Below are 114,069 nucleotides of genomic sequence, written 5' to 3'. Positions count from 1 at the left end.
ACGGCCATTTCGCCCGTGCGGCAGAAGCGGTCAATCTCAGCCAGCCAGCACTCAGCCGTAGCATCCAGGCACTGGAGGCGAACCTGGGATGCAGCCTGCTGGACCGAGGGCCAAGGCAGATCAGCCTGACCGCCCATGGCCGATTGGTGCTGGAGCATGCCCGAAGACTGCTGGACGGCAGCCGTGCGCTGCACAGCGCCGTGGCCCAACTGGAAAACCTCGACAGCGGCGAGTTGCATCTGGGTGCAGGCCCCTACCCCGCCGCACGCCTCGTGCCACGCGCCCTGGGACGGTTCGCCAGCCAGCATCCGGGGGTGCGAGTGCAGCTCAGCCTGGAAAACTGGCACCGCTTGCGCCGCCAACTGCTGGATGACGCCATCGAGATGTTCGTCGCCGACATCCGCGAGTTCGACGGCGATCCCCTGCTGGACATCATTCCCCTGCGCCGCCATCCCGGCACCCTGTTCTGCCGCCCTGACCATCCACTGCTCGAGCAGGATCAGGTGCGGCTGACCGACCTGGCCCGCTATGCACTGGCCGGTACGCAACTGCCGATGGAAGTGGCGCGGGCAATCGGCGAGCTCGCGGGCAACGAAAAACCGCTGGGCATCGAGTGCGACAACTTCATGGTGCTGAAGGCGGTAGTCGCCGACAGCGACGTGGTCAGCATGGCGCCTTGGGATGTGGTCGCCGAAGACGTGATGGCTGGTCGACTGGCCGTGCTGGAGCCCCTTGCCAGCACCAGGACCCTATCGGCCTACGGCGTGGTCAGTCATGCCGCGCGCAGCCTGTCTCCGGCTGCGCGGGCAATGCGTGATCTCTTGCTGGAAGAGGACAGCCGCTTTCCTTCCGGCTAGCGCCGGTTCTCCATCGACCAGTTACCGCGGTTGTTGTAGCGGGGATTGTTGTGCGGGCGTGCTTCGTAGCCCGGCTGCACCCGGTACTGCTGGCGGTAATTGTTCCGCCGATAGTCGTTCTGATGATTGGTCGGCGGACGATAGCCCGGCTGGCGGTCATTGCGGCCCCAGGTCTGCAGCCGCGGGGTGTAGTCGTGACGACGTTCCTGGAAATTGTCCCGGGGCTGCTGGTAGTAGCGCCGGTCGTTACGGTACTTGCGGTCGTCGTAATAGCGCTTGTCGTAACGGTGCTTGTCGGACTTGTAGTAGTCCTTGCGGCCGTCGTACTTGCGGCCATCGTAGTTGCGGCGGTCGTAATAGCGGCGCTCGTAGTAACCATCGTCGTAACGCTGATCGACGATGCGGTATGTCGTCCTTGGTGAGTCGTGGTAGTAACGGTGCACACGGTAGTCGTCGTCGCCGTAGTAGCGGCGACCGTAGTAGTCGTTGTCGTAGTCATAGACGGCACAGCCGCCCAGGGTCAGGGTCAGTACGGCAAGGAAGAATGATCGGTAGGACATGGCGGCCTCCTTCGACCGCGAGGGGCGACGCAGACAGATGTCGGCGCCTGGGATTGCTCCCACTGCGTTGGACAACCGGTCCTACAGAACAGCCTGCGCTGCCTGTCGGAAAAATCCTTTACCAGTTGTTGCCGCGCACCAAGTTGACGCCGCACGCCCCATCAGCGGGCACCCCGCCTGGCCTGGAACGACACGCGAATTCCCATAAGCCCCGTGCCAGACGCGTTGCGCAATCTTGGCACGCCCTTCGCTTTGGCAATGTCGTGCAGGAGCTACTCGGGCGACCGGGTTCGCGGCACCACAATATGCAATGGCTGGCTAGGGTTCCGGTCCGCGAAAGCGGATGACTGGTCCGAGAGCTGGCGACCTCCAGCGAGGTTACACGGCGGGACAAAAGCCCGGGAGAACGCGCCCCTTTACAGGGAAGTGCCGCGCAGCTCCGCCCGCCCTAAACCGAACTGGAGGTCCTCCATGCGCAAGTCTCGTCTGTTCGCCCTCGCCGTTGCCGGTCTCGCCGCCGCCCTCAGCTTCAACACCTCCGCCGCCCAGAAAGACAGCTTCAACGTCTGCTGGACCATCTACGCCGGCTGGATGCCCTGGGAGTACGGCGCCACCAAAGGCATCGTCGACAAGTGGGCGAAGAAGTACGGCATCGAAATCAAGGTCACCCAGCTCAACGACTACGTCGAATCCATCAACCAGTACACAGCTGGCCAGTTCGACGGCTGCACCATGACCAACATGGATGCCCTGACCATTCCCGCCGCTGGTGGCGTGGATAGCACCGCGCTGATCGTCGGCGACTTCTCCAACGGCAACGATGGCGTCGTGGTGAAGGGCGAAGGCAAGACCCTGGCCGACCTCAAGGACATGCCCATCAACCTGGTGGAATTGTCCGTGTCCCACTACCTGCTGGCCCGCGCCCTGGAGCGCGCCGACCTTTCCGAGAAAGACGTGCAAGTGGTGAACACCTCCGACGCCGACATCGCCGCCGCCTTCGACACCGCCGAGGTCCAGGCCGTGACCACCTGGAACCCAATGCTCGCCGACATCAAGGCCAAGCCCGACACCAGCCTGGTGTTCGACTCCAGCAAGGTGCCCGGCGAGATCATGGACATGATGGTGGTGAACACCGAGACCCTGAAGGACAACCCGGCCCTGGGCAAGGCACTCACCGGCGCCTGGTTCGAGATCGTCGCCCTGATGAAGGCCGGTAATGCAGAAAGTGCCGCTGCCCTGGAGCACATGGCCAAGGCCTCCGGTACCGACCTTGCCGGTTACCAGGCGCAACTGGACGCCACCCGCCTGTTCCACACCCCGGCCGATGCGCTGGCCTTCGTCACCAGCCCGAAACTGCCGGCCACCATGGACAAGGTGGCCAGTTTCAGTTTCCACCACGGCCTGCTGGGCGAAGGCGCCAAGGATGCCAGCGCCGTCGGCATGAGCTTCGCCAAGGGCGTGGTCACCGGTGACAAGGGCAACGTGAAACTGCGCTTCGACCCGACCTACGTGCAGATGGCTGCCGACGGCAAGCTCTGACCTCCGGTCCTCGTCCGTAGGTTGGTGCTGAGCGAAGCCCAACACCGCAATGTTGGGCCTCGTACCTCGGACCAACCTACGCCGCCTCTCCGAACCGAGTAACCGCCATGCGCCTGATCAACCGCCAACCGGACCGCGCCGGACGCCTGATCCTGGTCCTGCTGCCGTTCGCCCTGCTGCTGTTCGCCTACTTCACAGGCTCGGCGGCCCGGCTGACGGAGAATCCCAACGACAAGCTGCTCCCCAGCGCGGCACAGATGGCCGACGCCGTGGAACGCCTGGCGTTCACCGAAGACAAGCGCAGCGGCGACTACCTGTTCTGGAAGGACTCCGCCTCAAGCCTGAAACGCCTGGCGCTGGGGCTGTCCATCGCCGCGCTGCTGGGCCTGGCACTGGGCATCGCCGCCGGTACCCTGCCGCTGTTCGGTGCCCCCTTGTCGCCCCTGTTGACGGTGCTGTCGATGATTCCGCCACTGGCGATCCTGCCGATCCTGTTCATCGTCTTCGGCCTGGGCGAGCTGTCCAAGGTGATGCTGATCGTCATCGGCGTGGCCCCCTGCATCGCCCGCGACCTGGAGCAGCGCGCGCGGGAAATCCCCCGTGAACTGCTGATCAAGGCACAGACGCTCGGTGCCAACACCTGGACGCTGATCCTGCGGGTGGTGCTGCCGCAACTGATGCCGCGCCTGCTCATCTCCCTGCGCCTGGTGCTGGGCTCGGCCTGGCTGTTCCTGATTGCCGCCGAAGCCATCGCCTCCACCGATGGCCTGGGCTACCGCATTTTCCTGGTCCGCCGCTACCTGGCCATGGACGTGATCCTCCCCTACGTGGTGTGGATCACCTTCCTCGCCTGGCTGATGGACCTGGGCCTGCGCCAGCTGACCCGGCTGGCCTTCCCCTGGTACGAAGGAGCCAAGGCATGAGTTTCATCAGCGTCCGCAATGTCTGGCAGGAGTACGACGACCAGGTCGTGCTGGAGAACCTCGACCTGTCGGTGAATGAAGGCGAGTTCTGCACCCTGGTCGGCGCTTCCGGCTGCGGCAAATCCACCTTCCTGCGCATGCTGCTGGGCCAGGAAACGCCCAGCCGCGGCAGCATCCTGCTCGACGGTAAACCCCTGGCCGCCGAGCCCGATGCCAGCCGCGGCGTTGTGTTCCAGCGCTATTCGGTGTTCCCCCACCTGAGTGTGCTGGACAACGTCGCCCTCGGCCTGGAACTGCCTCGCTCGCCCCTGCTCGGCCGGCTGTTCGGCGGCGCCAAGCGCGCCGCCCGCGAGGAGGCCGCCGCGATCCTCGCCAAGGTCGGTCTGAGTCATGCCTTGGACAAGTACCCCAGCCAACTTTCCGGCGGCATGCAACAACGCCTGGCCATAGCACAGGCGCTGATCATGAAACCCCGCGTGCTGCTGCTGGACGAGCCCTTCGGCGCCCTCGACCCAGGCATCCGCAAGGACATGCACGAGCTGTTGCTCGGCCTCTGGAACGAAACCCGGCTGACCGTATTCATGGTCACCCACGACCTCTCTGAAGGCTTCAGCCTGGGCACCCGGTTGCTGGTTTTCGACAAGGTGCGCCAGGACCCACACGCCCCCTACGCCTTCGGCGCGCGCGTGACCTACGACATTCCCCTGAACAGCGACCGCCGTGCCGCCCGTGCGGCGGTCGAGGCCCTGCCGGAGCGAGTCACCTCCGCCCTGCAGCCCGCCATCGCCCACTGACAAGGAGCCTGCCCATGACCGCATCCCTGGCCCTGAGCCCGACCCTCTATGAAGAAACCGTCCCCGGTGGCGGCCACACCTCCTTCGTACTCAAGCGTGGCCAGCAACTACGCATCACCGATATCGAAGGCGGCGCCAACGTCAGCCTGTTGCTGCTCAACGCCTCCGAGAAGAGCGAGCGCCTCAACCTGCCAGACAGCCTCAAGTGCCAACACACCGCCAAGCTCACCGCCGGCCACTGCCTCTACTCCGACATGGGTCGGGTACTGGCCGCCATCACCGCTGACACCTGCGGCTGGCACGACAGCTTCGGCGGCGTGCTCAACGCGGATGAAGTGAAGGAAAAGTACGGTGCCGGGCGTTACCAGGAGTTGCGCAACGGCTTCTTCCGTAACGGTGTGGATAACCTGCTGGTGGAGATGGGCAAGTGGGACCTGAACCTGCAGGACCTGCTGATGTGCCTGAATCTGTTCAGCAAGGTCACCGTGGACAGCGACGGCTGCTTCCACTTCCAGCCGGGCAACTCCAAGGCCGGTGACTACATCGAGCTCTACGCGCCCATGGACACGCTGGTGGTGCTCACCGCCCTGCAGCACCCCATGGACCCTGCTCCGGAATACGCACCCAAGCCGGTGCAACTCACCTGGCAGCAAGTACAAAGCGACGGCATCACCCTGCTCTGCCGCACCTCGCGCCCGGAGAACGGTCGCGGCTTCCACAACACCGAACGCCTGTACATCTGAGGGCCACCGACATGCACCTGACCCACAGCGAAAAACATTCCGAAGCTGCCGTGTACCGCGCCGTCATTGCCGCCGGCGAACCCTTCATGACCGAAGTGAAGGCCGGTCAGACCGTTCGCCTGCTGGACCTGGAAGGCAACCAGGCGGTGGACACCCTCTTCTACAGCGCACGCAACCCACGCGAGCGTTACGACGTGCAGCGCACCCTTCGTAGGCAGAACCGCGTCTACCTCAGCGCCGGCAGCGTGCTCTATTCCAACCTCGGCAACCCGATGCTGACTCTCACCGCCGACACCTGCGGCCGCCACGACACCCTCGGCGGCGCCTGCGCCCAGGAAAGCAACACCGTGCGCTACGCCCTGGACAAGCGCTACATGCACAGCTGCCGCGATAACTTCCTGCGCGCCAGCCTGCACGACGGCCGCCTCACCAAGCGCGACATCAGCGCCAACATCAACTTCTTCATGAACGTACCGGTCACCCCGGAAGGCGGCCTGACCTTCGAGGACGGCATCTCCGCCGCTGGCAAGTACGTCGAGCTCAAGGCGCACATGGACATCATCGTGCTGATCTCCAACTGCCCTCAGCTGAACAACCCCTGCAACGCCTACAACCCCACTCCCGCCGAGGTGCTGGTATGGGACTGAAACGCCTGCGCGCCTGGCTGTTCCTGATCTGCCAGAGCCGGTCGGGGCAGTGCCTGAATTCCCCCACTTCGAAGCCGGACCAGTAGGAGCCAGCTCTGCTGGCGAAGCCTTTCGCGAGTAGAGCTCGCTCCTACGGACGACACCGAAATTCCAGCCACGGACGACCGTGGTGCAGACGAATAAGACGGGACGGCCCGTCACCCCTTTCGAGGGTTCTGCAATGTTCGACAAACTCCTGATCGCCAACCGCGGTGCCATCGCCTGCCGCATCCTGCGTACCCTGCGCCAGCTCGACGTCCGTGGCGTGGCCGTGTATTCCGAAGCCGACGCCGCCAGCCTGCATATCCAGCAGGCAGACCAGGCGATCAGCCTGGGCGACGGTCCGGCCGCCAACACCTATCTGGTGGTCGACAAGATCCTCGCGGCCGCACGCAGCAGTGGTGCCCAGGCCATCCACCCCGGCTACGGCTTCCTCTCCGAAAACGCCGCCTTCGCCGAAGCCTGCGAGGCCGCCGGCATCGCCTTCGTCGGCCCGACGCCTGAGCAGCTGCGCGTGTTCGGCCTCAAGCACACGGCCCGCGCCCTGGCCAAACAGCACGACGTGCCGATGCTCGAAGGCACCGAACTGCTGGAAGACCTCACCGCGGCCCTCGCCGCCGGCGAACAGGTGGGTTACCCGGTGATGCTGAAAAGCACGGCCGGCGGCGGAGGCATCGGCATGCGCGTATGCCGCTCGGCCACAGAGTTGAGCGAGGCCTTCGAGGCCGTGAAGCGACTCGGGCAGAACAACTTCAGCGACTCCGGCGTGTTCATCGAGAAGTACATCCAGCGCGCACGCCATCTGGAAGTACAGGTATTCGGCGACGGCCGCGGCGAGGTTATCGCCCTGGGCGTGCGCGACTGCTCGGTGCAACGTCGCAACCAGAAGGTGCTGGAAGAAACCCCCGCACCCAACCTGCCCGCCGGCATGGCTGACGAGCTATGCGCCGCCGCTATCAAGCTGGCCAAGGAGGTTAGCTACCGCAGTGCCGGTACCGTGGAGTTCGTCTACGACAGCGAGGCCGAGCGCTTCTACTTCCTCGAAGTGAACACCCGCCTGCAGGTGGAACACGGTGTCACCGAACAGGTCTGGGGCGTCGACCTGGTTCGCTGGATGATCGAGCTGGCCGCCGGCACCCTGCCGCCCCTGGCCGACCTAGTGGCGAGCCTCGCCCCGAGCGGGCATGCCATCCAGGCTCGGCTCTATGCCGAAGACCCTGGCCGCGATTTCCAGCCCTGCCCCGGTCTGCTCACCGCAGTCGCCTTCCCCAAGGCCGATGGCAAGCGCCTGCGCATCGACACCTGGGTGGAGGCGGGTTGCGAAATCCCCCCCTACTTCGACCCGATGATCGCCAAGCTCATCAGCTGGGCGCCGAGCCGAGAGCAAGCCAGCAACGAGCTGGACCAGGCGCTGGCCGACACTACGCTCTACGGCGTGGAATCCAACCGCAGTTTCCTGCGGCAGATCCTGGCTGATGCGCCCTTTGCCAGCGGCTCGCCCTGGACCCGTTGCCTGGACGGGCTCAGCTATCGCGCGAACACCTTCGAAGTGCTCGGCGCCGGCACCCAGACCACGGTGCAGGACTACCCCGGCCGACTCGGTTACTGGGCGGTAGGTGTGCCGCCGTCCGGCCCCATGGACAGTCGCGCCTTGCGCCAGGGCAATCGTCTTCTGGGTAACGCCGAGGGCGAGGCCGGGCTGGAAGTCACCATGAGCGGCCCAACCCTGCGCTTCAATACCGACGCCGTGGTGGCAGTCACCGGCGCGCCGATTCCGCTGACCCTCGACGGCCAGCCGCAGCCGATGGACACCGCCTTGTTCGTGCCAGCCGGCGCCACCCTTGCGCTTGGCACGATCGCCGGAGCCGGGGCGCGCAGCTACCTCTGCGTACGCGGTGGCCTGCAAGTGCCGGATTATCTCGGCAGCAAAAGCACCTTCACCCTCGGCCAGTTCGGCGGCCACGGCGGCCGCGCCCTGCGTGCCGGCGATGTCCTGCACCTCCCGCAGCTAGCTGACCACAGCGCTGGCCAGACGCTGGAACTGCACACTGAACTGCCCGAGGTGCGCACGCTGCGGGTGATCTACGGCCCCCACGGAGCCCCGGAGTACTTCACCCCGGCCTACATCGACACCTTCTTCGCCACCGACTGGGAAGTGCACTTCAACTCCAGCCGCACCGGCGTGCGCCTGATCGGGCCGAAGCCCGAATGGGTGCGCGAGAGCGGCGGCGAAGCCGGCCTGCATCCTTCCAACATTCACGACAATCCCTATGCCATCGGCGCGGTGGATTTCACCGGCGACATGCCAGTGATCCTTGGCCCGGACGGCCCCAGCCTGGGCGGCTTCGTCTGCCCGGTGACGATTATCGAAGCGGACCTCTGGCAGCTCGGGCAGTTGAAGGCCGGGGACAAGGTAAGGTTCGTGGCGGTGAGCATCGCGCAGGCACGTGAACTGGCTCGGACACTGCTGCGTAGGAGCGAGCTTGCTCGCGAACATCCCAGCGTCGAATTCGCGAGCAAGCTCGCTCCTACAAGCTCACCGATCGTGCTCGACCTCGGCCAGTCCGACAAACGTCTGGTCGCCCGTCTCTCCGGTGACACCCACCTGCTGCTGGAGATCGGCGCGCCGGAGCTGGACCTGGTGCTGCGCTTCCGCGCCCATGCGCTGATGCAGGCACTGGAGGCCCGTACCCTGGATGGCGTGATCGACCTGACACCGGGAATCCGTTCCCTGCAGGTCCACTACCAGCCGGAAACGCTGCCCCTGGATACGCTGCTGCAGACCATCGCCGGACTCTGGGATGGCGTCTGTGCCGCCGGCGACCTGAAAGTGCCGTCGCGCATCGTCCATTTGCCGCTTTCCTGGGACGACCCGGCCTGCCAACTGGCCATCGAGAAGTACATGACCACCGTGCGCAAGGATGCGCCCTGGTGCCCGAGCAACCTGGAGTTCATCCGCCGCATCAACGACCTGCCGAACCTGGATGAAGTGCAGCGCACCGTGTTCGATGCCAGTTACCTGGTGATGGGCCTGGGCGACGTCTACCTCGGTGCCCCGGTGGCCACGCCGCTGGACCCGCGCCACCGCCTGGTGACCACCAAGTACAACCCGGCGCGCACCTGGACCGCCGAGAACTCGGTGGGTATCGGCGGCGCCTACATGTGCGTCTATGGCATGGAAGGCCCCGGCGGCTACCAGTTCGTCGGCCGCACCCTGCAGATGTGGAACCGCTACCGCGACGTCGAAGCCTTCGATGGCAAGCCCTGGCTGCTGCGATTCTTCGACCAGATCCGCTTCTACCCCGTCTCAGCCGAAGAACTGCTGAAGATTCGCCGCGACTTCCCCCTCGGCCGCTATCCACTGCGCATCGAGGAGAGCGAGCTTTGCCTGGCCGACTATCAGGCGTTCCTCGCACGCGAGGCCGAGGGCATCGCCGCCTTCCGCAGCCAGCAGCAGGCTGCCTTCAATGCCGAGCGGGAGCGCTGGATCGCTTCCGGGCAGGCCCATTTCGACAGCGAGGAGATCGCCGCCGACCTGGGTGAAGACACCCCATTGAGCGCCGGCCAGCACGCGGTGGAAAGTCATATCGCCGGCAACCTCTGGCAGGTGCAGGTGGAAGAAGGCGCCAGCGTGAAGGCCGGGGACATCCTGGTGATCCTCGAATCCATGAAGATGGAAATCCCCCTCATCGCTCCCCGCGACGGCGTGGTGCGTGAAGTGCGGGTGCAGCCGGGTTCGCCGGTACGCGCCGGGCAACGGGTGGTGGTGATGGAGGAGGCCTGAGGTCACCGGGATGTTTTATCTGTAGGGGCGAATTCATTCGCCCCTACAGATATATGCAGTGCTCATTGCCGGCCCCCATCCGCACACCTAGAGTTCAAGCGGCACCGCACGCAAAAGGACCCGCAATGCCGCCGCTCAGCCGCGACCAGGCACAACACCGCGCCGACGATATCCAGGCCTTCTGCCGGGAAGTCGAACGCCTGCACGATGAGCAGGTGCTGCTGCTCTCCCCCGAACAGATCGACCGCCTCGGCGAACACCATCGCCAGTTGCTGGCGAACTACCGCGACACGTTCGACATAGATCCGGACGCCCAGGCCCGGCGCCTGTCCCTCGGCATGCGCATCGCGTCCCTGCTGGGCGCTCTGGCGCTGGCGGCCAGCCTGCTGTTCTTCTTCTACCAGTTCTGGGGGCTGTTCCCGGAAACCGCCCAGGTAGGCATCCTCGTCGGCTTTTCCCTGGGCAGCCTTCTACTGACCCTGCTGCTGCGCCAGCGTGACCAGACCTCTTACTTCACCAAATTGACGGCGGTCCTGGCGTTCGCCTGCTTCGTATTGAACGTGGTCATGCTGGGTCAGATCTTCAACATCACGCCCAGCGACAAGGCCTTGCTGCCCTGGGCCGCCTACGCCCTGCTGCTGGCCTACGCTTGCGAGGTTCGTCTACTGCTCGGTGCGGGCCTCGGCTGCATCATGGCCCTGATCGCCACCCGGCTGACAAGCTGGAGCGGCCTCTACTGGCTGGACTGCACTGAACGTCCGGAACACCTGCTGCCCGCTGGACTGCTGATTTTCCTGCTACCGCAGCTCTTCTCCCAGGCGCGCTACAGTGGCTTCGCGGCGATCTACCGGGTCATGGGCATGCTCGGCCTGTTCGTGCCGGTGCTGATATTGGCCAACTGGGCGTACGGCAGTTACCTGCCCTGGTCCCGCGATGCTGTGGAAAGCCTTTACCAGCTCGTCGGCTTCGTTGGCGCCGCGCTGGCTATCTGGCTCGGCAACCGCCGCGACTGGCCGGAAGTGATGCACACCGGCGTGCTGTTCTTCGTGCTCTTCCTCTTCATCAAACTGTTCGACTGGTGGTGGGAGGTGATGCCGAAGTACCTGTTCTTCCTCGTCGTGGGGCTCGTCGCCGTGCTGCTTCTACTGGTGCTCGGCCGCCTGCGCCGAGCCCACAAGGGAGACCAGCGAGCATGAAAATGCGTACCGCATTGCTGGGCGGCCTGGCGCTGATCGGACTCACCAATGCCATTACCCTGGGTGGCGTGTGGATCAATCGCGGCGGCGAGCCGGACAGCCGCCTGCTGCTTTCCGAACGCGAACTGCGCCGCTCCCTCGACTGGACCATGCGCGAGAACAGCGGCCTGGCCCTACGCCTGGACTGGCGACGCCCCAGCGACCCGAAGGGTGACGACCGCTACGAGCGCCTGCTGCTCGATGAGTCCGCGCTGCTGAAACTTGGCTTCACGGTTGGCGACCGCGAACAGATGCGCTTCGACAACCGCAATCGCGGGGTGCTGGTGGTGCTCGAGCTCGATGGCCCTGCACGCAAGGCCGAGCTTGAGCGCGCCCTGCAGCGACAGCAGACCGCCGAGAGCGAGCTGCGCGCAGCGCCCGCAGACAAGCGTCGAGAGGACGCCGAACGCGCGGCCCGCGACTATGTTGAACAGGAAGAGAGACGCGAAAGCCGCCTGTTCGCGGTGGATGCGGGACTGGACCGCGAGGCCCTGCGGGGCCGCTACCCCGATCGCAGCCGCTACGCCATCGTGCCCGGCAACGTCAGTGCATGGGTTCGCGACGGACGCCTCACCGGCCAGATCAGCAGCCTGCGTATCTCCGAGATCAACGTGCCCCATGCCTGGCGCAAGCCGCTGGACGAGGAGTTAGTGCGCGACCCTAACGGCGCCGTACCTCCGCGCTTCCGGCTCTGGCTCAGCATCGGTCAGCGCCTGGAACCCTGGATTGATTCGGCCCCGGAGTTTCCGCGTGGCGGTCGTCAAGCAACACCTGAAGACGCCGATAGCCTGGCGTCAAGTACCCGTCCGTGACGATCTCGTCGACGAACGCTAGCATTGCGCCACTAGCCTGAGGTCAAGTAGTCCGATGCCGTTTCCCGAAGTCACGAAGCAACGCCACCGCCTGTTGGTTCTCGCCCTGGTACTGCTGCTCGGCGGCGGATTCCTGGCCACCTCGCTGGTCAGCTACCAGGCATCGCTCAAGTCCATTCGCAGCAGCATCGTCAACACCGAGTTGCCGCTCACCTCGGACAACGTCTATTCGGAAATCCAGAAGGACCTGGTCCGGCCTATCCTGATTTCCTCGATGATGAGCCGCGATACCTTCGTGCGTGACTGGGTGATGCAAGGCGAGAAGAATGTCGAGCCCATGACCCGCTACCTGCGTGAAGTGCAGGAGCACTATGGTGCCTTCACCTCCTTCTTCATTTCCGACCGAACCCTCACCTACTACCAGACCAAGGGCGTGCTCAAGCAGGTGAACCCTAAGGAGCCGCGTGACATCTGGTACTTCCGTGTGCGGGACATGAAGGAGCCGTACGAGATCAATGTCGACGTGGACATGGCCAACCAGGACCGGCTGACCATCTTCATCAACTACAAGGTGTTCGATTACGACGGCAAGTTCCTTGGCGCCACCGGCGTCGGCCTGACGGTGGACGCGGTGATCAAGCTGATAGACGAATACCAGCGCCGCTACGACCGCAGTGTCTATTTCGTCGATACCACCGGACGCATCGTCCTGACCGGTGCCGATGGTGGTCCTCTGGGCGCGCGGGTCGGTCAGTCGCTGGCCGACGTACCGGGGCTTGAGGAACTGCAGGCCCGGCTGGGGCGCCCGCAGACCGGCAAGTTCGCGTATCACGAACGTGGTCGCGACCATTACCTGAACGTGCGTTACATTCCCGAACTGGATTGGTACCTGTTCGTCGACAAGCACGAAGACGGCCTGCTCACCGGCCTGCGCAACACCCTCTACCTCAACCTGCTGATCTGCCTGATCGTGACCAGCATCATCCTGGTGCTGGTAATCCGCCTGATGCGCCGCTACCAGCGCAGCATCGCCGCCCTGGCCACCACCGACAGCCTGACCGGGCTTCCCAACCGGCGCGGCTTCGAGCTACTCGCCGGCCAGGCGCTGCAGGAGGCCCGGCGCGAGCGCAAACCCCTGGCAGCCCTGCTGCTGGACCTCGACCACTTCAAGATGCTCAACGATACCTACGGCCACCAGGCCGGCGACCAGGTGCTGCAGGGCTTCGCCCAGAACCTGCGCGACAGCCTTCGCCAAGCGGACATCATCTGTCGCTGGGGCGGCGAGGAATTCATCATTTTGCTCAAGGACACCGGTAGCGCCACGGCCCACCAGTTGGCGGAGAAGGTTCGCCTCGAAGTAGCCGCCCAGCGCTACCCGTTCAAGGGCGTGAACCTCCACGTGACCACCAGCATCGGCCTGGCCGACATGCACCCGGAAGACGCCCTCGACAGCCTGATCGGCCGCGCTGACCGGGGCCTGTATCGCGCCAAGCAGTCGGGGCGCAATTGCGTGTGTGTAGAGCCATCAGGCAACCAAAGTGTGCTCTAGGTCAGTGCTCGCGAGCGTGCTGGGAGGTGCCGCCTCAGGCGGCGCCCTCGATGTAGCGGCTGATGGGCCTCTCGATCAACGACCACTGCGCGGATGACTCCGCTAACGGCAGGACCCGTGAACGGTTGTCGTCACGCGCAAACACTTGCCTGGCCATATCGCCCACCAGCCAGTTAGCAGTGTTGCAGGCCACTACTCGGCCTTCGGCGTTTACGATCAGCGCTTCCTTGTCCGTGCGCATCAGCCCGGCGAGCAGTACTCGCTCGAACTCGTGCAGGGCGATGTCCGCAGCCGCCACCCCCACGAATCGACCGTCGACGTGGATAGGTACGGAGAAGGCCATGATGTACTGGTCGGCGCCATAGAGATCGACGAACGGCCCCTCGACCCAGGGCTGGCCTGTCTCCCGAGGCCGGGAAAACCAAGGCATGCCCTGATAGTTGTAGAAGCTCTCGCTGCGTCGATTGAGGTTGAGCAGCATGGGCGTGACCTTGCCCGCCGGAGCTCTGCACCACCACTCCAGGTGCATCTCCTGATCAGCCAGCTCGCCCGGTTCCAGCACCACTCCGGTGCCGTGAATGCAGTTGCGCTCCTGCTGCAAGCGGGCCTGGATCGCCGGACGCAAGGCACAGAGATCCCGGGTAGTGGGCTTGCGACCCTCAGCCTGCAATTGCTTCCAGATCGCGACTACGTCCTCGGCCAGCAGATTCAACTGTGCAAACAGGTTACCGATCGAAGCATTGATGTGAACTGCACACTCGCTGAGCTGATCCACCTGCACATCTCGGTACATAGCCTGGGCCTCGTCTGGCTCTTGTTATTCAGTTTCGGATGAGTTCATGTCGCGCTTGCCGCCACGTCGCAACGCATTACCGGCGAAATCCCGAGCAAGTGCCGTGCCATTCAGATCTCTGCGCTGAGCAGCTGCAAACGCAGATTGATCAGGCGTTTGATTCCCCGCGTCACATGCGCTTCCGCTAGCGCGCCGGCCAGGTTCGCATCAGTAGCGACGATGGCGTCGGCGATCGCTCGATGTTCCAGCACCAGGCCTTCGACAGCGAGAGGGCCATCGGGAGATAGCCACAACAACTCTCCCAGTTCGGCCTGCAGGTTCATTTCTGCATGGGTCAGGCGCACCGATTGCGCGGCAACGGCCACTTCAAGGTGGAAGCGCGCGTCGGCGCGACGCTGCTCCTGACGCGACGATGCCTGGCGCAGCGCGTCGATATAGACCTCCAGGCGGGCATGGTGCTGGGCCGACGAGCGCTGCGCGGCCAGCCTTGCGGCTGCGCCGGAAATCGCCACATGCTCATCGCACAGGTCGCGCAACTCCAGCGCACTCATGGCCTTGAGCTGAGCGAACAACGCCTCGTCCTTGGTAGCAGGCGGTGCACAGACGAAGCTGCCACCATTGCGTCCCCGGCGAGTCTCGATCACGCCACGTTCGCGCAAGCTCGCCAGGGCGTCGCGCAGCGTGACGGTCGCGACCCCGAACTGGGTGGCCAAGTCACTCTCGCTGGGCAGTTGCTCGCCCTCACTGAACAACCCGAGTTCGACCAGCTCGATCAAACGACGCGCCACTTCCTCCGTACGCCCTTCCTGGCGCAGGCGCATGAAATTGGCAGGTCGGACGTTCTTCAACTCGTTCATAGGCGGCTAAGCCGAATACCTCCCTGGCTTGGTACACGTGCGTGAGTCACACCCATGGCGGGTGATGCTGCGGGCCATTATGGCCAGCGCCGGACAGGCCGCAATTAAAAATTTATTTTCATATCTTTCAATCAAAACCTGAAGAAAGACTGACTCTAAAGCGGTCAAGACTCGGGTAAATACGGCAAACAATCGACAGAAACCCCACCAGGATGTCGCTGTATTGGCAGGACCGAAAACATAAGATATGGTTTTAAATGTTTTAGCAACCTACCCGCCAAAACCGCCCCACGCACGCCCTGGCAGCCCTGACTGTCGCTAGCCGTGCCGGGATTCTCCAGAGGAGCACACCCGCGATGACCGAACTGACCCGAGCCGACTGGGAAGAACGCGCCAGCCGGCTGAGAATCGAAGGCCGCGCCTTCATCCAAGGTGAGTATGTGGAAGCTGCCAGCGGCGATACCTTCGACTGCATCAGCCCGGTCGATGGACGCCTGCTCTGCAAGGTCGCCAGTAGCGGCGAGGCGGATGCGATGCGGGCAGTTGCCTCAGCCCGTGCAACCTTCGACTCCGGCCTCTGGTCTCGCCTGGCACCGGTCGAGCGCAAGCAGGCGATGATCCGCTTCGCCGAGCTGATCGATGCCCACGCCGAGGAACTGGCCCTGCTGGAAACCCTGGACATGGGTAAACCGATCAGCGACTCGCTGAACGTTGACCTTCCTTGCGCGGTAGACGCCATTCGCTGGAGCGCCGAAGCCATCGACAAGGTCTACGACGAAGTGGCCGCAACGCCTCATGACCAACTGGGCCTGGTGACCCGTGAGCCGGTGGGGGTTGTTGCCGCCATCGTGCCGTGGAACTTCCCCCTGCTGATGACCTGCTGGAAGCTAGGCCCTGCGCTAGCTACCGGTAACTCGGTGGTCCTGAAGCCGTCCGAACGCTCCCCGCTGACCGCCATTCGCCTGGCCCAGTTGGCCTGTGATGCCGGCATCCCGGCTGGCGTGCTGAACGTGCTGCCAGGCTTCGGCCACAGTGTGGGCAAGGCTCTGGCCCTGCACATGGATGTCGACACCCTGGTCTTTACCGGCTCCACCCGCACCGCCAAGCAGCTGCTGATCAATTCTGGCGAATCCAACATGAAGCGCGTCTGGCTGGAAGCCGGCGGCAAGAGCCCGAACATCGTCTTCGCTGACGCCCCTGACCTGCAGGCCGCCGCCGAAGCCGCTGCCGGCGCCATCGCCTTCAACCAGGGCGAAGTCTGCACCGCGGGTTCGCGCCTGCTGGTAGAGCGCTCCATCAAGGACAAGTTCGTGCCCATGGTGGTCGAGGCGATCAAGGCCTGGAAGCCGGGCAACCCATTGGACCCGGCGACCAACGTCGGTGCCCTGGTGGACAGCCAGCAACTGGACATCGTGCTTGGCTACATCGAATCCGGCCACGCCGACGGTGCCAAGCTGGTGGCTGGCGGCAAACGTGTGCTGGAAGAAACCGGCGGCACCTACGTCGAGCCGACCATCTTCGACGGCGTGGACAACGCCATGCGCATCGCCAAGGAAGAAATCTTTGGCCCGGTGCTCTCGGTCATCGCCTTCGACAGCGAAGAAGAAGCGGTCGCCATCGCCAACGACACCATCTACGGCCTGGCCGCGGCGGTGTGGACCAGCAACCTGTCCCGCGCCCACCTGGTCGGCAAGGCCCTGCGCGCTGGCAGCGTCTGGATCAACCAGTACGACGGCGGCGACATGACCGCGCCCTTCGGCGGCTTCAAACAGTCCGGCAACGGCCGCGACAAGTCGCTGCACGCCTTCGACAAGTACACCGAGCTGAAAGCGACCTGGATCAAGCTCTGACCTATGGCAGGTGGCAACCGGACGGGGAGAGGTCCGGTTGCCACCCTCAACGAAGAGACCACCGGCGGCGCGCGGCCGCCTTACCACCGCTTCTTGTTCGATACCGATACAAAACCAATAAAGGAACCGACCGATGAGCAATGCACCCAGCAAGGCTGCAGTGGCTGACCGGGACGCGGAGCAATTACGCGCCCTGGGCTACACGTCCAACTTCGAACGCAGCATGAGCCTTTGGGAGAACTTTGCCCTGGGCTTCACCTACCTGTCCCCGGTGGTGGGGGTCTATACCCTGTTCGGCCTGTGTCTGGCGGCCGGAGGCCCACCGATGTTCTGGTCCTACCTGCTGGTGGGCATCGGTCAGTTGCTGGTGTGCCTCGTGTTCTGTGAAGTGGTTTCGCAATTCCCCATCTCCGGTGGCGTCTATCCCTGGGCACGGCGCCTGGTGGGCAAGCGCTGGGCCTGGATGGTGGGCTGGCTTTACTCCGTCTCGCTCTGCGTGACCATCGCTGCAGTCGCCCTCGGTGCCGGCCCCTACATCGCCAACCTGCTTGGCTTCGAGCCCACGGCCGTCACCAATACGCTGATCGCCCTTGGCCTGACCCTGATAGCGACCCTGTTGAACCTGAGCGGCACGAAACTACTGGCCCGTGTGGCGATGTTCGGCTTCATCTGCGAATTGCTGGGCGCCCTGGTAATCGGTGGCTACCTGCTGATCTTCGAGCGCCACCAACCTATCAGCGTGCTGTTCAACACGTTCGACATCAGCATCGACGGCAGCTACTGGCCCGCGTTCCTCACGGCGTCGTTGGCCGGCATGTTCCTCTACTACGGCTTCGAGGCTTGCGGCGACGTTGCCGAGGAAACACCGAACCCCAGCAAGCGCATTCCCAAGGCCATGCGCATGACCGTCTATATCGGCGGCGGCGCTGCCATGTTTGCGGCGATAGCGCTGATCCTCGCGGTGCCGGACATGGCCAAGGTGATTTCGGGCGAAGACAGCGACCCGATGTCCACCATCCTCAACAACGCTTTCGGCCCTCTCGGGTCGCGACTGGTCATGGCGGTGATCATCGTTTCCTTCGTCTCTTGCGTACTGAGCCTGCAGGCCGCAGCAAGCCGGCTGCTGTACTCCTATGCGCGTGACGAGATGGTCATGGGCAGTTCGCTGCTCAAGCGTCTGTCGCCCAACACCCATGTACCGGCCGCTGCACTGGTAGTCTGCGGCCTGCTGCCGGCCGCCATCGTCTGCGCGGGTTTCTTCTTGCAGAATGCCATCGCCGCGGTGGTTGCCTTCGCCGCGATCGGCATCTACCTGTCATTCCAGATGATCGTTGGCGGCGCGCTGTTCGCTCGCGTCCGCGGCTGGCAACCGAGCGGGCAATTCACCCTGGGCAACTGGGGTTGGGTCGTCAACATTGCGGCCCTGATCTACGGCGTGCTGGCCATCGTCAACATGTCCTGGCCGCGCACTCCGGACGCGCCGTGGTACGTCAATTACGGAATCGTCGTCACAGCGGCCGTAATCATTGCAATCGGCCTGCTCTACATGCTCGTACTCAAGCCTTACGACCGCGGCCAGGCCCCTGCTGGGGACGCGTGGAAACTGTCGACGCCAGCGCTGGAGAGCGAGCCGGCACGTTGAGTCAAACAGGGTGGGGCTGCCAGGCCCCGCCCTCCCCGCCTTCAAGCCAGCAGTGCCACCGACTTGATCTGCGCCCAGAGGGTCTGGCCAGGGTAGAGGCCAAGCTGGTCACGGGAGAAGCGGGTGATGCGCGCCAGCATGGGCGTGCCATCCACATCGAGACGCACCAGCACGTGGGCTGGATTGGCGGCCGGAGACTCTTCCACCATCCGTGCCGGCAATAGGTTGAGGATGCTGCTGTCGCGCTGTTTCTCCAGGCTCAGGCTGACGTCCCGCGCCAGCACCCGGAAGCGCAGGGAGCGGCTTTCGGCAACCGGCGAATGGGCCACCCTCACGCTGAGAGAGCTACCGGGCAACGCCAGGGTCAGCAACTGGTACTGGGCATCGAAACCCTGCACCCGCCCTTCGATCACCACACCGGCCTCGTCTTCCTGCGCGGTGGGAAGATCCAGGCGGGCGAGGGTCTGCTCCAGCGGCCCGCTGGCCAGCACCTGGCCGTTATCCAGTAGCACCAGGTGGTCGGCCAGGCGCGCCACTTCATCCGGCGAATGGCTGACGTAGAGGACCGGGATGTCCAACTCGTCATGCAGGCGCTCCAGGTAGGGCAGGATCTCGCCCTTGCGCTTGAGGTCCAGCGCCGCCAGGGGCTCATCCATCAACAGCAGGCGCGGACTGGTCAGCAGGGCACGGGCAATGCCGACACGCTGGCGCTCGCCGCCGGACAAACCGTCCGGCATGCGCTCGAGCAGATGGCTGATACCCAGCAGTTTCACCGCCTGCTCCAACGCGACACGGCGCTCCCGCGCGGGTATGCGCCGCTGGCCGAACTCCAGATTACGCAGGACCGAGAGATGTTCGAACAGGCTGGCTTCCTGGAACACATACCCCAGGGGGCGCTTGTGGGTGGGCAGGAAATGGCCACGGGCACTGTCCTGCCAGACCTCCCCATTGATCTCCAGGTAGCCCTCGGCGGCGCGCTCCAGGCCCGCGATGCAGCGCAGCAGGCTGGTCTTGCCCGATCCGGAGTGGCCGAACAGGGCGCTGACGCCACGGCCAGGCAGTTCGAGATCGGTCTCCAGGACAAAGTCCGGATGGCGCAGGCGGAATCGCGCGCGAATCTGTTGCATAAGTCAGGTCCAGCCGGGTTTCAGGCGTCGGCTGGTATTCAGCGCCAGCAGGATGAGGAAGGAGAACAACAGCATGCCGCCGGCCAACCAGTGGGCCTGGGCGTACTCCATGGCTTCGACGTGATCGAAGATCTGCACCGAGACCACGCGGGTCTTCTCCGGAATGTTGCCGCCAATCATCAGCACTACGCCGAACTCACCCACGGTATGGGCGAAGCCGAGGATGGACGCGGTGACGAAACCTGGCCTGGCCAGCGGCAGGACCACCGAGAAAAAGGTGTCCCAAGGACTGGCTCGCAGTGTGGCGGCTACTTCCAGCGGACGTTGGCCGATGGTGGTGAAGGCGTTCTGCAGGGGCTGCACGACAAAGGGCATGGAATAGATCACCGAACCCACCACCAGGCCGGCAAAGGTGAAGGGCAAGGTGCCGAGGCCTAGGCTCTGGGTGAACTGGCCGATGAACCCGTGGGGTCCCATGCTGACGAGCAAATAGAAACCGATGACCGTAGGCGGAAGCACCAGCGGCAGGGCGACCACGGCTGCGACTGTCCCCTTCAGGCGTGAACGGGTGCGCGCCAGCCACCAGGCGATAGGAGTGCCCACCACGAGCAGGAGCAGCGTGGTGAGGGTGGCAAGTTCCAGGGTCAGCCAGATGGCGGCCAGATCGGTACGGTCGAGGGGAAAGCTCATGGGTTGGCCGAATGATCACTTTTCGCTGTGTTGCGAACTATATAGCGAAGCTGCGTAGCCAGCCAGAATCAGGCTTAACCCCACCCCGGTCCGCTGCGGTGCAGGGCGTTGTCCGCGTCGAACAAGAGTTGCTCAAGGTCCTGCGCTCGCGAGGATTCGGCATGGCCGATTCGCAGGGTCAGGCTCTGCTCAGTCGCGCGATTGAAAGCACCAAGGCCAGCACGCAGGCGCTGCAGGACGGCATTCGGATCGCCATAACCGGAAGTCAGCACAAGGAACTCCCCGCCCCCGAGGCGCGCCAACAGGTCACCGCGCCGGAACTGCGCCCGAAGCATGCGAGCGGCAGTCAGCGGCAGGCTCTCACCTGGCCCGCTGTCGTTGCTGCCAACCAGCAGGTGGAGCAACAGGCAAGGTGTGTCGCGCTGGCGTGAGGCGTCCAGTTCTCCGGCGGCGTGGTGCAGGAAACCGAGACGGTTGTGCAGGCCGGTGAGCTCATCGGTCATGGAGAAGCGCTGGATGTCCTGTTCGACCCGCTCGCGCTCGCAGGCTTCGTCATAGAGCAGCCGGTTGGCGGCGACCAGGTCCTGGGTACGGGCGATGACGCGCTGCTCCAGTTCGTTGTAGAGCTGGACATTCTCCATGGCCACCGAGGTGGAGTCCGCCAGGGCCTGCAACAGACCGACCTCCCGCACACTCGCCATGCGCGGGGTGGCCCAGTAGGTGCCGATCGCCCCCACCGGGGCCATGCTGCGAATGGGCACCATCACCAGGCTTTTGACGAAGGTGGGGCGGTAGGCGTCGTGGGGGATGCGTGGGTCCTGGTAGATATCTTCGATCACTGCGGGCTCGCGGTTGATCATCGCCCAGCCGCTGATGCAAGTTTCCATGGGAAAGCGCAGGCCCTTCCACAGCGGTGAGATGGCGTCCTCATCCTTGTAGAAGCAGCGATCACCGTCACGCAGGACGAAGGTGGCACCATCCGCCCCTACCAGTTCCCGCGCAGCGCTGCGCACGATCTCTGCGATACGGTCGAGATCGCGGGCCAGGGACAATTCCTGAATGGCCCGTACCAGGCATTCGAGATTGCGTTCATAGCTGACAGCGGAACCTTCCATAGACCCACGCCTCCAGTCCGGAGCGAAGACGCCCCGGATTCATATCAGCACAGAGCTTCAGTCCTTGCGAGAGGGCGACAGCAATTCGATCTTGTAGCCGTCGGGATCTTCCACGAAGGCCAGGATACTGGTGCCGTGCTTCATCGGCCCCGGCTCACGGGTGATCTTGCCACCACGGGCACGGATGTCCTCGCAGGCCTTGTAGACATCGTCCACTTCCAGCGCGATGTGGCCATAGGCAGTGCCCAGCTCGTATTTATCCACACCCCAGTTGTAGGTGAGTTCGATCACGCTGTTGTGGGCTTCGTCGCCGTAGCCGACGAACGCGAGGGTGAACTGGCCGTCCGGATAGTCCTTGCGACGCAGCAGGGTCATGCCTAGCACTTCGGTGTAGAAGGCGATGGATTTGTCCAGGTCGCCGACGCGCAGCATGGTATGCAGCAGTCTCATCGTTGCTTCCTCATCGGTTGCCCGTTTTGCCGGGCTATAAATGCGAACCCCGGCTCGTGGCCGGGGTTCGTAGGCTCATGCTGACAAGCTTATCAGAACAGCTTGCGGCCCTTGCCTGCAGCGATGCGCATGCGCAGGGCGTTGAGCTTGATGAAGCCAGCGGCGTCGGCCTGATTGTAGGCGCCGGCATCGTCCTCGAAGGTGGCGATGTTGGCGTCGAACAGGGAGTCGTCGGACTTGCGACCGACCACGATGACGTTACCCTTGTAAAGCTTCAGGCGTACCACACCGTTCACGTTGGTCTGGGAGGCGTCGATCATCTGCTGCAGCATCAGACGCTCCGGGCTCCACCAGTAACCGGTGTAGATCAGGCTGGCGTACTTCGGCATCAGCTCGTCTTTCAGGTGCGCGACTTCGCGGTCCAGGGTAATGGACTCGATAGCGCGGTGGGCACGAAGCATGATGGTGCCGCCGGGGGTCTCGTAGCAGCCACGGGACTTCATGCCGACATAACGGTTCTCGACGATGTCGAGGCGGCCGATGCCGTTGATGCCGCCGACGCGGTTCAGCTCGGTCAGCACCTGGGCCGGAGTCAGTTCCTTGCCGTCGATGGCGACGATGTCACCATTGCGATAGGTCAGTTCGATGTAGGTCGGGGTATCCGGCGCCTTTTCCGGGGAAGTGGTCCACTTCCACATGTCTTCTTCGTGCTCGGTCCAGGTGTCTTCCAGCACGCCGCCTTCATAGGAGATATGCAGCAGGTTAGCGTCCATGGAGTACGGGGACTTCTTCTTGCCGTGGCGCTCGATCGGGATGGCGTGCTTCTCGGCATAGTCCATCAGCTTCTCGCGGGACAGCAGGTCCCACTCGCGCCAGGGAGCGATCACTTTCACGCCCGGCTTCAGTGCATAGGCACCCAGTTCGAAACGCACCTGGTCGTTGCCCTTGCCGGTGGCGCCGTGGGAGATGGCGTCGGCGCCGGTCTCGTTGGCGATTTCGATCAGGCGCTTGGCGATCAGCGGACGGGCGATGGAGGTGCCCAGCAGGTACTCGCCTTCATAGATGGTGTTGGCGCGGAACATCGGGAATACGAAGTCGCGAACGAATTCTTCGCGCAGGTCATCGATGTAGATTTCCTTGACGCCCATCGCCTGGGCCTTGGCGCGGGCCGGCTCGACCTCTTCGCCCTGGCCGAGGTCAGCGGTGAAGGTCACTACTTCGCAGTTATAGGTATCTTGCAGCCACTTGAGGATCACCGAGGTGTCCAGGCCACCGGAATAAGCCAGGACAACCTTCTTCACGTCCGCCATGCCATCAACTCCACGGGGGTTGTACGAAAAACCCGTGATTCTACTGACCCTGGCGGTCAAATTACAGTGGCGCGACAGCTTATGACGACGAGGCGACAGAATCTGTCGACTGTGCGACGAGCGGCAGGGTCAGGAACCGCTCGGGGCCTTGGGGGCGGGAGCAGCACCCTGGACGCCCGGAGCGGGAGCCGGGCCGGTCGGAGCGGCGTCGGGAACGCCAGGCTTGACGGGATCCGGCGCCTCCGCCGGAGCAGGAGCAGGAGCAGGAGCAGGAGCGGGCGCTGCGGCCGGCGCCTCCACAGGCAGGTCGACGCGCGACAACTGCACGGTGGCCCGGCGATTCTTGGCCCGGTTGGCCGAGCTGTTGTTCGGCGCCAGCGGATAGCGCTCACCATGGAAGCGCATGACCATTTGCGCCTCGGGGAAACCGTTGGCCTTGAAGTAGTCGTACACCACCAGGGCGCGGCGGCGCGAGAGGTCGCGGTTGGTCAGACGATTGCCGCTGTTGTCGGAATGGCCATCGATCTCGATGTGATTGACGCTTGGATCAGCCTTGATGAAGTCGAGCATGATTTCCAGCTTCGCCCGCGCGATATCGTCCAGCTCCATGCCGCCCCCCGGAAAGCCGACCTGCACATGCTTGACCTGGTCGAAGTTCACCGGCAGCAGCTTGGCGGTGCACGCGAGATAATCCTGGTAGGCCTGGTTGAATTTCACCGGCAGCAGGCGCACTTCCATGGCGTCGCCGCCCTGCAGGGTGCGATGGCGTATCAGAGGGCTGCGGCCCTCCATCAGGCCGGCAAGCAGACGCCCGGCCTGCTGCTGGGAACTGTTGAAGGGCACCTCACCGCCGCCGACGCTGACCACACCAAGGTTGATATCGCCCCTGCCCGGCTGCCAGGGCGCTGCAGCCGCCAGCAAGGTCGCTGACCCCGCCCCCATCCAGCGTTCGTGAGCCTTCAGGCGGAAAGTGGCCTGCTCGCCGGCACGACGCACGAACTCACCCGCACCGAAGTCCGTGATGGATTGCGAAAGGCGGCATTCGAACTTGTCACCCTCGACCTTCCACTCCACCTTCTCCAGGCGAGTCTGGAATGTGATGGCCATGGCCGGCAGGCTGGCGAGCAAACTCAGGATGGCGAGATAACGCTGGCGCACGGCTGGCTCCACGGGGAATTACGGCGTTCCTGCTGGATATCGGTGGCGCTCGACAAAACTTGAGCGCGGATTTACCTGCGCACTCGCCCGAGGATTAGGCCCTGCGTGCCCCTGCAGGGCTTTTCCGGTAGCATGTCCGCCCAGTTCTGCCCGCCTGGAAGCCCCTCATGTCCGACCGTTTGACCCTCCTGCGTCCCGACGACTGGCACATCCATCTGCGCGATGGTGCCGTCCTGGCCCACACCGTTGCGGATGCTGCCCGTACTTTCGGCCGCGCCATCATCATGCCCAACCTGGTACCTCCGGTTCGCAATGCCGAGGAAGCCGACGCGTATCGCCAGCGCATCCTTGCCGCCCGTCCGGCGGGCAGCCACTTCGAACCCTTGATGGTGCTGTACCTCACCGATCGCACCAGCCCGGAGGACATTCGTGCGGCCAAGGCTTCCGGTTTCGTGCACGCGGCCAAGCTTTATCCGGCCGGCGCCACCACCAACTCGGATTCCGGCGTCACCAGCGTCGACAAGATCTTCCCGGCCCTGGAAGCCATGGCCGAAGTCGGCATGCTGCTGCTGGTCCACGGTGAAGTGACCCGTGGCGAAATCGACGTATTCGACCGCGAGAAAGTATTCATCGACGAACACCTGACCCGCGTAGTCGAGCGCTTCCCGACCCTGAAGGTGGTGTTCGAACACATCACCACCGGCGACGCGGTGCAGTTCGTGCAATCGGCTTCGGCCAACGTCGGCGCCACCATCACCGCCCACCACCTGCTGTACAACCGCAACCACATGCTGGTTGGCGGCATTCGTCCGCACTTCTATTGCCTGCCGATCCTCAAGCGCAACGTACATCAGGAAGCACTACTGGACGCTGCCACCAGCGGCAGCGCCAAGTTCTTCCTCGGCACCGACTCGGCGCCCCACGCCAAGCACGCCAAGGAAGCCGCGTGCGGCTGCGCCGGCTGCTACACCGCGTATGCCGCCATCGAGCTCTATGCTGAAGCCTTCGAGCAGCGCAATGCGCTGGACAAGCTGGAGGCCTTCGCCAGCTTCCACGGTCCGGACTTCTACGGCCTGCCACGCAACACCGACCGCATCACCCTGGTCCGCGAAGAATGGACCGCCCCCGCCACCCTGCCGCTGGGCGAGCAGGTGGTGGTACCGCTGCGCGCTGGCGAGAAGCTGCAATGGCGCCTGCTGGAGGAACAAGCGTGAGCGAGGACCTTTACGACGACGAACTGGACGGCAGCCTGCCCTCCGGCCCGCGCCACCCCATGGCAGCGCGCTTCCGTGGTTACCTGCCGGTGGTGGTAGATGTGGAGACCGGCGGTTTCAACGCCGCGACCGATGCCTTGCTGGAGATCGCCGCGACCACCATCGCGATGGATGAGCAGGGTTTCCTCTACCCGGACCATACCCACTTCTTCCGCATCGAGCCGTTCGAAGGCGCCAATATCGAACAGGCCGCGCTGGAGTTCACCGGGATCAAGCTGGATCACCCACTGCGCATGGCGGTGAGCGAGGAGCACGCGCTGACGGAAATCTTCCGTGGCCTGCGCAAGTCGATCAAAGCCAATGGCTGCAAGCGCGCCATCCTGGTCGGCCACAACTCCAGCTTCGACCTCGGTTTCCTGAATGCTGCAGTGAACCGGACCGCTCTCAAGCGCAATCCATTCCACCCCTTCTCCAGCTTCGACACCGCGACCCTGGCTGGCCTCGCCTACGGTCAGACCGTACTGGCCAAGGCTTGCCAGGCCGCCGGCATCGATTTCGACGGCCGCGAGGCACACTCGGCGCGCTACGACACCGAGAAGACTGCCGAGCTGTTCTGCGGCATCGTCAACCGCTGGAAGGAAATGGGCGGCTGGATCGACGACGACGATTGAGTCCCCATCGAAACTCCAGACATGAAAAAGCCCGGCATATGCCGGGCTTTTTCTTTAGCTGGAAACGCTTACAGGGAAGAAGCGTTCTCGGCCAGGTACTGGGCAACACCTTCCGGAGAAGCGGTCATGCCCTTGTCGCCTTTCTTCCAGTTGGCCGGGCAGACTTCGCCGTGCTCTTCGGTGAACTGCAGGGCGTCGACCAGACGCAGCAGCTCGTCCATGTTACGGCCCAGCGGCAGGTCGTTGACGATCTGGGAACGCACAACGCCGTTCTTGTCGATCAGGAAAGCGCCGCGGTAAGCCACGCCGTCTTCGGATTCGACGTCGTAGGCCTTGGCGATTTCGTGCTTCATGTCGGCAGCCAGGGTGTACTTGACCGGGCCGATGCCGCCCTTGTCTACCGGGGTGTTACGCCAGGCGTTGTGGGTGAAGTGGGAGTCGATCGACACGCCGATCACTTCCACGCCACGGGCCTGGAACTCGGGAATGCGGTGGTCCAGGGCGATCAGCTCGGACGGGCAGACGAAGGTGAAGTCCAGCGGGTAGAAGAACACCAGACCGTATTTGCCCTTGATGGCCTCGGACAGGGTGAAGCTGTCGACGATTTCGCCATTGCCCAGAACGGCGGCAACGGTGAAGTCCGGAGCCTGCTTGCCTACGAGTACGCTCATTCCATGTCTCCTGAGTTGTCATGAGTAGTCAGTGGGGTCGGGGTCACAGCCTGGCCGACCAATGTGGCGACGCCATGACACCCGCTTCCAAAAGGACGGGCAATAATACACTCGACGGCTAACCCCGCCCACCGCTTTCGACTGGCGGGTCAACGTCCGCCGCTGACCGCCGAATTACGCGGGAACACCTCTGGCCCGGGCGTTCCAGGCAAATCTTTGACAATCATTCTCATTACTATTAGTATCCCCTCATCCAACCACTCCCCTGAGTTCTGAGTGCTATGTACGTCTGTCTCTGTCTAGGTGTCACTGACGGTCAAATTCGCGAAGCCATCTATGAAGGCTGCTGCAGCTATCGCGAAGTACGCAACACGCTGGAAGTGGGCACCCAATGCGGCAAGTGTGCTTGCCTGGCCAAGCAGGTGGTCAAGGAGACCTTGGCCGAGGTGCAGAGCAGCCAGGCGGCCCTCGCCTTCCCCGCGGCATACGCCATCGCCTGACCATTCGGCGGAATCACAGGAAACCGGACCGCAGCGTCCGGTTTTTTGTGCCTGATTTTCAATACTTTAGAGTTCAAATGTAGAAGTAAAACATTCTTATTAATATTCAAATTCATTTGTAATTCAACAACTTAGATTTGACACAATAAATTGCGAGGATCAGAATTTCTTAACCATCCACTCTTCCTACGGCAGGATTCCACATGAAAGGCGACAAGAAAGTCATACAGCATCTCAACAAGATCCTCGGAAACGAGCTTGTTGCGATCAACCAGTACTTCCTGCACGCCCGCATGTACGAAGATTGGGGTCTGAAGAAACTGGGTGAACACGAGTACCACGAGTCCATCGACGAGATGAAGCATGCGGACAAGCTGATCAAGCGCATTCTCTTCCTCGAGGGCCTCCCCAACCTGCAAGACCTTGGCAAGCTGATGATCGGCGAGAACACCAAGGAGATGCTGGCCAGCGACCTCAAGCTGGAGCTGGCAGCCGTTCCGGACCTGAAGACGGCTATTGCCTACTGCGAAAGCGTCGGTGACTACGGCAGCCGCGAACTGCTGGAAGAAATCCTCGAGTCCGAGGAAGAACATATCGACTGGCTGGAAACCCAACTGGGCCTGATCGACAAAGTCGGCCTGGAGAACTATTTGCAGTCGCAGATGGACGAGTAATCCGCCGACAAAAAAGAAGCCCCGCCAATGCGGGGCTTTTTAATTTGATGCACCGCCAAATCATTCTCCTCGAATCCGGAACACTATTAACTATCGAAAAACGGACCGACATGAATGAGTAACTTTCAACATCAAGATGCCTTCTCAATTTGAGAAGCCAGTATCTTCCCGAACAGCTAACGATAAGCAAAAAAAACCCCGCATTTGCGGGGCTTTTTTCGAATCCGGAGCGGATCAGGCGCTGGCCTTGCTCACGGCATCCTTGACCAGGGTCTGCAGCTCACCCTTTTCGAACATCTCGGTAATGATGTCGCTGCCACCAACCAGTTCACCGCCTACCCACAGCTGGGGGAAGGTCGGCCAGTTCGCGTACTTCGGCAGATTCGCGCGGATTTCCGGATTCTGCAGAATGTCGACATAAGCGAACTTCTCGCCACAAGCCATCAGGACTTGCGCGGCGCGGGCCGAGAAGCCGCACTGCGGAGCGTTCGGCGAGCCTTTCATGTACAGCAGGACAGTGTTGTTGGCGATCTGCTCTTTGATGGTTTCGATGATATCCATTGGGCACCTCGGCTGAACTTTCCGACTGGCAAGTCGGCAGGATGGCGGCATTGTAACGGAAAGCCGAGCGGCGCGCTCGGGCTTCCCTTGTCTTCAGGCGGCCACCACTTCCACAGGAACGCCATTGAGTGCGGCGTTGCCAGAAACCGCATCCAGTTGGCGTTCATCGGTCAGATCGTTGGCACTGGCGCCCGGCTGCTCGCTGGCGATGCCCATGCGCACACCGGGCCGTGCATGCCCCCAACCATGGGGAAGGCTGACTACGCCCGGCATCATGTCCTCGCTGGCGCCTACCTCTACCTCGATCATCCCAACCCGCGAACGCACCCTTACCCGTTGCCCATCTACCAGTCCACGTGCTTCCAGGTCGCGCGGGTGCATCAGCAACTGATGACGCGGCTTGCCTTTCACCAAGCGGTGGTAGTTGTGCATCCAGGAGTTGTTGCTGCGCACATGGCGGCGACCAATCAGCACCAGCTCGCCCTCCCGGGGAGTGGGTTGTGCCGCGAAGCGTTCGAGATCGGCCAGGAGAATCGACGGAGCTGCCTCGACCTTGCGGCTGGTCGTCTTCAGCCGACCGGCCAGATTGGGCTTTAGCGGGCCGAGGTCAACGCCGTGGGGATGTTCCCGCAACCGCGCCACGGAAAGCTTGAGCTCGGAGCGGTCACCATAGGCACCGGCACGCAGCCCCAGATCGATCATCTGCTCGGGGGCCATGGTGGGCTTCAGTTCGATACCGGTGCGAGCGGCAAAGGCCTTGGCCAGCCCGACGAAGATTTCCCAGTCGTGCAGCGCCCCCGCTGGCTTGGCCAGTACGGACTCGTTGAAGCGGGTGACGTTGCGGACGGCGAAAAGGTTGAAGGTGGTGTCGTAGTGCTCGTGCTCCAGGGGCGAGGTGGGCGGCAGGATCAGGTCGGCATAGCGGGTAGTCTCGTTGATATAGAGGTCGATGCTGAGCATGAACTCCAGGCCATCCAGCGCCTGTTCCAGCTGACGACCGTTGGGCGTGGACAACACCGGATTGCCGGCAACCGTCACCAACGCCCTCACCTGCCCCTCGCCAGGAGTGAGCATTTCTTCAGCCAGTGCCGCTACCGGCAGCTCTCCGCCGTACTCGGGCAAGCCGGATACCCGGCTCTGCCAGCGATTGAAATGACCGCCCGACGTGGCGGCTACCAGGTCTACCGCCGGTTCGGTGCAGAGCACACCACCCACCCGATCCAGGTTGCCGGTAACCAGGTTGATCAGCTGGATCAGCCATTGGCAGAGGCTGCCGAAGGCCTGGGTCGATACGCCCATGCGGCCATAGCAAACCGCACTCTCGGCCGCAGCGAAGTCCCGGGCCAGTTGGCGAATGTGTTCTGCCGGAACGCCGCAACGCTGGCTCATGGCCTCTGGCGTGAATCGGTCGATGGCCTCCCGCACCTGTTCAAGACCTTCGATCTCAAGATGGGTGGCGCGACCAAGGCGCTCTTCGAACAGGGTATTGAGCAAGCCGAACAGAAGCGCCGCATCCTGCCCCGGACGCACGAACAGGTGTTGATCGGCCATGGCCGCGGTTTCGCTGCGTCGGGGGTCGACTACCACCAGTTTTCCTCCCCGCGCCTGTAGCGCCTTCAGGCGCTTCTCCACATCCGGCACGGTCATGATGCTGCCGTTCGAAGCCAGTGGGTTGCCGCCCAGGATAAGCATGAACTGTGTCTGATCGATGTCCGGAATCGGAATCAGCAAGCCGTGACCGTACATTTGCTGGCTGATCAGGTGATGGGGCAACTGGTCCACCGAAGTCGCCGAAAAGCGTCCGCGGGTCTTGAGCAAACCGAGGAAGTAGTTGCTGTGAGTCATCAACCCATAGTTGTGCACGCTTGGGTTGCCCTGATAGACGGCCACCGCATTGTTGCCATGACGTCCCTGGATATCCGCCAGACGCTCGGCCACCAGCGCAAAGGCTTCATCCCACTCGATGGGCAACCATTCGTTGCCGGCTCGGCGCATGGGTTGGCGAATACGGTCAGGATCGTTCTGGATGTCCTGCAGAGCCACCGCCTTGGGGCAGATATGGCCTCGACTGAAGCTGTCCTGGGCGTCGCCCTTGATGGAAAGGATGCGCCGGCTGCCATCCTCCTGGTCTTCGGTCTCGATGGTCAGGCCGCAGATGGCCTCGCAGAGATGGCACGCACGGTGATGAAGGGTCTTGGTCATTGCCTGGCCTCATTCTTGTTCGAGACGACCGGTCAGGTCGCAAGAACGAGACTATGGAACCAGAAGTGCCGCTCGGCCAGCAGCGTCATCGCCGTGAATCGGCAGGCATCATGCCTGCCGATTCACCAGCCCCGTCAGCGGATGGACTGGATGGTGCCCTTGTTGCCGGTCACCTTGGCGGTCACCTTCTTGAATACGACGTAATCCTTCACGCTCAGCTCGTAGCGCGGAGCGACGATCAGGTCTGCCCCCGAAGACTTGACAGCCTTGTAGGCCGCAGCAGACTTGACGGCGGAGATGGGGTCCGGACCGAAAGGCAGGCCGCCACCACTGTCGCCGCCATAGGCCACGCCATCAGCGAACTCCGCGTCCCCACCGAACTGCAGGAAGCTGAACAGGATGTTCACCTCGGACTGCCCAGTGATTTGCTCGCCCACTTTGATATCGGCCTTGAGGTCGGTCTTCACGTTGCCGTTCAGCGGTGAAGTCGGTTGGCTGACGTTGTAGCTGCTGCAGCCGGTCATGGCAGCGAAGGTGACAGCCAGGGCAGTGGGTACAAGGAACTTCTTCATTGCGATCTCCATGGATCATAGAAAGTCTGAACGGCTCCGCTGGATTTCCATGCGCGGTAGCCGTCCCCGGAAAACACCCGAATCCGGGGACGCGCAAACCTATCAATCCGCTTCACGCGGCATCAGTTCACGCGTTCCGAAAAGACCTTCAGATACTTTCCCGCCGAGTGGCGGTAGATGGAGTAGGCCCATATCTCAGGGCGTAGGCTCAGCCAGGCAGACCCGATTACGCCCCCCACTCTTGGCCCGATAGAGTGCTGCATCGGCCTGCTCCAGCAGGTGTTCGGGGCGGTCGTCCTGCGCCGGCACCTCACTGTGCGCGCCCACGCTCACCGTTACCACGCCAAAGGGATTGCCGGAGTGCACCAGGCCCTGCTCGTAGACCGCCTGCCGAATCCGCTCCGCCACCAAGCGTGCGCCGGCGACATCGGTATGGGGCAGCAGTACGGCGAACTCCTCGCCGCCATAACGGGCCACCGTGTCTCCGGCGCGCACCTTGAAACGACGTAGCACGTCGCCCACCGCCTTGAGGCAGACGTCGCCTGCCTGGTGGCCGTAGCGGTCGTTGTAGGCCTTGAAGAAATCAACGTCGATCATCACCAGCGCCAGTGGCGAGCCAACCGTAGCGGCGCGGTGGTACTCGACCTGCAAGGCCTGATCGAACTGCCGTCGATTGGAGATGCCGGTCAGGCTGTCACGGTTGGCTAGACGGAACAGTTCGCGGTTTTCCCGCGCAATGCTCTGGGCGGCAGCCATACGCTTGCGCATCCGCGTAGCCAATCCACCGCCGACAAGGATCAGCGCCAGCACCAGCATCGCCACCAGGCAGGCGACCACCGCAGTCTTTCGCCCCCACTCGGCCAGCACTTCCTGGCGGGACATGGACACCGCCACCACCAGCGGGAAGTGATCCAGGGCGCGGTACGCGTAGATGCGGTCCACCCCATCGAGCACGGAAATGCTCGCCCCCAGCCCCACTGGCGAACGCTTGAGATCAGACTGGAACATGTAGCTGCCGGCCATGCTCTCGCCCGTAGCGCCGGAGGTTTCAGGCCGGCGGTAGACGATCGTGCCGTCGTTCATGGCAACCAGGAGGGAACCCTGCACGCCCATGTCGAAGTGCTTGTAGAACTCGCGGAAGTGATCGATGCGGATGGTCGCCAGCACTACCCCGGCGAAACGACCGTCCCTGTCATTGAAGCGGCGCGACACCGGTAGAATCCACTCACCGGTGGAACGGCTGCGAATCGGGTTGCTCACTTCGGTATCGCGACTCACGGAATGGAGGTGATGCTGGAAGTAGGCGCGATCCGAGTTGTTCGCGTCGTTTGCTGGCGGCGGATTGGTGTAGTAGAGCCAACGCCCTTCGGCGTCATAGACGAACAGTCCGGCCAGTTGCGAGGCTCGCTGCTTGTAGGTCACCAGCAACTGATTGATGGTTTCGGGACTGCTCTCCCCCCGCTCCAGCAGATTCACCAGGCCACCGAGGATGATATCGGCCTCCTTGATGGATTCCTGGCCATGCTGGGCAATGGAATAGGCCAGGTTGGCGTTGGCCTTGTCCGCTTCCCTCAGGTAGACCTGCTTGGAATCCAGCACCTGGGCCAGGTTCATCAGGATGGCTCCCAGACCCGCCAACAGCAGCAGCGCGTACGCCAACCACAGTGAACGTCGCGTTCCCTGGTAGCCCTGAACGGGTTCCGGACCGGTTCCAGCCATCCGCACACTCCTCACTGCCCGTGCCTGCGCTCACCTTAGACAAGCGACTGTGCCGAAACAATCTGGAATGATGGACATTTGCCGCCGGTCCCAGGGCCGTTGTACAACGCCCGACCTCACGCAAACAGCACGCCAGAGCGGTCCACCGGATTGCGCCGTAAAGCCCCGGGCGCCAGGCGTATAGCCACGAACGACGAGGTTTCTGGCACGTATTGGAAAACCGCGACATTTCCTTATAAGATCGCGCCTTTCCCTAGAATCGTCGCCACGTGCGGCTTCGACCGCGCGTCCCGCCTGCTTTGTTCCCGCAATACCCGGCCAGGACACGCGGCCAGTGACAAAAGAAGAAAGGTAGTAACCATGAGCGCTAGGCATTTTCTCTCCCTGATGGACTGCACTCCCCAGGAGCTGAACAGCCTGATCCGTCGAGGCACCGAGCTGAAGGATCTGCGCAACCGAGGCGTGCGTTACGAGCCCCTGAAAAGCCGCGTACTGGGCATGATCTTCGAGAAGGCCTCCACCCGTACCCGTCTCTCCTTCGAAGCGGGCATGATCCAGCTCGGCGGCCAGGCGATCTTCCTGTCCCCGCGTGATACCCAGCTCGGTCGAGGCGAGCCGATCAGCGACAGCGCAATCGTCATGTCGCGCATGCTCGACGCGGTGATGATCCGGACCTTCGCCCACAGCACCCTCACCGAGTTCGCCGCTCACTCGCGGGTTCCGGTCATCAATGGCCTGTCGGACGACCTGCACCCCTGCCAATTGCTGGCAGACATGCAGACCTTCCTCGAACATCGCGGCAGCATCCAGGGCAAGACCGTGGCCTGGATCGGTGATGGCAACAATATGTGCAACACCTATATTGAGGCAGCGATCCAGTTCGACTTCCAGCTGCGCGTCGCTTGCCCAGAAGGCTACGAGCCCAACGCGGAATTCCTCGCCCAGGCCGGAGACCGTGTCAGGGTCGTGCGTGACCCGCGCGAAGCCGTGGCCGGCGCGCACCTGGTCAGCACCGACGTCTGGACCTCCATGGGCCAGGAGGAAGAAACCGCCAGACGCCTGGCGTTGTTCTCCCCCTACCAGGTGAACAAGGCGCTCCTCGACCTGGCCGCGGACGACGTGATATTCATGCACTGCCTGCCGGCCCACCGCGGCGAAGAGATTAGCGTAGATCTGCTCGATGATCCGCGCTCGGTAGCCTGGGACCAGGCGGAAAACCGCCTTCACGCCCAGAAGGCCCTGCTGGAACTGCTGGTCGAACACGCCCATCACGCATGACTCGCGAACTGCTCCTCAGCCTCCACAACCTCAGCTGCGGTTATCACGAACAGCAGGTTGTGCGAGGCCTGAACCTCCATCTCAATGCCGGTGACATCGGCTGCCTGCTCGGCCCTTCGGGTTGCGGCAAGACTACGACCCTGCGCGCCATCGCCGGTTTCGAACCGGTACTGGAAGGCGAAATCCAGCTGGCCGGCGAGGTCATCTCGCGCGCCGGCTTCACCCTGGCACCGGAGAAGCGGCGAATCGGCATGGTGTTCCAGGACTATGCCCTGTTCCCTCACCTGACCGTGGCCGACAACGTCGCCTTCGGCATCCGCAAGGAGCCCGACTGCGAACGCAAGGTCGGTGAACTCCTGGAACTGGTGAAGCTGAACCATCTGGCCAAACGCTATCCCCACGAACTGTCCGGCGGCCAGCAACAGCGCGTTTCGCTGGCCCGCGCCCTGGCGCCGGAACCGCGCCTGCTGTTGCTCGACGAACCCTTTTCCAATCTCGATGGCGAGCTGCGTCGGCGCCTCAGCCAGGAAGTCCGCGAGATCCTCAAGGTACGCGGCACAAGTGCCATTCTGGTGACCCACGACCAGGAAGAAGCCTTCGCCGTCAGCGATCAGGTTGGTGTATTCAGGAATGGCCTGCTGGAGCAGTGGGACACCCCCTACAACCTCTACCACGAGCCCCTGACTCCCTTCGTCGCCAGCTTCGTCGGCCAGGGCTACTTCATTCGCGGCCAGCTTATTTCAGCCGATGCCGTGACCACCGAACTCGGCATAATCCGTGGCAATCGCGCCTACACCTTGCCGCAAGGCTCCGCAGTCGACGTGCTGCTACGCCCTGATGACATAGTCCATGCACCGGAGAGCGAGCTACGCGCCATCGTCATCGGCAAGACGTTCCTCGGCGCCGCCACCCTCTATCGCCTGCAACTGACCACCGGCAGCCAGCTGGAATCGATCTTTCCCAGCCACGCCGATCACCAGCCAGGCCAGGAGGTCGGCATCCGCATCGCCGCCGATCACTTGGTGGTCTTCCCCGCCCAGGGCAGCGTCGCCGCCCACTTCACCCCCCAGGAATCCGGCGTGCGTCGCATCAGCGGCGCGCTCTGAAACCTGTAGGGGCGATCTCAACAGCAAGAACAGCACAGCTGCCTCTGACAGAGGTCGCCCTACACCCAAAGCCGCCCGCTGGCCACCAGCACCGAATGCCCGGCAATACTCACCCGCTCACCGTCCAGGCGGCACCAGAGCTCGCCGCTTCGTGCGGAGCACTGCTGGGCCCGCAGCACTCTCTTGTTGAGGCGATTGGCCCAGTAGGGAATCAGGGCGCAGTGGGCAGCACCGGTCACCGGGTCTTCCTCGATCCCGATCACCGGGGCGAAGAAGCGCGAAACGAAGTCATGTTTAATCCCCGCCGCCGTGACGATCACCCCTGACCAAGGCAGCTTGGCCAGCGCCTTGAAGTCCGGTGCGCACGCGCGCACGTCCTGCTCCGACTCCAGTACTGCCATCAGGAAGTTGGCGCCCAGCGCATCCACCGGGGCAATGCCGAGGGCGTGTTCCAGGTCAAGGGTGACGCCCACCTCTTGTGGCACCTGCGCAGGGAAGTCCAGGGCCAGACGTCCCTCCTCTTCGCGCGTGACACGCAATTCGCCGGACTTGCTGGTGAATTCCAGGCGGTCGCCCGGCTCCTGGTAGAGATCGAACAGCACATGGGCGCTGGCCAGGGTAGCGTGGCCGCAGAGTGGCACCTCGGCCTTGGGTGTGAACCAGCGGATGTGCCAAGCACTACCCTCCTTCACCAGAAATGCGGTTTCCGACAGATTGTGCTCGGAGGCGATGCGTTGCATGAGCTGGTCATCGAGCCAGGCGTCGAGGCGATAGACCACCGCCGGGTTGCCGCCGAAAGGCCGTTGGGTGAAGGCATCGACCTGATGAAAGTCCAGCTGCATGACTCGCTCCTTGATGTGGGGTGGGGGCAACACAAGCATGCCAGCCACCAGCGCTCCTTGCGCGATACAGTGGCCGGTCGATATCGGTGGAACAGCCTGATCAGTCTAGCGGAGGCAGGCCATAGCGCTGCAGCAACGCGTTCATTCGCCCGGACTCACGCAAGCGCTTGAGCCCGGTGTCGAACAGCGCGGCATGGCGTGCGCTGCCTTTGAGGGCTGGAGAGAACGCCAGGAAGATGGGCACGTCCGGCAAGCGGCAGCCGGCCTTCACCAGCTTGCCCTGTTGACCACTTTCGGCAAGCCAGGCATCCATTACCCAGGCGTTCTCGATGGTGGCATCGATGCGTCCGAGCAGGACTTTCTCCACATTCATTTCCAGGGCCTGGTCGCCGGACACAACCTGCACCCGCGCCGGATCGTCCCGCTTTATGCGGATATAGGTGTCGAGTTCCTGGCCGTAGCTGTAACTGTTGATGCTTCCCAGCCGGACATTGGCTAGCGACTCCAATCCGCGGTAGCGCCATTGGCTGTTGGGTGCGACGTAGAAACACATGCGCGACACGCCGGGCGGTGTGGCGGTGAAGACGAAGTCGGGAGCGTCCTGGATGCCGGCGCCGATCAGGGCGTCCAGCCGGCCGTTGCGGGTGTCATGCACCGCGCGCGCCCAGTTCACCAGGCGGTATTCCACGTCGATGCCTGCTTCTCCGAAGATTTCCTGCGCCAGCTCGACGAAAACGCCCGGCTTTCGGGAGCCGGGCTCACAATTGATCGGGCACCAGATGTCCCCGGCGATCACCAGGGTTTCGGCGTGGGCCGATGGGAAGAGCAAAGATGCGACCAGCAGGGCCAGAGCCTGCCAACCGCGTTTCAGCGACCCTCGCCCTCTCCCCATTCCGCCTCCCAGCATCCATGCAGCCCTGTCATGCGCCGCTGCGCACCCGCTGCACGGCATCCAGCCAGCCGTCGTAGAGCTTCTTGCGGTGCTCGTCGGCCATGCGCGGAACAAAACGTTGTTGACGATGCCAGTGGCTGGCCACTTCGTCCAGATCGCGGTAGAGCCCCGCCTGCAAACCTGCGAGATAGGCCACACCCAGAGCCGTCGTTTCCGTCACCTCCGGGCGCTCCACCGGGACCCCGAGGATGTCCGAAAGGAACTGCATTACCCAGTTGTTCTCCACCATGCCGCCATCCACCCGTAGGGCACTGGGCGCGGCAGCGCCGTCTTGCGCCATGGCTTCCAGCAGGTCACGAGTCTGGTAGCAGACCGACTGCAGGCCCGCGGTGACGATCTCCTTGATACCGGTATCGCGGGTCAGGCCGAAGATTGCACCGCGGGCGCGCGGGTCCCAGTACGGAGCACCGAGGCCGGTGAAGGCCGGCACCAGGTAAACACCACAGGCGTCGCCGGTCTGCTCGGCAAGGGCTTCCGTATCACGGGCGTGGCTGATCAGCTTGATGCCGTCGCGCAGCCACTGCACGGCGGCTCCGGCAACGAAGATGCTGCCCTCCACCGCATAGCTCACCTTGCCATTCAGTCGGTAGCCAACGGTGGTCAGCAGTCGGTTGCGGGAAACCACCGGCTGGTCGCCGGTGTTCTGGATCATGAAGCAGCCGGTGCCGTACGTGCTCTTCACCATGCCCGGCTGGAAGCAGGCCTGGCCGATCAACGCCGCCTGCTGATCGCCCGCCATGCCGCGCACGGGAATACTGGCACCGAGCAACGCGGCGTCGGTATCGCCGAACTCGGCGGCACAGTCCAGTACTTCCGGCAGCAGGCTGGTGGGGATGTCGAACAGACGCAGCAGCTCTGCGTCCCACTGCTGGCTGTGGATATTGAATAGCAGCGTACGTGAGGCGTTGGTGGCATCGGTGCGGTGCACCTTGCCGCCGGTCAGGCGCCAAAGCAGGAAGCAATCTACCGTGCCGAAGCGCAGCTCGCCGCGCTCAGCGCGCTCACGGGCCCCTGGCACGTTCTCCAGCACCCAGCGCAGCTTGGTGGCGGAGAAGTAGGGGTCGATCAGAAGTCCTGTGCGATTGGCCACGTCGGCTTCATGGCCGGCGGCCTTGAGCGCGGAGCAATAATCCGCAGTGCGACGGTCCTGCCAGACGATGGCCGGATGGATCGGAGTACCGGTCTTCGCATCCCATACCAGCGTGGTCTCACGCTGGTTGGTGATGCCGATGGCGGCAATCTCGACCGGATTCAGCCCGCTCTGCTCTATGGCTTCACGGCAGACCTTGAGCGTCGTAAGCCAGATCTCCTCACCGTCGTGCTCTACCCAACCGTCCTTGGGAAAGTACTGCTTGAACTCCTGTTGGGCGCGCGCCACTGGCAGCCCCTGGGCGCTGAATACGATGGCGCGGCTGCTGGTGGTGCCCTGGTCTATGGCGAGCAGGTATTGGGCCATGGCGATGCTTCCTTGTTCTTGTTCTGGGTTCAGGGGCGACCGATATCGGCGAACTGGCCTTGAGTGTGAGTCGCCAGGGTATCGGCGGAAAGTTCGACCTCCAGCCCGCGCCTACCGGCGCTGACATGGATACTCTCGAAGTTCCGCGCAGTGCCATCGATGAAGGTACGCAGGCGCTTCTTCTGCCCTAGCGGACTGATGCCGCCCACCAGGTAGCCGGTGGAGCGCTGGGCCTGGGTGGGGTCGGCCATCTCGGCCTTCTTCGCACCGGCAGCATGGGCTAGGGCCTTGAGGTCGAGACTGCCGGCCACCGGCACGACGGCCACCAGCAATTCGCCTTTCTCGGTGGCGGCGAGCAGCGTCTTGAATACCCGCGCCGGGTCCAGGTTGAGTTTTTCGGCGGCTTCCAGACCATAGGACGGCGCCTTGGGATCGTGGTGATAGCTGTGCACCTTGTGCTCAGCCTTGGCTTTCTTCAGCAGATCGATGGCGGGAGTCATGTTCGATTGTGAAAATCCTGCGGCAGATTCGGCGTACCTTAACGGAAAAGCGGTGATTCGACAGCCCGCCGCTATAATGCCGCGCAAAACAAGGAGCCAGCATGATCCTGGGCCCACGACAACAAGACATCCTCGACCTCACTCGCGAGCGTGGCTACGTCAGCATCGACGAACTGGCCCAGGCCTTCGGCGTCACCCCGCAGACTATCCGGCGCGATATCAACCAACTCGCCGAACACGGCCTGCTGCGACGCACCCACGGCGGCGCTGCCAGCGAAGGCTCGAGCACCCAGAACACCGCCTACGCCATGCGCGCCGGGCAGAACCGCGACGAAAAACAGCGCATCGCCGATGCAGTGGCCGAATACATCCCGGACCACGCCTCGCTCTTCATCAATATCGGCACCACCACCGAAGCCATCGCCCGCGCACTGATGGGCCACAAGGGCCTGAAGGTGATCACCAACAACCTGCACGTGGCGGCGCAACTGGCCGACAAGCCGGACTTCGAAGTACTGGTGGCCGGAGGCACAGTGCGCAGCGACGGTGGCATCGTGGGCCAGGCAGCGGTGGACTTCATCCAGCAGTTCAAAGTGGACTACGCACTCGTAGGCATCAGCGGGATCGACGAAGATGGCAGCCTGCTCGACTTCGATTACCAGGAAGTGCGCGTCTCCCAAGCCATCATCGAGAACGCCCGCCAGGTGTTCCTCGCCGCCGACTCCAGCAAGTTCGGTCGCAACGCCGTAGTACGCCTGGGCGCCATTTCCCTGGTGGACCGGCTGTTCACCGACCACCAGCCCTCCCCCGCCCTGACCCGCCTGCTCGCCGAGCACAAGGTGCACCTCGACCGGGTCTGAGCTGCTCTTCCCCTGTGTGAATTTTCCATGACCACCCGGCGCGATTTCGCGCATTGGGCTAGTCATTTCGTACGCGCTCATCTAGGCTATTTTCGAAAATGAACACTGAAAGTTCGGTTTCGACCTTGGTGCCTGCCAATGAACCACAACCATTCTCCCATCGCGGAAGTCTATGACCTCGCAATCGTCGGCGGCGGCATCAACGGTGTCGGCATTGCCGCTGATGCGGCCGGACGCGGCCTGTCGGTCTTCCTCTGCGAGAAGGACGACCTCGCCCAGCACACCTCCTCGGCCAGCAGCAAACTGATCCACGGCGGCCTGCGCTACCTGGAACACCACGAGTTCCGCCTGGTGCGCGAAGCCCTGGCCGAGCGTGAGGTGCTGCTTGCCAAGGCGCCGCACATCGTCAAACCGATGCGCTTCATTCTTCCGCACCGGCCGCACCTGCGGCCGGCGTGGATGATCCGTGCCGGCCTGTTTCTCTACGATCACCTCGGCAAGCGCAAGCGCCTACCCGCCTCCCGCAGCCTGCGCTTCGGCGCCGGCAGCCCGTTGCAGGCTGAAATCACCCAGGGTTTCGAATACTCCGATTGCTGGGTCGACGACGCGCGCCTGGTGGTACTCAACGCCATGGCCGCCCGCGAGCGCGGGGCCCATGTGCATACCCGCACCCGCTGCGTCAGCGCCCGGCGCAGCAAGGGCCTCTGGCATATCCACCTGGAACGCGTCGACGGCAGCCTGCTGTCGATCCGCGCCCGTGCCCTGGTCAACGCCGCCGGCCCCTGGGTGGCGCGCTTCATCCAGCAGGACCTCAAGCAGGCGACGCCCTATGGCATCCGTCTCATCCAGGGCAGCCACATCATCGTGCCGCGCCTGCACGACGGCGAGCAGGCCTACATCCTGCAGAACGAGGATCGCCGTATCGTCTTCGCGATTCCGTACCTGGAGCGTTTCACCCTTATCGGCACCACCGACCGCGAATACCACGGCGACCCGGCGGAAGTGGCGATCACCGCCGAAGAAACCCACTATCTGCTGGACGTTGTCAACCGCCACTTCAAGCACCAGTTGAGCGAGCAGGACATCCTCCACAGCTATTCCGGCGTGCGCCCGCTGTGTGATGACGAGTCGGACGATCCGTCAGCGGTGACGCGCGACTACACCCTCGCCCTCTCAGCCCATCCCGGCGAGGCTCCCCTGCTCTCGGTGTTCGGCGGCAAGCTGACCACGTACCGCAAACTGGCCGAGACCGCCCTCCAGCAACTGACGCCCTGGTTCCCCTTCGCCAAGGGCGCCTGGACCGCCAGCGCGCCGCTGCCCGGCGGCGAAAAGATGGAATGCCGCAGCGCCCTGGTGGAAGCCCTTTGCTCGAGCTTCGGCTGGTTGCCCACGCATATCGCCAGACGCTGGGCCAACCTCTATGGCAGCCGTTGCTGGCATCTGTTGCGCGGCGTACGGGAACTGGCTGACCTCGGCGAGCATCTGGGCGCCGGCCTCTATTCCCGCGAAGTGGACTATCTCTGCCAGCAGGAATGGGCGGTAAGCGCCGAGGACATCCTCTGGCGCCGCACCAAGCTCGGTCTGTTCATGAGCCCCAGCCAGAAAGCGCGTCTGGCTCATTACCTGAAACCGGAGCATCCGCGCCGACCGCGCGTGGATGCAGCGTAACCCTTCCCTGCTCCCTCCCTTCCCCGACCAACGGCCCCACCGCTCGCCCTTTTAGGTTGCCGACTCTAGAGCGGTCGGCCGATCCTTCACGGCGCCCCATGCCTCCAACAAGAACAAGGCGAGTGCAGTTCATCCCACCACTGCCGGATCGAACCAGGGGGTGCGCCCCCGGGAGGAGTCATGCGTATTCGTTGCTTCCTGCTCGGTTGCCAATGGACCGAAGGTTTTCGTACAGAAGTCGGCGCTGTTCCCATGATCTGCCAGCGTTGCCTGCGTTGCGGCGCCCATCGCTATCTCAGCCCGCCCGAAGAGGAGGCTGAAACAGCGGGTTGAAAGGCAAACGAATCCGACGGATAGCCATTTGACAGCACACCGCAACCCTCTAGTTTTAACCAGCGTTGCCGATGGCCTTTTCAGAAGCCATCAGCCAGACAACCTTGGCAAGGGAGTGCTCCATGTCGCATCCGTCGTCCGCCAACCCAATCAAGGGCCTGGCCCTGCACTCCCTGATCTGGCTGGCCTGTGCCGGCATGGTCGCTGTTGACCTGCCGGTCTGGCTGGTCCTGGGTGGAGGCTGGCTGGCCAGCCTGCTGCTGACCTGGTTGCAGCGAGAGTCGCGCCCACGTGCCACGCAGGCCACTACCCACCCCATCGTGGCACCCGACTGGCAGCAGGCCCAGAATGCCGTGGACGAACACCTTGGCACCTTGCAGGCACATGCTGGGCAGGTCGACGGGTTGCTGCAGGACGCCATCGCTCGCTTGGGCGACAGCTTCCAGGGCCTGGCCGCCCGCATCGACCAGCAGCGTGCCCATTCCCACTCTCTGATCGAGCGCTACGGCAACCAGCAGGGCACCGATGACGGCATGAATTTCCAGGAGTTCATCTCCACCACCCGTAACACCCTGGGCCTGTTCGTCGAGGCCACACTGGAAACCAGCCAGACCTCCCAGGAACTGGTCAAGCGCATGGACCGGGTGACACAGAAAATCGCCGATATCCTTAAATCCACCCACGATATGGACGCCATCGCCAAACAAACCAACCTGCTAGCGCTGAACGCCGCCATCGAGGCCGCCCGCGCCGGTGAAAGCGGTCGTGGCTTCGCTGTGGTCGCCGACGAAGTACGCGCCCTCTCCACCCGCTCCACCGGATTCTCGGAGCAGATTCGCAAGCATGTGGACGTGGTCTACCGCGAAATCCAGGACGCCGAGTCGGCCATCTCCCAGTTGGCAGACAAGGACATGGGAATTGCCCTGGAATCCAAACAGCAGTTGCACCACATGCTGGAAGACCTGGAAGGCCTGAACCGGCACACGCTGAAAGTGATCCAGGAACTGGATCGCATTTCTCTGGAGGTGGGTTCAGGCGTCGACCAGGCCATTACCGCCTTGCAGTTCCAGGACATGAGCAGCCAGCTGATCGGTCAGATGCGCAAGCATTTCGCCAAACTTGGTGGATTCGCCGCGGGGCTCGGCGGGCTGCGCACAGTGACGCCGGAGCAGTGGGCCGAATGCGTCGACCAGGAAACCCTCGAGCTGCGCAAACCTGTCGCCAATCCCGTCGCCCAGAGCAGCGTAAGTGCCGGCGAGGTGGAGCTTTTTTGAATCGATAGGCGTCATGCATTCGCCGCCCATCCACGCGACGAACGGATGACGTCAATAGCTGGACGCTCAACAGGCGCCCATCTACACATAAGCATGGCCAGTAGCCATGCAGCGCGGCGGGATTCTGTAGGGACGAATGAAATCGCCCCTACAAGGAAAAAGAGGCATCACCCCAGAAAAAAGCGGCAAGGAGAGCGGCACTGATGAGCAAGCAGATCCTGATCGTTGACGACTCAGCATCCATAAGGCAGATGCTGAGCTTCACTCTCAAAGCCGCCGGATACCTCGTGGACGAGGCGGTAGATGGCAAGGATGGCCTCGGCAAGGCGCAGAGCAAGGCATACAACCTGGTCTTCACCGACCAGAACATGCCCAACATGGATGGCCTCAGCCTGATTCGCAGTCTGCGCGGTCTGCCCGGCTACCGCGCCACCCCCATCCTCATGCTGACCACCGAATCCAGTGACAGCATGAAGCAGCAAGGCAAGTCCGCCGGCGCCACTGGCTGGCTAGTCAAGCCCTTCGATCCGCCAAAACTGCTGGAAGTCACCCGCAAGGTCCTCCCCTGACCCCAGCACAAGGCGCCTCCCATGAGTGAAGGGATGAATCAGTTCCTCCAGGTCTTCTTCGAGGAAACAGAAGAACACCTGGCAAGCCTCGAACTACTGCTGCTCGGTCTCGACCTGCAGCAGCCTGACGCGGAAGAACTCAACGGCATCTTCCGCGCCGCGCATTCCATCAAGGGCTCGGCCGGCATGTTCGGCTTCGATGACCTGACCGCCGTGACCCACGAGCTGGAAACTCTGCTCGACCGAATCCGCAGCGGCCAGATGGCTCTGCGTGCGGAAATGGTCGACCTGTTCCTGCAAGCCCGCGACGTGCTGATGCGTCTGCTGGATGCCCACCGCCAGAAGTGCCCCGACCCGAGCGTGCCGGTTGAAGAAACGGTGACCCGCCTGCGCGGGCTGCTGGACACCACGCCGACGCCTGTCGAAGAGGCGGATTTCGGTTTCTTCGATGACGCACCCGGCCTGCCCGAATCAGCGGCCGCCGACGACTTCGGCTTCTTCGACGATGCGCCTGGCGTGCCTACCCAGGACGCATCCGGCGCCTTCGGCTTTTTCGATGAAGCCCCTGGCGCACCCGCCGCGGCCATCGCCTCCCCGCCTAAGCCGACTCCTGCAGCTGCAGCGCCCGCCAGCAAACCTGCAACGAGCGAAAACGAGTCCAGCTCGATCCGTGTCAGCGTCGAGAAAATCGATAGCCTGATCAACCTGGTGGGCGAACTCGTCATCACGCAGGCCATGCTCGGCCAGCTCGGCGGTGCGCTCGACCCGAGTCAGCACGAGCGTATCCACCAGGCCTTGGCGCAGCTCGAACACAACACCCGCGACCTGCAGGAATCGGTGATGTCGATCCGCATGTTGCCCATCAGCTTCATCTTCAGCCGCTTCCCGCGCCTGGTGCGCGACACCTCATCGCGCCTCGGCAAACAAGTGGAACTGGTGCTGCAGGGCGAACACACGGAACTGGACAAAGGGGTCATCGAGCGCCTCAGCGACCCGCTCACCCACATCGTGCGCAACAGCATCGACCATGGCATCGAGCAACCCGAGGCACGTCTGACCGCCGGTAAACCGGCCAGCGGCACCGTGCGCCTGGGCGCCTTCCACCAGGGCGGCAGCATCGTTGTCGAGATCAGCGATGACGGCCGTGGCCTGAACCGCGAGCGCATTCTCGCCAAAGCCCGCGAGAAGGGCCTGGCGGTGCACGACGGCATGAGTGACACCGAGGTCTGGCAACTGGTCTTCATGCCCGGTTTCTCCACTGCCGAAGTAGTCACCGACCTCTCGGGACGCGGCGTCGGCATGGACGTGGTCAAGCGCAACATCCAGGCCATGGGCGGGCGCATCGACATCGACTCGGCCGCGGGCCTGGGGACCCGCATCAACATCCGCCTGCCGCTGACGCTAGCCATCCTCGACGGCCTGATCGTCGCCGTGGCGCGCACCCATTACGTGATACCACTGACCTACATCGTCGAATCGCTGCAGCCCAAGGCAGAGGACATCCGTGGCCTGGGGGGCGAGGAAGGCGCGGTGATCCGCGTGCGCGGCGAGTACCTGCCGCTGCTCTCGCTGCACGACCTGTTGGGCGAATCCACCCCGCCGCTGCCGGCCGAGCAGTCCATCGTGGTCATCCTCGAAGCCGACGGGCGCCACTTCGCCCTTCTGGTGGATGACCTGGTGGGCCAGCAGCAGGTGGTGATCAAGAGCCTGGAACAGAACTTCCGCCGGATCGAAGGCATCGCCGGCGCCACCATCATGGGCGACGGCAGCGTCGCCCTGATCCTGGATGTCGACGCCCTGCCGGGCCTGGCCCAACAACAAGGAGCGGTACTGCATGAACTCACCTAGTGCGGAACAGGCCGGACAGCCGGCCCAGGAGTACCTGACCTTCACCCTCGGTCGCGAGGAGTACGCCATCGACATACTCCGGGTGCAGGAAATTCGCGGCTATGACCAGGTGACCGCCATCGCCAACAGCCCGGCCTTCATCAAGGGCGTGATCAACCTGCGCGGCGCCATCGTTCCCATCGTCGACCTGCGCATCAAGTTCAACCTCGCCGACGTCACCTACGACCCGTTCACCGTGGTGATCATCCTCAACATCGGCCGACGCATCGTCGGTGTGGTGGTGGATTCGGTGTCCGACGTGATCGCCCTGTCGGGTGACGAGATAAAGCCGCCGCCGGAGTTCGGCGCCAGTTTCGATACGGAGTACCTGCTGGGCCTTGCCACCGCGGCCGAGCGGATGTTGATCCTGGTGGATATCGAGAAGCTGATGACCAGCCGCGAAATGGCCCTGGTCGAAGCAGCCGCAGCCTGACACGCAAGGGGATAATCCATGGGACTGTTCAACGGAAAAGCACAAGCACAGCTTCGCGCGCAGCACCTGGCCAGCCTGATCCAGGGCCTGGCCGAGGGTAATCTCGACCAATCCATCGGCGCCGGTGACGACCCGATCTGGACATCGGTCTACGACAGCCTCGCCCGTTTGCAGAAGGGCCTGCGCCAACAGCACGTAGAAAGTGCCAGCACCGAGGCACTGAGCCAGGCACTGGTGGAGATGACCCGCCAGCACACTGACGGCTGGATCGACCAGGTCATACCGGAAGACCGCTTCACTGGTACCCACGCGCGCATCGCGAAGGGCGTCAACGAACTGGTGGCCGCCCATATCGCGGTGAAGATGCAGGTCGTGGGAGTGGTCACCGCTTATGGCCGTGGCGACTTCAGCAAGGACATGGAGCGCCTGCCGGGCAAGAAGGCGCAGATCACCGACGCCATCGACGGTGTGCGCGACCGTCTCAAGGCTGCGGCCCAGGCCGCCGCTGAGAACACCCGGATCAAGAGTGCGCTGGACAACTGCAGTACCAACGTGATGATCGCCGACGGCGAACGCAACATCATCTACATGAACAAGACCGTCACCAGCATGCTGCAGAACGCCGAGGCCGACCTGCGCAAGGCACTGCCGTCGTTCTCCGTGAACAAGCTGCTGGGCGGTTCGATCGACCAGTTCCACAAGAACCCCGAGCACCAGAAGCGCCTGCTCGCCACCTTCACCAGCACCTTCCGCACCCAGATCGACGTGGGCGGACGGACCTTCGGCCTGGTGGCCAACCCGGTCATCAGCGATGCCGGTGAACGCCTCGGCTCGGTAGTCGAATGGGCCGACCGGACCCTGGAGGTGCAGGTCGAACGTGAGGTCGCGGCGCTGGTCGGCGCAGCCGCAGCGGGTGACTTCTCCAAGCGCATCGATGAAAGCGGCAAGAGCGGCTTCATCCTCAACCTGGCTACCGGCCTGAACAGCCTGGTGGAAACCGCCGACAAGGGCCTCAAGGACGTCTCGCGGATGCTCGGCGCACTCGCCCAGGGCGACCTGTCGCAAAGCATCAGTGCCGACTACCAGGGCACCTTCGGCGAACTCAAGGACTACTCCAACGAAACCGCGCAGAGCCTGTCGCGCATGCTCGGACAGATCCGCGAGTCCGCCGACACCATCAACACCGCCGCCAGTGAAATCGCCAGTGGCAACGCCGAACTCTCCACCCGCACCGAACAGCAGGCCTCCAGCCTGGAGGAAACCGCCTCCAGCATGGAAGAACTGACCAGTACGGTGAAACTCAACGCCGAGAACGCGCGCCAGGCCAACTCCCTGGCGGTGAATGCCTCGGAAGTGGCCACGGAAGGCGGCAACGTGGTGCAGAAGGTGGTCAGCACCATGACCGCCATCAACGACTCGGCACGGAAGATTTCCGACATCATCGGCGTCATCGATGGCATCGCCTTCCAGACCAACATTCTCGCCCTCAACGCCGCGGTGGAAGCGGCGCGTGCCGGTGAGCAGGGTCGCGGCTTCGCCGTGGTGGCCGCCGAGGTTCGCACGCTGGCACAGCGCTCGGCGGCGGCGGCCAAGGAAATCAAGACACTGATCTCCGATTCGGTGAGCAAGGTGGAGAACGGCAACACCTTGGTGGCCCAGGCCGGCCAGACCATGAGCGACATCGTGATCGCCATCAAGCGGGTCACCGACATCATGGCCGAGATCGCCGCCGCCTCCACCGAACAGAGCCGGGGCATCGAGGAAGTGAACGGCGCGGTCAACCAGATGGACGAGATGACCCAGCAGAACGCCGCGCTGGTGGAACAGGCCGCCGCAGCCGCCGAGGCCCTCCAGGAGCAGGCCGGGCTGATGGCGCAGTCGGTTGCGGTATTCAAGCTGGACCCGGCCCACGCTGGCCAGCCCGCAGCTGCCCGCAGCAACGCACGCCAACCCCAGGCCGCACGCCCGACACGTGCAGGGCGAAGCGCGCGCAGTAAAGAAGAGGAATGGGAAGAGTTCTAGTCCCGTAACCCCCGGCGCCCTGGCGCCGGGGGTCATTGAGGTAACGCAATGAATGCGCACGTCCTGGGCGAACACGAGTTCGGCTACAACGACCGCGATTTCGAGCAGGTGCGCGAGCGGCTCTATCGTCGTGCCGGCATCAGCTTGGCCACCAGCAAGCAGCAGATGGTCTACAGCCGACTGGCACGGCGCCTACGCCAACTCGAACTGCGCACCTTCTCCAGCTACCTGGCCTACCTCGACCATCATCCCGAGGAATGGCAGCCCTTCATCAATGCGCTGACCACCAACATCACCGCCTTCTTCCGTGAACGGCACCACTTCGACCAACTCGCTGCATTGGCCAAGGATCCCTCGCGCCGGAGCCGGCCGCTGCGCTTCTGGTCGGCCGCCTCCAGCACCGGGGAAGAGCCCTACTCCATGGCCATCGCCCTGCACCAGGCCCTGGGTGAGCGAGCGCAGGGCGTGCAGATCATCGCGTCGGACATCGACACCGGCGTACTGGAAACCGCACGGCGCGGCGTCTACCCGGTGGAGCGTCTCGAGCAACTGGACCCTGCCGTGAAGAAGCGTTACTTCCAGCGCGGCACTGGAGCCAATGCCGGTCTCGCGCGGGTAGTGCCCGAGCTGCGGCAGATGGTGGAATTCCGCCGCATCAACCTGCTGGATGCCGACTGGCATCTCAGCGGCGGACTGGACGCCATCTTCTGCCGCAACGTCATGATCTATTTCGACAAGCCCACCCAGGTACGGCTGCTGGAGCGAATGGTGCGACTGCTGCGGCCAGACGGCCTGTTCTTCGCCGGACATTCGGAAAGCTTCGTGCAGGCCAACCATGTGGTGAAACTGGTCAGCCGCACCGTCTACCAGCCTGTACCGGGAGCCTCATCATGAAAGGGGAAACTGCAGGCGCCATTGCCGCAACCCGCTACTTCGATCCCGATTTCCAGCTGCCGGCGGTCAAGGTGCTGCCTGGCGAGTTCTACGCCACCACCGAGGACCAGGTGCTGGTCTCAGTGCTTGGCAGTTGCGTCGCAGTGTGCCTCTTCGACCTGCAGCGCGGCGTCGGCGGCATGAACCAGTTCCTCCTGCCAGAACCCGGCCCTGGCAGCGGCCTGGCCAGCGCTGCCACCCACCACGGGGTGCGCATCATGGAGCAACTCAGCGAAGAGATGCTGCGCCAGGGCGCACGGCGGCATCAGTTGGCAGCCAAGGTATTTGGCGCCGGCAACCTGCCCAATGACTTGCTGCGCTTCGACGCCACACTGCGCACCGTGGAGTTCGTCCACAGCTACCTGGACACCGAAGGCATTCCCCTGCTGGCCGAGGACGTGATGGGAGCCGAAGCGCGCAAGGTCTACATCTTCCCCTCTAGCGGCAAGGTGCTGGTGAAGAAGCTCAAGAGCCTGCACAACGACACCATCCTGCAACGCGAACTGGAATACATCCTCTACCTCAAGCGCGGGGAGGCGCTGGGGCCATACGACTTGTTCAAGGAGTGAGCACGTGCCCATAAAGGTGCTGGTAGTGGACGATTCGGCGCTCATCCGCAGCCTGCTCAGTGAGATCGTCCGCGCCGACAACGAACTGCAACTGGTGGGCGTGGCGCCCGACGCCTATGTCGCCCGCGATCTGATCAAACAGCACTCGCCCGACGTCATCACCCTGGACGTGGAAATGCCGCGCATGGACGGCCTGACCTTCCTCGACAAACTGATGAAGGGCCGCCCCACCCCGGTGGTGATGATCTCCTCGCTGACCGAGCGCGGCTCCGAGGCGACCCTGCGCGCCCTGGAGCTGGGCGCCATCGATTTTGTCGCCAAGCCCAAGCTGGGCATCGCCGAAGGCATGCAAGCCTACGCCGAAGAAATCCGCGCCAAGCTCAAGGTGGCCGCACGCGCGAGAATTATCCGCCGTATCGCTGTGGAGCGCCCGGTCGAACGCGGCCTGCCCATCGTCGGCACTGAAAAGCTGATCGCCATCGGCGCCTCCACCGGCGGCACCGAAGCCATCAAGGAAGTGCTGCTGGGCCTGCCAGCGGACAGCCCAGGCGTGGTCATCACCCAGCACATGCCTGCAGGCTTTACCCGCTCCTTCGCCGCGCGTCTGGACAAGCTCTGCCGCATCAGCGTCAGCGAGGCCCGCGATGGCGACCGCATCCTTCCCGGCACCGCCCTTATCGCGCCCGGAGGCCTGCACATGGAGGTGGCGCGCTCCGGCGCCAACTACGTCGCGCGCCTGTCCGAAGCGCCACCGGTCAACGGCCACCGCCCAGCCGTGGACGTGATGTTCAACAGTGCCGCCCGCTGCGCCGGGCGCAACCTCATCGCCGCCCTGCTCACCGGCATGGGCAAGGATGGCGCCCGTGGCCTGCTGGAAATCCGCGAGGCCGGCGGCTACACCGTCGCCCAGGACGAAGCCAGCTGCGTGGTCTACGGAATGCCTCGGGAAGCGGCGGAGATTGGTGCTGCGGAAGAGGTGCTGGCACTGGAAGAGATCGGGCCGGCGCTGCTGGCGCAAGCCCGGAGACGGGGGAGTGGGAATCGGGTGTGAGGGCTCTGTACGGGTTGAGCCCCCTCTCCCCAGCCCTCTCCCTGAAGGGAGAGGGAGCGGTCCTTGCAGGATGGGCGGTGAGTGCCAGGCGCGAGTCACCCCTCTCCTCTTCAGGGAGAGGGGCCGGGGAGAGGGAAGCCCGACTTAACCTCGATACCTCAAGTCGGCAACACCCCACGCTGACGCGACAGGGTCAGGGCGAGGTCTTCGATCATGTCTTCCTGCCCGCCCACCGTACCTCGACGGCCCAGCTCCACCAGCAGTTCGCGGGCCTGGATGCCGTATTTCTTCTCGGCACGCTTGGCGAACAGCAGGAAGGAGCTGTAGACCCCGGCATAACCCAGGGTCAGGGCATCGCGGTCGACGCGGATCGGCTGGTCCATCATCGGCACCACCAGGTCCTCGGCCACGTCCATGATCCTGTAGAGGTCGATGCCGGTAGCCACGCCCATGCGCGCCAGCACCGCCACGAACACCTCCAGCGGGGTGTTGCCGGCACCAGCCCCCAGGCCCGCTACCGAGCCGTCGATACGCGCGGCACCCGCCTCGATGGCAGCCAGGGAGTTGGCGATGGCCATGCCCATGTTGTGGTGGCCGTGGAAACCGACTTCGGTGCCGGCGTTCAACCCGTTACGCAGCACGGCGATCTTCTCGGTCACCTCATCCGGCAGCATGTAGCCCGCCGAATCGGTGCAGTAGATGCAGTTGGCGCCGTAGCTCTCCATCAGCTTCGCCTGCTCCAGGAGTTTTTCCGCGCTGACCATGTGCGCCATCATCAGGAACCCGACCGTGTCCAGGCCCATCTTCGCCGCCATGCCAATGTGCTGGCCGGAGACGTCCGCCTCGGTGCAGTGGGTGGCGACGCGGATGGTGGAAACGCCGAGGTCATGGGCCATTTTCAGGTGCTCGACGGTGCCGATGCCCGGCAGCAGCAGGGCCGAAACCTTGGCCTGCTTGAGCTTGGGGATCACCGCATCGAAGTACTCCTCGTCCGAGTGGGCCGGGAAACCGTAGTTCAGCGAGCTGCCGCCCAGGCCATCGCCATGCGTGATCTCGATCAGCGGCACGCCGGCGGCGTCGAGGCCGGTGGCCACGGCGACCATCTCGTCCAGGCTGATCTGGTGGCGCTTGGCATGCATGCCGTCGCGCAGGCTCATGTCGTGCAGGCGCACGTGCTTACCTTGCAGGTTCATGGGGTATCTCCACTCAACGGACGGGCAATTGCAGGGCGCCCTTGTGGGCTTCTTCGGCGAACATCTCGGCGGTGCGCAGACCGGCGGCGGTCATGATGTCCAGGTTGCCGGCGGACTTGGGCAGGAAGTCGCCCAGGCCTTCGACCTCGATGAAGATCGACACCTTGCGACCGTCGAACACCGGGCCGTTGATCAGCTTGTAGCCCGGCACATAGCGCTGCACTTCCTTGACCATGTGCAGCACCGAGGTGCGGATCTCCGCCTGGTTCGGCTCGCCTTCGGTGAGGCAATGGATGGTGTCGCGCATCATCAGGGGCGGCTCGGCCGGGTTGATGACGATGATGGCCTTGCCGCGCTTGGCGCCGCCGATTTTCTCCACGGCACCGGCGGTGGTGCGGGTGAATTCGTCGATGTTCTGCCGGGTACCCGGCCCCACCGAGCGGGACGACACCGTGGCAACGATTTCGCCGTACTCCACCGGCTGCACGCGGGACACCGCCGCCACCATGGGAATGGTGGCCTGTCCGCCGCAGGTGACCATGTTGACGTTGAGCGCCAGCGTCTCGGCGTGCTCCTTGAGGTTGACCGGCGGCACGCAGTACGGACCGATGGCCGCAGGGGTGAGGTCGATCATGATCACGCCCAGCTCATTGAGCTTGCGGCTGTTCTCGGCGTGGACGTAGGCCGAGGTGGCATCGAAGGCAATGCGGATATCGTCGTCCAGCACATGCGGCAACAGACCGTCGACGCCGTCTGAGGTTGTCTTCAGACCAAACTCGGCGGCGCGCTTGAGGCCTTCGGAGGTCGGGTCAACACCCACCATCCATACCGGTTCGATCCATTCCGACCGACGCATCTTGATCAGCAGGTCGGTACCGATATTGCCCGGCCCGATGATGGCCGCCTTGAGTTTCTTGCTCATGTTCATTCCCCCGGAGTCAGTCGCGGAAGGACACCCGGGCACTGCCCAGGCCGTCGATGGTCAGTTCGAATTGGTCGCCGGCACGCGCCGGCTCCAGAGGAACCAGGGAGCCTGAGAGGATGATCTCCCCGGCCTTGAAAGGGATGCCGAAGGCGCCCAGGGTGTTGGCCAGCCAGGCCACGGCGGTAAGCGGATTGCCCTGCACAGCCGAGCCCAGGCCCTGGCTGATCTGCGTGCCGTTCTTGAATACGCTCATGCGCAGGTTGGGCAGGTCCAGCTCGCGCGGGTCCACCTGCTCGCGGCCGAGTACGAAGACACCGCAGGAGGCGTTGTCGGCCACGGTGTCCTGGATGCGGATTTTCCAGTCGTGGATGCGCGAGTCGACGATCTCGAAGCAGGGCATCACGTACTCGGTGGCATCGAGCACGTCCTGCTCGGTGACGCCCGGACCGATCAGATCGTGCTTGAGCTTGAAGGCGATCTCGCCCTCGGCGCGGGGCTGGATCAGGCGGTTCCCGGCCAGCGAGATGCTGTCGCCGTCGTCGAACCACATGTCACGGGTGATGAAACCGAAGTCCGGCTGGTGCACATCGAGCATGCGCTGCACGGCTTCGGAGGTGACGCCGATCTTCTTGCCGACGATGGCATCGCCCGCCGCCACACGACGCTCGATGCTGTAGAGGGAAATGCGGTAGGCGTCTTCGATCGTGATCTCAGGCCAGCGCTCGGTCAGCGGCGCCAGGGTGCGACCGGCGAGCAGGGCCTGGTAGAGCTCCTCGCCAAATTCACGTTGCCGGACTTCGCTCATGGCCGCCCCTCCGCGAGGAAGCCGAGGCAGGTGCGATTGAACAGCTCGCGGTGTTCCACCATCACCCAGTGCCCACACTCGCTGAGCATCACGAAGCGGACATTGCGACAGTTTTCCAGCATGGTCTGCGCACCGGAAGACGGGCAGAACTTATCGTTCATGCCCCAGAAACCGAGGATCGGGCAGGTCAGCTCGGACAGGCGCCCGGTCATATTCGGCACCTGCATGGTGCTGAGTACGCAACGCGGCTGCTGCTGGACCACCGCAACGCGCTCGTTGACGGTCTCGTCGCTGATCAGCGAGGCATCGTAGAGCTGCAGGCCGAGCAGGCGACGCATGCCATCGGCATCGTTCAGCTCGCCATTGGCGAAAGCCGCGCCCATTTTCTGGATGCCTTCCATTTGCAGGTAGTACTGCTCCTTCTCCATCAACCCGCCGGGTGCCATCAGTACCAGGCGACTGACGCGCTTGGGCGCATCCAGCGCCAGCTTGATGGCGATGGCACCCCCCAGGGAGTTGCCCACCAGCACGCAGCGCTGGATATCCAGGGCGTCCAGCAGGCCGGTCAGGGCGGCGACAAAGAAGTCCAGGCTGTAAGTGGTTTCCGGCTTGTCAGAGGCGCCATAGCCCGGCAGGTCGGGAACGATGACGCGGTAACCGGCGTCAGCGAATTCCAGATAGTTCTGCTTGAAGTTGCTATGGCCGCTGGCGCCGGGGCCGCTGCCATGGATGAACACCACCGTTTCGCCTTCTCCCGCCTCGATGTAATGCAGTCGCAGGCCATCGGGCAGCGTGACGAAACGCCCTGGCAATCGCGCGTCCATGGGACTCTCCTCGGCTTGTTGTTTGCCGGGATTATTCGGGCGGGCCGGCAGGCCAACATCGTCCGAGAGGACTAGCAGACACTGCGCCGGGTTGGGATGAAGTACTTGTAGGTGCGAACGCATTCGCTATTGCAGCGTTAGCTTTTGCGAGCGATTTACAATCGGGCCAAGAGCCTTGTAGGAGCTGGCTTGCCAGCGAAACGGGGCCATTCGCTGGCAAGCCAGCGCCTACAGGCCATGCATCTACTTGCAACACGTCATGCAGAAAGAGCCAATTCATTCGCCCCTGCAGAAATGGGCCCCAAACGTGGAAGCCCTAGTCCTCCCGGACGTAGGCGGCCCGTCCTGCCCGCCCTAGCCTCTGCCCATCGACATTTCAGAGGAAACGACCATGGGCGATGCATTGGATTTCAGCGGCAAGGTGGTTCTGGTAACCGGTGGCGGCAAGGGTGTGGGCCGGGGCATCAGCCAGCGCTTTCTCGCCGGTGGCGCCGAGGTGGTGATCTGCGGCCGCAATGCCCCGGACGTATTGCCCCGTCACGCAGGCCGCGAGGCTCTGTTCCTGCCGTGTGACGTGCGCGATATCGAGCAGCTGCAACGCATGCTGTACAACATCGTCGAGCGCTTCGGACGGCTCGACGTACTGGTGAACAACGCTGGCGGCGCACCCCATGCCGAGGCGGCCACGGCCTCGCCGCGCTTCTCCGAATCCATCATCCGTCTCAACCTGCTGGCGCCGCTCAACCTCTGCCAACTGGCCAACCGGGTGATGCAGGCCCAGCCCGAGGGCGGCGCCATCGTCAACATCTGCAGCGTCAGCGCCACCCGCCCCTCCCCTGGCACCGCCGCTTATGGTGCGGCCAAGGCCGGACTGCTCAACCTCACCCGCTCGCTCGCGGTGGAATGGGCGCCCAAAGTCAGGGTGAATGCCATAACGGCGGGGCTGATCCTCACCGAACAGTCAGAGCTGCATTACGGCGATGCCGAGGGTGTGGCACGGGTAGCGGCGGGAATTCCGCTGCAGCGCATGGCGAGCCCCGAGGACATTGGTGATGCCTGTCTGTACCTGGCATCGCGCCTTTCCAGCTACGTGAGCGGCGCGGATATCTGCGTGCATGGCGGGGGAGAGAAGCCGGCGTTTCTGGAGCAGGCGGGGGCAAATTGAACGCGCGCCTGTAAGTTGGCGCTGCGCTTGAAAAGCCCAACATCACCCGGGTCGACCTGACGATGTTGGGCCTCGCTTCGTTCGGCGCCAACCTACGAGGATGTCGAGCCGCCTTCAACCATCGAATGCGCCCGGAACACCGTCTCGACGATCTTCCACTGCCCGCCGATGCGGCGATAGCGATCCTGGTAAACCCCGCCCAGTTGTCGCGTAGCACCAGTCTCGGCATCGACATTGAAGTAGTAGAGCGCCCAGCGCCCCGCGACTTCGTCGTCAACCAGATGTTCCAGTTCGGGATTGGCGCCGTGGTGCAGGTCGATCACCCGTTCGTTGCAGGCCAGTGACTGGTAGAGCGCGACAAAGCTGTCACGCTCCTGGAAGGTGCCCACCGGGCCGTAGTCGATCGTGATCGGCCCCTCGGCAAAGCAGGCACGAATCGTCTCCACGTCCTTCAGATCGCAGGCGTTGAGATAGCGGTGCTTGAGCAGACGAACAGCCTCCAGCGCTTCGAGGCGCGCGATGCGCTGTTCAAGGTTCATGACGCGTTCCTCGCCACCAGGTTGGCCTCGCCCCAGAAGGCCTTCATCGAGCGGATGCGGCCTTCGGCGTCGAACTCCATCACATCGATCACCTGGATGGAGCACGGCGCGCCGTTCCATACCAGGTCCACGCAGAACGGCACCGCGCCGCTGCCGGCGTGGCTGGCAGATACCGGACCCGTGCGGCGGGCGCGGGCGTTGGCGCGGCCCAGCCCCTCGCGGTAGAAGCGGTCGATGGCCTCGATGCCCACATGGGGCGGGCTGCCGACGGGGTCTTCCACCGTGGCATCGGCGGCGTAGAGCGCGACGATGCCATCGATATCGCAGGCGTCCACCAGCTCGACGTAGCGGGCCATGGTTTCCTGTACCTGTTGCGGACTGATCATCAGATGCTCCTCATAGGGTCTCGAACAGGGCGGCGGCGCCCATGCCACCACCAATGCACATGCTCACCACCACGTAGCGCACACCGCGGCGCTTACCTTCGATGAGCGCATGGCCGACCATGCGTGCGCCGGACATGCCGAAGGGATGGCCAATGGCGATGGCGCCGCCGTTGACGTTCAGGCGCTCGTCGGGAATGCCCAACGTGTCGCGGCAGTGGATCACCTGGCAGGCGAACGCCTCGTTCAGCTCCCACAGGCCGATGTGATCCATGGTCAGGCCGTGGCGCTTGAGCAGCTTGGGGATAGCGAAGACCGGGCCGATGCCCATCTCGTCGGAGTCACAGCCCGCCACCGCCAAACCACGATAGAGCCCCAGGGGCTCCAGGCCCCGGCGCTCGGCCTCGCGCGCGCTCATCAGCAACGAGGCACTGGCGCCATCGGATAGCTGCGAGGCATTGCCGGCGGTGATGAAGCGCCCGGCGCCGGACCATTGACCGCCCTGCCATACGGGTTCCAGGGCGCTCAGGCTTTCGCGGGTAGTGTCGGCGCGATTGCACTCATCGCGAGTCAGGGTCACTGATTCGTGGCGGCTCTCACCCGTGGCCTTGTCCGTTACCAGCTTGCGGACCGCCAACGGCGCCAACTCGACATCGAACAGCCCTGCGCTCTGCGCCAAGGCCGTGCGCATCTGGCTCTGGTAGCTGTACTCATCCTGCGCCTCGCGGGAAATGCCATAGCGCCCGGCGACGATCTCCGCCGTCTCGATCATCGGGATATACGCGCGCGGGTCCTGCGCCAGCACCGCTTCGGACTGGTTGCGGTAGCTGTTCTTGTGCTTGTTCTGCACCAGGGAGATGGACTCCAGGCCACCTGCGATGGCGATGTCGATCTCGTCGCAGATGATGCCCTTGGCCGCCAGGGCGATGCTCATCAGACCGGACGAACACTGGCGCTCTACCGCCATGCCGGCCACGCTGGAAGGCAGCCCGCCGGCCACCGCGCAGAGGCGACCGAGGTTGTATGCCTGGGTACCTTGCTGCGCGGCGGCGCCCATGATCACGTCATCCACCTCCCCTGGCTCGACGCCGGCGCGACGCAGCGCCTCACGCACTACATGGCCGCCCATCAGCGGCGCCTCGGTGTCGTTGAACGCTCCCCGGAAGGCCTTGCCGATGGGGGTTCGGGCGGTGGATACGATTACGGCTTCTTTCATTCTGTTGTCCTCTGGATTCGCGCGGGGCAAGGGGAGACTTTGTGGGGCCGAATTCTTTCGCTATGCAGACCGCAGGTCTGCCCTGCGTGGCCTGAAGGGGGCAGCTGCGCTGCCCTTTCGCGAATGAATTCGCTCCCACAGGAAAAGCGCACCTCAGATCACGCCGGGTAATACCGACTGATGGTGTCCACCACGCAGCCCGGACGATCCTCCCCCTCGATCTCCACACTGATGCGGATGGTGGCCTGGACTCCGCCCTTCACGGCTTCGGCGGCGATAAGTTGCGCACTGCCGCGCACACGGTTGCCGGCGCGGACCACATTGGGGAAACGGACCTTCTCGCAGCCGTAGTTCACCCCCATGGAGATGCCGCGCACCTCGACTATCTGCGGCAGGAACAGGTTGACCAGGGCCAGGGTCAGGTAGCCGTGGGCGATGCAGGCACCGAAGGGGCCGCTGGCGGCGCGAACCGGGTCGACGTGGATCCACTGGTGGTCGCCGGTGGCTTCGGCGAATTGGTCGATGCGCGACTGCTCGACACTCAACCACTCGCTGTGACCCAGTTGTTCGCCCACCCGCTCCAGCAATGCAGCCGGGGTTTCGAAGATCACCTTCATGCTCAGGCCCTCTGGCTGGAAACCGACAGCACTTCGCCGGTCATGTAGGAGCTGTAGTCGCTGGCCAGGAACATCATCACGTTGGCCACTTCCCAGACTTCTGCGGCGCGGCCGAAGGCCTCGCGGGAGGCGAGCTGGTCCAGCAACTCCTTGGGTGCGGATCGCTTCAGGAAGTCATGCAGGGCGATGCTCGGACTCACCGCGTTGATGCGGATGCCGTGTTCGGCCACCTCCACCGCTGCGCAGCGGGTCAGGGCCATGACACCGGCCTTGGCGGCGGCGTAGTGGCTTTGTTCCTTCTGCGCGCGCCAGCCGAGTACCGAGGCGTTGTTGACGATCACACCGGCCTGGCGCTCGATCATCTTCGGCAGCATGGCGCGGGTCATGCGCATGGTGCCGGTGAGGGTTACGTCGAGGACGCGGTTCCATTCCTCATCGCTCATCTCCACCAGCAGGCGCGATCCACCCAGGCCAGCATTGTTGATCAGCACATCGACTCCGCCCAGCTCGCGCTCGGCCGCCGTGACCAGGGCCTGCACCTGCTCCTCGATGGTGACGTTGCAGACCTTGCCATGGACCTGATCGAGTCCGGTGGCCTCGCGAATTTTCGCCACCGCCTCCTGCAGGCGTCCTTCATGGATGTCGCTGATCATCAGTGCGCGACAGCCTTCCTCGGCAGCGCGCAAGGCGGCAGAGAAGCCGATACCAGCACCAGCCGCGGCAGTGATCAGAACCGATTTGCCGCGCAGCAGGCCGTGGCCGGGAACGTAGGTTGGAATGGTCATGCAAGGTCCTCGGATCAGGCGCGCACGCGCGGTTCGCGGGGCATGCCCAGGGCGCGTTCGGCGATGATGTTGCGTTGGATTTCGTTGGTGCCGCCGTAGATGGAATCGGAGCGGCTGAAGAGGAACATCGACTGCAGACGGCCCAGTTCATAGGGCGCGCCCTCCAGCAATTCAGCGTCGGGGCCGAGGACGTCCATGGCCAGTTTGCCCAGCTCGACATGCCAATTGGCCCAGCACAGCTTGTAGATCATCGCCTCGCGACGCAGCGCGCCATCCTGTGCACCGGAGAGCATGCGCAGGGAGTTGTAGCGCAGGATGCGCAACCCACCCCAGGCTTCGGCGATGCGCTGACGCAGCAATGGGTCACGGGCGGCACCGTTGGCGCGGGCAATCTGGATGATCTCTTCCAGTTCGTTCTGGAACAGCATCTGCTGGCCGAGGGTGGAGACACCACGCTCGAAGCCCAGCAGGGCCATGGCGATCTTCCAGCCATCGCCCGGCACGCCGAGGATGTTATCGGCGTCGGTCAGCGCGTCATCGAAGAACACTTCGTTGAATTCGGAGGTACCGGTGAGCTGCTCGATGGGGCGCACCGTGATACCCGGCTGGTGCATGGGCACCAGCAGGAATGACAGCCCCTGGTGGCCAACGCTGCCCGCCTCGGTACGGGCGATGACGAAGCACCATTCGGATTCGTGGGCGAGCGAGGTCCAGACTTTCTGACCGCTGATGCGCCACTGGCCGTTCTCCAGCACCGCGCGGGTCTTCACATTGGCCAGATCCGAGCCTGCGGCCGGCTCGGAGTAGCCCTGGCACCAGAACTCGGTGCCCGCGACTATCCCCGGCAACAGGCGACGCTTTTGCTCCTCGGTGCCGAAGGCGGCGATGGTCGGCCCTGCCAGGCCTTCACCGATGTGTCCCATGCGGCCGGGGCCACCGGCGCGGGCGTACTCCTCGTGGAAGATCACCTGCTGATTGATAGAAAGGCCACGCCCGCCATGTTCCGGCGCCCAGCCCACGCAGGTCCAGCCACCTTCGGCCAGCTTGCGCTCCCAGGCTTTGCGCTCCTCGGGAAAGCTGTGCTCATCGCCCGGCCCACCGCGAAAGCGCAGCGGCTCGAAATCGCCCCGGAGATTGTCCGCCAGCCAGCCGGCCACCTCGCGGCGGAAGGCTTCGTCCGCCTCACTGAAACTGATCTTCATGCGTATTCCCCAAGGAGGGCCACGGCGATGCGCTCGCGGTGCCAGGACGGCGCGCCGAACAGGGCCTCGCTGGCCCGTGCGCGCTTGAAGTAGAGGTGCGGGTCGTACTCCCAGGTGAAGCCGACGCCACCATGCATCTGGATCGATTCCGCCGCGCAATGGAAAAACGCCTCAGAGCAACGCGACTTGGCCAGGGCAGCGGCCAGAGGCAGTTCGGCGGCGACTTCGGGATCGCCATTACCGGCCAGGACTTCCTCGGCCACACAAGCGGCGTACAAGGCGGCCGATCGCGCGCACTCCACCTCCAGCATCATGTCGGCGGCGCGGTGCTTGATGGCCTGGAAGCTGGCGATGGCGCGACCAAACTGTTGCCGTTCAGCTGTATAGGCCAGCGTCAGGTCGAGGGCCTGCTGGGCGCCGCCAGTCTGCTCGGCGGCCAGGGCCACGCAAGCCAGTTGCAGGATTTTCTCCAGCAACTCACCGCCCTGCCCCGGCGTGCCCAGCGCGGCATCGGCACCGACATACACGTGGTTGAGTTCGACTTCGGCCAGCTTGCGGGTCTGGTCCAATGTCGGAACCAGCTTGCGGCTGATGCCGGGCGTGTCCGCCGGAATGGCGAACAGGCCGATGCCCTCGCTACCCCGTGCCGCCACGACCAGCAGACCAGCACTGTGACCATCGATCACCTGGCGCAACTTGCCGTCGAGGACAAAGCCTTTACCCTCGTCGCGCACGCTGGCCTGTACCGAATCCAGCCCGTTACGGGTATTGCTGGCGTACGCCAGGGTGGCGGTCAGGCGGCCTTCGGCCAGTTGCGGAAGCCATTTCGCTTTCTGCTCCTCGCTCCCTCCCAGCAGCAGGGCCGGGGTGGCCAGGCAGGCGCTGGCGAAGAAGGGCGAGCAGAACAGACGACGCCCCATTTGCTCCAGCAGGATCGCCAGTTCCACGAAGCCCAAGCCAAGGCCACCATAGGCTTCGGGAATGTGGATGGCCGGCCAGACCATCTCGCTGCACACGCGCTGCCAGAGCACCGGGTCGTGGCCTAGATCGCTGGCCATCGCCGCACGCACGGCGGCGGAGTCAGATACATCCGCGAGAAAACTCTCGGCGGACTCGCGGATCATCTCCTGCTCATCGCTGAATGCGAATTCCATAACGCTGCCTTCTTGTGATTCCAGGGCTGGAAAGGAGTCTGGCGAGTTGCGGAAGGCGGGGAATCGTCCGGATGGACGAAGCAGGCAGGAGGGTTGAAGGAGGGTGTGGGAGCGAATTCATTCGCCAAGCAGAATCAGAGGCCGCTGCACGGCCAATCGCGAATGAATTCGCTCCCACAAAGAAAAGAAAGCAGCAGGGACGTGCGGGGCTCAGCTGCCGTACACCTTCTGCGCCGGCACCGTTTCGGCGAGCAGGCGTTCGACCACCCCGCCCACTTCCTCCGGCTGGTAGCGTGCGCCCTTGTCGAACTCGGGGCCACGGCGCCAGCCGTCGGCGATCGAGAGCCTGCCGCCTTCCACTTCGAACATGCGCCCGGTGATGGCCTGCGAGTCCTCGGAGCCCAGCCACACCACCAACGGGGCGACGTTCTCGGGGGCGAAGTGGTCGAAGCCTTCGTCCGGTCTCTTCATCACCTCGGCAAACACTTCCTCGGTCATGCCGGTGCGGGCGGCCGGGGCCAGGGCATTGGCGGTGATGCCGTAGCGCGCCAGTTCGGCCGCCTGCACCAGCGTCAGGGAAGCGATGCCACCTTTCGCAGCTGCGTAGTTGGACTGGCCGATGGAACCCTGCAGGCCGGCGCCGGAACTGGTGTTGATGATTCGGGCCTTGACCGCGACACCGCCCTTGGCCTGTTCGCGCCAGTGCTTCACGGCATGGCTGGCGAGACAGAAATGGCCCTTCAGGTGTACCGCCATCACGGCGTCCCAGTCGGCCTCGGTGAGGCTTGCGAACATGCGGTCGCGGCAGATACCGGCGTTGTTCACCAGCACGTGAAGGTCGCCAAAGGCTTCGATGGCCTGGCGCACGATTTCGCCGGCAGCGGCGTAGTTGGTGATATCGCCGTTGCTGGCGACAGCTTCGCCGCCCTTGGCGCGGATTTCGGCGACCACCGCTTCGGCGGCCGGCAGGTTGATATCATTGACCAGTACGTTGGCGCCTTCGGCGGCGAAGGCCAGTGCATAAGCACGGCCCAGCCCGCCGCCGGCGCCAGTGATGATGACGGAGCGGTTCTGGCAGATTGGCATTTGGGGTTCTCCGGTGAGTTCGAATGGTGGTGACGGCCCTCACCCCAAGCCTCTCCCAGAGGGAGAGGGGGCGGTCCGTGCAGTGGTCGAGTTCGGCACAGACTGCGTTGCTCCCCTCTCCTATTCAGGGAGAGGGGCCGGGGGAGAGGGGAGCGAGGTCAAAGGCGCTCGATGATGGTCACGTTCGCCTGCCCACCGCCTTCGCACATGGTCTGCATTCCGAAGCGGCCGCCGCTGCGTTCCAGCTCGTGCAGCAGCGTGCACATCAGCCGGGTGCCGGTGGCGCCCAGAGGGTGGCCGAGGGCGATAGCGCCACCGTTGACGTTGGTGCGTTCATGGGGGTAGCCGGTTTCCTTCAGCCAGGCCAGCGCGACCGAGGCAAAGGCTTCGTTGATTTCCACCCGATCGATGTCGTCCAGCTTCATGCCGGCACGCTTCAGCGCGTACTCGGTGGCCGGAATGGGCGCGGTGAGCATCCATACGGGGTCGTCGGCACGCACGCTGATGTGGTGGATGCGCGCACGGGGTGTGAGGTTGTAGCGCTTGAGCGCCGCCTCGGAGACCACCAGCAGCGCACTGGCGCCATCGCAGGTCTGGCTGGAAACCCCTGCAGTGACGCGGTCGCAGCCGAACAGGGTTTCAAGCTCGGCCATCTTGTCCAGGCTGGTCTGGCGCGGGGTTTCGTCGTGCTCGACGCCGGCCAGTGGCACGATCTCGCGGGCGAAACGGCCCTGCTCGATGGCGCGCAAGGCGCGGCGGTGAGATTCCAGGGCGTAGGCCTCCAGCGCCTGGCGGGACAGGCCCCAGCGTTCGGCGATCATCTGCGCAGAGCGGAACTGGGTCGGCGGCACCTTGCCATAGCGCTTCACCCAGCCTTCGGAGCCGGAAAATGGGTCAGTGAAGCCCAGCGGTTCGGCGGCGGTCATGGCCGAAGAAATCGGAATCTGCGTCATGGTCTGCACGCCACCGGCGATAACCACGTCCTGGGTGCCGCTCATCACGGCCTGGGCGGCGAAGTGCACCGCTTGCTGCGAAGAACCGCACTGGCGGTCGATGGTGGTGCCGGGCACGGCCTGGTCGAGGCCGGCGGCAAGCCAGCAGGTGCGGGCGATGTCCCCAGCCAGCGGGCCGATGGTGTCGACGCAACCGAAGATCACATCGTCGTAGTCGGCGTCGGGAATGGAGTTGCGGGCGACCAGTTCGCGCAATACGTGGGCGCCCAGGTCAGCGGCGTGGATCTGGCTCAGGCCACCCTTGCGCCGGCCGGTGGGCGTGCGCAGGGCGTCGACTATGTAGGCTTCGGGCATTAGGTGGTCTCTTTGTAAGGTTGAAGTCGGTAGCCCTCTCCCCAGCCCTCTCCCTGAAGGGAGAGGGGGCTGTCCGTGCACGGTATGGCAGGCGCGAGTCACCCCTCTCCTCTTCAGGGAGAGGGGCCGGGGGAGAGGGCGCTATCAATCAGAACGTATTCCCCGCCCCCGGCTGGACGGTGCCCGAGAACAGCGCCTGGCGAATCCGTGCCTTGTGCCAGCCACGATCACCCCAGACCTTGTCCAGGGCCCAGGCGCGTTTCATGAAAAGTTGCAGGTCCACTTCCCAGGTGTATCCCATGGCGCCGTGGGTCTGGATGGCGTTCTTGGCGGCCAGCAGTGCCGCTTCGGTACAGGCGATGCGGGCGTGGGAAACCTGTACGTCCCGCTCCGGCAGGTTCTGCGCGACGGCATGGGCGGCGCGGTAGAGCGGGCCCTTGGCGAACTCGATCTGCACCGCGACGTTGGCCATCAAGTGCTTCACCGCCTGGAAGGAACCCACCGGCTTGCCGAACTGCTTGCGCTCGAAGCTGTAGTCCACCGCCAAATCCACCATGCGCTTTGCCAGGCCCAGCAGTTGGGCGGCGGTTCCCAGCGCCCCACGGTTCTTCGCGGCGGCCCAAAGTGCCCTGCCCTGCTCGCCTTCGGCCACGCGGGTCCCCGCGGTCGGCTTCCAGTCGACGCGGAACAGCTGCCGGCTCGGGTCCACTGATTCGTTGCGGGTAAGCTGAACCTGCTCGGGCAACACGGCGTGCACTTCATCGCCGTGGGGTAGCAACAGCAGACCGGCCACATGGGCGTCGGCCACCAGAGGGTTGCCCGGCTCGCCGACGGCGAGGCGGGCCTTGCCTTCGGCGATTCGGGTCAGCCATTCGCCTTGCAGGTCGAGCTGGTTCGGCAGGGCGGCAAGCAGCGGCACGCCGATGAGCATGGTGTCCACCAGGGGCTCGGGCAGGCCGGCGTAGCCGCACTCCTGGGCGAGGAGGATGAAGTCCAGCTCATTCATGTCCAGGCCGCCGAAGCCGTCCGGCACGGTCAGGGCGGTTAGGCCGAGTTCTGTAAGTTGGCCCCAGAGTTCGTCGCTGCGGCCGCTCCCGGTCTGCCATAACTCGCGGATGCGCTCCGGGATCACTTCGTTGGTAAGGAAGGCGCGCACGTTGTCCTGGAACAGCAGTTGGTCATCGCTGAAGGTGAAGTCCATGGCGCGCTCCTCAGGCTCGCGGCATGCCGAGCATGCGCTCGGCGATGATGTTGCGTTGGATCTCGTTGGTGCCGGCGTAGATGGGCCCGGCCTGGGCGAACAGGAAGCCGTCCAGCCAGTGCCCGACATCACCCGCATCCGGTGCTTCCGGCAGCAACTCGCCGCGCAGGCCGAGGATCGACAGCGCCGTCTCGTGCATTCGCTGGTCCAGTTCGGACCAGAAGATCTTGTTGGTGGAGGATTCCGGACCGATCTTGCCGCCCTTCACCAGCCGCGACGCCGTCATGTAGGTGTTCAGGGTGTAGGCCTCGGCGTCCATCCAGGCCCGCATCACCGCTTCGCCGATGGCCGGGTCCAGGTCCGCCTGTTCCCGGTTGGCCAGGTAGAGTTGCACCAGGCGCCGCGCGGTTTCCTGGAAGCGGGCCGGCGAGCGCAGCATCAGGCCGCGTTCGAAGCCGGCAGTGGACATCGCCACGTGCCAGCCCATGCCCTCCCCGCCCAGCACGTTATCCACAGGCACTTCCACGTCGTCGAAGAAAATTTCGGCGAAGCCCGGCAGGCCGTTGAGCTGCGGGATCGGGCGCACGGTGATACCGGGGCTGTTCAGCGGCAGGAGGATGAAAGTCAGTCCGTGGTGGCGGCTGGATTGCGGGTCGCTGCGGAACAGGCCGAACAGCCAGTCGGCCCAGACGGCGCGGGTGGACCAGGTTTTCTGGCCGTTGATCACATAGACGTCGCCCTTGCGCTCGGCCCGGCAGCGGATGGCAGCCATGTCCGAGCCGGCGTTGGGTTCCGACCAGCCCTGGGCCCAGATTTCCTCGCCCGTGGCCATCTTCGGCAGGAAGCGCTCCTGCTGTGCGGCGGTGCCGAACTCCATCAGGGTTGGGCCGAGCAGGAAGATGCCGTTCTGGTTGACCCGTGCCGGTGCGCCCGCGCGGTAGTACTCCTCTTCGAAGATCAACCACTGGATCAGGTCGCAGCCGCGTCCACCGAGTTCCTTTGGCCAGGTCACCATGCCCCAGCGACCCTCGTTGAGTTTCGCTTCCCAGACGCGGTGCTGGCGGAAGCCTTCCTCGCAGTCGAAGGATTGCAGCGGTTCAGCCGGCACATTGGCCGCCAGCCAGGCGCGGACCTCCTCACGGAAGGCCTGCTGTTCAGGTGTGTAGGTCAGGTCCATGGGCTCATCCCTTGAAGGTGGCGGTGCGCTTGTCGACGAAGGCATCGCGGGCTTCCTGGGAATCCAGCGAGCGGTAGGCCTGCAGGGTGAAGCCCTGCTCCCAGCGGTATTTGTCTTCGAGGTTGCCGTCTTCGATGCCGGTCAGCGCCTCCTTGGCCAGGGCGATCATGGCCGGGCTCTTGGCGGCGATCTTGCGGGCGATCTCCAGGGCCGCCTCGCGCAACTCGGCGCGGGGTACAACACGTTCCACGGCACCCAGGCGATAGGCCTCGGCGGCGTCGATCATCTCGCCGGTGAAGTACATGTGGCGCACCTTCTGCACCGGGAAAAGGCGCTGTAGGTGGGCGCCGCCGCCCATGGCACCACGGTCCACCTCGGGTACGCCGAAACGCGCGCAGTCAGAGGCGACCAGGATGTCCGCCGCGCCACACAGGCCGATGCCGCCACCGAGGACGAAACCGTGCACAGCGATGATCACTGGCTTGGGATTGCGGTGGACGGCCTTGAAGCTGTCGTAGTTGCCCTTGTTCACCGCGACTATCAGGTTGCCGTCGGCTGCCAGTTCCTTGATGTCGACGCCAGCGCAGAACCCCCGGCCCTCGGCGCGAATGACGATGACCCGAACCTCGGGCGACTCGCCCAGGTGCTCGAGCTCGGCGGCGATGGCCGCCCAGCCTTTACTGTCGAAGGCGTTCACCGGCGGATGGTCGAAGACCATCTCGGCAATGCCGTTATCGATGCTCACGTGAAATGGACTGCTCATCCGGCTACCCCTTAGTTGTTCGATTTGTCGGTCACGCGGCGGCACAGCTCGGCGAGCCGTTGCTCGGCCTGCTGCACGATGGATTCGATGAGTTCGGCACAGCCCGGCAGGCTGTCGATGCTGGCGGCGATCTGCCCGGCGGGAAGTACGCCTGCCGCCGGCAGGCCCTCGACCATGGCCTTCTGGATCACCATCGGCGCGTTGGCGGCCATCAGCATTTGCGCGGCGCTGAGACCGTCGCTACCGCCGAGCTTCAACGCGCTGCCCAGCAGCTGGGCGATACTCGCGCCGCTGTGACGGCGGTAGGCCAGTGCACTGCGCAGGGCCAGCAACAGGCGTTTCAGGCCGCCGGAGCGTTCCAGGCTGTCGAGCAATTCGTTGCGGATCATCCGTTGCGGCATGCCATCGATGGCGCGACTGATGATGATGGCGGCTGGGTCGCGGACTTTCAGGTAGCGATCCAGGGTGGCCGGGGGCACAGGACTTTCGGCACTCATCAAAAAGCGCGTGCCCATGGCGATGCCTTCGGCACCGAGCGCCAGGGCCGAGACCAGGCCGCGCCCGTCCTTGAAGCCGCCGGCGGCGACCACCGGAACATCGACGGCGTCCACCACCTGGCCGAGCAGAATCGAGGTGGGCACCGAGCCGGTGTGGCCACCACCCTCCTCGCCCTGCACGGTGACGGCGTCGGCGCCCATCTCCACCGCCTTCACTGCATGCTTGAGCGCACCCACCGTGGGTATGCAAACCACACCGGCATCCTTCAGGCGGGTGATCATCGCCTTGCCGGGCGAACGGCTGTAGCTCACCGCACGCACACCGTGCCTGAGCACCAGCTCGACGATCTCGCCGGCATTGGCCTGGTACATGTGGAAGTTGACGCCGAATGGCTGATCGGTGAGCGCCTTGGTTTCGAGGATGGCGGCTTCCATGCGCTGCGGTTCGATGGTGGCGCCGGCCAGGAAGCCAAAGCCGCCGGCGTTGCCGGTGGCCGCTACCAGTTTCGGATCGGCCACCCAGCCCATGGCGGTCTGGATGATCGGATAGCGACAACCCAGCAGTCGGGTCAGGCGAGTATCGAGTGAAATCGCCATCACGCCTCCGATGAGTTGCGCTGGGACTGCGCCATGCCGCGGGCGTCGTAGCCGCCGAGCTTGTCGCCGCTGACCAGTTCGTTGTGCACATGGGCGAAGTGATGGAGGCCGAACACCATGTCCATGGTGGCGCGCTTGCCCATCAGGTCCTCGGCGTTGTTCACCGCCTGCTTGGTCAGTTGCAGGCCCAGGCGCGGCATCTGCGCGATGCGCCGGGCTACGTCCAGGGTCACGTCTTCCAGCACGTCGCGTGGCACCACCTTGTTGACCATGCCCATCTGGTAGGCACGATCGGCGCCCATGCGCTCGCCGAGGAAGAGGAACTCCTTGGCGATGCGCGGATTCAGTTCGTGCACGTGGGCGAAGTACTCGACCCCCGGAATCCCCATGCGCACCACCGGATCGGCGAAATAGGCGTCCTCCGAGGCGATGATCAGGTCGCAGACCCAGGCCAGCATCAGTCCGCCGGCGATGCAGGCGCCCTGCACCATGGCGATGGTCGGCTTGGGCATGTCGCGCCAACGCCGGCACATGCCGAGATAGACCTCCTGCTCGCGGGCGTAGAGGAACTCTCCGCCTGGCTTGTTCACGTGGTCGTACCAGAGGCTGGTGCGTTCGAAGCTCTGGTTCACGTCGCGACCAGGCGTACCGATGTCGTGCCCGGCGGAGAAGTGCTTGCCGGCACCGCGCAGGACGATGACCTTGACCGCGTCGTCATCGCAGGCGCGACGGAAGGCGGCGTCCAGGGCGTAAGTCATGCGCGAGTTCTGCGCGTTGTGATACTCGGGGCGGTGCATGGTGACCAGGGCCAGCGGGCCCTGAACCTCGTACTGCACCACGTCTGCTTCTGCGGCCTGTTCGTGGCTCATGTGGGCGGCTCCGCCTCAGTGGGTCATGGCCCGGGCGCGCACGCCCGGCGGATTGTCCTTGAGCTGGCTGGCGCGCAGGTTGTGCGGGTCCAGCTGCTGGATGAGGATCAGTTGCTCGAGGGTCGGTGCGGCAGTGGTGGGAATCGCGTTCGGCACATGCAGCGGGAAGCTGGTGGCGGCCTGTACCTCTTCCACGCTGACACCGGGGTGCAGGGAGCGAATGCGCATCTGCCGACCGGGACCCTGGAAGTCGAGCACGCAGAGGTCGGTGACGATCATGCGGATATCGATCTCGTCCAGCGACCAGCCACGGGCGAGGCGCTCGGGGTTGTAGCCAACGGAGGCCACCACATCCACTTCGCCATCGACGAACACACGTTTGTTGTGGCTGGGCACCATGAACGAGTTCGCGTGGCTGATGGAATTGCCGGGGAAGCCACGTACGCCGAGCATCTGCGATTTGGGCTTGGCGTGTTCGCCGATGCAGGAAATGTTGGCCTGGCCGAAGCGGTCGATCTGCACCGGTCCCACCAGGGCATGGCGCTTGCCACTCCAGACATTGTCGAAGATGCGCGAAAAGCCCATCCAGCTGTCGAGTTTCGGCTGGTAGCCGCCGCGCGGCCCGACCGGCACCGGCTCGGCGACCATGAAGGCTTCGGAGTCGGTCATCATCAGTTCGGCATTGCAGTTGAGCATCGCCAGCGACGCGGCCAGGCGCTGCAGCACGCCGATTCCAGTGGCGAGCACTTCACCGTCACCGGCGAACGCTTCGGAGGCGGCGCAGATCATCAGTTCAGCGAGGCTGTAGGGTTGTTTGGTGGCAGTCATCTCAGCGTCCTCAGAAAACCGGGAGCGGCAGTTGGCGGATGGCGTCCAGGCCACCTACACGCGCGAGGTACTCCGCTTCCCCGCAGTTCACGTAACGCTCCATGTAGGCCTGCCAGCCTTCTGGCTCGGCGGCCGAGGCGTTGTAGGCCCTGAAGTGAGCGGTGTCGAAGCCGTAGAGCGGCGCACAGGACGACGGGTGGGCGCCGCCTGGCAGATGAACGACGGCACTGGTGCGGTTGCGTTCCCAGAACACCTGGCGGGCGCGGGCCGGGTCCTCATGGAACCAGGCGCTGTCGACCAGCTCGTCACAACTGACAAAAGCCTTCTGTGCGGCACGCACGAAGAGGTCGTCCATATAGTGGTCGGGACCAGCGATCTGGCAGACGCCGCGGACATCGGCGCGGTCGACGTGAACCAGCGCCGCATCGAGCTTCAGCGCGGGCATGGCAACCCAGTCGCGACTGTCGTCGTAGGGGGAACTGACCAGCTTCAGTTCCGGGTTGATGCTCAGCACGTCGGTGCCCAGGCCCACGGCAGTGGGAATGAACGGCACGTTCATGGCGGCGGCCCTGAGGCCGAGCAGTAGCATGCCTTCGTCGATCTCCATCACTTCCACGGCGCCTTCCTGGCGGGCCTTGCGGAAGTAGGGTTCGAGCGGGATGAAGTCCAGCGAGACGAAGGCGTAGACCAGCTTCTTCACCTTGCCGGCGGCACAGAGCATGCCGACGTCGGCGCCGCCATAGGCGACCACCGTGAGGTCCTTGAGGCCGGAGCGCAGAATCTCGCGGACCAGGGCCATGGGCTTGCGCCTCGGGCCCCAACCGCCGATGCCAATGGTCATGCCGTCGCGTAGCTGTCCGACCACGTCGGCAGCGGTCATGCGTTTGTCCATGGGGCGGCTCCTTATTGACGGCCGACGCTGAAGTCATGGCCCCAGTGGCTGACCACGGTGCTCTCGAAGGGGGTATGGCGCTCCCAGTCCATGACCTTGCCGCCACAGCCGTACTCCAGGTCGAAGCCGCCCGGGGTCTGCATGTAGAAGCTGGTCATGTCGTCGTTGGTATGGCGACCGAGGGTGGCGGAGAGCTTCACACCGCTGGCGTGCATGCGGTCCAGCGCGCGGCCGACGTCATCCAGTTCGTGCACTTCCACCATCAGGTGCACGCAGCCCGACGGGATCGGACACTCGAACAGCGCCAGGGAGTGGTGGCGGCCGTTGTTGCAATGGAGGAAGTGGATGCGCTTTTCCGGTTCGGCCGGATCGGGGGTGAAGCGCACCTTCATCAGGTCGGAAAGGCCGAAGCCCATGACGCGCTCGTAGAAATCCAGGCAGCGGTCGAAGGCCGGTGCCGGCAGTACGGCATGGCCCATGCCGAGGTCGCTGGTGACGAAGCCGGAAACACCGACCGGGGACATGAAGGGAGCGAAGTCCTGCAGCGGACCCCAGAACAGCTCGTGACGGTTGCCGTCCGGATCAGCGAATCGCGCCAGTTCCTGCACCTTGCGGCTGACGGCATCGGCCGCGCTACCGCGCTGGACTTCCACATCGGCCTGTTGCAGCTCGGCAATGGCCTGCTCGAAGGCAGCCTTGCCGGCGACCTCCCAACCGCAGGCGCCATATCCGTCATGGTCGGCGCGCTCAACCAGGATGCGGTAGGGACGTTCGTCCATTTTCAGGTAGAGCCGCTCGCCCGCTACGGCATCCACCATCATGCCGAGCACCCCGGTGGCGTAATCGCCCCAGCGCTTCAGGTCTGTCGAGGCTACGGTGACGTAACCCAGGCCACGGATATCCATGCGGTCCTCCTCATTGTCGTTATCGCCGCGTACTCGGGGCACGGGGCACTATGGGGAGGGATTAAATCCGCAGGTCAGGAGGTGGACATCGTCCAATGGGACTAGCGCGAAAGGCGCGTGGGACGGGGCTCTGGCGTTTGCGTCAAGGCTCATCGATTGGAACGCGAGCGCGTATTTCATGGCGGCATTGAATTGCAGCCGGCGATGCCGATCAAAAGTCGGACCAACATCCTCTTTCATTGAACTTGTTTTGTTTCTGAAGTGTTTCAATGAAACCCGACAGAAACAATTCAATTACAGCCGATTACATACATACAAACAGTCCGTTACATGCACTTAAAAAGAGCATTAACCACGGAATACTCCATGCCAATCAGCACCTTATAAAACTACCAATCATCTTTAAATTTGCCATTTGTCAGGCACCACAAAATAGTACTGGCGACGTTTTAGTTCTTCCTTAACATCCGGCATCGGGGGTTGTTCAAGTGTTTAAACGAGGAAGAAACATGAAATCCGCAATTTGCACCACTGCCTTCTCCAGCCTGTTGTTCTCTCTTGTCGCGCTGACTTCTTTCCAGGCCACAGCTGAAGGAGGCAGTGATCGCCTCATCCAGTACCGGGAATATCAAGTGCGCCAGCAGACGACCGAAGACGAAAGCGAGCGTTTCGCCCAGTTGGTCGAGGAAAAACCAACTGCGGCCGGTTCAGGCGCAGCCAGAGAAGCGGCTGAACCGGCCATGAAATCCTCAAATCGCTATCAATCTCGCATCCACCATCAACGCGTGGTGTACGAGTAATCGGCCTGCAACACCCTCCCTTCCTGGTGCGTCCCGTCCCGCGCCAGGAAGGGAACAGGGCGCTTGAACTCTCTTCCGAAGCCAATACTCAACTCTTCTCCATCGCTCGAAAAATCTGGTGGGAATTTCCCGCTGCCGGGATGGCTGTCGGCGCAGTAATTTAGCCGGCGGATCACCTTCGAGAGACGGCAATGGACTCACTCACCCAGGCGGTGCTCGGCGCTACCATCCAGGGCGCGCTGCTCGGACGCTGGCAGGGGCGCAAGGCGCTGCTCTATGGCGCCATGCTCGGCACCTTGCCGGACCTGGACGTGGTGATCCGCTACACGGACGCGGTGGCGGCGATGACCTACCACCGTGGCTTCAGCCACTCCATCTTCGTGCTCAGTGCCCTGGCGGCACTACTGACCTTGCTGGTACGACGATGGCGCCCCAATCCGGGGTATTCCACCCAACGCCTGTTCCTCACCCTCTGGCTGGTGCTGGTGACCCATCCCTTGCTGGACGCCTTCACCAGCTATGGCACCCAACTGCTCTGGCCGATGCAGACCCCACCCATCGCCTGGTCGAGCATCTTCATCATCGATCCGCTGTACACCCTGCCCCTTTTCGCAGCGGTGATCGGTGGACTGCTATTCGGACTGCGCGGGCGCACCCCTCGCCTGCCCGTGGCGGCGCTGGCACTGTCGAGCCTCTACCTGCTTTCAAGCCTGGGCGGCAAGTTCATGGCCGAACAGCGGGTTCATGAGGTGCTGGAACGGGAAGGCATCCGTCCGCAGGCCATCTTCAGCGCCCCGACGCCCTTCAACACACTGCTCTGGCGCGTCACCGTGCTGGACGGCGAGGACTATCACGAAGCGCTGGTCAGCTGGTTCGACCATGAGCCGCCCAGGCTCGAGCGCATCCCCCGCGGCACCGACCTGGCCCGGCGCCTTCGGGATTCGCCACAACACGTACGCCTGGCCTGGTTTACCCACGGCATCCTGCGCTACGACCAGATCGACCAGATGCTGGTGGTCACCGACCTCCGCCTGGGCATGACCGGTTTCCATCCTTTCCGCTTCATCCTCGCGGAGCAACGCGACGGCCGCTGGCAACCGGTGGCGCAAGCGCGGCGCTGGCCGACGAGCCGGGGCGACCTGGCGCGCCTGAAGCTGCTATGGCAGCGGATCTGGCATGAGGATCAGGTGATTCCCTTATCCAGTTGGGCGGGAATGCTGCAGCGCTAGGGAATTTACTGAGTCGCGCCTCTCTCATGACGCTCGCACAGCGGCCGATAAACTCTCCAGCGCCACTTGTTGCTGGACTACCCTTGCCAGCATCGGGCCAATCCAGCGGGTACAGGACATGAAAATAAGACAGAAAATGGTCGCCTCCGGGGCAATCAGCGTCGTGGCCGCCGCCCTCCTGGGTGGCATCGGCTACTGGGGACAAACCGAGCTGGCCGACGCTCTGGCCGAGAACCAGCTCAGCGTCAGCGCACTGCGCAATCATCTGGAGGGCGACATGATGCATGACGCCCTGCGCGCGGACGTTCTGGCCGCCCTGGTGGTGCAGCCGGGTGACCAGGCCGGCGCCGATCAGGTGCGCAATGACCTGCGCGAGCACAGTGAATGGTTCCGCCGCACGCTCGGCGACAATGCCAAGCTGCCGCTCACGGCGGACATCCGCACCGCAATCGCCGAATCCCAGCCTGCCCTGGAAAGCTACATCGGCGAAGCCGAGCGGATCGTCAATCTCGCCCTGCGCGATCCGCAGGCGGCCCGTGCCGAACTGCCCTCCTTCGAGCGCAGTTTCGGCGAGCTGGAAGAGAAGAACGAAGCCCTCAGCAGCAAGATCGAATCCCACGCGGCCCAGACCCGCGCCGACGGCGAAGCTGCCGTCAGCAGTGCTGCCGCCTGGCTCGTCGGCGGCATCCTGCTGGTGATCGGCCTGCTCTGCGTGGTCACCAGTCAATTGATGCGCGCCGTGCTACGGCCGCTGGAGAAGACCGTCGGCGTGGCGCGAGCCATCGCCCAGGGCAACCTGCTCACCCAGGTCAGCATCGACAGCGACGACGAGGCCGGCCAGTTGCAGCGGGCGCTGGCCGAGATGCAAGTCAACCTGCGCCAGATGATCACCACCATCCGTAGCGAAAGCGAAGAGCTGCGCGGCACCGCGCACCGTCTCAGCAAAACCTCGCAAAGCATCGTGGATGGCGCCAGCGAGCAATCCGACAGTGCCACCAGCATGGCCGCGGCCATGGAACAGATGATCACCAACATCGGCCAGATCGCCGAACACGCGCGCAATGCGCAGAATATTTCCGCCCAGTCGGAAGACCTCGCCGGCAGTGGCGGCAAGGTGATCCTCGGGGTGGTTGAAGGCATGAACCGCATTGCCGACGCGGTCAACCAGTCCTCCAGCACCATCACCGCGCTGGGCCAGTCGTCGGAGGAGATCCACTCCATCATCCAGGTGATCAAAGGCATCGCCGAACAGACCAACCTGCTGGCGCTGAACGCCGCCATCGAGGCCGCCCGCGCCGGGGAAGCCGGGCGGGGTTTCGCCGTGGTGGCGGACGAGGTACGCAACCTGGCGGCGCGCACCGCGCAGTCGACCCAGGAAATCACCGGGATGATCCAGCGCATCCGCGAGTCCACCCAGAACGCGGTGGACAGCATGCAGACAGGCGTGGAGCGGGTGCAGGATGGCGTCGGCCTGGCGCGCCAGGCGGGCGAGTCGATCAGCGAGATTCGCAGCGGCGCTCACCGTGCCGCAGAAGTGGTGGAGGAGATTTCCCACACCATCGGCGAGCAGTCCAAGGCCAGTAACGAAGTAGCCCAGCGCGTCGAACTGATCGCCCAGATGTCGCGCAACAACAGTCAGGCAATGCTGGACCTCGCCCAGGCCGCCGACCGCCTGGATGCCGTGGCCAGTTCGATGCAATCGTCGGTGGCGCGGTTTCAGATCTGAGGTCGACGCCCCATCTTCTGCCCCTCCGCGCTGAACTGGAACCACCCTCACCCCCGCCCTCTCCCGGAGGGCGAGGGGTGACTCGCGCCACATTTCTGAAGCAGACAGCGGCCTGAAACTGAGCACTCGAGGTGAGGCAGCGACTCCGCCCCTTCAGGTGGCCGAGCGGAATCGTTGTGCAGGGGGACGAGCGGCATGAATGCCGCGAGAGGCGTGCGGGGCCATGGATGGCCTCTCTCTCCGTGCCCCCGGCGCAACGATGGAAGGGAGGGCACCTGACGAAGTCGGGCCGGATGGTGGGGCAAGCGTTTGGGGTTACTTTTGCCGCGATTGGCAAAAGTGACTCGCCCGGAAAGGCGAAACAGAAAGCCGAAGCCCGCTCGGCAATGAACTGGAAACCAATCTCCAAGCCGACTCACACCGTGAACAACCAAAAGAAAACCCCGGCACTTGGCCGGGGTTTTCTTGGCAGCAACGGATTATCAACCCGCCTCGTATCCAGCGACCTTGCTGGCCTGGGCCTTGCCGCCCAGCTTCAGGCGGTAGCAGCCCCACATCACCAGCAGCCAGACCGGGATGGCGTACACGGACACCTGGATGCCCGGGATCATCAGCATGATGCCGAGGATGAACAGCACGAAGGCCAGGCACAGGTAGTTGCCCATGGGGAACCAGAGCGCGCGGAAGCCGGTGCGGACACCGTCCCGGTCCATGCGCTGGCGGAACTTCAGGTGCGAGTAGCTGATCATCGCCCAGTTGATCACCAAGGCAGCCACCACCAGAGACATCAGCAGCTCCAGGGCATTGTGCGGTACCACGTAGTTGACGATGACGGCCAGGAACGTCACCCCGGCCGACACCAGCAGCGAGCGTACCGGTACACCACGCTTGTCGACCTTAGCCAGGGAACGCGGGGCGTCGCCCTGCTCGGCCAGGCCCAGCAGCATGCGGCCGTTGCAGTAGGTACCGCTGTTGTAGACCGACAACGCGGCGGTGAGCACCACGAAGTTCAGCAAGTGAGCGGCGGTATCGCTGCCGATAAGAGCGAATATCTTCACGAAGGGGCTGCCGCTGTAGGCGTCACCGGCGCTGTTGATGGATGCCAGCAGCGCATCCCAGGGGCTCAGCGAGAGCAGCACTACCAGTGCACCGACATAGAAGATCAGGATGCGGTAGATCACCTGGTTGATCGCCTTCGGGATCACCTGCTTGGGCTTGTCCGCCTCAGCTGCGGTGAAGCCAAGCATTTCCAGGCCACCGAAGGAGAACATGATGAAGGCCATGGCCATCACCAGGCCGCTGACGCCATTGGGGAAGAAGCCGCCATGGGCCCAGAGGTTGCTCACGGCCGCCTGCTCGCCGCCGCTTCCGCTGAACAACATCCAGCACCCCAGGACGATCATGCCGACGATGGCGACCACCTTGATCATGGCGAACCAGAATTCGGCTTCGCCGAACAGCTTCACGTTGGCCAGGTTGATGGCGTTCACCACCAGGAAGAACACCGCGGCGGTGGCCCAGGTGGGCACTTCCGGCCACCAGTAATGAATGTACTTGCCCACAGCGGTGAGCTCGCTCATGCCTACCAGGATGTAGAGCACCCAGCAGTTCCAGCCGGAAAGGAAGCCGGCGAATCCGCCCCAGTATTTGTGCGCGAAATGGCTGAATGAGCCGGCAACCGGCTCTTCGACGATCATCTCGCCGAGCTGGCGCATGATCAGGAAGGCGATGAATCCGCAGATGGCATAGCCAAGGATCATCGAAGGACCGGCGGACTTGAGCACCCCGGCGGAGCCGAGGAAAAGACCGGTGCCGATGGCGCCACCGAGGGCAATCAACTGGATGTGGCGATTCTTCAGGCCGCGTTTCAGCTCGCCTGAGTGTTGCATGTCACTCATTGCGTCACCTTTTGTTGTTGTCGTGACGGGATTTCACCCGCCGGACTTGTGGTCCGGCGGAGGTTTGCAAGGCAGGTGGGTAAACCTTTACTGCGCGTCTGGCTGTACCTCCGGAGCAGCATTCCTGAATGCTTCGAGGGCGTCGCAGCGCGCTGCGATATCGAGGATGCGCGGATAGGCCGACAGGTCACAGTCGAAGCGTCGGGCGTTGTAGACCTGAGGCACCAGGCAGGCCTCCAGGTAACCCGGCCGGCTACCCAGGGAGAGCTTGCCGCCGAGGGGCTCCAGGCCCTTTTCCACAGCCGCTAGGCCGAGGGCGACCCAGTGGCGGTACCAAGCGTCCTTGGCCTCGTCTGCCACGCCCAGTTCGGCCTTGAGGTACTGCAGCACGCGCAGGTTGTTCAGCGGATGCACGTCGCAGGCGATATGCATGGCGAGGGAACGCACCAGCGCACGTTGGGCCGGATCAGCCGGCAGTAACGCCGGTACGGGAAAGACTTCATCGAGGTATTCGAGGATTGCCAGGGACTGTGCAATGCGGATTTCGCCACCAGCATTACCCGAATCCACCAGCAGTGGCAGGAGGCCTTGGGGGTTGAGATCGCGATAGGCCGCCTGGTGCTGCTGGCCACCATCCTTGACCAGGTGCACGGGTTCCTGGCGATAGGCCAGGCCCTTGAGGTTGAGGGCGATACGCACGCGGTACGCAGCGCTGGAGCGCCAGTACCCGTAGAGGGTGAGTTCAGTATTCATGGCGTCGGGCCGATTTTTTGTTTGCGCCATCTCACTCTGGCAGCGCCTGGCGAACAAGGCGCGAGATTGCGCTTGGCGCGGCGCCGAACGGTCGATCCGGAAAGTTTTCCTTACGCCACCCCGGGTGTGTCGATACCGCCTGCCAGGCGCACCACTCGCGTAAGGATTTCTTGACGGAGCGTTCATCCAGGCTTCCAGGTGCGATTCCTCCTGGCCGACCAGCGGCGATAGGCAAGAAGTTCTGGCCTGTGCCATATGAAAGCAATGCGCCACCAATCCTCGCAGGGAAGCTGCCTGATGCCGCACCTGAACGACCTGTACGACAACCTGGTTAACCTTTGCTACGAGTGCGTCCTCGACGAGGGCGCGTGGCGCTCGCTGCTGGAGGGGCTGGCGAGCGCGACCGGCCACCAGATGGGTGCCCTGTTGTTCGTCGACCAGCGCGACCAGCGACCGCAGGTCACCGCCATCAATCTGTGCGACCCGGCCAGCGTCGAGGCGTACAACGCTTACTACCACCAATACGACCCGGCCAAGGCGGTGCTGGTACCGCGCCCGGTGGGCAGTTGGTATCACGACCTGGAAGACCTCGGCCCGCAGCGCATTCGCCGCGACCCGTACTATCAGGAGTTTCACATCCCCTTCGGCATGAACAACATCTCCTGCATCAAGCTGCACGAGCAGGATGGCTCGGGTATCTACCTGTCGCTCCTGACTGCGGTGGGAGCGGCTTTGCCGGAGATGCTGCAGCGCGACCTACTGCAACGCCTGAGCCCTCACCTGCTGCGTGCGGCACGGATGAGCAATCGACTCCAGGAGCTGAAGCTGGACGTGGCACGCCGCGACCTGCTGCTGGAGCGCCATCCAGCGCCCGTCTGGCTGCTGAATGGCGAGGGGCGGGTACTGTTCTGCAATCGCGAGGCGGAACGACGCATAGGCCAGGCGGCCTTCGCTCTGCAGGACCGCCACGGACGCTTGCATGGCAAGACTCTGGACGGGCGCCTGCAAGCGCTCATCCGCCAAGCTACCGGGTCCGACGGCAAGCGCCGCGCTGGTTGGCTGAACCTGGCCGGCGATCCACCCGCTCGCCTGTTGGTGACGCCGGTCCCCGAAGCGTCCGGGCTGGCGCCCCGACACAGCAGTCCCCTGGCAATGCTGGCACTGCTGGAAAACCGGCCAGGAAGCCAGTGGCTCGCCGATCTGTTCCAGCTCAGCCCAGCTGAGCAGCGTCTGGCCGAACTGCTCCTCCAGGGACTGACACCGGAGGCGTGCGCCGAGAAACTCAACGTCTCGATCAACACCGTGCGCACGCAACTGCGCGCACTTTTCCGCAAGACCGAAACAGAACGCCAGGCGGAACTGGTCACCCTCCTCACTCGCTTGCAAGGGCTCTGAATAGTGCTGTCCAGTCGTGCCGAAAGCACGATTTCATCTATATGGATGATTGCAGGCAGATAGCCATCAACTAAGGTTCAACTCGAAGTGAATACCTGCCTTCATCCCGCGTGACGGGTCTAGGAATCCACGTCTGGCCAGAGGAGATGGCAAGTGGAAGAGATCAGTGATCCGGAAGAGTTGAACAAAGGCATAGAACAACAACGGCGACTTCACGACGAGCTGGAACAAATCAGGGCCGAACGTGAGCAGTTGCGCCTCGAGAAGCCGACGCCTCCCCGCGAGGCGGAGCCGCCACCGAGCAATATCCTGCCGTTTCCCTACCGTAAATTGCCGAGCCCAAGTCTGCGCTGCGGCAACGCCTTGCTGCAGGACTATCTCTATGGCGTGGAATCCGACGCTTTGCGCACCCTGCCGGAAGAGCGCACCCGCCAGTTGTTCGACTTCGCCACCGGCGCACCTGCGGCCCGTGCCCTGCGCTGCCGACGGCGCATGTTGGCCCGCGCCCTGGATGACACCTGCCTGCGCGCCGGCAAGGCGGCTCGCATGCTGTGCATCTCTGGCGGTCATTTCCGCGAGGCGGAACTAGCCCGTGAACTGCGCCATGGACGCTTCGGCGAAATGATGGTGTTCGATGACGATGCGGCGCGCCTGGAAACCGTGCGCAGGAGCTATGGCGCGCTGGGCGTACTCACGCGTCACGGCACTCTGGACCAGTTGCTGGCAGGCGAATGCGGATTCGAGGGCTACGACCTGGTGTACTCCGCCGGAGTCACCGAGTTGCTGGATGACCGCCGTAGCGAGCGCCTGGTGAATCGGCTGTTCCAGGCCTTGCGGCCGGGCGGACGCCTGTTGCTGGCCAACTTCCGTCCCGGGGTCAACGGCATTGGCTTCCTTGAGGGGCTGCTGGACTGGCGCCCGCAATACCGCCACGACGTGCAGATGCTCAGCCTGCTGGACGGCGTCGACTACAACCAGATCGCCTCGGCGCGCGTATTCCACGATATCGGTCAGCGCGTGGTGTTTCTGGAAGCAGTGAAGTACGGCTAAGAGGATGGGCGTTGCGGTTCGGGTGCACCGAGCGCACCAGCAATGTCAGGCCCCACGACTGTTCCGCTTGTGACGCCGAACCGGTGCGCATGGCGCACCCTACTGCTACCGATTGGCGTCGCCTTCTTCAGCCTGGGCGTGGGAGCGGATTCAGTCGCGATTGAAATCGCTCCCACCATTCAGCCCTGTTGCAGGTGCCCGTAAAGCTTGGCGTAGAGACCACCTTCAGCGATGAGCTGCTGGTGGTCGCCGTCCTCGGCGATGTGGCCGCCGTCGAACACGAGCACCCGGTCGGCCTGCTTAACCGCAGACAAGCGGTGGGCGATGATCAGGGTGGTGCGTCCGTTGAGGAAGGTGCCGAGGGCCTGGTGCAGGGCGTACTCGGTGGCGGCGTCCAAGGCTGAGGTGGCTTCGTCGAGGATCACCACCTTCGGCTGGGCCAGCACCATGCGGGCAATGGCCAGCCGCTGCCGCTGGCCGCCGGAAAGGCGCACGCCGGATCGACCCACCACGCTGTCCAGCCCCATGGGCAGGTTACGGATGGTTTCGGCCAACTGGGCGATTTCCAGGGCGCGCCAGCAGGCCTCGTCGCTGCGCTCGCGGCCCATGGTCAGGTTGGCGCGCACGCTGTCGTTGAACAGCGCCGGGTGTTGCAGGACCACCGCGACGTTGTCGCGCACTTCGGCCAGGCCGATCTCGTCCAGCCGGCTGCCGCCAAAGCGGATCTGCCCGGCCTGGGGCTGGTAGAGCCCCAGCAGCAATTGCACCAGGGTGCTCTTGCCGCCACCGCTGGCGCCCACGATGGCGACCTTCTCGCCAGGGGCAATGGACAGGTTGAGGCCATCCAGCACCGGTTCATCGCCATAGGCGAAGCGCAGCCCCTTCACTTCGATCCCCACGGTCTCGCGGCCCCGGAACGGATCGACGCTCGGGTTGTACTGGGGCTCGTCGGCACGGGCCAGCAGCTCGTTGATCCGGCCGAGCGCGGCGCCGGCTGCATAGTAGGAATACTGCAGGCCGAGCAACTGCTCCACCGGACCGATCATGAACCAGAGGTAGCTGAACACCGCCAGCATCTGGCCAATGGAAAGGTCGGAGAAGAGCACCGTGAGCATGGCCGCGGCGCGGAAGAAATCGATACCGAACTGGAACAGCAGGCCACTGGTGCGCCCCGCTGCGTCGCTCTTCCACTGGGACGCGACGGCATAGTCACGGACTTCCTGGGCGCGCTGGCCGAGGCGGCCGAAGAAGAAGCCCTGGCGGTTGCTGGTACGCACTTCCTGGATGGCTTCCAGGGTTTCGGTGAGCGCCTGGGTGAAGCGCGCGGTGCTGTCGTTTTCCAGCTTCTTGAGGTGCTTGACCTTCTTGCCCAGTTGCACCGTGGCGTAAATCACCAGCGGGTTGAACAACAGGATCAGCAGCGCCAGCTGCCAATGCATCCAGACCAGGATGGCTGCCGTGCCGGTGAGGGTCAGCACTGCCACGAGGAAACGGCTTAGCGTCTCGCCGACGAATTTGTCCAGGGTATCCAGGTCGGTCACCAGGTGAGCGGTGACGGTCCCACCACCGAGGCTCTCGTATTCGCCGAGGGATATACGTTTCAAGCGTTCGATCAGGCGGGTACGGATGCGATAGACGATGTCCTTGGCCAGTCGCGCGAACAGGCGTGCCTGCAGCACGTTGAACACCAGGGCCATGCCACGCAGCAGCAGGGTCACGACCAACATCAGGCCGATGTAGCCGACGGCGCTTTCCCAGGGCTGGGGCAGGAAGTTGTCCATGAAGCGCAGGGCAGCATCGCCGCGCTGCAGCAGCACTTCATCGACCAGCAACGGCAGCAGCAATGGAATGGGCACGCTGCAGAGTGTGGCCAGCACGGCGACCAGATTGGCCAGCCAGAGGGCCCTCTTGTGGTGCAGGGCCAGACGACGGATTTCCGCCCAGCTCAGGCGATCAGGCATGGGCACCCCGCTCCAGCCAGCGGCCCAGCAAAGGCGCGAGTTCATCAAGTGGCTGGTAGCCGTTGGTCAGTAGCGCAAGCTGGCCGTCACGCTCGGCCAGCAGGGTAGGAAAGCCGGCGATACCGAGGTCCTGCACCCAGGTGAAATCGGCGACCGTCGCCTCATGGCTGGTGGCGGCATCGAAAGCGGCGGCGAACTCGATGCGCGGAATGCCGATCTGTTCGGCCAACTCCACCAGGACGGCGGCCTGGGTCACGTTGCGACCCTCCGCGTAGAAGGCGTGCTGGATTCGCTTCACCAGCGGCCAGGCCAGCTCCGGCGCCAGGGAGCGGGCAACCACCAGGGCGCGGCAGGCCGGCTCGGTGTCGTAAATGAAGCCGTCGGGCATAGCGCCTTCGAAACGGAAGGGCTGCCCGGTGGCCTGGTTGACCGCCTGCCAATGTTCGAGGATGTAGCGCTTGGTCTGGGCATCCAGTGCAGCGCCCTGGCCGGTACGCAGGCCACCGGCCACCAGGTGCAGCTGAATTCCGGCTGCAGCAGCCTGCTCGGCGAGCGCCGTGACCACCGGGGCGAAGCCCCAGCACCAGGAACACATCGGGTCCATCACATAGAGCAGGCGGGCGTTAGGCAAGCTCAGTCCTCCAGGGCTTGACGCGGGTCTCGGCCGATCGGGTGAGGCAGATTGCGGGCCTTGGCCAGTTCGATCTGCTTCTGCCGCTCGATGGCACTGGCACGGGTCTTCTCACTCAGGCTATCCCAGCAGTGCGGGCAGCTGATGCCGGGGGCGTAATGCTCCGACCGGCGATCTTCCACGGAAATCGGGTTGCGACAGGCATGGCACTGGTCGAAATCCCCTTCCGAGAGATCGTGACGCACGGTGACACGGTTATCGAAGACGAAGCAGTCGCCACGCCACAGGGTTTCTTCCTGGGGCACTTCTTCGAGGTACTTGAGAATGCCGCCCTTGAGGTGGAAGACCTCTTCGAAGCCCTGGCCGAGCATGTAGCTGGAAGCCTTCTCGCAGCGGATGCCGCCGGTGCAGAACATTGCGACCTTCTTGTGCACCGCAGGGTCGAAGTTGGCCTTGATGTAGTCGGGAAACTCGCGGAACGACTTGGTCTCGGGGTCGATGGCGCCCTCGAAGGTGCCAATGGCCACCTCGTAGTCGTTGCGTGTATCGATCAGCAGCACTTCGGGGTTGCTGATCAGGGCGTTCCAGTCCTTGGGGTCGACGTAAGTGCCGACATTCTGGTTAGGGTCTACGCCGGGCACGCCAAGGGTGACGATTTCCTTCTTGAGCTTGACCTTGGTGCGATAGAAGGGCTGCTCATCGCAGTAGGACTCCTTGTGGTCCAGGTCCACCAGGCGCGGATCGATCCTGAGCCATGCAATAAGCGCGTCGATGGCTTCACGCGTGCCGGACACAGTGCCATTGATGCCTTCCTCAGCCAGCAACAGGGTACCCTTGACGCCATTGTCGAGCATGGTCTTGAGCAGGGGTTCACGCAGCGCGACGTAGTCCTTCAGGGTGACGAACTTGTACAGCGCCGCAACAACGATCTGGGTCATGCGGTACTTCCTCCAGTGGTCGCCCGCGTAAAGGGCGGACCGGGTGACAGAAACGACAGCGCCGGCTGGGCCGGCGCTGTGCGAAGTCTATCAAAAAGCCGCGGGCCGGAGGCTGCGTGAAATGGTCTCAGGCGCCGAATGGAAGTTCGAAAACCTCGGCGAGGCCGCCGCGACCAGACGCAACACGGTATTGGCAACTCAGACAGCTTTACTCAGTGATCGTGCTTGCTGCCGCCACGGCAGGTCGGCGAATCCGGCGCGGCGCCCTGCGCGGCCCACTCCTCGGGGGTGTAGGTATGCAGGGCCAGGGCATGGACTTGCCCCATCAGGTCGCCGAGGCTGGCGTAGACCTTCTGGTGGCGCTTGACGGCATTCAGCCCGGCGAAAACCGGGCTGACGATCACCGCCTTGTAATGGGTTTCCAGGCCACGACTGTGCATGTGGCTCTCGTCCAGCACGTCAAGGTGCTGCGGTTCGAGGGCCTGCAAGGCGTTCAGGATGCGGTCACGCATGGACATCGATCGACTCCGCTTACTGCTTCTTCTTGTCCTGGGGCGCCAGTTCGCTGGTCATGTCGCTCAGCAACTTGTTGACCTCGGGTACGGCGGCTTCCAGGCGGCCCTGGGTGAGCTGGGCGGATTGCTGGGTCAGAGACGGCATCTTTTCCAGCACTTTCTTGCCCAGGGGGGATTCATAGAAGGTGATCAGTTCCTTCAGTTCGCTCTCACTGAAGTTGCTGGTGTAGATCTTCACCAGTTCAGGCTTCAGCTTGTCCCAACCGACGGCCTTGTCCAGGGCAGCATTGGCCTTGGCCTGATAGCTCTCAAGGGTGGCCTTCTTGCTCGCGGGCGCCTGGGTCTGCTGGAAACGCTGTTCGAACATCTGCTGCACCTGGGCATAGACCGGAACGGTCAGCTTGTCGGCACGGGCGAGCTTGAGGAAGCGCTCGGCATCGGCGGCATGGCTGGCGGCATCGGCCAGGACCTGGCCACTGGCGCAAGCCAGCAGTACGGCGGTGCAGAGAACGCGAAGCTTGGTCATTGGGTTTCCTTGTCTGGGCTCGGATGACGGGGTGCTGCCCCGGGGCTGGTCATTCTGCGCTCAAGCGGAGATCGGGCTCAAGCAGCGGCTTTTTTCGACAACCGTGTGGCAAAAATGTGCAATACCGCACTCCACGAAGATGTTGTCAAAATGCCATCACTTGCTCATGCTTCCGCCCACTGGGCATGCTTTGGCGACTAGGAAATCTGCCGGCCCCATCGACGGAATTTCCGATGAGGTGCAATCAGTTTCAACAAGTTCCGTACGAAAAGTCACCAAGCGCAGACCGATTTCGTCGAGAAACTGAAGTGCCCAGGCTTCGCACACACATGGACGTGCCCGATGAACAGCCATATATCCACCCTGCCGCCGGGAATTCCCGCGCTCTGCGATGCCCGCGGCAAACTCGCGCCCGCTGCTGTCGGCTGGTCAAGTCGACCACGCTTGAACTGCGCGATCCCCGGTAACTTCGGTCGTCGCAAGCGCTGGAACCACTGGTGCATCACCACCCCGCGCTGGATGCTCTCGCTGACCCTCGCGGACCTGGATCTCCTGGGCTACGGCGCCGCGTACTTCCTCGATCTCGATACTGGCCAGGCGGTCGCCCATACCCAGTTGCGGCCATTCGCCCTCGGCTGCCGCCTTCCGAATACGCCGCTGGAAAGCCACAGCTTCGATCATCCCCATCTGCAGATCCGCGTCGACGAGCACCCCGGCCGCCTGAGCCTGCGAGTGGAAGCGCCAGACCTTGGAGGCCAGCCGCTGCACGTCGCCCTGGATGTCCTGCGTCCGGCTCATCTGGATTCTGTGAATCTGGTCGCCCCCCTCCCCGGCGGCTGCTTCCATGCCAGCAGCCGCCAACTCGGCCTGCCCGCCAGCGGCAGCGTGCAACTGGGAACACGGCATTACGACTGCATTACCGGCCATAGCTTCGCCGCGCTCGATTTCGGCCGTGGCGTCTGGCCCTTCCATAGCCAATGGACCCGCGCCGCTTTCGCCGCCCCAGGTGGTATCGCCGGTAATTTCGGTGCCGGCTGGACCGACTCGAGCGGCCTGACCGAGAACGCCCTTTGGTTCGGCGGCAGCCTGTCCAAGCTCGACCGTCCCGTGCAGATCGAACAGGCACCGAACAACCCCCTGGCGCCCTGGCGCCTGTCCACCGCCTGTCGCCGGGTAGAGCTGACATTCACGCCGCGACAGCTGCACCAGGCCCGTCCGCGCCTGGGGCTGTTCTATGCCAACACGCGGCAATGGTTCGGCCGCTTCGACGGCGTGCTGCGCAGCCCGGATGGTGAATGCGTGCCAGTGACCAACGCCCTCGGCTGGTTGGGGGCCACCCACGCGCGCTGGTAATTGCCCGAACGGTTGAACCGAGTGCGGGAGAGAGAGCCTAAACTGCGGAATCAATAGCCGGAGCCAACCCAAATGAGCCGCACAGAAACCGACAGCCTGGGGCCAGTCGAAGTCGCCGACGACGCCTATTGGGGCGCCCAGACCCAACGTTCGCTGGAGAATTTCGCCATTGGCGGCGAACGCATGCCCCTGGCGCTGGTGCACGCCCTGGCCCTGATCAAGAAAGCCGCCGCGCGGGTCAACGGCCGCGACGGCGACCTGCCGCCGGACGTCGCACGGCTGATCGAACAGGCTGCCGACGAAGTGCTGGCCGGCAAGCATGACGACCAGTTCCCCCTGGTGGTCTGGCAGACCGGCAGCGGAACCCAGAGCAACATGAACGTCAACGAGGTGATCGCCGGCCGCGCCAACGAACTGGCCACCGGACAGCGCGGCGGCAAGAGCCCGGTCCACCCCAATGACCACGTGAACTTCGCCCAGAGCTCCAACGATTGCTTCCCCACCGCGATGCATATCGCCATCGCCAAGGCGGTGCAGCAGGAGCTGCTGCCGGCCATCGCCGAACTCTCCGGTGGCCTGGCCGAGCAATCGGCGCGCCACGCGCACCTGGTGAAGACCGGCCGTACACACATGATGGATGCCACGCCGATCACCTTCGGCCAGGAACTCTCCGCCTTCGTCGCACAGCTCGACTACGCGGAGAAGGCCATTCGCGCCGCCCTGCCCGCGATCCTGCAACTGGCCCAGGGTGGTACCGCCGTAGGCACCGGCCTGAATGCCCCCCACGGTTTCGCCGATTCCATGGCCGCCGAGCTGGCGGCGCTGTCGGGGCTGCATTTCGTCTCGGCACCGAACAAGTTCGCCGCCCTCGCCGGCCATGAGCCGCTGGTGAACCTCTCCGGCGCCCTCAAGACCCTGGCCGTGGCCCTGATGAAAATCGCCAACGACCTGCGCCTGCTGGGCTCCGGTCCACGTGGAGGCCTGGCCGAAGTGCGCCTGCCGGCGAACGAACCGGGCAGCTCGATCATGCCCGGCAAGGTCAACCCCACCCAGTGCGAGGCGCTGTCGATGCTGGCCTGCCAGGTGATGGGCAATGACGTCACCGTCGGTTTCGCCGCCAGCCAGGGGCACCTGCAACTGAACGTGTTCAAGCCGGTGATCGTGCATAACCTGCTGCAGTCCATTCGCCTGCTCGGTGACGGTTGCCGAAACTTCCAGCAGCACTGTGTGGCCGGCATGGAGCCGGATGCAGCACGCATGGCCGACCACCTGGAACGCGGCCTGATGCTGGTCACCGCGCTCAACCCACACATTGGCTACGACAAGGCTGCGCAGATCGCCAAGAAGGCCTACACGGAAGGGACCACCTTGCGTGCAGCGGCTCTGGCGCTGGGCTACCTGACCGAAGAGCAGTTCGACGCCTGGGTGAGGCCGGAAGGCATGCTGGAGGCCGGTCAACATGGTTGAGACGGTCAAGCACGGCGCCACGCCGCTGGAAGGTGATGGCAAGCGCATCCTGATGATCCTCGGCACGCCCAAGGGCGGCAGCCTGTGCCATGCTTTGAGCGAAGCCTACGCACAGGGTGCACGCAGCGAGGGTCACGTGGTACGCCTGCTGAAGCTCGGCGAGATGCATTTCGACCCGGTGCTGCGCGAGGGTTATGACCAGAGCCAGAACCTGGAGCCCGACCTGCTCGAAGCGCAGCGGCAAATCCACTGGGCGGAACACCTGGTGTTCGTCTACCCGGTCTGGTGGGGCGGCCTTCCGGCGCTGCTCAAGGGCTTCTTCGACCGCGTATTCCTGCCCGGTTTCGCCTTCCGCTATCGCGGTCAGTCACAGGCCTGGGACAAGCTGCTGACCGGGCGAACCGCCGACCTGCTGGTGACCCTGGATACACCGCCCTGGTACTTCCGCTGGATCTACGGCGCGCCGGCGCACAGGCAGATGGTGCGCACGATCCTCGGCTTCTGCGGCATCAAGACGCGCCGCCTGACCGAGTTCTCCCCGGTGCGCCCCTCCTCGGAGGAGCAGCGCCAGACCTGGTTGCGCAAGGCGGAAACGCTCGGCACCCGCTGCTAGGCTCCTGCTGCCTTTGGAAGTGGGAGCGAATTCATTCACGAATGAATCCGTTCCCAGCGTCCATTATTCCCCGCCCACCAATGCCGCCTGACGACGCGCGCGCCAGCTGCGCACCAGCGAAGGGGCCAATGCGGTGAGGGCCGAACCCAGCACGACGAACAACGCGCCGGCATAGGCGATCAGGTTGATTTCTTCCGGCTGCACATGATCCGGCCAGAGTGCCGCGCAGGCGGCGACGCTGGCGAAGGTCACCAGCGGGGTGATGGCCAGGGTGGCACTGACCCGCGAGGCTTCCCAGTGGGCCAGGGCTTCGGCGAAAGCACCGTATGCCACCAGTGTGTTCAAGCAGCAGGCCAGCAGCAGCCAGCCCTGCAGCGGGCTGAGGTTGAACAGTTCCATGGGGTGCGCCCAGGGCGTCAGCAAGGCGGCGCAGCCGAGGTAGATCACCATCATCACCTGCGCCGAGCTCCAGTGACTCAGCAATTGCTTCTGAGCCAGGCCATAGAAGGTCCAGACGAAGGCCGACAGCAGGATCACCAGTACGCCCAGGGTGTACTCGCTCATGGAGGTCAGCAGTTCTTCCAGTCGCTGATTGAAGAACAGGCCGAAGCCGAGCACCGTCACCACCAGGCCGAATGCCTGCCCAAGGCTGAAGCTCTCCTTGAAGACAAACAGGCTGCTCAGCAGGAACAGGATGGGCGCTACCTGGATCACCAGTTGCGTGGTGCCTGGGCTCAGCATGCGCAGGCCGATCAGGTAGCACACGTAGTTGCCGGTGAGTCCTCCCACCGCCAGCACCACCAACCAGCGTCCCCGCGCACCCAGCGGGCGAATGGCCGGCAGCCTGCGGTTGGCGCCCAGGTAGAGGAACAACAACGAGCCCGCGACGACCAGGCGGTACCAGGTGACAGTCACCGGGTCCATGCTCTGCAGGACTTCCTTCAGCCAGATGGGCAGGACGCCCCAGAGCACAGCCGTGACCAGGGCAAGGAACAGGCCGTAGACCCAACGGCCGGAGGAGATATGCATGGGGACCTCAGGAGGAGCCCGCCGGCGCCGGCAGCAGGCGAAATGGAAGAGGCCATTCTAGAAGGGTCGGGTTCCAGGGCACAGGAACAGTTTCGGTCCTGTCGGTGACACAACTGTACCTGTCGCACCGGCCCCAGTTCCGGCAGCCGCCTGTCGAACCCCGGAGCAAGCGCGCCAGCGCTGATTAGACTCAAATAGCCAATGCATGACGGAGGTGGTCCGATGTTCGGTCGACGTGCGTGCGACGTGGCCTCAAACACCCACTATCGGAGTGAGCGGGTCAGCGCCGTGAACGGTCAGTACTTCTTTTCCACCCGAGAGGGAACGCTGGAGGGGCCCTATTTCACACGAGTGGATGCGGAGCGGGAAATCTCGCTGTACATCCGCCGCATCCAGCAATCCAACGCCCTCCTCGCGCTTCGGGGCCGATGAGTACCCCGCAATGAAAGAACCCGCGCCAGGCGCGGGTTTTTCTTGTTTGGTCGACTCCGTCTGGCTTCCTGCCGCTGTGGGAGCGATTTCAATCGCGAATGAATTCGCTCCCACAGGTTGCCCCGACAGCGAGCCCAGGCCTTAGCGGTAAGCCTCGAACAGCCCGGTGGCGCCCATGCCGCCGCCGACGCACATGGTGACGATGCCGAAGCGCTTGTCGCGACGCTGCAGTTCGCGCACCAGGTGGCCGACCTGGCGTGAACCGGTCATGCCGAATGGGTGGCCGATGGAGATGGAGCCGCCATTGACGTTGTACTTCTCGTTGTCGATCCCCAAGCGATCACGGGCATAGAGGCACTGGGAAGCGAAGGCTTCGTTCAGTTCCCACAGATCGATATCGTCGACAGTCAGGCCCTTGGCCTTGAGCAGCTTCGGCACCGAGAACACCGGCCCGATGCCCATTTCGTCAGGTTCGCAACCGGCAACGGTGAATCCGCGGAAGTATGCAATCGGTTTCAGGCCCAGCTCCAGCGCTTTGTCCAGGCTCATAAGCAGGGTCATGGAGGCACCGTCGGACAGCTGCGAGGAGTTGCCGGCGGTCACCGAACCGTCCTCGGCAAATACCGGTTTCAGGGACGACAGGCCTTCCAGGGTGGTGTCGGCGCGGTTGCAGTCGTCGCGATCCACCACGCCGTCCAGGATGTTCTTCTGGCCGGTGGCCTTGTCCTCGACAAAGTACTTCACGCTCATTGGCACGATTTCATCGTTGAACAGCCCCGCGGCCTGGGCGCGAGCAGTGCGCTGCTGGCTTTGCAGGGCATAGAGGTCCTGCGCTTCGCGGGTGACGTTGTAACGGCGCGCGACGATTTCGGCGGTCTGCCCCATGGGGTAGTAGATGCCGGGGTGTTCGAGCTTCAGGCGCGGGTTGACGAAGTTGTCCTGGTTGATGCTCTTGAGCGTCAGGGTGATGGACTCGACTCCGCCGGCCACCATCACGTCGCTGCAACCCGAAGCGATCTGGTTGGCAGCAATGGCGATGGCCTGCAGACCCGAGGAACAGTAGCGGTTGAGGGTCATACCGGCGACGCCGACGCCCAGTCCCGAAAGGACTGCCACGTTGCGGCCGATATTGTGGCCCTGGGCGCCTTCGTTGGAGCCAGCACCGACCACGCAATCGTCCACCAGCGCCGGGTCGATATCGTTGCGCGACAGCAGTGCGTTCACGCAATGGGCGGCCATGTCGTCCGGCCGGGTCATGTTGAACTTGCCGCGGAAGGACTTGGCCAGGCCAGTCCGCACGCTGTCGACGATCACCACTTCACGCATGACGCACCTCGTTCCAGTTGGGAGGGATAGTGGGGGCGAGAATAGTTCCGGCCCATATTCTGGCACCACGATCATTCACCCCGCGTATGCGCGCCCATCCTCTGCTCAGTCCTTCTTGAAGGCGGCCTCCAGCGCATCGTTGATGGTGCGCAGAACCTTTACCCGGGCGTAGCGCTTGTCGTTCGCCTCCACCAGGGTCCAGGGCGCGATCTCGGTACTGGTACGGTCGACCATGTCGTCGACGGCGTCGACGTAGTGGTCCCATTTGTCCCTATTGCGCCAATCCTCCTCGGTGATCTTGTAACGCTTGAAGGCCACCTCCTCACGCTCCTTGAAGCGCTGCATCTGGGTGTCCTTGTCGATGGACAGCCAGAACTTCACCAGCACGATGCCGTAGTTGTGCAGTTGTTCCTCGAAGTCGTTGATCTCGCTGTAGGCACGCATCCAGTCCGCCTGGGAGCAGAATCCCTCGACCCGTTCCACCAGTACGCGGCCATACCAGGAGCGGTCGAAGATGGTGAACTGGCCGCGACCCGGCACGTGCCGCCAGAAGCGCCAGAGGTAGGGCTGAGCTCGTTCTTCTTCGGTGGGTGCCGCAATCGGTACCGTACGGTACTGCCGTGGATCCAGCGCGCCGGTCACGCGGCGGATAGCGCCGCCCTTACCGGCCGCGTCGTTACCCTCGAATACCGCCATCAGCGCGTGGCCGCGCATCCGCTTGTCCCGCAGCAGACCGTTCAAGCGGGCCTGTTCGGTGGCCAACTGCTCCTTGTAGTCGTCCTTGTCCAGCTTGAGCGAGAGGTCGAGGCTGTCTAACAGGCTGCGTCTGTCCAGGCTGGACATGAGCGGCGCCGCGCGGGTGTTCGGCTTGCGCCCGGAATCCTGTTTGAGCGCAGCCTGCAGCCCTTCGAGAATGATGCGGCCGACACTGAGGCTGCGGTAATTCGGGTCGACCCCTTCGATCACGTACCACGGGGCATAGTCGCGGCTGGTGCGGCGCAGTACACGCTCGCCGAAGCGTACGAAGCGGTCGTAGACCTCGCTCTGTTTCCAGTCCAGGGGATTGATCTGCCAGCTGCGTTGGGGGTCCTTTTCCAGAGCCTTGAGGCGCTCCTTGAGTTGTTTCTTCGAGAGGTGAAACCAGAACTTGAGGATCAGCGCCCCCTCGTCGCAAAGCATGCGCTCGAAGTCTTCCGCGTCATTGATAGCCTGGTCCAGGCGGGCGTCCTTGATATCGCCCTCGACCCGGGCATGCAGCATCTGGCTGTACCAATTGCCAAAGAAGATGCCGATCCGTCCCTTGGGCGGCAGCTTGCGCCAGAAGCGCCATTGCGGCGGGCGGGAAAGCTCTTCGTCAGTCGGCCGCAGGAAGCTCTCGACGTTGATCAGGCGCGGGTCCATCCACTCATTGAGCAGCTTGACCGTCTCGCCCTTGCCGGCGCCTTCGATGCCATTGATCAGGATGAGCACCGGGAATCGCGCCTTCTCCTTCAGCTCGAACTGCGCCTCCAGCAAGGCCTCGCGCAACTCGAGCACGGCTTTTTCATAGGTATCCTTGTCAATGGAATGGCCGATCTCGGCGGATTCGAACATGCAGACCTCCTTGGCTTGATTGGGAAAAGGTAGCGGACAGACTCACGAAGGAGCGAGCTCTGTTCGCGAAAATCTCGATGAACCGATTCGCGAGCAGAGCTCGCTCCTACCCTTGCATCGACGCGCTCCGCTGTTTCGGATCAAACCGAAGCGGCCTTCCGATCAGCTACTATTCGCGCTTCGCAGTCTCGGAAACCTCCATGTCCGACTTCCACCACGCCCAACTCGACTGGGACGAACAGGGCCAACCGCTGTCGCGGGAATTCGATGACGTCTACTTCTCCCCGACCTCGGGTATCGACGAAACCCACCATGTTTTCCTCAATGGCAACGACCTCGCCCGGCGCTTCACTGAATTGCCGGCCGGTGGGCGTTTCTGCATTGGCGAAACGGGCTTCGGCACAGGACTGAACTTCCTTTGCGCCTGGCAGCTGTTCGAGCATCACGCCCCCGCAGACGCTCGGCTGCACTTCGTCAGCGTGGAAAAATTCCCTCTCTCCCGCGATGACCTCCAACGCGCCCTGGCCCTCTGGCCGGAACTGGCCCCCTTGGCCACTGAACTGATCGATCAGTACGTTGCCGTGCATCCCGGCTTCCAGCGGTTCAACCTGGCCCAAGGCCGTGTCGTGCTGACCCTGCTGGTGGGGGATGCGATGGACTGCCTGCCCGAACTGGACGCACGCATCGACGCCTGGTTCCTCGACGGTTTCGCCCCGGCGAAGAATCCGGAGATGTGGAGCCCCAGCCTCTTCGCCCAACTGGCGCGCCTGTCCGCCCCCGGCGCCACGCTCGCCACCTTCACGTCCGCCGGCTTCGTACGCCGCGCACTGAAGGAGGCTGGCTTCGCCATCAAGCGCACACCCGGTTTCGGCAAGAAATGGGAAATGAGCCAGGGCCGCTTCGAGGGGCCTGCCAGCATCGATGCCAGCAAACCCTGGTTCGCCCGCCCGCGTTTCGTACCAGAGTGCCGTGAGGCACTGGTGATAGGCGCAGGGCTCGCCGGCTGCGCCAGCGCCGCCAGTCTGGCGGCCCGTGGCTGGCGGGTAACCCTTCTGGAGCGCCACGACGCCCCGGCCCGCGAGGCCTCGGGAAACCCCCAGGGGGTGCTCTACCTCAAGCTATCCGCCCATGGCACGGCACTTTCACGGCTGATCCTCAGTGGCTTCGGCCATACCCGCCGACTGCTGCAGCGGCTGGAACAGGGCTACGACTGGCAGGCCTGCGGCGTACTGCAACTGGCCTTCGACGACAAGGAAGCACAGCGCCAGGCCAAGCTGGCCGAAGCCTTCCCCGCCGACCTGCTGCACAGTCTCGACCAAGCTGCGGCGGAAGCTGTGTCCGGAGTCAGCCTGCCCGCCGGGGGCCTGTTCTATCCCGAGGCCGGCTGGGTCCACCCGCCGGCTCTCTGCCAACTGCTGGCCGGGCATCCGAATATCCATCTGGTCACTCATGCCGAAGCCCTGGAACTGCGTCAGGAAGGCGGTCTCTGGCACGCCCGCAATAGCGAGCGCACCCTGGCCTCCGCGCCAGTGGTGGTGCTGGCCAGTGCCGCCGAAGTGTTGCGTTTTCCACAAGCTGCCGGGCTGCAGCTCAAGCGTATCCGCGGCCAGATCAGTCGCCTGACAGCCACCGCTGAAAGCGCGGGGCTTGGCACCGTGCTCTGTGCCGAGGGCTATGTGGCGCCGCCGCGTGATGGCGAACACACCCTGGGCGCCAGTTTCGACTTCCACAGCACGGACCTGCAGCCGACCGCTGCGGAACATGCGGGCAACCTGGAACTGCTGGAAGAGATTTCCCCCGACCTGGGACGCCGCCTGCACGCAGCCGAACTCCAACCGGAGCGCCTGGAAGGCCGCGCCGCCTTCCGCTGCACCACGCCGGACTACTTGCCCATCGTCGGTCCGCTGGCGGATGCCAAGGCCTTCGCTGAGGCCTATGCGGTGCTGGCCAGGGACGCGCGCCAGGTGCCGGAAGCAGCCGCGCCCTGGCTCGACGGCCTGTATGTGAACAGTGCCCACGGCTCACGCGGGCTGATTACCGCTCCACTTTCCGGTGAATTGCTGGCTGCCTGGCTCGATGACGAGCCGCTACCGGTTCCCCGAGCCGTGGCCGAGGCCTGTCATCCCAACCGTTTCGCTTTGCGCCGCCTGATCCGCGGCGGGAACGCCTGAGCATGGACTTGCTCCTGATCGAAGCCCTGGCAATCGGTAGCGTGCTCGGCCTGCTGCTGGGCCTGACCGGCGCCGGAGGCTCGCTGGTAGCGCTGCCCCTGCTGCTCAGCCTGCACTTGCCACTGCGCGATGCCATCGGCGTGAGCCTGGGCGCGGTCGCCCTGTCCGCAGCCATCGGCGCCATTCCACGCGCGCGCCAGGGATTTGTGTCCTGGCGCCCAGTGCTGTTGCTCGCGATCAGCGGGCTGCCCGGCAATGCCGTCGGTCAGTGGCTGGGCCACTACATTCCGGAGACGGTGTTGATTCTCGGCTTTTGCCTGCTGGTGCTCTGGTCGGCATGGCGCATGTGGCGCGGCGCGTCTCTTCCCAAGCGCAATGCCGGCCCGTTGCGAATTGCTCCGCTGGTAATGATTGGTGCCGGCGTCGGCCTGCTGTCCGGGGTAATGGGTGTGGGTGGCGGTTTCCTCGTGGTACCGGCGCTGCTCTGGTACACGCCGTTGTCGATGCTGGCCGCCACCGCTACTTCGATGGCGGTGATTGCGCTGGTTTCCGGTGGAGGCTTCCTCCTCTACCTCACCGGTGCCCAGCCCCCCATGGCCCTGCTCGGCGGTCTGGCGGCCGGCGGTGCGGTCGGCGTGCTCTTCGGTAACCAGTTGGCCACGCGCCTGCGCGGCGCCACCCTGCAACGGCTATTCGCGGTGATGCTAGTGGCAGTCAGCCTGTCCTTGGCCGCCCAGAAACTTCTCTCCTGACAGGCCAAGTTATATAACCAAACGATATAAAACTCACAGAACTGCACAGGGGTCGGACCCTTTAGTGCCTTCTGCAAAAGTCGGCACGAACTCCCCAACGGCAACACCGGTAAGGACTTATGTGCGGCATTTCTGGAGAACTTCGTTTCGACAAACAACCGGCCGATCTGGCCGCCCTCGACAAGATCACTCACCATCTCGCACCCCGTGGCCCAGACGCCTGGGGCGTGCACAGCCAGGGACCGATCGCCCTGGGCCATCGACGGCTGAAGATCATGGACCTGGCCGAGGCCTCCGGGCAGCCCTTGCTGGACCCCGAACTGGGCCTGGCCATGGTGTTCAATGGCGCCATCTACAACTACCCCGAGCTGCGCAAGGAGCTGCTGACCCTGGGTTACCGTTTCCATTCTGACGGTGACACCGAGGTACTGCTCAAGGCATGGCACGCCTGGGGCAAGGACATGCTGCCCAAGCTCAATGGCATGTTCGCCCTGGCCATCTGGGAACGCGACGAACAGCGCCTGTTCCTCGCTCGCGACCGCCTCGGCATCAAGCCGCTGTACCTGGCGCGCAACCACCAGCGCCTGCGCTTCGCCTCCAGCCTGCCGGCGCTGCTTAAGGGCGGCGACCTGGATAACGGGTTGGACCCGCAAGCGCTGAACTTCTACCTCAACTTCCATGCCGTGGTGCCCGCGCCCCTCACCCTGGTCAAGGGTGTGGAGAAACTGCCACCGGCCAGCTGGATTCAGATCGACGCCGACGGCAACTGCAGCCAGGGCATCTGGTGGCAGCTGGAATACGGTCCGCACGAGAGCGAACAAGGCCTTGGCATGGATGACTGGCGCGACCGTCTGCTGACCAGCCTGCGCGATGCCGTATCGATTCGCCAACGCGCCGCCCGCGAGGTCGGCGTGCTGCTCTCCGGCGGAGTGGACTCCAGCCTGCTGGTGGGCTTGCTGGCAGAAACCGGCGTGGAGCAGCTCGCTACGTTCTCCATCGGTTTCCAGGATGCCGGTGGCGAGCGCGGCGACGAGTTCGAGTACTCCGACCTGATCGCCCGCCACTACGGCACTCGCCACCAGCAACTACGAATCGACGAGCGCGAGGTGCTGGATCAGCTCCCGGCAGCCTTCACGGCCATGAGCGAGCCCATGGTCAGCCACGACTGCATCGCCTTCTATCTGCTCTCACGCGAAGTGTCGAAGCACTGCAAGGTAGTTCAGAGCGGCCAGGGTGCCGATGAACTGTTCGGCGGCTACCACTGGTACCCGCCCCTGGCCGATACCACGGATCCGTTCAACCGCTATCGGGCGGCCTTCTTCGACCGCGCCCACACCGAATACCAGGCCACGGTACAGCCGGCCTGGCTCACCAATGACCTGGCCGGCGACTTCGTACGCCAGCACTTCGAGCAACCCGGCGCCCTCGACCCCGTCGACAAGGCATTGCGCCTGGACAGCACCGTGATGCTGGTGGACGACCCGGTGAAGCGAGTGGACAACATGACGATGGCCTGGGGGCTGGAAGCGCGCGTGCCCTTCCTCGACTACCGAGTGGCCGAACTCTCGGCGCGAATTCCCTCCCGTTTCAAGCTCGGCGATGGCGGCAAGGCGGTGCTCAAGGCTGCCGCGCGCAAGGTCATTCCCCATGAAGTGATCGACCGGCCCAAGGGCTATTTCCCGGTGCCCGGCCTCAAGCACCTGGAAGGTCGGACCCGCGACTGGGTGCGCGAGCTGCTGCTGGACCCGAGCCAGGACCGCGGTCTGTTCCAGCCAGCGATGCTCGAGCGTCTGCTTGCCAGCCCCACGGAAGACATCACCCCGCTGCGAGGCTCGAAGCTCTGGCAGATGGCTGCTCTCAATCTCTGGCTCAACCAACAGGGACTCTGAATCAATGAAAGCCCATACCCTGCACAGCCAGCGTCTCTTGCGTGGCCAGGCGCCCTCCTACCAGCGCCTTCAGGCCCAGTTGGCCGAAGGTCACCAGGAGCCACACGATGAACCGCAGATACTCCACTGCGGCTGGGGTCGTCTGCTGCTCGGCCACACCTTTCCCGACCCGACCAGTCTCGCCAGCGAGCTTTTGGCCGAACAGCCCGGCGAACGTGACATCGCCCTCTATGTCGCCGCCCCCCAGCAAGTGCTGGCCCAGGCTCCCCAGCAACTGTTCCTCGATCCCTCCGACACCCTGCGTCTCTGGTTCTCCGACTATCGCCCCGCACGCCGGGGTTTCCGCGGATTCCGCATCCGCCGCGCACAGAGCGAGGCCGACTGGCAGGCAGTCAACCAGCTCTACCGCTGTCGCGGCATGCTGCCGGTGGACCAGGACGCCATCACCCCACGCCACCTTGGCGGGCCGGTCTACTGGCTGGCCGAGGATGAACGCGACAACCAGGTAATAGGCGCTGTGATGGGCCTCAACCATCGCAAGGCCTTTCACGACCCGGAGTGCGGCTCCAGCCTCTGGTGTCTGGCAGTGGACCCGCAGTGCAGCCGCCCCGGCGTCGGCGAAGCCCTGGTACGCCATCTGGTGGAACACTTCATGAGCCGCGAGCTCAACTACCTCGACCTGTCGGTGCTGCACGACAACGCCCAGGCCAAGGCGCTCTACGCCAAACTCGGTTTTCGCGAGCTGGCCACCTTCGCGGTGAAGCGCAAGAACAGCATCAACCAAACCCTGTTTATCGGCCCCGGTCCGGAAGAAAAGCTCAACCCCTACGCGCGCATCATCGTCGACGAAGCCCTGCGTCGCGGCATCGAAGTGCAGGTAGACGATGCCGAGGGTGGGCTTTTCAGCCTCAATCACGGAGGCCGGCGCATCCGTTGCCGTGAATCCCTGAGCGATCTCACCAGTGCCGTGAGCATGACCCTCTGCCAGGACAAGCACCTCACCCATCGCACGCTGGCCCGCGTGGGTATCCGGCAGCCGTTCCAGCGCCTGGCCACCAGCGATGAGGCGAACACCGAATTCCTCGCCGAGCACGGCAGCATCGTCGTCAAACCGGTGAATGGCGAGCAGGGCCAGGGGGTGGCCGTCGACCTGCGCACCCTGGACGAAGTGAAGACCGCCATCGCCAGGGCCGAGCATTTCGACAGCCGCGTGCTGCTGGAAAGCTGCCACCAGGGCTTTGACCTGCGAGTGGTGGTGATCAACTACGAAGTGGTGGCTGCCGCTATCCGCCGTCCTGCCGAGGTAGTGGGCGATGGCCAGCAATCCCTGCGCTTGCTGATCGAGCACCAGAGCCGACGACGCCAGGCCGCCACCCAGGGCGAAAGCCGCATCCCGCTGGATGCCGAAACCGAGCGCACCCTGCAAGCCGCCGGCTACACCTATGACGATGTACTGCCCGCCGGCACCCGCCTGGCCGTGCGCCGCACCGCCAACCTGCACACCGGCGGCACCCTGGAAGACGTCACCGCGACCCTGCACCCGGCCCTGGCCGAGGCGTCGATCCTTGCCGCGCGCACGCTGGAAATCCCGGTGGTCGGCCTGGACCTGCTGGTGTCTTCCGCCGACCAGCCGGACTACGTGCTGATCGAAGCCAACGAACGGGTTGGCCTTGCCAACCACCAGCCGCAGCCCACGGCGGAGCGCTTCATCGACTTGCTGTTCCCGCTGACGCGAGTGCCCTTGGCCTGAAACCTGTGGGAGCGAACTCATTCGCGAATGAATTCGCTCCCACGATCAAGTCGCGCCTTGGCCTCAGAAAGGAGATGTCATGAGCAAGAGACTCCCCGAACCCGACCTCGCCTACCTGCAACAGGTCCTGCTGGAGATGCTGGCCATTCCCAGCCCCACGGGGTTCACCGACACCATCGTGCGTTACGTTGCCGAGCGCCTGGATGAGATCGGCATTCCCTATGAACTGACCCGTCGCGGCACTATCCGCGCCACGGTCAAGGGCCGCCAGAACAGTCCGGACCGCGCCGTGTCGGCGCATCTGGACACCATTGGCGCCATCGTCCGCGAGATCAAGGACAACGGCCGACTCGCCCTGGCACCCGTGGGTTGCTGGTCCAGCCGCTTCGCCGAAGGTAGTCGCGTGAGCCTGTTCTGCGACAGCCGGGTGTTGCGCGGCAGCGTCTTGCCCTTGCTGGCTTCAGGACATGCGTTCAACACCCAAGTGGACAGCCTGCCGATCAGTTGGGACCACATCGAACTGCGCCTGGATGCCTACAGCACCACGCGCGCCGATTGCGAAAGCCTGGGTGTCTCGATCGGCGATTTCGTTGCCTTCGACCCCCTGCCGGAATTTACCGAGAGCGGCCATATTAGCGCGCGCCACCTGGACGACAAGGCCGGCGTCGCCGCCCTGCTCACCGCGCTCAAGGGCATCACCGAAGCCCGGCTGGTGCCGCCGATCGACTGCCACCCGCTGTTCACCATCACCGAGGAGATCGGCTCCGGCTCCGCTGCAGCGCTACCCTGGGACGTCAGCGAGTTCGTCGGCATCGATATCGCCCCGGTCGCCCCCGGCCAGCATTCCAGCGAACACGCGGTCAGCGTGGCCCTGCAGGATTCCGGCGGCCCCTACGATTTCCACCTTTCCCGGCACCTGTTGAAGCTGGGCGATGAGCATTCCATCCCGCTGCGCCGCGACCTGTTCCGTTACTACCACAGCGACGCACAGTCAGCGGTCACCGCCGGGCATGACATCCGCACCGCTTTGCTGGCCTTCGGCTGCGATGCGACCCACGGTTACGAGCGCACTCATATCGACAGCCTGGAGGCCCTGACCCGGCTGCTCGGTGCCTACCTGATGAGCCCGCCGGTGTTCGCCACCGACGCGGTCACCAGCCAGCAGTCCCTCGAACCTTTCAGCCACCAGTTGGAGCATGACGCGCAGATGGAGAGCGAGACACGCGTCCCGACCGTGGAAAGTCTCGTAGGAAAGGGTGACGCCGGCCCTTGAAGGGCGAACCCGCCAGGAGCAAAGTGCCACCTATGCTCAATACGAAGGCTACGCGGGTGCGGTGAGGCCGTGTCGAACATCGATTTCTGCCTGGCATCGCCGCCCCTCGGCTACCTTTCGTAGAGGGACAAAGGACGAATAACAACGCGGGTGGTCACCCATGCTTCACCTCTCAGGCTGTGTGAAAACTGTCGCACTCGGTCTGGCCTTGCTCCTGCTCCTGGTCTGCCGGCCCGCCTTCGCACTGGAGGCCGCGCCTCTCGATCAGGATCAGCTGCGCCTTTCCCTCGGCCACTGGGTCGGCTACCTGGAAGACCCCAGGGGCGAACTCGACCTGGAACAGGTACGTAAGCTCCCCGACCCGGCGTTCCAGCAGGTTCGCGGCGAGCAGGCCAACCTCGGCAAGAACCGTTCGGTCTGGTGGTTCAAGGTGCATCTGGACAACAGCCGCGCCCATGCGCTGGACGGCTACCTGGAAGCCAACTACCCGCTGCTGGATAACATCCGCCTCTACTACCTCACCCCCGACGGCCGGGTGCAGGCGCAGGAGACCGGCGACCATTTCGCCTTCTCCCAGCGTCCGGTGCAGGTGCGCAACTTCTGGTTCCCCCTGCACGTCGAGCCCGGGCAGAGCACGCTGATCCTGCGGGTGGAAAGCACCAGCACCATCTTCGTGCCGCTGGTGTTCAGCACGTTCGGCGCCAGCGCCGCGGCCCAGGAGAACCTCATGGGGTTCAACGGCGCCTTCTACGGCGTGCTCTTTGCCATGTTCTTCTACAACCTGTTCCTCTACCTGTCGCTACGCGAGCCGGCCTACCTCTGGTACCTGGCCTACAACCTCAACGTCGGCCTGCTCGCCGCCTGCTTCGACGGCATGCTGTTCAAACTGCTGCCCGACCACGTTGTGCTGCAATCGGTGGCGATCTACATCTTCATGTACCTGCATTGCCTGACGGCATTGCAGTTCAGCCGTCGCTTCCTCCACACCGGGTTGCACTTCCCTCGCCTGGACAAGGTACTGCGGGGGCTGATGGTGGCGACTCTGGTGGCACTGCTGAGTGCTCCGCTGATCGGCCTGCAGAGCTGGAACATCCTTGCCAGCCTCACCGTGTCGGGCATCTCCGCCTTCCTGCTGCTCACCGGCCTTTATGTCTGGCGCAAGGGTCTGCGCTACGGCTCCTACTACACCCTCGCCTGGGGCGTGCTGCTGTTCGCCTTCATCCAGATCACCACCGGTTCCCTTGGCGTCGAAGTGCTCGGACTGTTTGGCGCGACGGTAGTGAAGATCGGCGTCACCATCGAACTGATCACCCTGTCCATCGGCCTGGCCGACCGCATCAACACGCTCAAGGAAGAAGGCTTCCGCTCACGCCAGGCCGCCGAGCAGGCAGACTTCGAGAACCAGGCCAAGAGTCGTTTCCTGGCCACCATGAGCCATGAGATCCGCACCCCGCTCAATGGCGTGCTGGGCATGCTGCAGCTGCTCAAGGAAACCCCGCTGGACCGCAGCCAGCGCTTCTACGTCGACACCATCTCCAGTTCCGGCACGGCGCTGATGGCGGTGATCAACGACATCCTCGACTTCGCCCGCATCGAATCCGGCAAGCTGGAACTGGAGCACATCGAGTTCGATCTGGAAGACCTGGTGTCGGAAACCCTCGGGCTGTTCACCGCCCAGGCCATGGACAAGCGACTGGGGCTGCACCTGAGCCTGGACGCCGGCGTCCCCCGGCGCATCCTCGGCGACCCGACGCGGCTCAAGCAGGTCCTGATGAACCTGCTGGGCAACGCCCTCAAGTTCACCGCCGAGGGGCATGTCGCCCTCCACCTTTCTCTACGCCGCAGAACCGATGGCAATTCGCGCCTGGTGTTCAGCGTCAGCGACAGCGGCATCGGCATCCGTCCCGAAGCCCTGAGCCAATTGTTCGACTCCTTCGCCCAGGGCGACTCCAGCACCACCCGCCGCTATGGCGGCAGCGGTCTGGGCCTGGCCATCAGCAAGGAGCTGGTGGAAATGATGGGCGGGCACATCGAAGTGCAGAGCACGCTGCACCAGGGCACCCGCTTCAGCTTCGATATACCCTTGCAGCCCGGAGAATTCAGGACCGATGAACTGAACCGGTTGCTCGATGGCCGCACCGCCCTGCTCGCCTGTCAGGACGCGCTCGGCCTGGATGCCCTGGGGCGCCTGCTCGGGCGCTGGGGCATGCGCTGCGAACGTTGCCAGGATCCGGACAGGCTGATCCAGCATCTGGAGGATTTCGCCGTACCGCCGCTGCTGGTGCTGCAGTCTCCCTGGCCCGGCGACCCTGAACGCTGGATGGACAGGCTGCGGCCTCATCTCGAGCACGGCCAGCGCATCATGTTGATCTGTCCGCCGGAGTACTGTCAGAACCTGCCCGCGGGCGCCGGCCTGCGTCTGCGGGCCGTGGCCCAGCCGCTGACCCTGGCGCAGTTGCGCGACACCTTGCAGGAGCTTTACCGCGAGCGGCGCCTCGAAGAACGGACCCAGCAGCAGGAGGAGCGTCGCCGGGTGAGCGCGACACCCTGCATCCTGGTGGCCGAAGACAATCCGGTGAATCAGATGGTGGTGCAGGGTTTCCTCAAGAAGCGCGGCTACCTGGTACGTACCGTCGCCAATGGCGTGGCAGCAGTGGACGAGTACCAGCGCGATCCGGAAGGTATCCAGTTGATCCTGATGGACTGCGAAATGCCGGAAATGGACGGCTTCGAAGCCACCCGGCAGATCCGCCGACTGGAACACGCTCGCAACTGGCTGCCGGTGCCCATCGTCGCCCTTACTGCGCATATTCTGGAGGAACATCGCCAGGCCGGTGCCGACGCCGGCATGGATGACTTCCTCGGCAAACCCCTGGACAGCGCCCTGCTGTTCGCCACCCTCGAACGTTTCATCCAGCGCCAGAGCGTGGATGGATGACGGCGCCCGGCGGCGGCGTTAGCATTCCGCCCCCGCCGGAGATACCCCGATGCTCATCCCCTTTGACCTGCTCGAAGCCGAAACCCTGACCCGTCTGATCGAGGACTTCGTCACCCGCGAAGGCACCGACAATGGCGACGATACCCCGCTGGAGACCCGCGTCGAGCGTGTGCGCAAGGCGCTGAAGAAAGGCGAGGCAGTAATCGTCTATGACCCAGACAGCCAGCTCTGCCAGCTGATGCTCAAGCTCGACGTGCCCAAGGAGTGGCTGGAGGAGTAGCCCATCGCTCGACCACTGTAGGGGCGAATTCATTCGCAAAGGGCAGCGCAGCTGCTCCCTGAAAGGCCGAATGGCCCCTCCACAAGAGCAGGTTCGATCTTCACAATTTCGCGGCTTGCACGGGCGGCCCCAGCGGGAGTTCGCGCACCACCTGCCCCATGCGCGTCACTTCCACCTTCAGCTTGTTCGCACCCAATAGGTAATCCACCAGGCGCTGCGGGAATGGCCAGTAGTTCAGCTCTGCCGTCAGGGTGACGGGACCAACCGCGTCCGCCGGCACCACGAAGGAAAATTCGCGGACATCGTAGCCTTTAGGCAGGATGCGGTTGTCCGAGAGGATCTGCGTGGCGTTCCAGACTTCGATGTCCAGCTCCTTGCCATCCTTGTCGCCCAGATGAACCTTGAAGTTGCGGGTGTCAGGTTCAGTGGCGCCCTCGCGAACCGCACCCAAGCGGTAGAACTTGTGGCCGGCTGCGTCCACGGCATGGAAGTCGATCCAGACCTCGCGACCTTCGGGAAATCCCGTGGGCAGCTTGTGCCCGGCCCCGACATTGGCGACCTTCACCCGCACCGACGCTTCCTGGCCCGGCACCAGCTGCCCGGGAACCGACTCGAAACTGATCTCCGCGGCCTTGGCCAGGTATTCGCGGGCGCGCTGCGCCGCATCCTTCTGGCCCAGGTACTCCAGCACCGCCGCGTTGGCGCCCGTGAACCAGTGGGACGCGACATCCGCGCGCTCGGGGCCCATGATCGCCGCCTTGCCGGCGAAGCCCGGCATGTGGCAGCTCTGGCAGGTCTGACCGCTGAAGCTGTAGGGACTCTCCAGCCATTCGTCATAGGTCCGCTCGACGGCCACCGTACTGAAGGGATGAGTGACGTTGTGGCAGGTGGCGCAGAAGTCGGAACGGGTGTGCAGATCGGAGTAAACGGTGTCGTGATAGGGCGACGTGGCGTCGCTGCGCGGGCCGAACTTGGTTGGCTTGCCATGGGCGCGCGGACTCAGGACATATGCCCCGTTATCCAGGCCGGTGCGAGCGCTGATGTTGTGGCAGGTCTCGCAATCCACGCCGGGCATGGGGTTGTGCTCGGCGGTGAACTCTACCGATGCGCGATTGACCGTCGAGTTGATCTGTCCGGTGGTCAGGCCGATGGGGGTATGGCAGCCGGTGCAGAAGTTATCCACACGCCCCTCGGTGGCCTCGCTGGCGTGTTTCAGCAATGCCCGGTAGATCGGTTCCTCCCAGGCATGGGACATCATCGAGGTACGCCACTGCTGATAGATCTGGTCATGGCAGGCGCCGCAGACCTGCGCGTCATCGAAGTCCCCTGCGTTGAGCACGACGTTGTTCGGTGTGTTGGCCCGATGCGGAAAGAACGGCATCCCCTGCTTGTCTTCCAGCAATCGAGAGCGCGCCGGCTCCAGCCACTTGTCGTCAAGGCGGGACGTTTCGGCAACGGCAACCAGGGTGGCCAGCAAGGCGAGCAGTATGCAGAACGCCAGCCGAATGCTGAGGGTTCCCAACCGCGCGGCTGGAGCTGACGGAAAGGCCTTCTTTGCCGGATCGTCCATTGCCCTGCCCCGCCTGCACATGCCCCATCCAAATAGCGCGAGAATCCGGCAGAATCACGGCAATAGCCGTTTTTTTCAGCGCAACTTAGCCGGAATTCAAACCTCTCCCCCGCATTTGGGGGCGTAAGTCAGTAGTAGATGGCGCGCGGGGCAGCGTCAAAGGACTGGCAATCGTCAGAATTGCCCAATCGCATTGACTATCTGATTGATATATATGAAGTGATCCATTACTGAATATGACGCAGCAGGCGATGAAGTGGCGATAATTCCGTACCAGCGACAGGTCGGTCAGCCACATGAACGGCGGGCACAAAAAAGGCCGCCACGGGGCGACCCAAACAAAGCACAGAGCACCAATAGACTCTGAGGTCAGAGTGTAGAAGCTCTGCTACGAAATGATGACAGAACTCAGAAAAACAACGGGCATTTCGTCGGTAAAATCGCCGAAATTTTGCGCAATCGCTCTAGATCGCGCCATAGCCGCGCCCCCTCGATACAGATTGCCCGCACCGATCATCTTGCTGCTCCACCAGGTGCTTTCGATAGGAAATTTCGCACAAAACATCACCCTTGAGCGCCTACAACGGCCCTCGCTAGAGTCCCCAGCCATCGCGGTTGGAACCGCGACCGGGAGTCGCAACCCGAACCTCACGCAGGCCACGTCCTACCCCAAGCGTAATTGCCGTATGGTGGGCCGTGCAGGGAAGGCTTAGGCCTTGCCGGGTTTTCCTCGCGTAACCGGTTTGCGACCCCTGTACGGCCCGCCGCCCTTATGAGTCGTGACAGCAAGGAGCGGCGCCTCTATCACGCGAGGAAGCAAGGATATGCACACCCCACACGCAATGCAGACAGAGCCCCGCCCCGTTGCCCATTGCCCAACACGCAGACTGCCAGTCACCGGTTTCACCCCCCTCCCGCCGCCATCCCAGCCCTACGAAGACGTCCTGTTCATCAACGTTCGCGCGCCCTCATGCCATCTGTTCGAAGCGGCCAACCAACGCATGAGCGCCCTTGGCGACTTGCTGCGGATCATCGAGTCAGGTAGCCGCAACGGCGCCCTGGCCCAGGAAACTGCGCGGCTGGCATCGGCCCTCGGGATGCTCTTGGCGGATGCCCAGGCGCTGCATGAAGCCGCCTTCCATCGCGTTCGGGAAGAAGGGCTTCGGCCGGGTGATTCGCCCACCTGATCCACCTCTTATCTACCCACCGAAAACGTCGGTCCACTTCAACAAAGCGTCGAACTGCATCAAAGATTGCCATCGGCCCTTCCCTAGACTTGGCCTGCCCGCACTCCCAGTCCCGGGAAAATGCGAGCAGGACCACCAACAACAAGAAGGAAGGTACACATGAGCGTTTACCGTAATGGATTGGCGTTGGCGTTCTCCTGGATGCTGGCCGTTGGGGCCGCGCAGGCATCCGGGCCCATTCAGGTCCAGAACACGTTCGACTCCATGGGACCGGAGATGCAGAGCTGGGTCGATGGCAAGGGCAAGACGCTCCACTACCTGGATGAAGGCCCGCGAGATGGCCTGCCCGTGGTGCTGGTCGGCGGCAATGGCACCAGCGGACGGGTACTTGCCCTCACCGACTTCCTGCGCAGCCTGCGCGAGCAACTGGACTTGCGCTTCATCACCCTGGAACGCAATGGCTTCGGCCAGACCGAGTTCGACCCCTCAGGCAATTACCAGTCGTACGCCGAAGAAGTAACGGCCCTGCTCGATCACCTGAATGTCAGGCGCTTCTCCCTGGTGGCAATCTCCGGCGGTGGTCCCTACGTGGCGCAAATCGCTTCCAGCCTGGCACCTCGCGTACGCTCGGTGCACATGGCGGCAGCCTTCTCGCAAACGGAAGGGGTGATGGCGACTCCGGCCCGCTGCGCCCTGAGCGATCAGCAGGTAGCCGAGGCCTATCTTGCCGGCCACTACGATGTGCCCTCGGTCTGGTGGGATCTGGGACCGAACACCGCGGTGAACCGTATCCATGGTTTTCTCGACGAAGCCGCCGATGAAGGTGCACGCTTCTACTACGCGAAAGGATCCAAAGGCTTCGACATGGCCCCCCTGACCCATGAACTGCGCCTGTATTGCGAACAGCCGATAGCCGACCTTTCCGCCGTTTACGCACCGGTATTCCTCTACTACGGACTCGCCGATACCACGGTCACCCCCGCCCATGCTGAATTCTGGAAAAGCCGCTTCCCGAATGTTGCCGCCGAACGCCTCTACGCGGGCGAAGGCCACGATGTCCAGTATCGGCACTGGGGCCAGATCCTCTCGGACCTGGCGTATCAGGGAAGACGCATTCTGTTGTGCAGCAAGGGCCGTTCCCAACTGGTGGATTCGGACCAGGCCCAACGTTTGCTGCAGCGCGGCGCCAGCCTGGACATCTGCGCCTGGCAACAGTCGGCCGGACGTTCTGACCAACAGCCCTGACCGCTCAAAGGCCTAGAGCCAGTATTCCCAGACGCGCCCGATACGTTCACTCACGCGGGCGCGGATGGGGCGCCGTTTCCAGCTCTCAAGGGTCAGTTCGTGCGAACTCTTCACGTCCTCCAGGAAGGCGCCTCGCATCCGCTCGCCGAAATCCGTCCCCAGCACCACCACGTTGACCTCGTGGTTGTGCAGGAAACTGCGCCAGTCCAGGTTGGTGGAACCCACGGTGGACCAGACACCGTCGATCACCCCAGCCTTCACATGCAACAGTGCGTCCTTGCGCTCGTAGAGGCGCACCCCCGCTTCCAGCAGTTCCTTGTAGTAGGCCCGCCCGGCATGGAATACCAGCCATGAGTCGGTACTGCTGGGCACCACCAGGCGTACATCGACGCCGCGCCGCACCGCCGCCTTGAGGGCGTCGAGCAGCTGTGGGTCAGGCACGAAGTAGGCGCTGGTGAGCCAGATTTCGCTCTGCGCGCTTTGCAGTGCGGAGATGAGCGTTGCGTAGATCTGGCTGTAGGGTTCTTCGGGCGAACTGCCGATGGCGCGCACCACTTCCTTGCCCATGGGCTGAATCGGCGGGAAGTAGTGGCGGGGCACCAGGGTTCCACCCTTCTGTTGGTCCCAGGTGCCGATGAAGAGCTTCTGCAGCTCAGCGACAACCGGGCCTTCGATGCGCAGGTCGGTATCGCGCCAGGGCAGCTCCCCATCCGACGGCACCTGGGTACTGGAGCCAAAGGAGCCACCGGAATACACACTGCTGATGTTGATGCCGCCGAGAATGGCGATACGCCCGTCGACGATCAGCAGCTTGCGGTGGTCCCGCTGGTTCAGTTCCCAGCCGGCCTTGGCGCTCATCGGATTGACCGGATTGAACTCCACCAGGCGAATGCCGGACTGGCGCAGTCGCTCGAAGTATTCCGGTGGAGTGCCAAGGGTGCCGACGCTGTCGTAGATCAGGTTGACCTGCACGCCACTGCGTTGCTTGGCGATCAACTTGTCGGCGAAACGCTGCCCCACTTCATCGCCTTCCAGGATGTAGGTTTCCATGTTGATGTGATCGCGGGCACCTTCGATCGCTTCGAACATGGACGCATAGGTGTCCGGCCCGTCCTGCAAAAGCTCCACCTTGTTCCCCGCCGTCAGCGGGCTACCCACCAGGGTCTCTTCGATCGCCAGGTGCAGGTCGAAGATGTTGGTCTCCATCCCGGAGGCCTCGAGACGTTCGAGAACGGCCTTGCTGCGCGCCTCGGAAAGCGGGCCATGAGCGCCGTCGACCTGTACCGGCGTCTCTGGTGAATGAGCCATATCGGGATTGATGCGAGGCAATGAAGTGCAACCCAGGAGGAGCGATGAAAGCACCGCCAGGACACACGCCACTGTCCCTGATGACGGCAATTTCATTCAGCATCCTCCACCTGAGGACGGTCGATACCGGGAAAGCCGATCCGCCACTGCAAAGCGCGTTTCCGGACGGCCTTGAGCGATTCGACAGTGACTGCAGATAAAAGGTTGGAAGAATCTTCGAACGGAGCAGCAGGCGATCAGTTCGGTGCCGAGCTCGCAGAGCAGCCAGGCAATGACCAGGCCGACGCCACAGGTCATCGCCATCATGAACAGTACAGGGCAGAAACGAAGCGGTCAGGCGCGATTCATCAAACCCATCCCTGGCCGTCCATCAGCTTTGCGAGAAGCGCGGCCCCAGCAGGATGATGGTCGCGCCCATTACGCAGAGGGCAGCCCCCAACCAGTCGCTCGCCAGCGGCCGGGTACGCTCCACGACGCCAAGCCAGAGCAGCGAAGCGACGATGTAGATGCCGCCATAGGCCGCATAGGCGCGACCAGCGTAGGCGGCTTCCACACGTGTCAGCAGCAGGGCGAAGAGGGTCAGGCTGAGCAGGCCGGGAACGACCCACCAGGCGCTCTTGCCCATTCGCAGCCAGAGCCAGAAGGCGTAGCAGCCGCCGATTTCGAAGAGGGCGGCGAGGAAGAACCAGAGGTAGTTGAGCATCGATGTTTTCCCCGCGAGTGGAGCCCGCCCGGTCTGGCTTCAGCCGTGCACGCCGCCTTCACGCTCCCAGGCGCAGCGCACGCGCAGGTTGTCTTCCTGGGGGCTGTGGAAGCCCTGCTCGCTTTCCCAGCGGAAGGTGTGGATGCCGTTGAGTTCGGTTTCCAGATGGACCACAGCGCTGCTCCAGTAGAGTTGTTTGAGCAACGCTTCAAACGCCTTCACCCAGAGGCTCCATTCGTATTCAACCGCCGGGTAGCTGGCACCGAAGTGGATCACCTGGGTACGGAAAAGCCCTTCGCCAGGTTGTTCGCAGCAGGAGAACATATCGCGCCCAAGGAACGGCCAGGCCTCACCGCTGGGCAGGCTGTCCAGCACTCGGCGGTTGGTCTCGCGGCGCAGGCGGTGTTCCTGATCATCGAGCGACGGCCAGTCGCGGATGCAACCATAGACGATGGATTCGGACTCCACGCGGGCACTCCAGTAAAACAGTGGCAGCCTTCTAACACAGGACTGCCACGGGAGAAAGGAATTGCGTCGAAGTCTTCAAGCCGGTCTGCGGCCAAGTAGCCAGGCTAGCGCGCACATCACCAGGGCAAGCCCTGTGATGACCATGAAAGGCGCCTGGTAGCTACCCGCCAGATCACGACCAAAACCGGCCAGGACCGGAGCGAAACTGGCCATCCCATAGCCTGCAAACAGCATCATCGCGGTCCAGCGGCTCACCGCCAGCGGTGTGTGCGCCTCATAGAGCGGCAGCACCAGGGACAGCGCGAACGAGCCACTGAGGCCCAGGCCCAGGAAGGCGGCCCAGACTTCCGGCAGCAGTGCCGGCTGGAAGCAGATCATCCCCAGGCAGACGGTGCTGACGAGGCCGCAAACCAGCAGCAACTGGTAGCGGTTGTCGAAGCGCTGGGCCAGCCAGGGCAGGATGAAGGCGCTGGGCAGCCCTACCAGCATGAACAGACTGAACAGGCTGTTGCTGCGTAACAGGCTGAGGCCTGCCTCGTGGTAGCGGGCCACCAGCCAGGTGGTCAGGGCATAGAACAAGCCAGCCTGTAGGGCGAAGAACGCCGTAATCAGCCAGGCTCGCGGTTCGCCCCAGGGCAATCCGCCCTGCCCCGCTTCGCTCGCGGTTTCAGCGCGATTCGGCACCGCCAGCCAGAGCAACAGTGCGCCAAGCGCCGGCAGGGCCCAGAAAGCCAATCCGAAATGCCATTGATCCCCCAGTAACTGAGTAACCGGTGGCGTCAGCACCGCACCGGCGGCCCCGCCAATGGTCATGCTCAGGGAGTACCAGGCGACCACGCGACCGACCTGATCATGGAAATGACGCTTGATGAAACCGGACAGCAGTGGTCCGGCCACTGCGATACCTGCCCCCATCACCACGGCACTACCGATCAGCACGCCGCTGGCATGGCTGCCCAGGCGGGCGAGCAAGGCAACGCCGATCAGGCCCAGGCACGCCGTGATCACCCGCTCCAGGCCATAACGCACTGCCAGCCGTGGCGCCAGGGGCGCGAGCAAGCCCATGCAGAGCACCGGCAGGGCCGTGGTCAGGCTGATCAGACTGCGACTGAGCGCCAGTTCCTGGGCGATGCGCTCGATCAGGGGGGCAAGGGAAGTGATGCCGGGCCGCAGATTGATTGCGGCCAGTACCAGCGCCAGCATCAGCAGCGCACGGGAAAGGGGTTTCACGGTGGAACCATCCGGGTTGGCGGTCAGGCCGGGGGAGCAACCCTACTCCCCCGATCCGCCGCCGGGCAACCCCGAGCGGCGCGAAAGCTGACCGAACGGACAGCCTCGCTTTGAACTTGCGAGATAAGGATCCTTACGCGTTGCCGTGATGCTTGGCCCGCATCTTCGCGGCCATGCTGGCCATTTCGTCGTAGAGCGCCTGGGGGTTCTTCTGCTTCACGGCCCAGGCCATGCGGCCCTGTTCGTGGGGCAGGATCATGAAGGTGCCGGCAGCGACTTCCTGGAAGATGTAGTCAGCGATGTCGGTGGCGCTGATCGGAGAGCTTTCCAGCAGCTTGCCCACCTGTTGCTTCATGGCCGGGGTCGGTCCGCGGAAAGAGTCCAGCAGATTGGTCTGGAAGAACGACGGGCAGACCACGTGCACGCCGACACCCTCTTCCTTGAGTTCGATCAGCAGGCTTTCGGACAGGGCCACCACGCCGGCCTTGGCGACGTTGTAGTTGCTCATGGCCGGGCCTTGCATCAGCGCCGCCATGGAGGCGACGTTGACAATCCGTCCCTTACTCTTCTGCAGCAACGGGAGGAAGGCCTTGCAGCCCTTGACCACGCCCATCAGGTTGATCGCGATCTGCCAATCCCAGTCTTCCAGCGACAGCTCTTCGAAGAAGCCGCCCGAAGCGACGCCGGCGTTATTGACGATGATGTCGATGCCACCCAGCTTCTCTTCGCAGGCCTGAGCAAAGGCCGTGAGCTGGCTGTAGTCACGAACGTCGCAGCGCTGTGTGAAGCCATCGCCGCCGGCTTCGCGGACCAGCTTGAGGGTTTCGGCCAGGCCGCCTTCGTTGACGTCGGACAGGGCCAGCTTCCAGCCCTCGCGCGCCCAGCGCAGGGCAATTTCGCGACCGAGTCCGGAACCGGCGCCGGTAATCATGATGCGGTTGTGCATGGTGAGGTGCCTTTCTGCTTGTGCGGTAGATGAACCGCAGTGTAGCGAAGGCAATAGTGCAGCCACCCCTGAATCACGGCGCTGAATGATGACGGCAAACGCAGCTAGCGGCGCTGGATCAGGCGCCTCGCCAGCAGCCCGTACGGCACCAGGTTGAGCAGCAGCACGAATGCCCCGAGCCAGAGCTGGATGCCCGGCGTCAGCCCGGCGGGGTAGATCATCGGTACCAGGTAGTGCTCGATGAACCCGCCGCTGTACCCCTGCTCTCCAGCCGCCAGGCGCAGACGATTCTCCAGCGGCGTGAGCGGGCAGATCAGATGGAGAAATTCCACCGTGGCTCCCCAGGCCACCGCAGGCAGGTGCAGCAGAGCCAGGCGCGGCCATTTCAGCACCAGCAATCCGCCCGACACCACAAAGAGGATAAAGGCCAGATGCAGCAGCAATACGGCGTCAGCGGCGATCCGGTAACTCATGGCTTGGCATCCACAAAGTCGTTTTCCTTGAACCATCACGAAAGGTGGTCAGTCGGTTATTACAGGCGCATCAATTTGCCACCAACCATAACGCGACGTGCCCCTGGCAATCCCAGATACCGAGGAAACATTGCCCATGATCACCATTCTGCTGCTCGTCATCCTGATCCTGCTGCTGATTGGCGGCCTGCCAGTCTTCCCCCACTCCCGTAACTGGGGCTACGGCCCATCCGGCATGGTCGGGGTGCTTCTGGTCATTGTGGTAGTGCTGCTACTGCTCGGGATGATCTAGCCAGCCATTCTGCGTCTGGCTCACCACTGGACCTGTAGGAGCGAGCTTGCTCGCGAATAGTCCGGGCACGGTCTTTCGCGAGCAAGCTCGCTCCTGCACAAAGTGCCAATCGGAGCATTTCGGCTCCGGTGACTCATGACCAGGTTCTAGGTAGGTGGTTTCCGAAGTTCAAATGAAAAGGGCGGCCCGAAGGCCGCCCTTTTTGTGGCGCAAGAGTCGTGGATCAGTGGGCTACCGCACCGCTGGCACCCAGACCGGTCTGGGAACGTACGAACTGCGGGTAGAAGCGCGCACGTTCCTCGTCTGCGGCTGCCGACTTGTCGGTAATGGAGAAGAACCAGATACCGACGAAGGCAACGATGATGGAGAACAGCGCCGGGTACTCGTAGGGGTAGATCGCGGTCGCATGGCCGAGGATCTGAACCCAGATGGTTGGGC

Annotated in this window: 106 protein-coding genes and 1 riboswitch (2 of these 107 running past the window's edge); of the genes, 49 read left to right on the top strand and 57 right to left on the bottom strand. The window is 63.8% G+C overall.

Annotated elements, in window-relative coordinates; translation table 11 throughout:
- Positions 1–857: the 3' portion of a LysR family transcriptional regulator gene (locus tag SA496_RS04645; RefSeq protein ID WP_153921222.1), read on the top strand. The gene continues 46 nt to the left of window position 1, outside the view; only the last 857 of its 903 coding nucleotides appear in the window; the start codon falls outside the window, past its left edge; it ends in the stop codon at positions 855–857.
- Here SA496_RS04645 and SA496_RS04640 read toward each other — a convergent pair.
- Positions 854–1,417 (bottom strand): hypothetical protein, encoded by a 564-nt coding sequence (locus tag SA496_RS04640; RefSeq protein ID WP_153921224.1) that lies wholly within the window; start codon positions 1,415–1,417, stop codon positions 854–856. The two genes, SA496_RS04645 and SA496_RS04640, sit on opposite strands and share 4 nt — an antisense overlap.
- 307 nt (positions 1,418–1,724) lie before the next feature.
- Positions 1,725–1,824, top strand: a riboswitch (guanidine-I (ykkC/yxkD leader).
- A 64-nt stretch (positions 1,825–1,888) separates the two neighbouring features.
- Between SA496_RS04640 and SA496_RS04635 the strand changes: the two genes are divergently transcribed.
- From SA496_RS04635 to SA496_RS04595, 9 genes are all read left to right on the top strand, one after another.
- A complete protein-coding gene (locus tag SA496_RS04635; protein WP_120652531.1) occupies positions 1,889–2,956 on the top strand; it encodes a putative urea ABC transporter substrate-binding protein in 1,068 nt (355 codons plus the stop codon).
- 107 nt (positions 2,957–3,063) lie between these two features.
- Positions 3,064–3,879 carry an ABC transporter permease gene (locus tag SA496_RS04630; RefSeq protein ID WP_120652532.1) on the top strand — a complete coding sequence of 272 codons (816 nt, stop codon included), beginning with the start codon at positions 3,064–3,066 and terminating at the stop codon, positions 3,877–3,879.
- A complete protein-coding gene (locus SA496_RS04625) occupies positions 3,876–4,673 on the top strand; it encodes an ABC transporter ATP-binding protein (protein WP_153921226.1) in 798 nt (265 codons plus the stop codon). The genes SA496_RS04630 and SA496_RS04625 overlap by 4 nt, the downstream gene beginning before the upstream one ends.
- Before the next feature lie 14 nt (positions 4,674–4,687).
- Entirely contained in the window at positions 4,688–5,416 is a 729-nt protein-coding gene (locus SA496_RS04620) for an urea amidolyase associated protein UAAP1 (RefSeq protein ID WP_120652534.1), read from the top strand.
- Positions 5,417–5,427: 11 nt separating this feature from the next.
- Positions 5,428–6,063 carry an urea amidolyase associated protein UAAP2 gene (locus SA496_RS04615; RefSeq protein ID WP_120652535.1) on the top strand — a complete coding sequence of 212 codons (636 nt, stop codon included), beginning with the start codon at positions 5,428–5,430 and terminating at the stop codon, positions 6,061–6,063.
- Positions 6,064–6,283: 220 nt separating this feature from the next.
- Positions 6,284–9,886 (top strand): urea carboxylase, encoded by a 3,603-nt coding sequence (uca, locus tag SA496_RS04610; protein WP_330115085.1) that lies wholly within the window; start codon positions 6,284–6,286, stop codon positions 9,884–9,886.
- A gap of 125 nt (positions 9,887–10,011) precedes the next feature.
- Positions 10,012–11,082 (top strand): DUF2157 domain-containing protein, encoded by a 1,071-nt coding sequence (locus tag SA496_RS04605; RefSeq protein ID WP_153921231.1) that lies wholly within the window; start codon positions 10,012–10,014, stop codon positions 11,080–11,082.
- Positions 11,079–11,933 carry a DUF4824 family protein gene (locus SA496_RS04600; RefSeq protein WP_153921233.1) on the top strand — a complete coding sequence of 285 codons (855 nt, stop codon included), beginning with the start codon at positions 11,079–11,081 and terminating at the stop codon, positions 11,931–11,933. Before SA496_RS04605 ends, SA496_RS04600 begins: the two co-directional genes overlap by 4 nt.
- Positions 11,934–11,988: 55 nt before the next feature.
- Complete coding sequence (locus tag SA496_RS04595) at positions 11,989–13,482, top strand: sensor domain-containing diguanylate cyclase (RefSeq protein WP_330115084.1); 1,494 nt, start codon at positions 11,989–11,991, stop codon at positions 13,480–13,482.
- Positions 13,483–13,516: 34 nt separating this feature from the next.
- On the opposite strand, the gene SA496_RS04590 is transcribed toward SA496_RS04595, so the two are convergent.
- On the bottom strand, positions 13,517–14,275 hold the full coding sequence (locus tag SA496_RS04590) for a cache domain-containing protein (protein ID WP_330115083.1): 759 nt from the start codon (positions 14,273–14,275) through the stop codon (positions 13,517–13,519).
- Positions 14,276–14,385: 110 nt separating this feature from the next.
- Positions 14,386–15,132 (bottom strand): FadR/GntR family transcriptional regulator, encoded by a 747-nt coding sequence (locus SA496_RS04585; protein WP_256661000.1) that lies wholly within the window; start codon positions 15,130–15,132, stop codon positions 14,386–14,388.
- Positions 15,133–15,488: 356 nt separating this feature from the next.
- On the opposite strand from SA496_RS04585, the gene SA496_RS04580 reads away from it, so the two are divergent.
- Positions 15,489–16,982, top strand: coding sequence for an aldehyde dehydrogenase (locus SA496_RS04580; protein WP_330115082.1), 1,494 nt, complete (start codon positions 15,489–15,491; stop codon positions 16,980–16,982).
- 133 nt (positions 16,983–17,115) lie between these two features.
- Complete coding sequence (locus SA496_RS04575; protein WP_120652542.1) at positions 17,116–18,624, top strand: APC family permease; 1,509 nt, start codon at positions 17,116–17,118, stop codon at positions 18,622–18,624.
- Between the two features lie 41 nt (positions 18,625–18,665).
- Here SA496_RS04575 and modC read toward each other — a convergent pair whose 3' ends face one another.
- From modC to SA496_RS04545, 6 genes are all read right to left on the bottom strand, one after another.
- The gene (gene modC / locus SA496_RS04570) at positions 18,666–19,751 is read right to left on the bottom strand and encodes a molybdenum ABC transporter ATP-binding protein (RefSeq protein WP_120652543.1); all 1,086 of its coding nucleotides are present in this window, start codon (positions 19,749–19,751) and stop codon (positions 18,666–18,668) included.
- 3 nt (positions 19,752–19,754) lie between these two features.
- Positions 19,755–20,441: a molybdate ABC transporter permease subunit gene (modB, locus tag SA496_RS04565; RefSeq protein WP_120652544.1), complete on the bottom strand. Its 687-nt coding sequence runs from the start codon at positions 20,439–20,441 to the stop codon at positions 19,755–19,757.
- Between the two features lie 74 nt (positions 20,442–20,515).
- Entirely contained in the window at positions 20,516–21,556 is a 1,041-nt protein-coding gene (locus tag SA496_RS04560; protein WP_153921238.1) for a GGDEF domain-containing protein, read from the bottom strand.
- A 57-nt stretch (positions 21,557–21,613) separates the two neighbouring features.
- Positions 21,614–22,006, bottom strand: a complete 393-nt coding sequence (gene gloA / locus SA496_RS04555; RefSeq protein WP_120652546.1) for a lactoylglutathione lyase — start codon at positions 22,004–22,006, stop codon at positions 21,614–21,616.
- 92 nt (positions 22,007–22,098) lie between these two features.
- On the bottom strand, positions 22,099–23,316 hold the full coding sequence (locus SA496_RS04550; protein WP_120652547.1) for an argininosuccinate synthase: 1,218 nt from the start codon (positions 23,314–23,316) through the stop codon (positions 22,099–22,101).
- Between the two features lie 129 nt (positions 23,317–23,445).
- Positions 23,446–24,474, bottom strand: coding sequence for a flagellar protein MotY (locus SA496_RS04545; RefSeq protein ID WP_330115081.1), 1,029 nt, complete (start codon positions 24,472–24,474; stop codon positions 23,446–23,448).
- Between the two features lie 167 nt (positions 24,475–24,641).
- Between SA496_RS04545 and pyrC the strand changes: the two genes are divergently transcribed.
- Both pyrC and rnt read left to right on the top strand, forming a co-directional pair.
- The gene (gene pyrC, locus SA496_RS04540; protein ID WP_153921240.1) at positions 24,642–25,688 is read left to right on the top strand and encodes a dihydroorotase; all 1,047 of its coding nucleotides are present in this window, start codon (positions 24,642–24,644) and stop codon (positions 25,686–25,688) included.
- Positions 25,685–26,359 (top strand): ribonuclease T, encoded by a 675-nt coding sequence (gene rnt, locus SA496_RS04535; protein ID WP_120652549.1) that lies wholly within the window; start codon positions 25,685–25,687, stop codon positions 26,357–26,359. The genes pyrC and rnt overlap by 4 nt, the downstream gene beginning before the upstream one ends.
- A 68-nt stretch (positions 26,360–26,427) precedes the next feature.
- On the opposite strand, the gene SA496_RS04530 is transcribed toward rnt, so the two are convergent.
- The gene (locus SA496_RS04530; RefSeq protein ID WP_120652550.1) at positions 26,428–27,030 is read right to left on the bottom strand and encodes a peroxiredoxin; all 603 of its coding nucleotides are present in this window, start codon (positions 27,028–27,030) and stop codon (positions 26,428–26,430) included.
- Between the two features lie 281 nt (positions 27,031–27,311).
- Between SA496_RS04530 and SA496_RS04525 the strand changes: the two genes are divergently transcribed.
- Both SA496_RS04525 and bfr read left to right on the top strand, forming a co-directional pair.
- Entirely contained in the window at positions 27,312–27,530 is a 219-nt protein-coding gene (locus SA496_RS04525; protein WP_330115080.1) for a bacterioferritin-associated ferredoxin, read from the top strand.
- 203 nt (positions 27,531–27,733) lie between these two features.
- The gene (bfr, locus tag SA496_RS04520) at positions 27,734–28,204 is read left to right on the top strand and encodes a bacterioferritin (RefSeq protein WP_120652551.1); all 471 of its coding nucleotides are present in this window, start codon (positions 27,734–27,736) and stop codon (positions 28,202–28,204) included.
- Between the two features lie 234 nt (positions 28,205–28,438).
- On the opposite strand, the gene grxD is transcribed toward bfr, so the two are convergent.
- From grxD to SA496_RS04500, 4 genes are all read right to left on the bottom strand, one after another.
- Complete coding sequence (gene grxD, locus SA496_RS04515) at positions 28,439–28,765, bottom strand: Grx4 family monothiol glutaredoxin (protein WP_120652552.1); 327 nt, start codon at positions 28,763–28,765, stop codon at positions 28,439–28,441.
- A 93-nt stretch (positions 28,766–28,858) separates the two neighbouring features.
- Entirely contained in the window at positions 28,859–30,967 is a 2,109-nt protein-coding gene (locus SA496_RS04510; protein ID WP_120652553.1) for a molybdopterin oxidoreductase family protein, read from the bottom strand.
- 134 nt (positions 30,968–31,101) lie between these two features.
- The gene (locus SA496_RS04505) at positions 31,102–31,539 is read right to left on the bottom strand and encodes a hypothetical protein (RefSeq protein ID WP_120652554.1); all 438 of its coding nucleotides are present in this window, start codon (positions 31,537–31,539) and stop codon (positions 31,102–31,104) included.
- A gap of 195 nt (positions 31,540–31,734) precedes the next feature.
- Positions 31,735–33,258: a sensor domain-containing diguanylate cyclase gene (locus tag SA496_RS04500; protein WP_120652555.1), complete on the bottom strand. Its 1,524-nt coding sequence runs from the start codon at positions 33,256–33,258 to the stop codon at positions 31,735–31,737.
- A gap of 360 nt (positions 33,259–33,618) precedes the next feature.
- Here SA496_RS04500 and argF point away from each other — a divergent pair, with 360 nt between their 5' ends.
- Both argF and SA496_RS04490 read left to right on the top strand, forming a co-directional pair.
- A complete protein-coding gene (gene argF, locus SA496_RS04495) occupies positions 33,619–34,536 on the top strand; it encodes an ornithine carbamoyltransferase (protein ID WP_120652556.1) in 918 nt (305 codons plus the stop codon).
- A complete protein-coding gene (locus SA496_RS04490) occupies positions 34,533–35,642 on the top strand; it encodes an ABC transporter ATP-binding protein (protein WP_120652557.1) in 1,110 nt (369 codons plus the stop codon). The genes argF and SA496_RS04490 overlap by 4 nt, the downstream gene beginning before the upstream one ends.
- A 59-nt stretch (positions 35,643–35,701) precedes the next feature.
- Here SA496_RS04490 and SA496_RS04485 read toward each other — a convergent pair whose 3' ends face one another.
- The 4 genes from SA496_RS04485 to ybaK all read right to left on the bottom strand — a co-directional run bounded on the left by SA496_RS04485 (position 35,702) and on the right by ybaK (position 39,392).
- Entirely contained in the window at positions 35,702–36,484 is a 783-nt protein-coding gene (locus SA496_RS04485) for a PhzF family phenazine biosynthesis protein (protein WP_120652558.1), read from the bottom strand.
- Positions 36,485–36,584: 100 nt separating this feature from the next.
- Positions 36,585–37,376, bottom strand: coding sequence for a substrate-binding periplasmic protein (locus tag SA496_RS04480; protein ID WP_120652559.1), 792 nt, complete (start codon positions 37,374–37,376; stop codon positions 36,585–36,587).
- 28 nt (positions 37,377–37,404) lie between these two features.
- On the bottom strand, positions 37,405–38,892 hold the full coding sequence (gene glpK, locus SA496_RS04475) for a glycerol kinase GlpK (protein ID WP_153921251.1): 1,488 nt from the start codon (positions 38,890–38,892) through the stop codon (positions 37,405–37,407).
- A 29-nt stretch (positions 38,893–38,921) separates the two neighbouring features.
- A complete protein-coding gene (gene ybaK / locus SA496_RS04470; RefSeq protein ID WP_120652561.1) occupies positions 38,922–39,392 on the bottom strand; it encodes a Cys-tRNA(Pro) deacylase in 471 nt (156 codons plus the stop codon).
- Between the two features lie 101 nt (positions 39,393–39,493).
- Here ybaK and SA496_RS04465 point away from each other — a divergent pair, with 101 nt between their 5' ends.
- The 11 genes from SA496_RS04465 (at position 39,494) to SA496_RS04415 (ending at position 50,991) form a co-directional block, all read left to right on the top strand.
- A complete protein-coding gene (locus SA496_RS04465; protein WP_120652562.1) occupies positions 39,494–40,252 on the top strand; it encodes a DeoR/GlpR family DNA-binding transcription regulator in 759 nt (252 codons plus the stop codon).
- A gap of 138 nt (positions 40,253–40,390) precedes the next feature.
- On the top strand, positions 40,391–41,920 hold the full coding sequence (gene glpD, locus SA496_RS04460; protein ID WP_120652563.1) for a glycerol-3-phosphate dehydrogenase: 1,530 nt from the start codon (positions 40,391–40,393) through the stop codon (positions 41,918–41,920).
- Positions 41,921–42,100: 180 nt separating this feature from the next.
- A complete protein-coding gene (locus SA496_RS04455; RefSeq protein ID WP_178123565.1) occupies positions 42,101–42,253 on the top strand; it encodes a PSPA7_2676 family Cys-rich small protein in 153 nt (50 codons plus the stop codon).
- Between the two features lie 71 nt (positions 42,254–42,324).
- Positions 42,325–43,527: a methyl-accepting chemotaxis protein gene (locus tag SA496_RS04450; RefSeq protein ID WP_377671023.1), complete on the top strand. Its 1,203-nt coding sequence runs from the start codon at positions 42,325–42,327 to the stop codon at positions 43,525–43,527.
- Positions 43,528–43,730: 203 nt separating this feature from the next.
- Entirely contained in the window at positions 43,731–44,096 is a 366-nt protein-coding gene (locus tag SA496_RS04445; protein ID WP_077523849.1) for a response regulator, read from the top strand.
- 21 nt (positions 44,097–44,117) lie between these two features.
- Complete coding sequence (locus SA496_RS04440) at positions 44,118–45,944, top strand: chemotaxis protein CheA (protein WP_330115078.1); 1,827 nt, start codon at positions 44,118–44,120, stop codon at positions 45,942–45,944.
- Positions 45,931–46,416, top strand: coding sequence for a chemotaxis protein CheW (locus tag SA496_RS04435; RefSeq protein WP_120652566.1), 486 nt, complete (start codon positions 45,931–45,933; stop codon positions 46,414–46,416). The genes SA496_RS04440 and SA496_RS04435 overlap by 14 nt, the downstream gene beginning before the upstream one ends.
- A gap of 18 nt (positions 46,417–46,434) precedes the next feature.
- A complete protein-coding gene (locus tag SA496_RS04430; RefSeq protein ID WP_120652567.1) occupies positions 46,435–48,438 on the top strand; it encodes a methyl-accepting chemotaxis protein in 2,004 nt (667 codons plus the stop codon).
- Between the two features lie 48 nt (positions 48,439–48,486).
- Positions 48,487–49,332: a CheR family methyltransferase gene (locus tag SA496_RS04425; RefSeq protein WP_120652568.1), complete on the top strand. Its 846-nt coding sequence runs from the start codon at positions 48,487–48,489 to the stop codon at positions 49,330–49,332.
- Positions 49,329–49,940, top strand: a complete 612-nt coding sequence (locus SA496_RS04420) for a chemotaxis protein CheD (protein WP_153921258.1) — start codon at positions 49,329–49,331, stop codon at positions 49,938–49,940. Before SA496_RS04425 ends, SA496_RS04420 begins: the two co-directional genes overlap by 4 nt.
- Positions 49,941–49,944: 4 nt before the next feature.
- Complete coding sequence (locus SA496_RS04415) at positions 49,945–50,991, top strand: protein-glutamate methylesterase/protein-glutamine glutaminase (RefSeq protein ID WP_280359168.1); 1,047 nt, start codon at positions 49,945–49,947, stop codon at positions 50,989–50,991.
- Positions 50,992–51,149: 158 nt separating this feature from the next.
- Here SA496_RS04415 and dmpG read toward each other — a convergent pair whose 3' ends face one another.
- Genes dmpG through SA496_RS04395 form a run of 4 tightly spaced genes read right to left on the bottom strand, consistent with a single transcriptional unit; the run spans position 51,150 to position 54,738 of the window.
- On the bottom strand, positions 51,150–52,184 hold the full coding sequence (gene dmpG / locus SA496_RS04410; protein WP_153921260.1) for a 4-hydroxy-2-oxovalerate aldolase: 1,035 nt from the start codon (positions 52,182–52,184) through the stop codon (positions 51,150–51,152).
- Between the two features lie 13 nt (positions 52,185–52,197).
- Positions 52,198–53,106 carry an acetaldehyde dehydrogenase (acetylating) gene (locus SA496_RS04405; protein WP_120652575.1) on the bottom strand — a complete coding sequence of 303 codons (909 nt, stop codon included), beginning with the start codon at positions 53,104–53,106 and terminating at the stop codon, positions 52,198–52,200.
- Positions 53,107–53,122: 16 nt separating this feature from the next.
- Positions 53,123–53,914 carry a fumarylacetoacetate hydrolase family protein gene (locus tag SA496_RS04400; RefSeq protein WP_120652576.1) on the bottom strand — a complete coding sequence of 264 codons (792 nt, stop codon included), beginning with the start codon at positions 53,912–53,914 and terminating at the stop codon, positions 53,123–53,125.
- Positions 53,911–54,738, bottom strand: a complete 828-nt coding sequence (locus SA496_RS04395; RefSeq protein ID WP_120652577.1) for an alpha/beta fold hydrolase — start codon at positions 54,736–54,738, stop codon at positions 53,911–53,913. Before SA496_RS04395 ends, SA496_RS04400 begins: the two co-directional genes overlap by 4 nt.
- Before the next feature lie 391 nt (positions 54,739–55,129).
- Here SA496_RS04395 and SA496_RS04390 point away from each other — a divergent pair, with 391 nt between their 5' ends.
- Positions 55,130–55,903 carry an SDR family oxidoreductase gene (locus SA496_RS04390; protein WP_153921263.1) on the top strand — a complete coding sequence of 258 codons (774 nt, stop codon included), beginning with the start codon at positions 55,130–55,132 and terminating at the stop codon, positions 55,901–55,903.
- Between the two features lie 92 nt (positions 55,904–55,995).
- Here the strand turns inward: SA496_RS04390 and SA496_RS04385 are convergent, their stop codons facing one another.
- The 17 genes from SA496_RS04385 to SA496_RS04305 form a co-directional block, all read right to left on the bottom strand.
- Positions 55,996–56,442 carry a nuclear transport factor 2 family protein gene (locus tag SA496_RS04385; RefSeq protein WP_153921265.1) on the bottom strand — a complete coding sequence of 149 codons (447 nt, stop codon included), beginning with the start codon at positions 56,440–56,442 and terminating at the stop codon, positions 55,996–55,998.
- The gene (locus SA496_RS04380; RefSeq protein WP_120652580.1) at positions 56,439–56,828 is read right to left on the bottom strand and encodes a nuclear transport factor 2 family protein; all 390 of its coding nucleotides are present in this window, start codon (positions 56,826–56,828) and stop codon (positions 56,439–56,441) included. Before SA496_RS04380 ends, SA496_RS04385 begins: the two co-directional genes overlap by 4 nt.
- 10 nt (positions 56,829–56,838) lie before the next feature.
- The gene (locus SA496_RS04375; protein WP_153921267.1) at positions 56,839–58,041 is read right to left on the bottom strand and encodes an acetyl-CoA C-acyltransferase; all 1,203 of its coding nucleotides are present in this window, start codon (positions 58,039–58,041) and stop codon (positions 56,839–56,841) included.
- A gap of 158 nt (positions 58,042–58,199) precedes the next feature.
- Positions 58,200–58,658 (bottom strand): MaoC family dehydratase, encoded by a 459-nt coding sequence (locus tag SA496_RS04370; protein WP_153921269.1) that lies wholly within the window; start codon positions 58,656–58,658, stop codon positions 58,200–58,202.
- A 2-nt stretch (positions 58,659–58,660) separates the two neighbouring features.
- The gene (locus SA496_RS04365) at positions 58,661–59,443 is read right to left on the bottom strand and encodes an SDR family oxidoreductase (protein WP_153921271.1); all 783 of its coding nucleotides are present in this window, start codon (positions 59,441–59,443) and stop codon (positions 58,661–58,663) included.
- Between the two features lie 14 nt (positions 59,444–59,457).
- The gene (locus SA496_RS04360; RefSeq protein WP_120652584.1) at positions 59,458–60,645 is read right to left on the bottom strand and encodes an acyl-CoA dehydrogenase family protein; all 1,188 of its coding nucleotides are present in this window, start codon (positions 60,643–60,645) and stop codon (positions 59,458–59,460) included.
- The gene (locus SA496_RS04355) at positions 60,642–61,799 is read right to left on the bottom strand and encodes an acyl-CoA dehydrogenase family protein (RefSeq protein WP_153921274.1); all 1,158 of its coding nucleotides are present in this window, start codon (positions 61,797–61,799) and stop codon (positions 60,642–60,644) included. The genes SA496_RS04360 and SA496_RS04355 overlap by 4 nt, the downstream gene beginning before the upstream one ends.
- Before the next feature lie 210 nt (positions 61,800–62,009).
- Positions 62,010–62,885 (bottom strand): SDR family oxidoreductase, encoded by an 876-nt coding sequence (locus SA496_RS04350; protein WP_120652586.1) that lies wholly within the window; start codon positions 62,883–62,885, stop codon positions 62,010–62,012.
- Positions 62,886–63,043: 158 nt separating this feature from the next.
- Positions 63,044–64,192, bottom strand: coding sequence for an acetyl-CoA C-acetyltransferase (locus SA496_RS04345; protein ID WP_153921276.1), 1,149 nt, complete (start codon positions 64,190–64,192; stop codon positions 63,044–63,046).
- A gap of 148 nt (positions 64,193–64,340) precedes the next feature.
- A complete protein-coding gene (locus SA496_RS04340) occupies positions 64,341–65,393 on the bottom strand; it encodes an acyl-CoA dehydrogenase family protein (protein WP_120652588.1) in 1,053 nt (350 codons plus the stop codon).
- Positions 65,394–65,403: 10 nt separating this feature from the next.
- A complete protein-coding gene (locus SA496_RS04335; RefSeq protein ID WP_120652589.1) occupies positions 65,404–66,570 on the bottom strand; it encodes an acyl-CoA dehydrogenase family protein in 1,167 nt (388 codons plus the stop codon).
- A 4-nt stretch (positions 66,571–66,574) separates the two neighbouring features.
- Entirely contained in the window at positions 66,575–67,333 is a 759-nt protein-coding gene (locus SA496_RS04330) for an enoyl-CoA hydratase family protein (RefSeq protein ID WP_153921278.1), read from the bottom strand.
- Between the two features lie 11 nt (positions 67,334–67,344).
- The gene (locus tag SA496_RS04325) at positions 67,345–68,427 is read right to left on the bottom strand and encodes an NAD(P)H-dependent flavin oxidoreductase (RefSeq protein WP_153921280.1); all 1,083 of its coding nucleotides are present in this window, start codon (positions 68,425–68,427) and stop codon (positions 67,345–67,347) included.
- The gene (locus SA496_RS04320; RefSeq protein ID WP_120652592.1) at positions 68,427–69,296 is read right to left on the bottom strand and encodes an enoyl-CoA hydratase; all 870 of its coding nucleotides are present in this window, start codon (positions 69,294–69,296) and stop codon (positions 68,427–68,429) included. Before SA496_RS04320 ends, SA496_RS04325 begins: the two co-directional genes overlap by 1 nt.
- 15 nt (positions 69,297–69,311) lie before the next feature.
- Positions 69,312–70,124: a CoA-transferase subunit beta gene (locus tag SA496_RS04315; protein WP_153921282.1), complete on the bottom strand. Its 813-nt coding sequence runs from the start codon at positions 70,122–70,124 to the stop codon at positions 69,312–69,314.
- 10 nt (positions 70,125–70,134) lie between these two features.
- A complete protein-coding gene (locus SA496_RS04310) occupies positions 70,135–71,016 on the bottom strand; it encodes a CoA transferase subunit A (protein WP_153921284.1) in 882 nt (293 codons plus the stop codon).
- A gap of 11 nt (positions 71,017–71,027) precedes the next feature.
- Positions 71,028–71,921: a VOC family protein gene (locus SA496_RS04305; RefSeq protein ID WP_120652595.1), complete on the bottom strand. Its 894-nt coding sequence runs from the start codon at positions 71,919–71,921 to the stop codon at positions 71,028–71,030.
- Positions 71,922–72,430: 509 nt separating this feature from the next.
- Between SA496_RS04305 and SA496_RS04300 the strand changes: the two genes are divergently transcribed.
- The 3 genes from SA496_RS04300 (at position 72,431) to SA496_RS04290 (ending at position 75,676) form a co-directional block, all read left to right on the top strand.
- Positions 72,431–72,721 (top strand): hypothetical protein, encoded by a 291-nt coding sequence (locus SA496_RS04300; protein WP_153921286.1) that lies wholly within the window; start codon positions 72,431–72,433, stop codon positions 72,719–72,721.
- Between the two features lie 191 nt (positions 72,722–72,912).
- A complete protein-coding gene (locus SA496_RS04295) occupies positions 72,913–73,950 on the top strand; it encodes a metal-dependent hydrolase (protein WP_330115077.1) in 1,038 nt (345 codons plus the stop codon).
- Between the two features lie 118 nt (positions 73,951–74,068).
- The gene (locus SA496_RS04290; RefSeq protein ID WP_120652598.1) at positions 74,069–75,676 is read left to right on the top strand and encodes a methyl-accepting chemotaxis protein; all 1,608 of its coding nucleotides are present in this window, start codon (positions 74,069–74,071) and stop codon (positions 75,674–75,676) included.
- A 482-nt stretch (positions 75,677–76,158) separates the two neighbouring features.
- Here SA496_RS04290 and SA496_RS04285 read toward each other — a convergent pair whose 3' ends face one another.
- Together SA496_RS04285 and maiA are read right to left on the bottom strand one after the other, a co-directional pair.
- Entirely contained in the window at positions 76,159–77,574 is a 1,416-nt protein-coding gene (locus SA496_RS04285; RefSeq protein ID WP_120652599.1) for an amino acid permease, read from the bottom strand.
- 87 nt (positions 77,575–77,661) lie between these two features.
- Positions 77,662–78,327 (bottom strand): maleylacetoacetate isomerase, encoded by a 666-nt coding sequence (gene maiA, locus SA496_RS04280; protein WP_120652600.1) that lies wholly within the window; start codon positions 78,325–78,327, stop codon positions 77,662–77,664.
- Between the two features lie 297 nt (positions 78,328–78,624).
- On the opposite strand from maiA, the gene SA496_RS04275 reads away from it, so the two are divergent.
- Together SA496_RS04275 and SA496_RS04270 are read left to right on the top strand one after the other, a co-directional pair.
- The gene (locus SA496_RS04275; protein WP_153921292.1) at positions 78,625–79,722 is read left to right on the top strand and encodes a helix-turn-helix transcriptional regulator; all 1,098 of its coding nucleotides are present in this window, start codon (positions 78,625–78,627) and stop codon (positions 79,720–79,722) included.
- Between the two features lie 153 nt (positions 79,723–79,875).
- Positions 79,876–80,772, top strand: a complete 897-nt coding sequence (locus tag SA496_RS04270) for a class I SAM-dependent methyltransferase (RefSeq protein WP_280359183.1) — start codon at positions 79,876–79,878, stop codon at positions 80,770–80,772.
- Between the two features lie 179 nt (positions 80,773–80,951).
- Here SA496_RS04270 and SA496_RS04265 read toward each other — a convergent pair whose 3' ends face one another.
- From SA496_RS04265 to SA496_RS04245, 5 genes are all read right to left on the bottom strand, one after another.
- Positions 80,952–82,733 (bottom strand): ABC transporter ATP-binding protein, encoded by a 1,782-nt coding sequence (locus SA496_RS04265; protein WP_120652603.1) that lies wholly within the window; start codon positions 82,731–82,733, stop codon positions 80,952–80,954.
- Positions 82,726–83,328 (bottom strand): DsbA family protein, encoded by a 603-nt coding sequence (locus SA496_RS04260; RefSeq protein WP_162945897.1) that lies wholly within the window; start codon positions 83,326–83,328, stop codon positions 82,726–82,728. Before SA496_RS04260 ends, SA496_RS04265 begins: the two co-directional genes overlap by 8 nt.
- A 38-nt stretch (positions 83,329–83,366) precedes the next feature.
- Complete coding sequence (gene trhO, locus SA496_RS04255) at positions 83,367–84,302, bottom strand: oxygen-dependent tRNA uridine(34) hydroxylase TrhO (RefSeq protein ID WP_153921294.1); 936 nt, start codon at positions 84,300–84,302, stop codon at positions 83,367–83,369.
- A 212-nt stretch (positions 84,303–84,514) separates the two neighbouring features.
- Entirely contained in the window at positions 84,515–84,820 is a 306-nt protein-coding gene (locus SA496_RS04250) for a BolA family protein (protein ID WP_120652605.1), read from the bottom strand.
- 13 nt (positions 84,821–84,833) lie between these two features.
- Positions 84,834–85,343: a DUF2059 domain-containing protein gene (locus SA496_RS04245; RefSeq protein ID WP_120652606.1), complete on the bottom strand. Its 510-nt coding sequence runs from the start codon at positions 85,341–85,343 to the stop codon at positions 84,834–84,836.
- A 342-nt stretch (positions 85,344–85,685) separates the two neighbouring features.
- Here SA496_RS04245 and SA496_RS04240 point away from each other — a divergent pair, with 342 nt between their 5' ends.
- The 3 genes from SA496_RS04240 (at position 85,686) to SA496_RS04230 (ending at position 88,776) form a co-directional block, all read left to right on the top strand.
- On the top strand, positions 85,686–86,696 hold the full coding sequence (locus tag SA496_RS04240) for a DUF2804 domain-containing protein (RefSeq protein WP_120652607.1): 1,011 nt from the start codon (positions 85,686–85,688) through the stop codon (positions 86,694–86,696).
- Between the two features lie 72 nt (positions 86,697–86,768).
- Entirely contained in the window at positions 86,769–88,163 is a 1,395-nt protein-coding gene (locus SA496_RS04235; protein WP_120652608.1) for a class II fumarate hydratase, read from the top strand.
- Positions 88,156–88,776: an NAD(P)H-dependent oxidoreductase gene (locus tag SA496_RS04230; RefSeq protein WP_330115076.1), complete on the top strand. Its 621-nt coding sequence runs from the start codon at positions 88,156–88,158 to the stop codon at positions 88,774–88,776. The genes SA496_RS04235 and SA496_RS04230 overlap by 8 nt, the downstream gene beginning before the upstream one ends.
- A 63-nt stretch (positions 88,777–88,839) precedes the next feature.
- On the opposite strand, the gene SA496_RS04225 is transcribed toward SA496_RS04230, so the two are convergent.
- Positions 88,840–89,805 (bottom strand): DMT family transporter, encoded by a 966-nt coding sequence (locus SA496_RS04225; RefSeq protein ID WP_120652610.1) that lies wholly within the window; start codon positions 89,803–89,805, stop codon positions 88,840–88,842.
- A gap of 222 nt (positions 89,806–90,027) precedes the next feature.
- Between SA496_RS04225 and SA496_RS04220 the strand changes: the two genes are divergently transcribed.
- Complete coding sequence (locus SA496_RS04220) at positions 90,028–90,237, top strand: DUF6316 family protein (RefSeq protein ID WP_256673232.1); 210 nt, start codon at positions 90,028–90,030, stop codon at positions 90,235–90,237.
- Between the two features lie 141 nt (positions 90,238–90,378).
- Here SA496_RS04220 and SA496_RS04215 read toward each other — a convergent pair whose 3' ends face one another.
- Both SA496_RS04215 and pap read right to left on the bottom strand, forming a co-directional pair.
- On the bottom strand, positions 90,379–91,563 hold the full coding sequence (locus tag SA496_RS04215) for a thiolase family protein (protein WP_120652612.1): 1,185 nt from the start codon (positions 91,561–91,563) through the stop codon (positions 90,379–90,381).
- Between the two features lie 105 nt (positions 91,564–91,668).
- A complete protein-coding gene (gene pap, locus SA496_RS04210) occupies positions 91,669–93,156 on the bottom strand; it encodes a polyphosphate:AMP phosphotransferase (protein WP_120652613.1) in 1,488 nt (495 codons plus the stop codon).
- A 200-nt stretch (positions 93,157–93,356) separates the two neighbouring features.
- Between pap and mnmC the strand changes: the two genes are divergently transcribed.
- The 7 genes from mnmC to SA496_RS04175 all read left to right on the top strand — a co-directional run bounded on the left by mnmC (position 93,357) and on the right by SA496_RS04175 (position 104,209).
- Positions 93,357–95,327 carry a bifunctional tRNA (5-methylaminomethyl-2-thiouridine)(34)-methyltransferase MnmD/FAD-dependent 5-carboxymethylaminomethyl-2-thiouridine(34) oxidoreductase MnmC gene (gene mnmC, locus SA496_RS04205; protein ID WP_330115075.1) on the top strand — a complete coding sequence of 657 codons (1,971 nt, stop codon included), beginning with the start codon at positions 93,357–93,359 and terminating at the stop codon, positions 95,325–95,327.
- 2 nt (positions 95,328–95,329) lie between these two features.
- Complete coding sequence (locus SA496_RS04200; protein WP_120652614.1) at positions 95,330–96,079, top strand: sulfite exporter TauE/SafE family protein; 750 nt, start codon at positions 95,330–95,332, stop codon at positions 96,077–96,079.
- Between the two features lie 119 nt (positions 96,080–96,198).
- A complete protein-coding gene (locus SA496_RS04195) occupies positions 96,199–97,968 on the top strand; it encodes an N-acetylglutaminylglutamine amidotransferase (protein ID WP_330115074.1) in 1,770 nt (589 codons plus the stop codon).
- 4 nt (positions 97,969–97,972) lie between these two features.
- Complete coding sequence (gene ngg / locus SA496_RS04190; RefSeq protein WP_330115073.1) at positions 97,973–99,718, top strand: N-acetylglutaminylglutamine synthetase; 1,746 nt, start codon at positions 97,973–97,975, stop codon at positions 99,716–99,718.
- A 79-nt stretch (positions 99,719–99,797) separates the two neighbouring features.
- On the top strand, positions 99,798–100,991 hold the full coding sequence (locus SA496_RS04185) for an osmoprotectant NAGGN system M42 family peptidase (RefSeq protein WP_120652617.1): 1,194 nt from the start codon (positions 99,798–99,800) through the stop codon (positions 100,989–100,991).
- Between the two features lie 160 nt (positions 100,992–101,151).
- A complete protein-coding gene (locus SA496_RS04180) occupies positions 101,152–103,929 on the top strand; it encodes a hybrid sensor histidine kinase/response regulator (RefSeq protein ID WP_120652618.1) in 2,778 nt (925 codons plus the stop codon).
- A 49-nt stretch (positions 103,930–103,978) separates the two neighbouring features.
- On the top strand, positions 103,979–104,209 hold the full coding sequence (locus SA496_RS04175; RefSeq protein WP_120652619.1) for a YheU family protein: 231 nt from the start codon (positions 103,979–103,981) through the stop codon (positions 104,207–104,209).
- Between the two features lie 100 nt (positions 104,210–104,309).
- On the opposite strand, the gene SA496_RS04170 is transcribed toward SA496_RS04175, so the two are convergent.
- Positions 104,310–105,779, bottom strand: coding sequence for a multiheme c-type cytochrome (locus SA496_RS04170; protein WP_330115072.1), 1,470 nt, complete (start codon positions 105,777–105,779; stop codon positions 104,310–104,312).
- An 824-nt stretch (positions 105,780–106,603) separates the two neighbouring features.
- Between SA496_RS04170 and SA496_RS04165 the strand changes: the two genes are divergently transcribed.
- Together SA496_RS04165 and SA496_RS04160 are read left to right on the top strand one after the other, a co-directional pair.
- Positions 106,604–106,966 (top strand): hypothetical protein, encoded by a 363-nt coding sequence (locus SA496_RS04165; protein ID WP_330115071.1) that lies wholly within the window; start codon positions 106,604–106,606, stop codon positions 106,964–106,966.
- Positions 106,967–107,125: 159 nt separating this feature from the next.
- The gene (locus SA496_RS04160) at positions 107,126–108,211 is read left to right on the top strand and encodes an alpha/beta fold hydrolase (protein ID WP_330115070.1); all 1,086 of its coding nucleotides are present in this window, start codon (positions 107,126–107,128) and stop codon (positions 108,209–108,211) included.
- Between the two features lie 12 nt (positions 108,212–108,223).
- Here the strand turns inward: SA496_RS04160 and cls are convergent, their stop codons facing one another.
- The 6 genes from cls to SA496_RS04130 form a co-directional block, all read right to left on the bottom strand.
- Positions 108,224–109,519, bottom strand: coding sequence for a cardiolipin synthase (gene cls / locus SA496_RS04155; protein ID WP_256661004.1), 1,296 nt, complete (start codon positions 109,517–109,519; stop codon positions 108,224–108,226).
- A gap of 370 nt (positions 109,520–109,889) precedes the next feature.
- Positions 109,890–110,222, bottom strand: a complete 333-nt coding sequence (locus tag SA496_RS04150; RefSeq protein WP_120652623.1) for a YnfA family protein — start codon at positions 110,220–110,222, stop codon at positions 109,890–109,892.
- A gap of 39 nt (positions 110,223–110,261) precedes the next feature.
- Entirely contained in the window at positions 110,262–110,690 is a 429-nt protein-coding gene (locus SA496_RS04145; protein WP_120652624.1) for a hypothetical protein, read from the bottom strand.
- 75 nt (positions 110,691–110,765) lie between these two features.
- The gene (locus SA496_RS04140; protein ID WP_120652625.1) at positions 110,766–111,920 is read right to left on the bottom strand and encodes an MFS transporter; all 1,155 of its coding nucleotides are present in this window, start codon (positions 111,918–111,920) and stop codon (positions 110,766–110,768) included.
- 133 nt (positions 111,921–112,053) lie between these two features.
- Entirely contained in the window at positions 112,054–112,866 is an 813-nt protein-coding gene (locus SA496_RS04135) for an SDR family oxidoreductase (protein WP_120652626.1), read from the bottom strand.
- A 104-nt stretch (positions 112,867–112,970) separates the two neighbouring features.
- Entirely contained in the window at positions 112,971–113,339 is a 369-nt protein-coding gene (locus SA496_RS04130) for a DUF2784 domain-containing protein (protein WP_120652627.1), read from the bottom strand.
- Between the two features lie 136 nt (positions 113,340–113,475).
- On the opposite strand from SA496_RS04130, the gene SA496_RS04125 reads away from it, so the two are divergent.
- The gene (locus SA496_RS04125) at positions 113,476–113,631 is read left to right on the top strand and encodes a DUF3309 family protein (RefSeq protein ID WP_107504050.1); all 156 of its coding nucleotides are present in this window, start codon (positions 113,476–113,478) and stop codon (positions 113,629–113,631) included.
- Positions 113,632–113,854: 223 nt separating this feature from the next.
- Here the strand turns inward: SA496_RS04125 and SA496_RS04120 are convergent, their stop codons facing one another.
- Positions 113,855–114,069, bottom strand: partial view of a cation acetate symporter gene (locus SA496_RS04120; protein ID WP_120652628.1) — the end only. 1,444 nt of this gene lie beyond the right edge of the window; the window shows 215 of its 1,659 coding nt (coding positions 1,445–1,659); the start codon falls outside the window, past its right edge; its stop codon occupies positions 113,855–113,857.

Origin of the sequence: Pseudomonas sp. JS3066 (genome assembly GCF_036328175.1) — a bacterium.
Taxonomy (GTDB): Bacteria; Pseudomonadota; Gammaproteobacteria; order Pseudomonadales; family Pseudomonadaceae; genus Metapseudomonas.
Note: the sequence above shows the minus strand (reverse complement) of the source record. Positions and strands in the feature narration are given on the sequence as shown.

Coding starts and splice junctions, on each gene's coding strand:
- SA496_RS04425 (WP_120652568.1), top strand. CDS start 48,487: ATGAATGCGCACGTCCTGGGCGAACACGAGTTCGGCTACAACGACCGC.
- SA496_RS04445 (WP_077523849.1), top strand. CDS start 43,731: ATGAGCAAGCAGATCCTGATCGTTGACGACTCAGCATCCATAAGGCAG.
- SA496_RS04595 (WP_330115084.1), top strand. CDS start 11,989: ATGCCGTTTCCCGAAGTCACGAAGCAACGCCACCGCCTGTTGGTTCTC.
- SA496_RS04340 (WP_120652588.1), bottom strand. CDS start 65,393: ATGGACTTCACCTTCAGCGATGACCAACTGCTGTTCCAGGACAACGTG.
- SA496_RS04375 (WP_153921267.1), bottom strand. CDS start 58,041: ATGAAAGAAGCCGTAATCGTATCCACCGCCCGAACCCCCATCGGCAAG.
- SA496_RS04435 (WP_120652566.1), top strand. CDS start 45,931: ATGAACTCACCTAGTGCGGAACAGGCCGGACAGCCGGCCCAGGAGTAC.
- SA496_RS04365 (WP_153921271.1), bottom strand. CDS start 59,443: ATGACCATTCCAACCTACGTTCCCGGCCACGGCCTGCTGCGCGGCAAA.
- SA496_RS04530 (WP_120652550.1), bottom strand. CDS start 27,030: ATGAGCGTACTCGTAGGCAAGCAGGCTCCGGACTTCACCGTTGCCGCC.
- SA496_RS04175 (WP_120652619.1), top strand. CDS start 103,979: ATGCTCATCCCCTTTGACCTGCTCGAAGCCGAAACCCTGACCCGTCTG.
- modC (WP_120652543.1), bottom strand. CDS start 19,751: ATGCAACAGATTCGCGCGCGATTCCGCCTGCGCCATCCGGACTTTGTC.
- SA496_RS04630 (WP_120652532.1), top strand. CDS start 3,064: ATGCGCCTGATCAACCGCCAACCGGACCGCGCCGGACGCCTGATCCTG.
- SA496_RS04220 (WP_256673232.1), top strand. CDS start 90,028: ATGTTCGGTCGACGTGCGTGCGACGTGGCCTCAAACACCCACTATCGG.
- SA496_RS04580 (WP_330115082.1), top strand. CDS start 15,489: ATGACCGAACTGACCCGAGCCGACTGGGAAGAACGCGCCAGCCGGCTG.
- SA496_RS04450 (WP_377671023.1), top strand. CDS start 42,325: ATGGCCTTTTCAGAAGCCATCAGCCAGACAACCTTGGCAAGGGAGTGC.
- SA496_RS04465 (WP_120652562.1), top strand. CDS start 39,494: ATGATCCTGGGCCCACGACAACAAGACATCCTCGACCTCACTCGCGAG.
- SA496_RS04420 (WP_153921258.1), top strand. CDS start 49,329: ATGAAAGGGGAAACTGCAGGCGCCATTGCCGCAACCCGCTACTTCGAT.
- SA496_RS04510 (WP_120652553.1), bottom strand. CDS start 30,967: ATGACCAAGACCCTTCATCACCGTGCGTGCCATCTCTGCGAGGCCATC.
- SA496_RS04605 (WP_153921231.1), top strand. CDS start 10,012: ATGCCGCCGCTCAGCCGCGACCAGGCACAACACCGCGCCGACGATATC.
- SA496_RS04455 (WP_178123565.1), top strand. CDS start 42,101: ATGCGTATTCGTTGCTTCCTGCTCGGTTGCCAATGGACCGAAGGTTTT.
- SA496_RS04150 (WP_120652623.1), bottom strand. CDS start 110,222: ATGCTCAACTACCTCTGGTTCTTCCTCGCCGCCCTCTTCGAAATCGGC.
- SA496_RS04275 (WP_153921292.1), top strand. CDS start 78,625: ATGCCGCACCTGAACGACCTGTACGACAACCTGGTTAACCTTTGCTAC.
- ybaK (WP_120652561.1), bottom strand. CDS start 39,392: ATGACTCCCGCCATCGATCTGCTGAAGAAAGCCAAGGCTGAGCACAAG.
- SA496_RS04285 (WP_120652599.1), bottom strand. CDS start 77,574: ATGAGTGACATGCAACACTCAGGCGAGCTGAAACGCGGCCTGAAGAAT.
- glpK (WP_153921251.1), bottom strand. CDS start 38,892: ATGGCCCAATACCTGCTCGCCATAGACCAGGGCACCACCAGCAGCCGC.
- SA496_RS04490 (WP_120652557.1), top strand. CDS start 34,533: ATGACTCGCGAACTGCTCCTCAGCCTCCACAACCTCAGCTGCGGTTAT.
- ngg (WP_330115073.1), top strand. CDS start 97,973: ATGAAAGCCCATACCCTGCACAGCCAGCGTCTCTTGCGTGGCCAGGCG.
- SA496_RS04170 (WP_330115072.1), bottom strand. CDS start 105,779: ATGGACGATCCGGCAAAGAAGGCCTTTCCGTCAGCTCCAGCCGCGCGG.
- SA496_RS04480 (WP_120652559.1), bottom strand. CDS start 37,376: ATGGGGAGAGGGCGAGGGTCGCTGAAACGCGGTTGGCAGGCTCTGGCC.
- SA496_RS04405 (WP_120652575.1), bottom strand. CDS start 53,106: ATGAGCAAGAAACTCAAGGCGGCCATCATCGGGCCGGGCAATATCGGT.
- SA496_RS04215 (WP_120652612.1), bottom strand. CDS start 91,563: ATGCGTGAAGTGGTGATCGTCGACAGCGTGCGGACTGGCCTGGCCAAG.
- SA496_RS04380 (WP_120652580.1), bottom strand. CDS start 56,828: ATGATCAGTCCGCAACAGGTACAGGAAACCATGGCCCGCTACGTCGAG.
- SA496_RS04370 (WP_153921269.1), bottom strand. CDS start 58,658: ATGAAGGTGATCTTCGAAACCCCGGCTGCATTGCTGGAGCGGGTGGGC.
- SA496_RS04130 (WP_120652627.1), bottom strand. CDS start 113,339: ATGAGTTACCGGATCGCCGCTGACGCCGTATTGCTGCTGCATCTGGCC.
- SA496_RS04135 (WP_120652626.1), bottom strand. CDS start 112,866: ATGCACAACCGCATCATGATTACCGGCGCCGGTTCCGGACTCGGTCGC.
- SA496_RS04600 (WP_153921233.1), top strand. CDS start 11,079: ATGAAAATGCGTACCGCATTGCTGGGCGGCCTGGCGCTGATCGGACTC.
- SA496_RS04295 (WP_330115077.1), top strand. CDS start 72,913: ATGGACTCACTCACCCAGGCGGTGCTCGGCGCTACCATCCAGGGCGCG.
- SA496_RS04315 (WP_153921282.1), bottom strand. CDS start 70,124: ATGACTGCCACCAAACAACCCTACAGCCTCGCTGAACTGATGATCTGC.
- SA496_RS04620 (WP_120652534.1), top strand. CDS start 4,688: ATGACCGCATCCCTGGCCCTGAGCCCGACCCTCTATGAAGAAACCGTC.
- SA496_RS04260 (WP_162945897.1), bottom strand. CDS start 83,328: ATGTGTTCCTGGTGCTGGGGCTTCGCCCCGGTGGTCACGGCGCTCGCC.
- trhO (WP_153921294.1), bottom strand. CDS start 84,302: ATGACCCAGATCGTTGTTGCGGCGCTGTACAAGTTCGTCACCCTGAAG.
- glpD (WP_120652563.1), top strand. CDS start 40,391: ATGAACCACAACCATTCTCCCATCGCGGAAGTCTATGACCTCGCAATC.
- SA496_RS04225 (WP_120652610.1), bottom strand. CDS start 89,805: ATGCATATCTCCTCCGGCCGTTGGGTCTACGGCCTGTTCCTTGCCCTG.
- SA496_RS04160 (WP_330115070.1), top strand. CDS start 107,126: ATGAGCGTTTACCGTAATGGATTGGCGTTGGCGTTCTCCTGGATGCTG.
- SA496_RS04400 (WP_120652576.1), bottom strand. CDS start 53,914: ATGAGCGAAGTCCGGCAACGTGAATTTGGCGAGGAGCTCTACCAGGCC.
- SA496_RS04195 (WP_330115074.1), top strand. CDS start 96,199: ATGTGCGGCATTTCTGGAGAACTTCGTTTCGACAAACAACCGGCCGAT.
- SA496_RS04560 (WP_153921238.1), bottom strand. CDS start 21,556: ATGGAAGGTTCCGCTGTCAGCTATGAACGCAATCTCGAATGCCTGGTA.
- dmpG (WP_153921260.1), bottom strand. CDS start 52,184: ATGAACCTGCAAGGTAAGCACGTGCGCCTGCACGACATGAGCCTGCGC.
- SA496_RS04290 (WP_120652598.1), top strand. CDS start 74,069: ATGAAAATAAGACAGAAAATGGTCGCCTCCGGGGCAATCAGCGTCGTG.
- SA496_RS04505 (WP_120652554.1), bottom strand. CDS start 31,539: ATGAAGAAGTTCCTTGTACCCACTGCCCTGGCTGTCACCTTCGCTGCC.
- SA496_RS04300 (WP_153921286.1), top strand. CDS start 72,431: ATGAAATCCGCAATTTGCACCACTGCCTTCTCCAGCCTGTTGTTCTCT.
- SA496_RS04395 (WP_120652577.1), bottom strand. CDS start 54,738: ATGGACGCGCGATTGCCAGGGCGTTTCGTCACGCTGCCCGATGGCCTG.
- SA496_RS04245 (WP_120652606.1), bottom strand. CDS start 85,343: ATGACCAAGCTTCGCGTTCTCTGCACCGCCGTACTGCTGGCTTGCGCC.
- SA496_RS04200 (WP_120652614.1), top strand. CDS start 95,330: ATGGACTTGCTCCTGATCGAAGCCCTGGCAATCGGTAGCGTGCTCGGC.
- SA496_RS04615 (WP_120652535.1), top strand. CDS start 5,428: ATGCACCTGACCCACAGCGAAAAACATTCCGAAGCTGCCGTGTACCGC.
- SA496_RS04240 (WP_120652607.1), top strand. CDS start 85,686: ATGAACAGCCATATATCCACCCTGCCGCCGGGAATTCCCGCGCTCTGC.
- SA496_RS04625 (WP_153921226.1), top strand. CDS start 3,876: ATGAGTTTCATCAGCGTCCGCAATGTCTGGCAGGAGTACGACGACCAG.
- SA496_RS04180 (WP_120652618.1), top strand. CDS start 101,152: ATGCTTCACCTCTCAGGCTGTGTGAAAACTGTCGCACTCGGTCTGGCC.
- SA496_RS04335 (WP_120652589.1), bottom strand. CDS start 66,570: ATGGACCTGACCTACACACCTGAACAGCAGGCCTTCCGTGAGGAGGTC.
- pap (WP_120652613.1), bottom strand. CDS start 93,156: ATGTTCGAATCCGCCGAGATCGGCCATTCCATTGACAAGGATACCTAT.
- SA496_RS04125 (WP_107504050.1), top strand. CDS start 113,476: ATGATCACCATTCTGCTGCTCGTCATCCTGATCCTGCTGCTGATTGGC.
- SA496_RS04310 (WP_153921284.1), bottom strand. CDS start 71,016: ATGGACAAACGCATGACCGCTGCCGACGTGGTCGGACAGCTACGCGAC.
- SA496_RS04320 (WP_120652592.1), bottom strand. CDS start 69,296: ATGAGCCACGAACAGGCCGCAGAAGCAGACGTGGTGCAGTACGAGGTT.
- SA496_RS04640 (WP_153921224.1), bottom strand. CDS start 1,417: ATGTCCTACCGATCATTCTTCCTTGCCGTACTGACCCTGACCCTGGGC.
- SA496_RS04350 (WP_120652586.1), bottom strand. CDS start 62,885: ATGCCAATCTGCCAGAACCGCTCCGTCATCATCACTGGCGCCGGCGGC.
- gloA (WP_120652546.1), bottom strand. CDS start 22,006: ATGAGACTGCTGCATACCATGCTGCGCGTCGGCGACCTGGACAAATCC.
- SA496_RS04185 (WP_120652617.1), top strand. CDS start 99,798: ATGAGCAAGAGACTCCCCGAACCCGACCTCGCCTACCTGCAACAGGTC.
- mnmC (WP_330115075.1), top strand. CDS start 93,357: ATGTCCGACTTCCACCACGCCCAACTCGACTGGGACGAACAGGGCCAA.
- SA496_RS04360 (WP_120652584.1), bottom strand. CDS start 60,645: ATGAAGATCAGTTTCAGTGAGGCGGACGAAGCCTTCCGCCGCGAGGTG.
- SA496_RS04525 (WP_330115080.1), top strand. CDS start 27,312: ATGTACGTCTGTCTCTGTCTAGGTGTCACTGACGGTCAAATTCGCGAA.
- SA496_RS04500 (WP_120652555.1), bottom strand. CDS start 33,258: ATGGCTGGAACCGGTCCGGAACCCGTTCAGGGCTACCAGGGAACGCGA.
- SA496_RS04575 (WP_120652542.1), top strand. CDS start 17,116: ATGAGCAATGCACCCAGCAAGGCTGCAGTGGCTGACCGGGACGCGGAG.
- SA496_RS04430 (WP_120652567.1), top strand. CDS start 46,435: ATGGGACTGTTCAACGGAAAAGCACAAGCACAGCTTCGCGCGCAGCAC.
- SA496_RS04585 (WP_256661000.1), bottom strand. CDS start 15,132: ATGAACGAGTTGAAGAACGTCCGACCTGCCAATTTCATGCGCCTGCGC.
- uca (WP_330115085.1), top strand. CDS start 6,284: ATGTTCGACAAACTCCTGATCGCCAACCGCGGTGCCATCGCCTGCCGC.
- SA496_RS04235 (WP_120652608.1), top strand. CDS start 86,769: ATGAGCCGCACAGAAACCGACAGCCTGGGGCCAGTCGAAGTCGCCGAC.
- SA496_RS04230 (WP_330115076.1), top strand. CDS start 88,156: ATGGTTGAGACGGTCAAGCACGGCGCCACGCCGCTGGAAGGTGATGGC.
- SA496_RS04325 (WP_153921280.1), bottom strand. CDS start 68,427: ATGGCGATTTCACTCGATACTCGCCTGACCCGACTGCTGGGTTGTCGC.
- SA496_RS04355 (WP_153921274.1), bottom strand. CDS start 61,799: ATGGAATTCGCATTCAGCGATGAGCAGGAGATGATCCGCGAGTCCGCC.
- argF (WP_120652556.1), top strand. CDS start 33,619: ATGAGCGCTAGGCATTTTCTCTCCCTGATGGACTGCACTCCCCAGGAG.
- bfr (WP_120652551.1), top strand. CDS start 27,734: ATGAAAGGCGACAAGAAAGTCATACAGCATCTCAACAAGATCCTCGGA.
- maiA (WP_120652600.1), bottom strand. CDS start 78,327: ATGAATACTGAACTCACCCTCTACGGGTACTGGCGCTCCAGCGCTGCG.
- SA496_RS04305 (WP_120652595.1), bottom strand. CDS start 71,921: ATGGATATCCGTGGCCTGGGTTACGTCACCGTAGCCTCGACAGACCTG.
- SA496_RS04330 (WP_153921278.1), bottom strand. CDS start 67,333: ATGAGCAGTCCATTTCACGTGAGCATCGATAACGGCATTGCCGAGATG.
- pyrC (WP_153921240.1), top strand. CDS start 24,642: ATGTCCGACCGTTTGACCCTCCTGCGTCCCGACGACTGGCACATCCAT.
- SA496_RS04550 (WP_120652547.1), bottom strand. CDS start 23,316: ATGGCGGACGTGAAGAAGGTTGTCCTGGCTTATTCCGGTGGCCTGGAC.
- grxD (WP_120652552.1), bottom strand. CDS start 28,765: ATGGATATCATCGAAACCATCAAAGAGCAGATCGCCAACAACACTGTC.
- cls (WP_256661004.1), bottom strand. CDS start 109,519: ATGGCTCATTCACCAGAGACGCCGGTACAGGTCGACGGCGCTCATGGC.
- SA496_RS04250 (WP_120652605.1), bottom strand. CDS start 84,820: ATGTCCATGCGTGACCGCATCCTGAACGCCTTGCAGGCCCTCGAACCG.
- SA496_RS04385 (WP_153921265.1), bottom strand. CDS start 56,442: ATGAACCTTGAACAGCGCATCGCGCGCCTCGAAGCGCTGGAGGCTGTT.
- SA496_RS04345 (WP_153921276.1), bottom strand. CDS start 64,192: ATGCCCGAAGCCTACATAGTCGACGCCCTGCGCACGCCCACCGGCCGG.
- SA496_RS04265 (WP_120652603.1), bottom strand. CDS start 82,733: ATGCCTGATCGCCTGAGCTGGGCGGAAATCCGTCGTCTGGCCCTGCAC.
- SA496_RS04485 (WP_120652558.1), bottom strand. CDS start 36,484: ATGCAGCTGGACTTTCATCAGGTCGATGCCTTCACCCAACGGCCTTTC.
- SA496_RS04440 (WP_330115078.1), top strand. CDS start 44,118: ATGAGTGAAGGGATGAATCAGTTCCTCCAGGTCTTCTTCGAGGAAACA.
- SA496_RS04165 (WP_330115071.1), top strand. CDS start 106,604: ATGCACACCCCACACGCAATGCAGACAGAGCCCCGCCCCGTTGCCCAT.
- modB (WP_120652544.1), bottom strand. CDS start 20,441: ATGAGCTTTCCCCTCGACCGTACCGATCTGGCCGCCATCTGGCTGACC.
- SA496_RS04590 (WP_330115083.1), bottom strand. CDS start 14,275: ATGTACCGAGATGTGCAGGTGGATCAGCTCAGCGAGTGTGCAGTTCAC.
- SA496_RS04635 (WP_120652531.1), top strand. CDS start 1,889: ATGCGCAAGTCTCGTCTGTTCGCCCTCGCCGTTGCCGGTCTCGCCGCC.
- SA496_RS04390 (WP_153921263.1), top strand. CDS start 55,130: ATGGGCGATGCATTGGATTTCAGCGGCAAGGTGGTTCTGGTAACCGGT.